Below are 98,881 nucleotides of genomic sequence, written 5' to 3' on the forward strand. Positions count from 1 at the left end.
GGCGCGGCAACAGCAGCACGCTTCCTCCGACGCATACGCAAAGCCGCCAGCAGCACGACCAACGCCGCGCCGATCGCCGCCGCCACGCTCAAATTCGTCTGCGAGATGCCCATGTCGCTCGACGGGGAAATCGCAGCGCCGCCATGACCGGAAACGGCCGCCGCAGACGAAACGCCAGCAGCCGGCTGCGCAGCGTTCGTCGAAGGCGTGACCGTCGCGGCCGGCGAACCGCCGATACCGTGTTTCTGCAACTCCATCAGCACGCGGTTTTTCAGCGCAAGCAATTGTTGCAAGCTGGACACCTGTGCACGCGGTTGCGATGCCGGCCGTGCGGTGGCCGTCGCTGAAGCAGCCGCCGACGCACCTTCCGCAGCCTCACTAGCCGAGGGCTGGATCGCGCCCGACCAAGTATGCGCACCGCTGCCCGGCAACGCGCCTGCAGCCTGCGAGCCCGCTACTGGCGCCGTCGAGACCGTGCCGGCTGCCGTCGAGCTACCCGGCGTCGCCGCGCTTGCTTCAGTCGTTGAGCTGGCCGTCCCTGAGACCGCAGACGTGGCCGGCGCCGCGGCGCGAGCCGCGGCGGCATTGACCTGCGCCACACCGCTCGCGGCACCGACCGCCGCCGCGTTCGGCGCGGAAGCAGGCGCGGTCGTAGCAGCCGATGGCGCGGCAGACGCAGACCCCGCAACCGGCGCAGAAGCTGCCGGACCGCCGGTCGCATCCAGCGCCGGGATCGTCAACAGTGCGCCGACGCGCATCCGGCTCGGATCATGACTCATGAAGGCATTCGGATTCGCATCGAACAGCGCGCGCGAAGCGCGTGCGAGCGTCCCCTTGTCGTGCGATTGCGTGACGGCAATCGCCACGTCGTTCAACGATTGCCCGGACCGCACCGTATATTGACTCCCGGCGGCGTAAGAAACAGAAGCGCCCTCCGGCGCGCTCGCAGCGTCGCCCGGCGCGGCCACCGCGCTACCCACGCCGACGCCGGCCAGCGCGAGCGCCAAAGCGGCTGCGGCCACCAGTCGGCCAGTACCTTGATGCATAGACTTAGCCCGAAGGGAAGAGAGTCGAAGGTTCATCGGGACTCCTGGCGCGTCAGCGCGCAGCCCTTTTTTGCGGTTGGAAAGAGACAAGATAATCGGAGCACACAATGAAAAAAGCGCCGCGCAAGCGCGACGCTTCTTGAGTTTTCTACGCGTCGTGAGCGCGTAGTTTACTTTACTTGTCGAGCACAATGCGAAGCATGCGACGCAGCGGTTCTGCCGCGCCCCACAGCAGCTGATCGCCGACCGTGAAGGCCGACAGGTATTCGCCGCCCATTGCCAGCTTGCGCACACGGCCGACCGGCACGGTCAAAGTGCCCGTCACCACCGCCGGGGACAGATCGCGCATCGACGCTTCGCGTTCGTTCGGCACGACCTTGACCCAGTCGTTGCCCGACGCGAGGATGCTGTTCACTTCGTCCAGCGGCACGTCCTTGTTCAGCTTGATGGTCAGCGCCTGCGAGTGGCAGCGCATTGCGCCGATCCGCACGCAGAGGCCGTCTACCGGGATCGAACCCGGCGTGCCCATGGCCGGCTTGCCGAGGATCTTGTTGGTTTCCGCGCCGCCCTTCCACTCTTCCTTCGACATGCCGTTGCCGAGATCCTTGTCGATCCACGGAATCAGCGAGCCGGCGAGCGGCACGCCGAAGTTATCCGTCGGCATACGGTCGCTGTTCATCGCATTCAGCACGCGGCGATCGATATCGAGAATCGCCGACGAGGGATCAGCCAGGTCTTCCTTGGCCGCGCCGTACAGCGTGCCCATTTGTTGCAGCAGTTCGCGCATGTTCTGCGCGCCCGCGCCCGAAGCGGCCTGATACGTCATGGCCGTCATCCAGTCGACGAGGTTTTCGCGGAACAGGCCGCCCAGCGCCATCAGCATCAAGCTGACCGTGCAGTTGCCGCCGATGAAATTCTTCTGGCCCTTGACCAGCGCGTTCTTGATCACGTCGAGGTTGACCGGATCGAGAATGATGACCGCGTCATCTTTCATGCGCAGCGACGAAGCCGCGTCGATCCAGTAGCCGTTCCAGCCCGCTGCGCGCAGCTTCGGGAACACTTCGTTCGTGTAATCGCCGCCCTGACAGGAGATGATCGCTTCGCACTTCTTCAGGTCTTCGATGCTTGTCGCATCTTTGAGCTTGGTCTCGTTTTTGGCGAACGACGGCGCGTTGCCGCCCGCGTTGCTGGTGCTGAAAAACACCGGTTCGATCAAGTCGAAATCGCCTTCCTGCTGCATACGTTGCATCAGGACGCTGCCGACCATACCGCGCCAACCTACGAGACCTACGTTCATGACTTCATACCCTTCGAGTGGAAACTTCCCCGCATCTTTGCCCGCAGTGACCGCGCGGGGAAGATGAGCGGGCACGACGGACGATCAGCGTTTCGTGATCGTTTTCGGGGTAATCGCTTTGGTGGTAATGGCGAGCTCAACCACACGGGCCGTTTTGCCGTGCAGTTTCGAAATCGAGGAGATTTGAGCTGCGTGTGCCATCGTCACAATATACACGAAAACCGGAATCTGGCGACGTCATCTTCCGCCGCTATCGCCCGTGTTACGCACGAATCGGCCTCTTTCGAGGCCGATTCGCGTTTTAAAGGCCGCTTTGAAGACTGTTTAGCGGCCTAACTACCGCCTGTACTACTTCCTGCTTCAAGGCCTACTTCAATGCACCTTACAGCGCGGCGACCACTGCGTCGCCCATCGCCACGGTGCCGACCTGCTTGCAACCCGGCGTCAGAATGTCGCCCGTGCGGAAGCCCTGTTCCAGCACCTTCTTCACCGCGTTTTCGATGCGATCCGCCTGTTCCGCCTTGTTCAGCGAATAGCGCAGCATCATCGCGGCCGACAGGATCGTTGCCAGCGGATTCGCCACGCCCTTGCCGGCGATATCCGGCGCCGAACCGTGCGACGGCTCGTACAAGCCCTTGTTGTTCTTGTCGAGCGAGGCCGACGGCAGCATGCCGATCGAACCCGTCAGCATCGCGGCTTCGTCGGACAGGATGTCGCCGAACATGTTGCCGGTGACGATCACGTCGAACGACTTCGGCGCCTTCACCAGTTGCATGGCCGCGTTGTCGACGTACATGTGCGACAACTCGACGTCTGCGTATTCCTTTGACACGTCGATCATCACGTCGCGCCAGAACTGCGACGTTTCGAGCACATTCGCCTTGTCTACGCTCGTCAGTTTCTTCTGGCGCTTTTGCGCTGCCTGAAACGCGACGTGCGCAATGCGGCGTACTTCGGGTTCCGAATAACGCATCGTGTCGAAGCCTTCTTTCGCGCCTTCGAACAGCCCATCCGGCGACGAACGCACGCCGCGGGGCGCGCCGAAGTAGATATCGCCGTTCAGTTCGCGCACGATCAGGATGTCCAGACCCGAAACGATTTCTTCCTTCAACGAGGAAGCGCCCGTGAGTTGCGGATAGCAGATTGCCGGACGGAAGTTCGCGAACAGTTGCAGGTGCTTACGCAGACCGAGAATGGCCTGCTCCGGGCGCAGCGCGCGTTCGAGCGAATCGTACTTCCAGTCGCCAACGGCGCCGAACAGGATCGCATCGGCTTCTTTCGCCAGCGCCAGCGTCGAATCGGGCAGCGGATGGCCCTTCGCTTCGTAGCCCGCGCCGCCAACCGGCGCTTCTTCGAGCTCGAACTTTTCGCCGAGCACGTTCAGGACCTTCACGGCCTCCTTGACGATTTCGGGACCGATGCCATCGCCCGGCAAGACTGCGATCTTCATGCGAATTTCCTTGATGATTTTTTCGTTTATCCGACGATGCGGTGATCCAGCCACGGCTGCTTCGCGATCCGCTCGGCTTCGAACTGGCGAATCTTGTCAGCGTGACGCAGCGTGAGGCCGATATCGTCGAAGCCATTCAGCAGGCAGTACTTGCGGAAGCCCGCGACTTCAAACGGATACTCAGCACCGCCGTCCGACGTGCGCACGACTTGCGCTTCGAGATCGATGGTCAGCTTGAAGCCGTTGAACGCGTAGGTTTCGTTGAACAGGTGGTCGACTTGCTGTTCGGTCAGCACGATCGGCAGCAGGCCGTTCTTGAAGCAGTTGTTGTAGAAGATATCGGCGAAGCTCGACGCAATAATCGCGCGGAAACCATACTGCTGCAGCGCCCACGGTGCGTGCTCACGCGAGCTGCCGCAACCGAAGTTCTTGCGCGCCAACAGTACCGACGCGCCCTGATAGCGCGGCTGATTCAGCACGAAATCCGGATTCAGCGGACGCTTCGAGTTGTCTTGACCCGGCTCGCCGTGGTCGAGGTAACGCCATTCGTCGAACGCATTCGGACCGAAACCCGTGCGCTTGATCGACTTCAGGAATTGCTTCGGAATGATCGCGTCCGTGTCGACGTTCTCGCGATCGAGCGGCGCCACGACGCCGGTATGTACGATGAATTTATCCATGACGCTTGCGCCTGTTTCAAGACCGGGCGATGCGCGTGGCGGCCGGAAAGCCGCTCGCCGCATCGCCGGCAAAAATCAAAAACCGCTTATTTGTCAGCGTGATTGCTGATCGAATTGCCGAGGTGCGACATGTCCTCGCCAAATCCGTGCACCGTATTGCAGCCGGCCAGACCGAGCAATAGCGCGGCCAGCGTACCGAGTGCGAAGCGGCGCAATAGAGTGGTGCCATTCATGTTCTTCATCATGCGTGTTTATCCAAGCTTGCGAATATCGACGAAATGCCCTTCGATAGCCGCGGCGGCAGCCATCGCGGGGCTCACGAGGTGGGTACGGCCACCGGCGCCCTGACGACCTTCGAAATTACGATTCGATGTGGACGCGCAACGCTCGCCCGGGTCCAACCGGTCGGCGTTCATGGCGAGACACATCGAACAACCGGGCTCACGCCATTCGAAACCGGCATCAGTAAAGACCTTGTCGAGGCCTTCGCGTTCCGCTTGCGCCTTCACCAGACCCGAACCCGGCACGACCATGGCCAGACGGATGTTCGGCGCGACGCGGCGGCCGAGCTTCTTCACGACGTATGCCGCGGCGCGAATGTCTTCAATGCGCGCGTTGGTGCACGACCCGATGAAGATTTTATCCGGCTTGATGGATTCGATCGGCGCATTGGGTTCGAGCGCCATATATTTCAACGCACGCTCCATTGCGTCGCGCTTGACCGGGTCTTTTTCGCGCTCCGGATCCGGCACGCGGCCGTCCACGGCCGTGACCATTTCCGGCGACGTGCCCCACGTGACTTGCGGCACGATTTCCGCAGCGTTCAGTTCGACCACGCGGTCGAACTGTGCGCCTTCGTCCGACTTGAACTGCTTCCAGTACTCGACCGCGTGATCCCACTCGACGGCTGACGGCGAGAAGGGACGGCCCTTCAAGTATTCGATGGTGGTGTCGTCCACGGCGACCATGCCGGCGCGCGCGCCTGCTTCGATCGCCATGTTGCAGACCGTCATACGGCCTTCCATGGACAGCGCGCGAATCGTCGAGCCGCCGAATTCGATTGCGTAGCCGGTGCCGCCTGCCGTGCCGATCTTGCCGATGATCGCGAGCACGATGTCTTTCGCGGTACAGCCGCGCGGCAACGGGCCTTCGACCTTCACCAGCATGTTCTTGCTCTTCTTCTGTAAGAGCGTTTGCGTGGCCAGCACATGCTCGACTTCCGACGTGCCAATGCCGTGCGCCAGCGCGCCGAACGCGCCGTGCGTGGACGTGTGCGAGTCACCGCAGACGATGGTCATGCCCGGCAGCGTAGCGCCCTGCTCCGGCCCGATGATGTGCACGATGCCTTGGCGCAGATCGTTCATCTTGAACTGCGTGATGCCGTAGGCGTCGCAATTCGTGTCGAGCGTATCGACTTGCAGCTTGGAGACCGGATCGGCGATGCCGTGGCTGCGATCCGTGGTGGGGACGTTGTGGTCCGACACCGCCAGATTCGCGCTGATACGCCACACCGGACGCTCAGCCAGTTTCAGACCTTCGAACGCCTGAGGGCTGGTGACTTCGTGCAGCAGGTGGCGGTCGATATAGAGAATCGTCGTACCGTCTTCTTCCGTGTGGACCACGTGTGTGTTCCACAATTTGTCGTAGAGAGTCTGTGCCATGGTATGCGGGGTAGTGATGACTGCGGGCTGACTGTGTCGGTCGATTATGCCATGCAGAACCCTGCTTTGGGCCCTTCGACTGCGGAGAAAACCGATAAAAAACAGGGAGTTGGGTGGTAGTGGCGATACCTGTATGGGTGTTACCCGGCAAGGGATTGGGTGACGTGCGCGATGCAACGCCACGCATGTTCAGGGGTTAGCGCGGCGTGGCGCTTTATGCGCCAACACCCGCAGCCACGCATTCAGACTCAGCGCGCGGGATCGAACCCTAGTTGCGAGCGCCCCAGCGGCGTCAAATCGCTTTCTTGTGCGCGGCCGATAAAGTCGGTTTCGAAATGATCGGCGGGGAAATCCGGCGGGCTCTCGCCACGCAAGAAGCTCGGCAGTTGGCGCTTCAGATACGCCTCGTTTTTTGCGCACCATGGCGCCGACGAGATGTACATCACGTTGCTGTAGCCGCTGCCTTTATGCGCGTCTTCGACCGAATGCACGACGTCGCTGTGCCAGAATACGGCGTCTCCCGCCTGCATGTGCGGGATCGGCGTAACCGCTTCGAGCAGCAGGCTGTGCCATTCAGGTTTGATCGACAGCGCGCGCGCCGGTTGTGCGCCGCAGAGTTCGTCGTCGGGAACGTCGTCCTGCAAGGCGCGCAGGATCACGTAGGCCATAGCGTTGGCGATCGGGATCAACTGCAACGTGCCGTCGCCGGGTCCTTGCGCCGTCAGCGCGGTCCAGCCCTGGAAGGTGCGAAACATCGAGCATACGGCTGGCGACGGGATCTCCTGTACATCGGGACGGAAGGCGGCATCGAACGGATCGTAAGCGCGCCAGTTGCCCGACAACACGTGCCGGTAGACCTGCTGAAAATTCGGATCGAGCCAGCGTTCGACCGATCCGCCGTCGACGTGCGGCGACAAACCCAGCGATTCCGAGCCGGGCGGCCGGCGGCGGATACGATCCGCGTAGACCGGCACGCGCTCCGGATCGAAGTGCTGCTTCCCTTCGCTCTCCGATGTCCACAAACGATTGAGGAACACGCGCGTGTTCGTCAGCTGTTCTGACTGACGCGCCGCCGTCTGCGGTTTCGACCAGTAGACGCCGTAGATCTGCGGCTTGCTCGACGGGAGATTACCGAAGTATTTATCCTCCGCGCGGTGGGCGAGTTTGTCGTCGAGGTTATTGCGCTCGACGTATTGCGCGATTTCATCGTTCCAGTCGCTGGCTTGCTGGCAAGAGAAAACCCCGCGCACCACGCATGCGCCGCGCGTCTTGATTCGGGCGATTGTGGCGGGGTCGACGTCGCCGGAAACGATACTCGAGTAATCGAACACGGGAATCGCTTCGCACCCCTGCTCACGGTCGCGGCGGATGGCGTCGACCTGCTGTCGGATCGCGCCTTGGACTTCGTTGAACACCTGCGCATAGTTCGGCAACGCGGCGCGCAGCGCGCGTTTTGTGGTGCGGATCGCTTCCGGAAGATTGTCGATCACGAGCGGCATGGTTTGTCTCCTGGCATCGGTTTTGTGTGGGGCTGCAGTGCGTCCAGATTAGGGACCTTTGGCGCCTGACATGCATCCTTTCCGGCCAATTATCGATATAATTCGGACATTCGCCGCCGTTCCTTCCCGCGGCAAGGTCGCGTACCGTGAAACCCCAATACGAACGCGTCACCATCCCTGCCGGTTGCTCAGTGCGCGTGTATCACCGCCAGCTCGCGCAGATTCCGTTCGAATGGCACCACCACCCAGAGTACGAACTGACGCTGACGATGAATAGCCGCGGCAGGCGCTTCGTCGGCGACCACATCGCCGATTACAGCGGCGACGATCTCGTGCTGGTGCCGCCGGACATGCCGCACACGTGGGCGTCGACAGAGCCGATCGATGCGCGTGAGCCGCAGGTGGCGATCGTGGTCTGGTTCAGCGGCGATTGGGCGCGGCGGATGGCTGATTGCTGTCCGGAGTTTGCTTCGTTGCGCACGCTGCTCAGACGCGGTGCGCCGGGGCTGCGGTTCGCGCCTGACGCTGTGGCGTTGATGCGCGGGCAAATGGGCGCGTTGCTGAATGAGTCGCCGCGTGTGCGGCTTGGCGCCGTGCTGGAAGTGCTCGCTTGCCTGTCTGAAACGGGATCGGAGCCGTTGGCGTCGCCGGCTGCGCATGCTCGTGCGCGGAGCGCGCGGCAAGAACGCGCTCGTAGCGCTCAAAGCGGACAAACCGTGCAAACGGTGCAAGCCATGCATAAGGCCGGCATCGCACCCGCTGTCGCGCCAGGCGGTAGCGCGTCGGAAGCGGAGCGGTTGAATCGTGTACTCGACCTGCTTGAGCGACGTTTCCACGAACCGTTGCGCATTGCCGAACTATGCGAGGTGGCAAACCTCTCGGAACGCTCGCTACACCGCTACTTCGTGCGGCATGTAGGCGAGAGCGTCGGGCGTCATCTGAACCGGCTGCGCATCGGCTATGCAGCGCGGCAACTGACCGGCACGGGCTGGCCGATCGCGCTGATCGCAACGAAGGCCGGGTTCCCGAATCTCGCCAATTTCAATCGACAGTTCCTTTCGGCACGCGGCATGACGCCGAGCGCGTACCGGCGTTTTTTCGAAACCTACGGACACGCGCCGAAGGACGCCGGCGCAACGCCGGCCAACCTCGAGATACGGCCGCCTTCCCTCGAACGAACCCGGCGACGTCAGACGCGCGCGCAGGCTTGACGGCGCGATATGGCGCGGCGCCACGCCACGAGCCACGGTACGGCGCGTCACAAAACAAAACGCCCCAACGATAAACCCGTTGGGGCGCTTTTTATCAGCTGATTCCGCACTGGTTCGCAGCAGTCACAACACTACGAACCTCGCAGACTCAAACCCGATCAACGTTGCGCAATCGGCTTCGCTTCACGCGGCGTATCGCCGACGAACAGCTGACGCGGACGGCCAATCTTCTGTTCCGGATCGGCAATCATTTCGTTCCACTGCGCAATCCAGCCGACCGTACGTGCCATCGCGAAGATACACGTGAACATCGACGTCGGGATGCCCAGCGCGCGTTGCACGATGCCCGAGTAGAAGTCGACGTTCGGGTACAGCTTGCGCGACACGAAGTATTCGTCTTCCAGCGCGATCTTTTCCAGTGCCATGGCCAGCTTGAACAGCGGGTCGTCGTGCAGGCCCAGTTCTTCCAGCACTTCGTGGCAGGTTTCGCGCATCAGCTTCGCACGCGGATCGTAGTTCTTGTACACGCGGTGACCGAAACCCATCAGCTTCACGCCCGAGTTCTTGTCCTTCACCTGCTTGATGAACTCAGGAATGTTGTCGACCGAGCCGATTTCTTCCAACATGTTCAGTGCGGCTTCGTTCGCACCACCGTGCGCCGGGCCCCACAGACAAGCGATACCCGCTGCGATACATGCGAACGGGTTAGCGCCCGACGAACCCGCCAGACGAACCGTCGAGGTCGAGGCATTCTGTTCGTGGTCAGCGTGCAGGATCAGGATGCGATCGAGCGCGCGCACCAGCACGTCGTTGACCTTGTACTCTTCGCACGGGTTCGAGAACATCATGTGCATGAAGTTCGCGCTGTACGAGAGGTCGTTCTTCGGGTACGCAAACGGCTGGCCGATGCTGTACTTGTACGCCATGGCGACCAGCGTCGGCAGCTTCGCGATCATGCGGATGGCCGACACTTCACGGTGACGCGGATTGTTGATGTCGAGCGAGTCGTGATAGAACGCCGACAGTGCGCCGACAGCCGCAACCAGAATCGCCATCGGGTGCGCGTCGCGACGGAAACCGCGGAAGAAGAAGTGCATCTGCTCGTGCACCATCGTGTGCTTCGTGACGGTGCCCACGAACTCGTCCTTCTGCTGCGCGTTCGGCAGTTCGCCCTTCAGCAACAGGTAGCAGGTTTCGAGAAAGTCGGCATTTTCCGCGAGGTTGTCGATCGGGTAGCCGCGGTACAGCAACTCGCCCTTGTCGCCGTCGATGTAGGTGATCGCCGAATTGCACGCCGCCGTCGACATAAAGCCCGGATCGTACGTGAACTTGCCAGTCTGGCCGTACAGTTTGCGGATGTCGATCACGTCCGGGCCGAGAGTGCCCTTGTAAATCGGCATTTCAACGCTCGGCGAATTGTCGCTGAACGATAGCGTGGCTTTAACATCTGACGGGGTCATAGCACATCCTCAATCGAAGTATGGAAACAGGGTTTCGATAATTTGCACGCCTGGGAACAACGGACAACCGGCGCTCAAGGCGTTAGCGGCGCTCAAGCATTCCGCAACAGCTCCAGCACCCGGATCACATCCGGGTCGGCAAGCTCGCCTTCCGGTTCCTTGCGGACCAGCAGCAAGTCCATCAGGTCGTTATCGCTCAGCTCGAGCAGGCGCGTGAGAGCGCCTACATCCGCATCGCTGAGGTCATGCTCATATCGGCTGAAAAAACGTTCAAAAATCAGATCGTTTTCCAGCAGGCCCCGCCGCGCACGCCAGCGAAGGCGCGCGCGGCGGAGAGGGTCGGACTGATGCGATGTTAGGTCCATCTCAGACAGCGCGGCGAACCATCAATTCCTTGATCTTGCCAATCGCCTTGGTCGGGTTCAGGCCCTTCGGGCAGACGTCGACGCAATTCATGATCGTATGGCAACGGAACAGACGGTACGGATCTTCCAGGTTGTCGAGGCGTTCACCCGTCGCTTCGTCACGGCTGTCCGCGATGAAACGATAGGCTTGCAACAGGCCAGCCGGGCCGACGAACTTGTCCGGATTCCACCAGAAGCTCGGGCACGACGTGGAGCAGCTAGCGCACAGAATACATTCGTACAGGCCGTCCAGCTCGTCGCGCTCTTCCGGCGACTGCAGACGTTCCTTTTCCGGCGGCGGCGTGTCGTTGATCAGGTACGGCTTGATCGAGTGGTACTGGTTAAAGAACTGCGTGAAGTCGCAGATCAGGTCGCGCACGACGGGCAGGCCCGGCAGCGGACGCAGCACGATCTTCTGCGGCAGGTCGTTCATGTTCTGCAAGCAAGCCAGACCGTTCTTGCCGTTGATGTTCATTGCGTCCGAACCGCACACGCCTTCGCGGCACGAACGGCGGAACGACAAGGTTTCGTCCATCGCCTTCAGCTTGAGCAGCGCGTCGAGCAGCATGCGTTCGTGCGAGTCGATTTCGATCTCGTACGTTTGCATGCGCGGTGCTGCGTCCTTATCCGGGTCGTAGCGGTAAATTTCAAATGTACGCTTAGCCATTTCTGAATTCCTTTGACTTGTGCCTTAGAAGGTACGCGCTTTCGGCGGTACCGATTCGACCGTCAGCGGTTGCATCTGAACCGGCTTGTAGTCGAGGCGATCGCCTTCGCTGAACCACAGCGTATGGCGCAGCCAGTTTTCGTCGTCGCGATGTTCAAAGTCGTCTTGCGCGTGCGCGCCGCGGCTTTCCTTGCGCGCTTCGGCGGAAACCATCGTGGCGCGTGCCACTTCGATCAGGTTCTCCACTTCCAACGCTTCAACACGTGCCGTGTTGAACACCTTCGACTTGTCTTTCAGGTAGATGTTGTCGACACGTGCAGCCACTTCGCGAATCCGCTCGACGCCTTCGGCCAGCAGCTTCGACGTGCGGAACACGCCGGCGTGCGCCTGCATCGTGGAGCGGATCTCGGCCGCGACGGTTTGCGAGTATTCGCCCGACGTGGACTTGTCCAGCTTGTTCAGACGAGCCAGCGAGAAATCGCCAGCGTCGGCCGGCAGCGGCTTGTGCTCCTTGATTTCCCGCACGTGCTTGACAATGTGGTTACCGGCCGCGCGGCCGAACACCACCAGGTCGAGCAGCGAGTTCGTGCCGAGACGGTTTGCGCCGTGCACCGACACGCACGAGCATTCGCCCACTGCGTAGAAACCGTTGACGACTTCCTTATGGCCCTTCGACGTGCCAACGACCTGGCCGTTGATGTTCGTCGGGATACCACCCATCTGATAGTGGATGGTCGGCACAACCGGAATCGGCTCTTTAATACAATCGACGTTCGCGAACTTCATGGCGATTTCGCGGATCGACGGCAGACGCTTCATGATCGTCTCGGCGCCGATGTGCGACAGGTCGAGCAGCACGTGGTCCTTGTTCGGACCCACGCCACGGCCTTCCTTGATTTCCTGGTCCATCGAACGCGAAACGAAGTCGCGCGGCGCCAAGTCCTTCAGCGTCGGCGCGTAGCGTTCCATGAAACGCTCGCCGTTCGAGTTACGCAGAATGCCGCCTTCACCACGCACGCCTTCGGTAATCAGCACGCCCGCGCCGGCCACGCCGGTGGGGTGGAATTGCCAGAATTCCATGTCTTGCAGTGCGATGCCCGAACGCGCAGCCATGCCCAGGCCGTCACCGGTGTTGATGAACGCGTTCGTGGATGCAGCGAAGATCCGGCCCGCGCCGCCCGTAGCGAACAGCGTGGTCTTGCCTTCGAGGATATAGACGTCGCCGGTTTCCATTTCCAGCGCGGTCACGCCAAGCACGTCGCCGTCGGCGTCGCGGATCAGATCCAGCGCCATCCATTCGACGAAGAATTGCGTCTTGGCAGCCACGTTTTGCTGGTACAGCGTGTGCAGCAGCGCGTGACCGGTACGGTCAGCGGCCGCGCAAGCGCGTTGCACCGGCTTTTCGCCGTAGTTGGCGGTGTGGCCGCCGAACGGGCGCTGATAGATCGTGCCGTCCGCATTGCGGTCGAACGGCATGCCCATGTGTTCCAGTTCGTACACAGCGTTCGGTGCTTCACGGCACATGAACTCGATCGCGTCCTGGTCGCCGAGCCAGTCGGAACCCTTGATCGTGTCGTAGAAGTGATAGTGCCAATTGTCTTCGCTCATGTTGCCAAGCGAAGCACCGATACCGCCCTGGGCAGCCACCGTGTGCGAACGCGTCGGGAACACTTTCGACAGCACGCAAACCGACAGACCGGCGCGCGCGAGTTGCAGCGAAGCGCGCATCCCCGAGCCGCCTGCGCCGACGATAACCACGTCGAATTTGCGACGCGGCAGAGAATTCTTGATTGCAGCCATTCTTTTACACTCTCCAGAGAATCTGCGCAGCGTAGCCCGCACATGCGAGCAGCCAGACGATCGTCAGCGCTTGAAGAAACAGGCGCATGCCAACGGGCTTCACATAGTCCATCCAGATGTCGCGGATACCAACCCACGCGTGATAGAACAGTGACAGCAGCGTGACAAACGTGGCGAGCTTCATCCATTGCGTTGCAAAGATCGACGCCCAGCCGTCATACGAGAAATCGCGCGCGCCGAAGAACCACGCGAGCAGGATCACCGTGTAGACGGCCATGATGCAGGCGGTAATGCGCTGGGCGAGCCAGTCGCGCAGACCGTAATGTGCGCCGACGACGAGACGCTTCGGACCGATTCGGTTATTAGCTGCCATTTTTTTAGAATGCTCCGAAGAGTTTGAGCGCGAATGCAATCGTCAGAAGCGACGAAACGACCAGCACCACGATGGAGGTTTGCTTGCCCTTCTCTTTAGTCGTGAGACCGTGGCTTGTGTCCATGAACAGGTGACGGACACCGGCGCAGAAGTGAAACAGGAAGGCCCACGCGAGAACGAGCGTGATGAGCTTGACGACGATGTTGGAGAGGAAGCCTTTGAAGACTTCGAAACTCAGTTCGGAAGTCAGGCTCTGATCGAAGAGGTACAGCAGGAACGGAAGAAAAACAAAAAGCAGACCACCGCTTAGGCGGTGCAAGATCGACACTCGCCCCGCTAGCGGGAGACGGTATGCCGTCAAAATCTGCCCGATACCGATGTTCCGGAATTCCGGCCTCGGTTTTTTTACGGCTTCAGCCATGCTAGACCCCTACTATGTAGTCACACTAATCCGCAATTTTAGCGCCTTTTCATATCGCGCTGCAGCGAAAACCACCACAGGTCCGTTACAGCGTGCGCGATAAAGGCGCCTTCAAACAGGCGCGCGTGTGGGACGCGGCGCCTTTTTTCATCCGACTCAGCTCAGATCGTTCTGATAGTAATACCCGGTTGTGACATACCAACCACGGCGCACCTCAACCGGCCGGTCTCCATATGTATAGGAGACGCGTTCAACCGACAGCAGCGGAAAACCCGCCGGCACATGCAGCAGGTCAGCCACTGAAGGCTCGGCCGCGACTGCACGGATCTTCTCCGTTGCGCGGATCATGCGGGTGCCGAATTCAGTCTCGAACATCGCGTAGAGGGGACCTTTATACTCCGACAGCCGCTCGAGCGTGAGCCCGCGGAACACCGCGCCGGGCAACCAGATTTCGTCGAGTACCGTGACTTCGCCGTCGAACTGCAGCAAGCGCTTGATCAGCACCACCGGATCGGCGGGCTTGAGATCGAGTTGCCGGGCGATGTCCGCCGAAGCGCGCAAGCGCCGGCATTCAAGCAGGCGGCTAACGTGCGGGTGCTCCGCGCCGTCATCGGCCAGTAATCTGAGGAAGCGAAACTGCGCGCGATCTTCGTTGTGCGTTGCAACAAAAGTACCCTTACCCTGGCGGCGCACCAGCAGGTTGTCGGCGGCAAGCTCGTCGATCGCTTTGCGCACTGTTCCCTGACTGACCTTGAATCTTGCCGCCAATTCGACTTCACTAGGAATGATCTCGCCAGGTTTCCATTCGCCGCTTTCGAGGCTCTGCGTAATCAAGCCCTTGATCTGCTGATACAAGGGGCTGAAAGTAGGCGACGTAGCGGGTGCGGCAGCGGATACACCCTCTCCCGCAGCCGCCTGGCCGCTCGGATTCGTGGTGTTCGCCGGGTTCGAATTCATCCGCGCATTTCATCATAAAGGGCTGGGCCGCGTCTAGGGTTTTCCCCGCAATAGATATGTCTTATATAAGACATAAGATAATGTTGACTTTGTGTCTGACGGCTCCTACACTCCTTGTCGAGCAAGGGTTTGCGGGTTTTTCGGCGGCTGTTTTGCACTATGCAACGCAGCGCCGTAGCGCACCGGCAGCCACTCTGCACCATGCTGTTCCCACGCAGTCCAGGTTTCGATTCGCCGCCATTCGTTGGTCAGACGCTTGCCGAAACGCGCTGTTTGCAGGAGCCCGCACCGTGCAGCGGCTACCCGGCGCCAAGATGCCCTGCTCCCCGCTCGGCGGTACAGGTTTCCGGCATGGCGGTCTTGCCGCAGCGCGCCGCACAGCCTCGGCACATTCCGAGGCCGTACGCGAACAGTGAATTCCGCCGTGTTTCACAACGCTTCGCTGAACGCGCATATAGAATGGCGTTTTCCCTAGCGTCTAACGCATCGTCCTGGAGATTTCTCAATGGCTAAGCCCGCAAAGCGCGTTGCCGTCACCGGCGCCGCAGGTCAAATCGCTTACTCCCTGCTGTTCCGCATCGCCAATGGCGATCTGCTCGGCAAAGATCAGCCGGTTATCCTGCAACTGCTCGACCTGCCGCAAGCGCAAGGCGCCGTCAAAGGCGTCGTGATGGAACTGGATGATTGCGCATTCCCGCTGCTGTCGGGTGTCGTGATCACTGACGACCCGAAGGTTGCATTCAAGGATGCAGACGTTGCCCTGCTGGTCGGCGCACGTCCGCGTTCGAAAGGCATGGAGCGTAAAGACCTGCTGTCGGCAAACGCCGAAATCTTCACGGTTCAGGGCAAGGCGCTGAACGAAGTCGCCAGCCGCGACGTGAAGGTGCTGGTGGTCGGCAACCCGGCCAACACGAATGCATACATTGCAATGAAGTCGGCGCCGGATCTGCCGAAGAAGAACTTCACCGCCATGCTGCGCCTAGACCACAACCGCGCGCTGTCGCAACTGGCCGCCAAGTCGGGCAAGCCGGTCGCTTCGATCGAAAAGCTGGCTGTGTGGGGCAACCACTCGCCGACCATGTACCCGGACTTCCGCGTTGCAACGGCAGAAGGTCAAGACCTGACCAAGCTGATCAACGACGAAGAATGGAACCGCAACACGTTCATCCCGACCGTCGGCAAGCGCGGCGCCGCGATCATCGAAGCGCGCGGCCTCTCGTCGGCAGCGTCGGCAGCTAACGCTGCAATCGACCACGTGCGCGACTGGGTGCTCGGCACGAATGGCAAGTGGGTCACGATGGGTATCCCGTCGGACGGTTCGTATGGTATTCCGGAAGACATCATCTATGGTGTGCCGGTTACGTGCGAAAACGGCGAGTACAAGCGCGTTGAAGGCCTGGCAATCGACGCGTTCTCGCGCGAAAAGATGGACGGCACGCTGAACGAGCTGCTGGAAGAGCGCGAAGGCGTTCAACACCTGCTCGGCTAAGCGCCTCTGATGCAGACGAACCGGAACTCCGTAGCTTTATCGCGGCGGGTTCCGGTTTTTTGCGTGCGAATGCAGGTACGGCGCTTGGCCACACCGGCGTTCGCATCTGATCCGAACGCGTTTTGTGCGGCTGCCTGACGATGGCCGAACAGAGCGCATCCGCATCAGATTCCCCTAACGACCACCCACGCTCCTGACGCCGACGATGCGCGCCCTCACACCCGCCGAAGTGCTGTTTGACGGCGAAGTGCCGCCCGCTGTGCTGCCTGCCTGCGATCACTACGCCGGCAGCGAGAAGCTGATGCTGAAATCGCTCGCGTTGCAGCAGCAACTCGGCCCGGTGTTCGACATCACGCTCGATTGTGAAGACGGCGCGCAGGTCGGCCGGGAAGCCGAACATGCGGAGCTGGTCGCGTCGCTGCTGGGCAGCGAGCATGACCGCTTCGGCCGCGTCGGCGTGCGGATCCACGACTTCGATCACGCGCACTGGCGTGACGATGTCCATCTCATTCTGCGCGCCGCAAAGCGAGCGCCTGCTTACATCACCCTCCCGAAGATCCGCAACGTCCCCGATGCCGCCGAAATGGTCGCGTTCATCGAGGCGACGCGACGTGAACTCGGCATTGCGCAGCCGGTGCCGGTGCAACTGCTGGTCGAAACGCATGGCGCGTTGACGCGCGTGTTCGATCTGGCCGCGCTCCCCGGCGTCGAGGCGCTGAGCTTCGGCCTGATGGACTTGGTTTCCGCGCACGACGGTGCGATCCCCGATACCGCCATGCGCTCCCCCGGTCAGTTCGATCACCCGCTGGTGCGGCGCGCGAAGCTCGAGATCTCGGCGGCCTGTCACGCGCACGGCAAGGTGCCGTCGCATAACGTCAGCACGGAAGTGCGCGACATGAGCGTGGTCGCAAGCGACGCGGCGCGCGCCCGCAACGAGTTCGGCTACACGCGCATGTGGAGCATCCATCCGGCGCAGATCGAGGCGATCGTGGCCGCGTTTGCACCGCGCGACGAAGAGATCGTCACCGCTACCGAAATTCTGCTCACCGCGCAGTCGGCGCAATGGGGACCGACGCGCCATCACGACACGCTGCACGACCGGGCGAGCTATCGCTATTACTGGTCGGTGCTGCGTCGCGCGCAATCCACTGGCCGCGCCGTCCCGCAAGACGCCGCGCCGCTCTTCACGAAAGTGGGCGCTAACGGGCAAGCCGCATCATGAGCAGGCACAAAGGAGATTGCGGGAGATGAGCGAGACGACGCAAACCGCCGGTGCACAAGGCGAGAACGAACCTAAAAGCGGCTTCAAACCGAAGAAATCCGTCGCGCTGTCCGGCGTAACGGCTGGCAACACTGCCCTTTGCACGGTCGGCAAGACCGGCAACGATCTGCACTACCGCGGCTACGACATTCTCGACATCGCCGGGGCATGCGAATTCGAAGAGATCGCGTATCTGCTGGTCCACGAAAAGCTGCCGACGCAAGCCGAACTGACCGCCTACAAAACCAAGCTCAAGGCGCTGCGCGGCCTGCCCGCGAACGTCAAAGCCGCGCTGGAATGGATTCCGGCCGCCGCTCACCCGATGGACGTGATGCGCACCGGCGTGTCGGTGCTCGGCACCGTGCTTCCGGAGAAAGACGATCACAATCTGCCGGGCGCACGTGATATTGCCGACAAGCTGATGGCCTCGCTCGGTTCGATGCTGCTGTACTGGTACCACTACTCGCACAACGGCAAGCGCATCGAAGTCGAAACCGATGACGACTCGATCGGCGGTCACTTCCTGCACCTGCTGCACGGTGTGGAGCCGTCGAAAGCATGGGTCGATGCGATGCATGTGTCGCTGAACCTGTACGCCGAGCATGAATTCAACGCCTCGACGTTCACCGGCCGCGTGATCGCGGGCACGGGATCGGACATCTACTCGGCGATTACCGGCGCGATCGGCGCACTGCGCGGTCCGAAGCACGGCGGCGCCAACGAAGCCGCGTTTGAAATCCAGTCGCGCTATCAGACGCCTGACGAAGCCGAAGCCGATATCCGCAAGCGCGTCGAAAACAAGGAAGTAGTGATCGGTTTCGGTCACCCGGTGTACACGATTTCGGACCCGCGTAACAAGGTCATCAAGGAAGTCGCGAAGAAGCTCTCGAAGGAAGCGGGCAACCTGAAGCTGTTCGATATCGCCGAGCGACTTGAAACAGTGATGGCAGATGTGAAAAAGATGTTTCCAAATCTCGACTGGTTCAGCGCCGTTTCGTATCACATGATGGGCGTGCCGACGGCGATGTTCACCCCGCTGTTCGTGATCTCCCGCACGGCAGGCTGGAGTGCGCACGTTATCGAGCAGCGGATCGACAACAAGATCATCCGTCCGAGCGCAAATTACACCGGTCCCGAGAATTTGAAGTACGTGCCGCTAAATAGGAGAAAATAGCGGTCGCTGTGCGCTTTCATAGCGCGTGCAGTTCAACCCTCGCGGTTGCCAGGACCGGTAGCCCGCGTACTGTTCAACTGAAATTAGATAGAAAGGTTCTCCACCATGAAAAAGCTGATGATCGCCGCCGTGATTGGCGCCCTGTCCACGACGATGCTGACCGTCGCGACTGACGCCGCTGCGCAGACGGCGACCACCACCGCCACCACGAAGCCGGATACCAAGGCTGTGGCGAAACGCCCGCAACCGAAACGCCTGATCAAGCGCAAGGCGAATCCGGCCAAGGAAGCGAAGGTCGATCCGGTGCCGGAAGGCTCGGAAAAGTGGTCGTGCAACGAAGGTCTGGCATTCGACCTGAAGGGCGACATGAAGCGTGACCAGATCGTCACGGTTCACTGGGCGAACAAAAACTACAATCTGCCGCGCGAAGCGACCACCACGGGCGCAGACCGTTTCCACGACGCCGCAACGGGTATGGACCTGGTCGTGATCCCGTCGAAGGCGATGCTGTTCTCGGATAAGGACAGCTCGCGTCTGGCCGACGAGTGCAAGACGGCAGCCATGGTGCAAGGCGCACCGGCTCCGACGCAATCGAACGCGATCAACAAGACGAACTAATCCGTTACATCAGGAAGGCTCCCCGATGTCCGCTCCGATTTCCAACGTGCGACCCGACCCGGACCCAGTCCTGGTCGATATCGTCGATTACGTATTGGATTTCCCGATCGACAGCACGCTCGCGCTGGACACCGCGCGTAACTGCCTGATCGATACGCTCGGTTGCGGACTCGAGGCGCTTACCTACCCGGCCTGCACCAAGCTGATGGGACCGATCGTGCCCGGCACGATCGTCCCCAACGGCGCCAAGGTGCCGGGCACGTCGTTCCAGCTGGACCCGGTTCAGGCCGCCTTCAACATCGGCGCCATGATCCGCTGGCTGGACTTCAACGACACATGGCTGGCTGCCGAATGGGGCCACCCGTCGGATAACCTCGGCGGAATTCTGGCGACGGCAGACTGGCTCTCGCGCAGTGCCATCGCAGCGGGCAAACAGCCGCTGACGATGAAAGACGTGTTGATCGCCATGATCAAGGCGCACGAAATTCAAGGCTGTATCGCGCTCGAGAACTCGTTTAACAAGGTCGGGCTCGATCATGTGCTGCTGGTAAAGCTGGCGTCGACCGCTGTGGTCGGCCAACTGATCGGCTTGACGCGCGACGAGCTGATCAACGCGGTTTCGCAGGCGTTTGTCGATGGGCACGCGTTGCGCACGTATCGCCACGCGCCGAATACCGGCTCGCGCAAGTCGTGGGCGGCTGGCGATGCAACGTCGCGCGCCGTGCGGCTCGCGCTGATTTCGAAGACCGGCGAGATGGGCTATCCGTCGGTGCTGACCGCGAAGACGTGGGGCTTCTACGACGTGCTGTTCAACGGCAACGCGTTCTGGTTCCAGCGTCCGTACGGCTCGTACGTGATGGAAAACGTGCTGTTCAAGATCTCGTTCCCGGCTGAATTCCACGCGCAGACGGCGGTGGAAGCGGCGATGACCTTGCACGCGCAACTCGCCGCTAGCGGCAAGCGCGTCGAAGACATCAAGAAGATCACGATCCGCACCCACGAAGCCGCGATCCGCATCATCGACAAGAAAGGCCCCCTGAACAACCCGGCCGACCGCGATCATTGCATTCAGTACATGATTGCCGTGCCGCTGATCCACGGCCGCCTGACGGCCGCGGACTATGAAGATTCGATCGCGCAGGACGCGCGTATCGATGTGCTGCGCGCCAGGATGGAATGTGTCGAAGACGCGCAGTTCACGAAGGATTACCACGATCCGGAGAAGCGTTCGATCGCCAATGCACTGACGGTCGAATTCAACGACGGGTCGACGTTCGACGAAGTTGTAGTCGAATACCCGATCGGTCATAAGCGTCGTCGCGAAGACGGGATTCCGTTGCTGGTCGAGAAGTTCAAGACCAACCTCGCGCGCCGCTTTCCGGTCAAGCAACAACTGGCGATTCTCGACGTGTCGCTGGACCAGGCAAGGCTTGAAGCCATGCCGGTCAATGAATACGTCGATTTGTACGTCATCTAGTTAAGTACTGTAGTTCCGCGATCAAACCAAGGAAAACACCATGGCCCACAACCTCCACAAAACGCTCAAGGAATTCGACAGCGGTTCCGGCAAAGGCAAGTTCTACTCCCTGCCGCAACTCGGCAAGGCACTGAACATCAAGATCGACCGCCTGCCGGTTTCGATCCGTATCGTGCTGGAATCGGTGCTGCGTAACTACGACGGCAAGAAGATCGCCGAAGAACACATCGAGCAACTCGCGAACTGGAAGCCGAACGCTGCACGCGTCGACGAAATCCCGTTCGTCGTGTCGCGCGTCGTGCTGCAAGACTTTACCGGCGTGCCGTTGCTCGCCGACATCGCTGCCATGCGCGGTGTCGCGAAACACATGGGCAAGGATCCGAAGTCGATCGAACCGCTGGTCCCGGTCGATCTGGTGGTCGATCACTCGGTGCAGATCGATCACTTCCGCGAAAAGAACGCGCTCGACCTGAACATGAAACTGGAATTCCAGCGCAACAACGAGCGCTACCAGTTCATGAAGTGGGGCATGCAGGCATTCGACACGTTCAAGGTCGTGCCGCCGGGCGTCGGTATCGTTCACCAGGTGAACCTGGAATACCTCGCACGCGGCGTGCACAAAAAGGCCGAAGGCGCGGACACCGTGTACTACCCGGATTCGCTGGTCGGCACGGACAGCCACACCACCATGATCAACGGTATCGGCGTGGTGGGCTGGGGCGTGGGCGGTATCGAAGCTGAAGCCGGCATGCTCGGCCAGCCGGTGTACTTCCTGACGCCGGACGTGGTCGGTGTCGAACTGAAGGGCAAGCTGCGCGAAGGTCTGACGGCGACCGACCTGGTCCTGACCGTGACCGAACTGCTGCGTAAGGAAAAGGTTGTCGGCAAGTTCGTCGAGTTCTTCGGCGAAGGCACGAAGTCGCTGTCGCTGCCGGACCGCGCGACGATCGGCAACATGGCGCCGGAATACGGCGCAACCATGGGCTTCTTCCCGGTCGACGAAAAAACCATCGACTACTTCAAGGGCACGGGCCGCACCGACGCAGAAATCTCCGCCTTCGAAAACTACTTCAAGGCGCAGGGTCTGTTCGGCATTCCGAAGGCTGGCCAGATCGACTACACCAAGGTCGTCACGCTGGACCTCGGCACGGTGACGCCGTCGCTGGCAGGTCCGAAGCGCCCGCAAGACCGTATCGAAATCGGTCACGTGAAGTCGACCTTCAGCGACCTGTTCTCGAAGCCGGTGGCAGAAAACGGCTTTGCGAAGAAGTCGGAAGACCTCGACGCGCAATACACGACGAGCAACGGCGTGGACGTGAAGAACGGCGACATCCTGATCGCCGCGATCACGTCGTGCACGAACACGTCGAACCCGAGCGTGCTGCTGGCCGCTGGCCTGCTGGCGAAGAAGGCGGTGGAAGCTGGCCTGACGGTCGCTCCGCACATCAAGACGTCGCTGGCTCCGGGATCGCGTATCGTCACGGAATACCTGACGAAGACCGACTTGATGAAGTACCTCGACAAGCTCGGCTTCACGCTGGCCGCATACGGTTGCACGACCTGTATCGGTAACGCGGGCGACCTGACGCCGGAACTGAACGAAGCGATCACGAAGAACGACATCGTCGCGGCAGCGGTGCTGTCGGGCAACCGTAACTTCGAAGCGCGTATTCACCCGAACATCCGCGCGAACTTCCTGGCCTCGCCGCCGCTGGTTGTGGCTTACGCGATCGCCGGCAACATCACGCGTGACCTGATGACCGAACCGGTCGGCAAGGGCAAGGGCGGCAAGGACATCTACCTGGGCGACATTTGGCCGACCAGCGAAGAAGTCAACGACCTGCTCAAGTTCGCGCTGGACGCGGACGCGTTCCGCAAGAACTACGCGTCGCTGACCAAGAAGGGCGACCTGTGGAGCAAGATCGAAGGCGAGGAAGGCCAAGTCTACGACTGGCCGAAGTCGACCTACATCGCTGAGCCGCCGTTCTTCGGCAAGGACTTCTCGATGACGCCGGCCGACAGCATCGCTGCTGTGACGAACGCGCGCGCACTGGGCATCTTCGGTGACTCGGTCACGACCGACCACATCAGCCCGGCAGGCTCGATCAAGGAAGACTCGCCGGCAGGCAAGTGGCTGAAGGCAAACGGCGTGCAGAAGGCCGACTTCAACAGCTACGGCTCGCGCCGCGGCAACCACGACGTGATGATGCGCGGCACGTTCGCCAACGTCCGGATCAAGAACCTGATGATCCCGGCGAAGGCAGACGGCACGCGTGTGGAAGGCGGCCTGACGATTCACCAGCCGAGCGGCGAACAAGAGTCGATCTATGACGCAGCGATGAAGTACATCGACGCGGGCACGCCGACGGTTGTGTTCGCGGGTGAAGAGTACGGTACGGGCTCGTCGCGTGACTGGGCTGCGAAGGGTACGCAACTGCTGGGCGTGAAGGCTGTGGTTGCTCGTAGCTTCGAACGGATTCACCGTTCGAACCTGGTCGGCATGGGCGTTCTGCCGCTGCAGTTCAAGGGCTCGGATAGCGTTCAGTCGCTCGGTATTACCGGCGAAGAAACGTACGACGTGGAAGGCCTGGGTTCGGACTTCAAGCCGCAACAGGAAGTGACACTGGTGATTCGTGGCAAGGACGGCAAGGAGAAGCGTGTGCAGGTTCTGCTGCGCATCGATACGCCGATCGAAGTGGATTACTACAAGCACGGCGGGATTCTGCCGTTCGTGCTGCGTTCGCTGCTGGCTGCTTAAGGTATCAGGTAACGCATGCAGTAACTGCAAGCTGTTTTGCAGGTGCTGCGTCCTTGTGGAAGGACGCAGCCGATTTGAGAGCCCGACTTTGGTCGGGCTTTTTTTATTTGCCGCCGCGGTCCGTGTGGAAGGCGGCGGGATCATCGGTGATCCGGCGCTGGGTCATGTGGTCGTTCCAGCTGTTGTCGAGCGGCGTCGCTGCACGAACGGTTGGCGAAGGACGGTGCTGTTGGGTAGACCAGTTCAGCCACGGCGCGTCGTCGGTTGAAGCGTCGTCGCGCGAACGTGATACGCCAGCGGTCCACTCCGGTTGCTTCGACATGGCGGGCCGCGTTGTCGGGTGGGTTGCCCGATTCAGAGCCATACGTTCGCTGACGTGAGCGTCAGACAGACGCGTCACGTTGACCCGCTTCGCGGGTTTTGCTGGCGGCGTCGCGACTTCGTCGTCACGCGCGATGACCTGCACGGTCTGCCTCGGTAAGACCTGGGTAGCGCGCTTCGGACCAATGCCCTGCGGCGACGCCTTCTCCGCGACAACCGCAGTCTGCGTATCCGCAACGGTCGATTTGCCTACAGAAGGCACGCTCCGCGGAATCGTCTGCGCCTGTTCAACTGCCAACTGCGCCAGCTTGATCGGTTCTTGCGAATCGACGATGGGCAGACTGTTGACCGCCGGCACAACCGGCAGTTTCGCGGCTAGTTCGCTTGCCTTATTGGCGTCTCGCATCGCACATGTCGCCAGCAACCAGGCCAGCGCAATGCCGCAACCCACGAAGATCGCCCCACCGAGTATGTGATCCGAACGCGACGAGCGCGGACGCGCCCTGCCTGCCTCAAGATAGCGCTTTGCTTCAGCCAGCGCCGCGTCAAAGCGGTGGGAATCCACACGTTGCGGCGGCACTTTATAGAAGAAAAGATGCTTCACACCCGGAGGAAACGGACCAGGGCGTGCCCTCTGCGGCCGGCGTTGCACTGCGTCCTGCATCGCCTGTTGTGCTTCGGTTTGAGCGACGGGTCGGGGGGTGCGTTGCGTTGCGTCTTGTGCCGCGGCTCGCGCGGTACGTCGTCGCGAACCAAAAGGTGGCGGCAAACCATCGAACGGGCGCGGCTTCGGAATCGCCAGAGCGCCTTCAATCAAGGCCAGAGGTCGGTTCATCGTATGGTGCTCCGGTGTGGGTCGATCGCCGTGTCGAGTTGCGTGACCAAGGTCCTGCCGCGCTCGATGAGCGAGTTGATTGCACGGGTCTCGTGCTCCCCTGACGTACTAGCGCGCTGTAGCGCTTCCATCAGACTGCGCGCACCGACCAGACCCACGGCCCCACTCAATCTGTGCAGCAAGGTATGTAGCCCATCAATGTCACGCTGGTGATGCAAGGCGCTCCAGATCGCCCGTCATCGAACGACGCCAGGCACTCAGAAACGTGTGGAGATTGATACCCTCTTCCGACAGCGCGTCGAGATAGCGTCGTTCGAAGGGTTCAGACGAAGCGCTCGCCGCAACGTCCTGCGACGGTGCGGCAATGGCGAACAGGGGCGCCTGTGCGTTGCTCGTCAATTCGGCGGATGGCCCCCATTGTTCGACGCTGAACGGCGCACTGAAGCTCGCGCGAATGGCAGACGTTGAGTCGTTCGTGACCGAAAGCTCGCCTTGCATACGCTGCGCGAGTATCTGGCAAAGCGCCAAGCAAGCATCCAGGTGGGCGGGCCATTCTCCAGCGAACGCTGGATCGGCGCTCGGCCCGAAAAGTGGCTGTTGTGCAACGTGAACAGCATCGTTTCCGGTATCCATCAATTCGATAGAAATACGCTGCGAGCCCGCATTCAACAGGTCCGCCTGCACAACGACGGCAATCTCTCCCTGCGTATTGAGTTGGATCGCGCGGTTTAGCAGGTGGAAGAAAATCTGACCGAGCCGCGCGCTATCGGCGAGTATCAGCGTGGCCACCGTTTGGTCAACACTCACGCTCGGACGCAAACCTCGCTGCGCGGCGGCCGGCGCCAACAGCGCGATGACACCGTCGATGACCTCCCGCGGATTCGTCACGCTTTCGTCGAGAACAAGGGCGCGTGACTCAAGCGGCGTAATATCCAGCAGGTCGTGAAGCGTTTGAGCCCACGTGCGCATCGCGGATTGGATCATCAATACTTGCGTGTGTTGAGCGGATGGCGTGACTGCGGTTCCGAGCGATTGGAGCAGACCCGTTACGGCGGTCAACGGAGCTTCTGCTTAGAGGCGCATCGCGCCGAGCAGCCAGAGCCGCTCCTGCTTTGCGGCGGCATTTGCCTGGACGGACGCCTCGACACGTGCGGCCTGCTCCCGCGCTTCGGCTGCATCGCACCGGCGCGTCCATTCATCTTCAGCGCGGCGCCGTTTCTCAGCAGCGCGCCTCAGCGCCGCGCGAGACAAGCACGCACCGGCAAGCGTAACGACCGCGGGGGCAGCGAGCGCCAATAGCCACGTTTGCCGGTCGATCTCGGTATCATGTGCGCCCGCGGCCAGTTGGCTCGTGACATAGCGGCGATCACTCGAAGCAAGCACAAAAGACGCGCCGGTGGCAGTCTCGCCGCGCGAATGCGTGTCGTGAGCCGGTTGCCCGAGTTGTGCCACTGCATCTCGGGCGGCCAATGCGACAGCCGGACGCGAATTGTCGGCGTGCAGCACGCGTGGTGTGCCGACGGCTAGCAGTGCCGCGTTGGCCTGTAGCGAGAACATACACAGCAGCGCAAACGCGCAAAGCCCGCCCAACACCGTCGCGAAGCGGACCGACGTAAGCCCCGCATTCTGCGAGGAACGCGACGCACGACTACGCGTGTCCGCTGAAGAACCAAGCCGGCCCATTTTATTCATAGCCCGCAAACTCAGTCGATCAGTCTGTGCAATGTCGCGAACTCTATTAGCGCGGCCAATGACGACAGCCCAAGCTTTTCCTGGATGCGGCTCTTGTACGTGCTCACGGTCTTGTCGCTCATAAACAGCGCGTCTCCGATCGCCTTGTTCGACATACCCTTCGAAAGCATCTGCAGAATCACGAGTTCTTTGTCCGATAGCAGGGTGAGTCTGTCTTCTTCTTGCGTGCCACTGGCATTGTGCGAGAATCCACCACCGCCGGAGGTTACGGGAAACACCGTATACCCGGCCAACACGGCCTCTACGCCGCGCATGATCTCCTTCATTTCCTGCGACTTGGCAACGAAACCTTGTGCGCCGGAACGCATTGCCCGTGGCGCAAATGTAACGGGATCCTGACCTGACAACACCAGCATGCGCATCGACGGATGGGCAAGCTTGAGGCGAGGGATGACATCAAGCCCGCTGATACGCGGAATATCGAGATCAAGTATCGCAAGTTTCGGCGTGTGCAGACGGGCCAATTCAACGGCCGTTTGCCCGTTATCGGCTTCGATCACCTCCTCGACGCCAAGCAGTTGCATAAGCTGCATCTTGATAACCATCCGAAATGCGGGGTGGTCGTCAATAATCAAGATCTTAGACATGTATTGTATTCCTAATGAAAACTTCCCCTTAGCACACCGACTCTTGTCGGTAACAAGTCCGAAGAATTGGCGTTCGAGCTAAAAGAGTCTACCGCGTTGTCTATCGGAAAATTCCGGCTGCGGATATCTTGGCGGTCGAGCTTGCCCGCCTCCCGGCTGGAAGCTAAAGGGAAAAGAGATTAATGAGCTGAAATAACACCAGGATATGACGTTGATAAGTGGAAGCGCTGACCGATTTAACAAAGACGTCACCCGTCGATACCGACGGTCATTCCTGATGCACGGGCAAGCTACGAACCAGCGACCGCGAATTCGATCTCCACGCGCCGGTTCGGCGCAAGACATCGCACCAGTTCGTCACGCTTTGTTTGCTGACATGCGACCACCTGATTCGCACTGCCCTGACCCAACGCGGTTATCGGTAATGTCACGCCGCGAGCGCGCAGATACTGCGTGACCGTCCGTGCACGCTGTAAAGACAGACGCTCATTGTATGCATCACTGCCGAGGCGGTCGGTGTAGCCCGTGATCTTCAGTTCATGTACAGCAGGAGCCTGCTTCAGGCCAGTCACCACGTCATCGAGGCGTTTCTTGCCAGCAGGCAAAATTGCTGCCTCGCTAGCGCCATCAAAGCGGAAGAGGGAATCCGCTCGAAGCGTAATCTTTTGCGGTGCTCGCGCCGGTTCTGCCGACACCTGCTTCGCTTGCGAGCATTGCAGCGCCGTTTCAGCCGACTCCCGCAGGTTGTCCTGAACCTCGGGCAAACGCTTTTCCGCGGCAGAGAACCTACGCGCCCATGCATCATGCCCTGCGTGCATCAGTTCGACTTCGGCACATGCAAGGGGTTGTTGCGCCTGTGGACACTGGGCGAATGCAGGATCGCCTTTGATGGTATTGACGATTTTCCACAGATCAGGACGCACCGTCGACACGGTGCGCAAAACCGGATTAGCTGCAGACAACGGCGTACCATTTTCGAGGTTCATCGTAATCATTGCCGCCTGACCGATAGCTTCCTGGACAAAACCCCATTGGTCATGTGCGCGCCATTCCTGCTGTCCGGCATTGATCCAGCACTGAGCCTTTGCGTGAAAATAACTGTTCTTGTCGCCGGGCAATTTGTCCAGCTGCTGGTGCAGGCCAGAAAGCGCCTCGCCACCGCTTTTGATCGGCGCATAGGTGCTGAACCATTGAGACGTCGGCGCGCCAGCAGCCGCGTCTTGTGCCACGCCGACGCCCGTCTTCAGCACGGTCGGGTCTTCGATACCGAGTCGGTCTCGTGCGGCCTGCCCCGCGCAACCCGACAAAGCCAGCGCACAGGCGAGCAGCGTTAACTGAAATTTCATGGAATCCTTGCGAAGAACGCATTCACTTTTAAGAAGTTTTGAGTATGGACAGCCACAAAGCGGCATGGAATGGGAAGATTCCTAGAGTTCTGTCAGACAGACTGGCCGTCGATGATGCGGACCGCATACAGCAACGCCCATCTTGAAATTAACTAACTCATCAATTAGTCTGGATTGATGAACCCGACACGTTCTCACGCGAAACCACTCGGCCGCCGCCCCGCCGTCGAGGACTTCGATGTGCGCGTGCATTTGCTCGATACCGCGACGCGGCTCTTTTCCGAACGCGGGATCGCAGCCACAACGGTCGCGCAGATCGCGACCGAAGCGGGCGTCACATCGGCACTGGTCCACTACTACTTCACGAATCGCGAAAAGCTGCTCGACGCAGTGGCCGACGAGCGCCTCGCCCCTGCCGCGGAATTCGTCTGGCAGCCGGCCGTAGAAGACGCCACGAGCGATCCCTTCGCGTTGGTTCACGAATTCGTCGCGCGCCTCTTTGACGTGACGGACCGTATGCCCTGGTTGCCGCCGCTCTGGCTGCGGGAGATCGTCAACGAAGGCGGCCTGCTGCGTGAACGAATGATGCAGCGCATTCCGTTCGACAATATCAAGCGCTTCGGCAGCCGCGTTGCACACGCTCAGCAGGACGGCGTCGTCAATGGCGATCTGGAAGCCATGTTGCTGTTCAACTCGATTCTGGCGCTCGTGATGCTGCCGCTCGCCACGGCAAAGATCTGGCAAAGCGCGCGAGGCCTGCCCGTCATCGGGCGTGTTGCGTTGCGCCGGCATGTGACCGCACTGCTGATCGGCGGCATGCAGCCGGCGCCACATGCGGCACCGGTGCGAGTGCAGGCGCGAGCGAAGGCACAGCAGCAGCCGAAGCCTCCATCAGGACGCCGCAACCGCAACCGCAACCGCAAAGACACAGACACAGACACAGACACAGACACAGACACAGGGAGCCGTTCATGAGTCATCCGTTCAGCGCCTGCGTTTGTCTGCTGCTCGCGGCGACGGCCCTCGCAGCCTGCTCGCATCGCGACGTGAACGTCTATCAAGGCTACGTCGAAGGTGAGTTCGTGTATCTCGGCTCGTCGCAGTCCGGCAAGCTGACGCAGTTGGCGGTTGCACGAGGGCAGACGGTTGACGCAAGCGCACCGGTATTCACGCTCGAATCCGTGGACGAGACCGCCGCATTGCAGCAGGCACAACAGCAACTCGCCGCGGCACGCGCACAGCTAGCCGATATTCAGACCGGCAAGCGCCGTCCCGAAGTGAACGTCACCAAAGCGCAACTCGCTCAAGCGGTCGCCAATGCGCGCAAGGCAGCGTTGCAACTCACGCGCGATGAGGCGCAGTACCGCGCGGGCGGCATTCCGAAAGCACAACTCGACGATTCGCGCGCCAACGCGGACGCTACCGCCGCGCAAGTCCAAGAACTCAGCAACCAGGTGGATGTCGCTTTGCTCCCCGGCCGTTCGCAACAGATCGCTGCGCAGAACGCGCAAGTCGAAGCCGCGCAATCAGCCGTCGCCCAGGCGCAATGGAAGCTCGACCAGAAGCGCGTCAATGCGCCGGCGGAAGGACTTATCTACGACACGCTGTATCGGGTCGGCGAGTGGGTCCAGGCGGGCAATCCTGTCGTCCAGATGCTGCCGCCGCAGAACGTGAAAGTGCGCTTCTTCGTACCGGAGACCGTGGTCGGTAAGCTCGCCGCAGGCCGTGCGCTTTCCATTCATTGCGACGGTTGCGCCGCCGACGTCCCAGCGAAAATCACGTACATATCTAGCGAAGCCGAATACACGCCGCCAGTGATCTACAGCAACGAAAACCGCGCCAAGCTGGTGTTCATGGTCGAAGCCCGCCCTTCCGCCACCGACGCAGTCAAGCTGCACCCCGGCCAACCCGTTGCGGTGAGCCTCGAATGAACCAGCCCGCGCCGCAATACGCGCAATACGCGATCGACGTGCACAAGCTCAACAAGCACTTCGGCGATAAACATGTCGTGAACGACGTGACGTTGCAGGTCGCGCGTGGCGAAATTTTCGGCTTTCTTGGACCGAACGGCAGCGGCAAGACCACCTCGATCCGCCTGATGTGCGGACTGCTCACGCCGGATTCGGGCACCGGCACCTGTCTCGGTTACGACATCGTGCGCGAGAGCGCGCAGATCAAGCGCAACGTCGGCTATATGACGCAGCGCTTCTCGTATTGGGACGACTTGACCATTCGCGAGAATCTCGATTTCGTCGCTCGCATCTATCAGATGACGAACCGGCGCGAGGCGGTAGACCGCTCGCTCGAATCGCTCGGTCTGCAAGGCCGCGCGGATCAGTTGACCGGCGCGTTGTCCGGCGGCTGGAAGCAGCGGCTCGCGCTTGCGGCCTGCATGCTGCACGAGCCTCAGTTGCTGTTACTCGACGAACCGACTGCAGGCGTCGATCCGAACGCACGCCGCGAATTCTGGGAAGAGTTGCATCGCCTCGCGGCGCGGGGCATTTCGGTTCTGGTCAGCACGCATTACATGGATGAAGCTGAACGCTGCCATAAGCTCGCATACATCGCGTACGGCAAGCTGCTCGCGCAAGGCACCTCGAAGGACGTGATTGAATCGCAGAATCTCGCGACCTGGACCATCTACGGCGAGCACCTGAGCAAACTGTCGGAACAGTTGCGCAAGACGCCCGGCGTCGATCAGACCGTCGTATTCGGCGCAGCGCTGCACGTCAGCGGCATCGACCATACCGCGCTCGAAGCCGCCGTCATGCATGCGACCGAGGGCACGACGCTGCGTGCCGAGCGCATCGAAACCGGGCTTGAAGATGTGTTCATCTACCTGATGGGCCACTCCACCGACAACTACGGAGCGCAACCGTGAGCACGCACGTCCTGTTCTCGCTGTCGCGCTGGTGGAGCATCGTGCTCAAAGAGTTTTTGCAGTTAAAGCGTGATCGGATCACGTTCGCGATGATCGTCGGCCTGCCGATCATTCAGCTCACGCTGTTCGGCTTCGCGATCAATACCGACCCAAAGCATCTGCCAACCGCTGTCATCATCGGCGACGACAGTACGTTTTCGCGCAGCTTCGTCGCGGCGATGAAGAACTCCGACTATTTCGACATTATCGAAACTTTGCCCAACGAGGAGGCCGGTCGCCGCGCGCTTGCCCAAGGCCGGGTGCAGTTCGTGTTGTCGGTGCCGGTGGATTTTTCGAAACGCCTGCTGCGCGGTGAGCGCCCTTCGCTGCTGGTCGAAGCCGATGCAACCGACCCCACCGCGACGAACACCGCGCTCGCCGCGCTCCCGGGGCTTGTGCAACCGGTCGCGGACAAGGACATCACCGGGCCGCTCGCCCACCTGAATGGCTCCCCGGCCGCATTCGACGTCCAGGTGCACCGCCTCTACAACCCCGAAGGCATCACGCAATACAACGTGGTGCCGGGTCTTATGGGCGTGATCCTGACGATGACGATGGTGATGATGACCGGCCTCGCGATCACGCGCGAACGCGAGCGCGGCACGATGGAAAACCTGCTCGCCACGCCCGTGCTGCCGATCGAGGTAATGACCGGCAAGATCGTGCCCTACGTGATGATCGGGCTGGTGCAGGCGTCAATCATTCTGACTGCGGCGCGCTTCGTGTTCGGGGTGCCATTTGCCGGCAGCCTGCTGGCAATCTATCTCGCTGCGCTGCTGTTTATCGCGGCAAATCTGACGGTCGGCATCACGCTTTCGTCGATTGCGCAGAATCAGTTGCAGGCGATGCAACTGACTGTGTTCTATTTCCTGCCGAGTCTGCTGCTATCCGGTTTTATGTTCCCATTTGCGGGCATGCCAGGCTGGGCGCAATTCATCGGCAATCTGCTGCCGCTCACCTATTTCAACAGGCTGGTTCGCGGCATCCTGCTCAAAGGAAACGACTGGGCCGACCTGTGGCCGTCGGTGTGGCCTGTGGCGCTATTCATGGTCGTCGTGATGGGCATCGCGCTGCGTTTCTACCGGCGCACGCTCGACTAGGGGGATCGGTCGATGAAACCGCTCGCTTTCTTATCCGCCATCGCGCTGTGCGGTTGCGCAGTGGGGCCGGATTTTCAACCACCGGCGGCGCCGGACACGCAAATCTATACACGTGAAGCGCAACCCGCCGCGACCGTCGCGGCCACCGGTGTGGCTGGAGCATCGCAGACATTTGTCGCGGCTGAGCATGCAACGCCGATGTGGTGGAAGCAGTTTCAATCCGATGCGCTCAACCGTCTCGTCGAGCAGGCCCTGCAACAAAGCCCCACGCTCGCGCAAGCCCGCGCGAAGCTGATCGAGGCGCGCGAAAACTACAACGCGCAATTCGGCGCGACCGCATTCCCGGCTGTCGATGCGACCGTATCCGGCGTGCGGCAGCGGGTCGATATCGCGGCGTTCGGCATTCCGAATGTGCCCAATCAGGGGCCGTTTACGCTTTACAACGCGTCGGTGAGCGTGTCCTATGCGCTCGATATTTTCGGCGGCAATCGCCGGGCGCTGGAAGCGCTCATGGCGCAAGTCGACTATCAGTCGTTCGAATTCGAAGCGGCACGGCTCTCGCTCGCAGGCAATGTGGTTTCGACTGCGGTTCGGCGTGCGTCTTTAAGGCAGCAGATCACCTTGACGCAGCGCCTCGCGGACACCCAGGCGCGGCAACTCAAGATCACCGAAGGACGGTTTGCGGCAGGCGGCGTCTCGCAACTCGATGTACGCAGCCAGCGCACGCTGCTCGCGCAGACCCGTGCATCGTTGCCGCCACTCGCGACACAACTTGCGCAGACCGACCATCAACTCGCAATCCTGCTTGGCATGCCGCCCTCGAAGTCGGACTTCGCCGACCTGACGCTCGATTCGCTGCATCTGCCGGATACGTTGCCGCTCACATTGCCGTCGACGCTCGCGCGCGAACGGCCTGATATCCGCGCATCGGAGGCGTTGTTGCATCAGGCGAGCGCGAATGTCGGTGTGGCGACGGCGAACCTGTACCCGCAATTTTCCATTTCGGCTGGGATCGGTTCGGAACGCGCGAACATCCAGGACGTGGTCAGTGGGCTGAATATCTGGAATTTCGGCCTCAATCTGACGCAACCGATTTTCCGCGGCGGCGAATTGCGCGCGAAGAAGCGTTCTGCACAGGCGGCTTACGATGCGGCGCTCGCCGATTATCAGCAGACGGTGTTGCAGGCTTTACAACAGGTTGCGGACACGTTGACGGCACTGCAAAACGATGCTCATGAACTGCAGGCTCGCGATGATGCCACCCAGCAGGCGCAAGCGAGTCTGCTTATCGCACAAGCGCAGTATTCGGCGGGCGGCGTTAGTCAATTCGGCCTGCTCGATACACAGCGCCAAGTATTGCAAACCGCGCTCGACCGTACCCGCGCGCAAGCCGACCGGTTCGCCGATACGGCTGCTTTGTTTCAGTCGTTGGGTGGTGGATGGCAGGCTGTCGCGACTTCAACGCCGTAGCCATCCCATCCAATACGGCTGAGCTGCGTCAGTCGCCGGGTGACGGGTGGCAGGCTGCGGCAACTTTAGCGCCGTAGCCATTCCACGCCACCGCACTGCCGTTACGCCGCCACCGCCCGCGCTGCATTGCGCCCACGCAGCCATTCCAACGCAAGCAAGAGACACGTCGAGAACACGATAAGAATCGTTGCCAGCGCCGCGATAGTCGGGCTGATGTTCTCTCGAATACCGGTGAACATCTGACGCGGCAAGGTCGTCTGATTCGCGCCTGCCAGGAATAGCGTCACGACCACTTCATCGAACGAAGTCGCAAACGCGAACAGCGCGCCCGAAATCACGCCCGGCGCAATCACCGGCAACGTGATACGGAAGAACGTCTTCACCGGATTCGCACCCAGCGACAAACTCGCGCGCACCAGGTTGTAGTTGAAGCCTTGCAACGTCGCCGCCACCGTCGTCACCACAAACGGCACGCCGAGCGACGCATGCGCGAGAATCAACCCGATATACGTATTCGCCAGCCCAAGCGGCGCAAAAAACAGATACATGCCGACGCCGACCACCACCACCGGCACGATCATCGGTGAAATCAGAACCGCCATAAGCAAAGCCTTACCGCGGAAGTTCGCCTTGGTCAGGCCGATTGCCGCCAGCGTGCCGAGTACAGTCGCCACGACAGTTGCCGAAGGCGCAACGATAAAGCTGTTCTTGGCCGCCATGCGCCATTCGTTGGACCCGATCAGATTCTCATACCAGCGCAGCGACCAGCCCGGAATCGGATACACCAGAAACGTGCTCGACGAAAATGACAACGGCACAATCGCCAGCACTGGCAGAATCAAATACAGCAGCGTGAGCACAGCCAGCGCGCGCAGCGCGAAATACCACACGCGTTCAATCAAGGACGTATGCGGCGCAAACAAGGGCTTGGCAAGTTTCATCGCGAGTAAGCTCCGTTCAGGCGATCAGCCGAGGCTCAGGGACGAACGCGTAAAGCGTCCGTAGATGACATACAGCACGAGCGTCGCGGCGAGCAGCAAGCCGCCGAGTGCGCACGCCATGCCCCAGTTGATCGTCACGTTGGTGAAGTACGCGACGTAGTAGCTGACCATCTGATCGTTCGGTCCGCCGAGCAAGGCTGGCGTGATGTAGTAACCGATCGCCAGAATGAACACCAGCAACGCACCCGCGCCGATGCCCGGATAAGTTTGCGGCACATACACGCGCCAGAACGCGGCGAACGGATGACTGCCAAGCGAGATCGCGGCGCGCTGATAGGTCGGCGGAATCGACTTCATCACGCTATACAGCGGCAGGATCATGAACGGCAGCAGAATGTGCGTCATCGAGATGTACACGCCCGTGCGGTTGAACAGCAGCGACAGCGGATCGTGCAACAGTCCGCTGGCGATCAGTGCCTTGTTCACCAGCCCTTCGCTTTGCAGAATCACGATCCATGCGGCCACGCGTACGAGGATCGAGGTCCAGAACGGAATCAGCACGAGGATCATCACCAGATTCGCGCGACGATCGGAAAGCGTCGAAATCCAGTAAGCGAGCGGGTAACCGAGCAGCAGCGCGAAAATGGTCACGACCGCGCCGATCACAAAGGTGCGGCTGAACACGTGGAGATAAATCTGTTGATCCGGATCCGTCTCGATGATGTGACCGAATCCGTCCTGCTTGTGGTCCAAAGAGGCCAGCAGATAAAACGGCGAGTAGGCACCGGAATTCTTCGCGATCGCCTGCCAGTACGCGACGTTGTTCCAGCGTTCGTCGAGTTCGACGAACTTGGCGTGCATCTGGGCAGGCGTGAGCGTCAATGGCTTGCTGTTGTCGTCGACGAACGGCATGGCGTGTGCGGACTTCGCGACGAGCGAGCGGTAACCGGGAATCTCAACGTTCAGCCGTCGCGCCAGCGCGCCCATGCCGTCGCTATCGGCAATCGCCGTGAGATCGGTCGCCAACGCAACGTAAGCGGCATCAGGGGGCGGCGTCTTGCGATCCCACCCGCTCAACGCATTCAGCGTATGCGGCAGGGCGTTGACTACTTCAGGATTCTGCGCGGCGCGCGTCAATAGCGCGCCAATCGGCACGACAAAAATCAGCAGTAGAAAAATGGCGAGTGGCGCAATCAGCAACAGCGCCATGGCGCGCTTCTTCGCTTCCGCGGCCTTTAGTTCTCGCTTAAGTCGAACATTCGACTCAGGCGTCGAATCGGCGGCGATCGTCATCGTAGTCACACCTCGTCTCCTCGATCCGGAGTTGACGCTTCAGCTGTCGGCTGGAGTTAGCGCTTTAGCGTGTCGACCAGAGTTCGCGCTTTAGCGCGCTACTCTGGTCCCATGCAGAGCACTTACTCCAGCCCCTTGCAAAGCACTTACTCCGGTCCTATGCATCCGGCCGCTCGCGCACATCGCGAAGACATGCGTTTGCGTTTCATTGCATTGATGCGGCGCGGCTTCACTATAAAAGCCGCGCCTTCTCACACCCGGCTAATTACTTCGAAGCCCACGACGAAAAACGTTGCTCCAGCTCATCGCCATGGTCGGTCCAGAACGAGAGGTTCTGCAGCACGGCGTTCTTGCCGTTGGCCGGCGAATTCGGCAGATTGGACAGCGTCTTCGCATCGAGCGCCTTGATGGCCGCCACGTTCACCGGACCGTACGCGATGTTATGCGCGTAGTCCTGCTGCGGCTTCGACGAGATCGAATAGGCAATGTACTTCTCAGCCAGCGCCTTGTTCGGCGTGCCCTTCGGAATCGCCCAGTAGTCGAGATCGTAAATGCTGCCGTTCCACACCACCTTGAGGTTCTTGCCTTCCTTCTGCGCGGCGTCGATACGGCCGTTGTACGCGGTGGACATCACCACGTCACCCGCGACGAGGAATTGCGGCGGCTGCGCGCCCGCTTCCCACCACTGGATGTTCGGCTTCAGTTCGTCGAGCTTCTTGAACGCGCGGTCCTGGCCTTCCTTGGTGGCGAGCACCTTGTAGACATCCTTCGGCGGCACGCCGTCGGCCATCAGCGCGAATTCGAGGTTGTAGCGCGCGCCCTTGCGCATCGCGCGCTTGCCCGGGAATTTCTTCACGTCCCAGAAGTCGGCCCAACCGGTCGGCGCGGTTTTCAGCTTGTCGGCGTTATACGCAAGTGCCGTCGACCACACGAAGAAGCCCACGCCGCAGGTTTGCGGCGCTTCCGGAATCAGATCGGTCTTCTTACCGATCTTCGACCAGTCGAGCTTCTCATACAGCCCTTCGTCACAGCCACGGCCGATGTCGCCCGATTCGACTTCCACCACGTCCCAGTTCACATGCTTCGCTTCGACCATCGCCTTCACTTTGGCCTGCTCACCGTTGTATTCGACGGCGGTCACCTTGTTGCTGGTTTGCGTTTCGAACGGCTGGTTGAATGCGACCTTTTGCGCGTCGCCGTTCGCACCGCCGAAATTGACGACCGTCAGTTCGGCAGCATTGACTTGCGCGGCGCCCAGCACGAGCGCCACAGCACCGACAGCGATGGCGCAGCGCGATTTCCCGATCTTGCTCATGGTGTGTTGCTCTCCTTTGGTGGTGTGCTTCAAGCTACGTACAGTGCGACTTGTTATGTGCTGCTTTGGTGAACTGCTTCTTTTGCTTCTTTTGCCTGCGTCGAACGACCTACGACCCACGCATTGCACGCGCTCACGCCCCCGCAAACACCCGCAGATGCTCGGGCGCAAACTCGAGCGCGACGGGCGCGCCAGGTGCGAAGGTGTCAAGTGCATCGGTGCCGAGCGGCACCTTCACGAAGCACTCGTCCTGCTCCGGCAGACCACAGCGCATGCGCACGTGGTCGCCGAAATAAATCAGCCCGCGCGCTTCACCGCTTAGCGCATTGGCGCCGGGCCGAGACACACCGTTGGCGAGCTTCATACGCTCAGGCCGGATACAAGCGACCGCCGGCGTGCCCGCCCGCGCACCGCCGATATTGCGTCCCTTAAGTCGCGTGCCGTCAATCAGATGAAACTCGCAGTACTCGCCGTCGACGTTGGCGATCGTGCCTCGCAGCTTGTTGCTGTCGCCGATGAAGTTCGCGACGAACTCGTTGCACGGCGATTCGTACAGACGGTCCACGGTGTCGAGTTGCTGCACGATGCCTTTGTCGAACACGGCAACGCGGTCGGACATGGTCAGCGCTTCGCCCTGATCGTGCGTGACATACACGAACGTCACGCCGAGCTTCTCGTGCAATGATTTAAGTTCATACTGCATGTGCTCACGCAACTGCTTGTCGAGTGCGCCGAGCGGTTCGTCCATCAGTACGAGCTTCGGCTCGAACACGAGCGCGCGCGCCAAGGCAATACGTTGCTGCTGGCCGCCGGAAAGCTGCGCCGGGTAACGCTTCGCGAAGCTCTCCATGCGCACCATCTTCAGCGCGTTATTCGTGCGATGCGAACGCTCTTCCGCGGAATGTTTGCGCACCGTGAGCGGATATGCGACGTTCTGCTCGACCGTCAAATGCGGAAACAGCGCGTAGTTCTGAAACACCATGCCGATGTTGCGCTTGTGCGGCGGCACGGTATTGAGCAGCGTGCCGTCGAGCCAGATCTCGCCGCCGGTGGGGAATTCGAAGCCCGCCAGCATCATCAGACATGTGGTTTTCCCTGATCCGGACGGCCCGAGCAGCGTCAGGAATTCGCCCTGATAGATATCCAGATCGAGTTGTTTGACGACCAGCGTTTCGCCATCGTACGTCTTGCGTACACCTCGAAAGCTGACGATCACGTCATCGGTTTTCATACCCTCGTCTCCTCTGCGGTCCGACTGGCTCCCCCGGCAAAACGGCGGGATTGCATTAATTGCGTGGCTCACTATAGTCCCTTACGGTTCTACAATATGGAACCATTTCATTATTCCGGATAGAACCACTTGGACACCGTGATCTTGTCGGATTGGCTTGCCGCGCGGCTCGACCGCACGGCCGCCGAACCGGTCTACAGACAGACGTTGCGGCTGATGCAGCAGGCCATCCTGACCGGCCAGTTGCCGCCCGGCACCAAGCTGCCCAGTTCGCGCACGCTCGCCGAAGACCTCGGCATCGCACGCAATACGGTGCTGCACGTCTACGATCAGTTGACCGCCGAAGGCTATGTGATCTCGACCACCGGCAGCGGCACCTATGTTGCTGACACGCGGCCGGACACGGCTGCCGTGAATGCACGCAAGAAGCCGACAGTGGCGAGTGTCAATGTGGACGGCGCCGATCAAGCCGCCGAGGCCTTGAAGCCGCCAAAACGCGATCTAGGCGACCTCTCCACGCGCGGGCGCAGGCTCATTGATCAGGCTGGCGTCTCCGCCAAACAGTGGGGCGCATTCATGCCGGGCGTGCCCGACGTCGCCGAATTTCCGGCGCGTACATGGAGCCGCTTGCAGGCAAGGCTGTGGAAGGAAGCCAATCCCGATCTGCTGACCTATGCGCCGGGCGGCGGCTATCGGCCGTTACGGCGCGCGCTGTCCGATTACCTGCGCGTCGCGCGCTCGGTGAATTGCACGCCCGATCAGATCATCATCACGACGGGCATTCATCAGTCGATCGATCTGACCGTGCGTCTATTGACCGACGTCGGCGATCGCGCGTGGGTGGAGGAGCCGTGCTATTGGGGCGCGCGCAGCGTGCTGCAATCGTCAGGGATTACGCTGGTGCCGGTGCCGGTGGATGACGAAGGCCTCAACCCTCGCGAGCAGGATCTGCAACAGCCGCCGCGGTTGGCGCTCGTCACGCCGTCGCACCAATATCCGCTCGGCATGGTGATGAGTCTCGCGCGCCGCCGCACGTTGCTCGAATACGCACGCCAGCACAACGTCTGGATCATCGAAGACGACTACGACAGCGAGTTCCGCTATGGCAGCCGTCCGCTCGCGTCGTTGCAAGGGCTCGACGACGCCGGCCAGGTGATCTACGTGGGGAGTTTGGGGAAGATGCTGTTTCCGGGTTTGCGGATCGGTTACATGATCGCGCCGGAACATCTGGTGGATACGTTTCGCACGGGCGTCGCCGAGCTGTACCGCGAGGGGCAACTGATGCAGCAGGCGGTGATGACCGATTTCATCATGGACGGCCATCTCACATCGCATGTTCGCCGTATGCGCGCGCTCTACGGCGAACGCAGGCAGATTCTGATCGACGCGATCACCGCGCGTTTCGGCAACGAACTGCCAGTGATGGGCGACGAGGCCGGCCTGCATCTGGTGCTCGGCCTGCCCGATCATGCGAACGATCGCGCGGTAACAGCTGCGGCTTACGATGCCGGCGTGATCGTGCGGCCGCTCGCCGCTTACTACAGCAGCGAGACGCCCGCACGGCGCGGACTGTTGCTGGGATACGCCTGCGTGGCGAACGAGAAGATCGGCCCGGCATTCGACACGCTCGCGCGCGTGATCGAGCAGACGGTGTTGAAGAAGACGCCGACGCGTGCCGCCTGAACGCATCACTTCAAGCCGAAGTCAACCCGCGTCGTCGCACCCTTGTCCTGGATGCCATCTGCGTTCAGCTTCGGCGCGACGATAAACACACGGCTGCTGTCGATCTTGCCCTCGAAATACTGCTGCACGGCTTGCGCGCGTTGTTGGGCGAGCTGCCGCAAGCTGGCGTCGTCGATCGGAGCGTTGGCGGCCATCGCGGCCTTCATCTCGTCGTCCGGCAGGCTCTTGGTCAAGCCGACAAAATTGCGCGGCTTCTTGAAGTCGGCCGCCTTGTAGGCCTTGGTCAAGTACTTGTCGTATTCCTTCGGATCCACAGTGACGGTTGACAGATCCACGCTCTCGCCATTGCCCACCACGTCTTTGATCTTCTGCTGCTTGACCTCGCGTTCGACGTATTGCGCGCGCAGGCCCGGTTCGTCGATCGCCGGATCGACACGGCCGATCAGATCGATACGGATCGAACTCTTGTCGGCGAGCGCTTTCACGATGGTGTCTAGCTTCTTGTCCGCAGTGTCGGACAGTTTCGCCGACCCCGGTTCGAACTCGACATAGCCCAATTCCTCGCCACTGCCGCCGAAGGCATTGGCGATCAGCGAGAACGGCGCGGTGACGGCCTTCTGCAGCAGATTGAGCACCGCGTGCCAGATCAGGCCGCCGATGCTGAACTCAGGATTCGACAACGAACCCGACACTGGAAGGTTCACGTCGATTTCACCGCGCGAATTTTTCAGCAGCGAGATCGCGAGACGCACCGGCAGCTTGGTCGCCGTATCGTTCTCGACGTGATCGCCGAACGTGAGCTGATCGATGAAAATATGATTGTTCGCGTTCAACTGGTCGTTATCGAGCTGGTAGTGCAGATCGACGTTGAGCTTGCCCTTGGTGATCGGATAGCCGGCATATTTCGCCGAATACGGCGTGAGGTTGGTGAGTTCGATATCGTGCGCGCTCGCAGTCAGATCGAGCGCCGGTTTCGCGATCAGCGGATTGACCGTACCGCGAATCGACAGCGGACCATTAGCCGCCAGTTTCGCGGCAATGTCCACGGGAGCGGGTGTAGTCGTTTGCGTGCCGAACGCGCCGACCGTGCCTTGAATGCCGACCAGGTTCGCGGTGTAGTTCGGCTTGATGAAGTTGTCGGTGTACGTCACGCGGCCCTGTTGCAGAACCAGTTGCCCGAAGTGCAATTTGACGGGGTTTTGCGGCGGCGTTGCGGCCGTGACCGTGGTGGGCGTAGCGGACGACGCCGGTACCGGCGCGGACGCCAGCTCTGGCGAGGATGCAGCTTGCGGCGTCAACGGCACGGGTTCCGTGCCGCTCTTGTCGCGCGTCAGCGATTGCGCGGCGCCGCTTTCATGCGCGACCACGTCCTTGAGATTCAGCTTGCCTTGCGCGTCGAGCAGCACACGCCCATAGAACTTCGTGAACGTGACGCGGCCGGCGTCGACCACCGTGCCGTGTTCGTCATAGTCGGCCTTCAGGTTGGTCAGCGCAAGCGAACCCCAGCCTGCGAACGGGTCCGAGGTTGCCTTGTCGATCATCCGCACATCGACGAGCGCCACGTCGCCGCGGTACGTCGCCTTCAACGCCTTCGCCTGACTCAGCGCGAGATCGCCATTCGCGTTGAGCAACGCGCTCGCGATCAGCGCATTCAACTTGCTGCCGAAGTACGGTTCGAAGGCCGCCGCATCCAGGCGGTTCGCATTCACCTTGACGGCCACCTTGAGCGGCGTCGCCGTGACATCGCCTTTTACGCCGAGGGTGCCTTTCTTGTTGAGCGTCGCCTGCAGATCGACCGGCAGCGGCTTACTCAGATCGTCGCTGATCTGCTGCACCTTCAATTGCAGCGGTGTCACGCTCAGCTTCACTGGATTCGGCGTGGTGTTGTCGGTGAAATTGGCGGTCGCGTCTTTCAGGTTGAGTTCGCCGATCTTGTAGTGCCACGCGGGTCCTTCCGCCTGCGCCTTCTTGACCGCATGAATCGCGGTACGCTGCTGCTCGGCCTGATGCGGACCGGCGAGCGCGGCGAGGTCGATGCTGCCGTCTTTCAGACGCTGCGCATTGACCACGAGGCCGGTCGTGTCGACGCCGGTGATATCGGCAGTGCGTCCCGCGACGTCCACCTGTTTGACCGTCACCTGGCCTTGCGCGAGCGAGACGACCGGCGCCTTGCTGCCGCGCGGCGCGAGTTTGAGCGATTGCAGATTCAGTTGCGTGTCGGTGACCATTACAGCCGCCGGCGACTTCGACCAGTTCGCATCGACGTTCGCGTTGGCAGACAACGCGCCATCGACCACCTGCGCCGCGGTCGCCGCGTCGAGGTACGGCTGCAGCAACGGCAACGGCAGTGACTTCAGATCGAGCTTTGCGTTGGCGGTCTTCGCGGCAAGGCCAAACGCACCGGCCACGCCGAGCGAGCCGGCGGCGTCCTTGAAGTCGGTATTGAGCGTGTAGTGTGCGGGGGCGGTAGCGAGCGTCGAGAAATCGGTCAGCGTGACGGCCAGTTTTTGCAGGCCGAGGTCGACCGGACGCGAGGCGGCTTCGTCGTGAACGTTGACGGTGCCGTCGTTGAGCGCGAAATGCTTGATCGACAGGTCCAGAGGCTGTGCGGTTTTGTCCGTGGTGGTTGCACCAGATGCCGCGACTGGTGCGCTCGCAGCGTTTTTAGCCGTCGTGGACGCCGACGCGGCCGCCGAGGATGCCGCTGCTGATGCAGATGCCCCTGCAGCAGGCGCAGTCGAGAACATCCGTTCGACACTCAACACGCCTTCTTTATCACGCGCAAGATTGGCGCTTGGCGCGTCGATACGGATATCGTCGAAGTGGTACAGGCTCTTCAACGGCTCCAGCGTCGCGGCAGCCACATGCACCGCATGCGCGGCGAAGAACGGCGCCTTGCTGTGATCGCGCACGTCCACATCGTTCAAATCGACGGTGCCCGCCACGCGCAACGACGGCACGTCGTTGGACATCACGAAGTTGAGCTTGAGATCGGTGGACAGCTTACCGCTCTGCACAATCACGGGCAGCTTGGTCGGCGCGTAGGAGATCAGTTGCGGCACGTCGAGCCCTTCGAAGCGCAGCGACACTTCCGATTCGCGCGACGCAGCAAACGGCTTGGTCTTGCCGTCGATAGCGAGCGGACTGCCGTCGATGCGCGCACGCAGCAACGGCTCGACGAAGATATCGGTTTTCGAAGGCAGCGTGGCAATAAACGGAACGCCGAGCTTCCATTGATCGATCACATGCGTCTCGCCGAGCAATTTGTCGTCGAACGTGATCTGGCCGTTTTCGAGGCGAATGTTCGACACCGAGAACAGCGTCGGCTTGCTCGCGGGCTTGGCCGGCTGCTTCGAGAATTTCTCGATCAGGTCGGTGAAATTGAAGCGCTGCGCATCGTAGCGAACGATATGAAAGCGTGGCGAGTCGAGTTGCACTTCGTCGATGATCGGCGCCGCGCGAAACAGCGAGCTCCACGACGGCTTCACGATGAGCCGCGAGATGTCGACGAAGTCGCCCGCGCCGCCACGCTCGCCGATATGCACGCCATCGGCTTCGAGCTTGAGCGTGTACGGATTGAGCGCAATGCGGCCGATCGTGGCGGGCCGGTCGAGTTGCTTGCTGAGTTGCTGCTCGGCAATGTGGCGAATCAACGGCGGCGCCGCAAAAAAGCCCAGCAGACCGAACAATACGAGGAAGATCAACAGACCCGTGATGACACGCCGGGTACGGCGTGACTGCGCGACGTCGCGCACGGTCTGTATGGAAGAGGCGATTGATGCTTTATTGAGGCTTGCCATGCTCGGTCTTGGGTAATGCGGCGGCAAGCCCGCCGCGAAACGAAAATCCCGCAAGCGGCAGTATAAGTGGTGAATCTTACGCGGGATAGCAATGTAAGCCGTGGCTTACACATTGTTGCACGCTACTGCAGCCCATGTCCGCCGGCACGAAGCGGCGGACATGGGCTGAACTGATTTATGCGTTACTCATGCATTGCTGTCACAGCGGTGACGCATATCACTGCTGCATTTCACGGACGCATTTCATTGGCGCATTTCACTGACGCACAACCGCCGGCGGTTGCCAGCTACCGTCAGTCGCTTCCGGCTTCGGCGCGTACAGACGCAGCATCAGTTGCAGATCGGTGCGCGGCGCCGGCAGCCAGTTGCCGCTCTTGCCGCGAGTCGACGACACCGTCACATCGAGCGAACCGTCGCGATTGCGGCGAGCACCGTTGCGATCGCCGACCGCCAGACGCGCCGGCGCGCTTTCCCCTAACGCGCCGTCCTTCGTGTAAGCGGTGATCGACCAGAAGCCGCGCACCGGCGGCAACTGGTTCGGCGCGAAGTGGATCACATAGCGGTTTGCGCCGTTGAGCGCATGACCGTCGCTGTCCTGGGTGACGACCGCGCGCACTTCATCGTCCTTCGTGCCGATGCCCGGTTGGGTCGCAGCAGCGTAAGCGCGCATCGCGTAGTCAGGGCCGTAGTTGCCCACGCCGTCGCCGAACCAGCTCCAGCCATTGCCGCTAAGCAGATTGGACGGCGGCGTGACGACGCGTTCGTGGCCGTCGGCAAGACCCGCGCCGATCGCCTCGGGCGCACTCGGCAGCTTCACCGGATCGCCAGGCGTCACGCCGAGGTCAGAAAGGATTTTCAGTGCATGCGGATCGGCCGGCGTCGGCGGATTGTCCGGCAGCGCCTGTGCGAGCCGGCTAAAGAAGCCATTTGCGTCGAGCGCGGCAACTTGCGCGGACGGTGTGCCGGAGGCGGCCGCGGCGGCGGCATCAGCGGCGTTGCTGTGCGGCGGCGTAATCGACACCGAGCGTGTGTCGCCGGCATAGACGCTCAGCGGCGCGACGCGAATAGCGCGCTGCAGCTTGCGCACGGCCGTCAGGTCGCGGGTGCCGTTCGACTGGATGCGCACGCTCACCCATGCGTTGCGGGTCGGCACGTCGACGCGCGTCACGCCCTTGGGCAGATCGCCCTGCCAGCCCGGGCCGACGAAGGCAATCGTTTGCGCCTTGATGCCAGCGGCGCGGGTGGCGAACTGTGAGCTGGTCGACCACTCTACATTGGTCCACATGTCGAGCACGCGGGCGTCGACGTAGCGGCCGTGCGAGTCGGGCAGCGACACGATCACCGGCTCGCTGCCGACGTCCAGCCAGCCGGTCGAATCGAGCGTGTCGAGACTCGGTTGCAGCGGATTGGCTGCGCCGATCGGCGGCAAGGCCTGTGCGTGGCGCAGCGTATTGATCGGCGCCTGGCCCGGATCGGTGCCGACCGCCGCGTCGCGCGCGACGCCCATCAGCACCAGCGGATAGCCGAATACATACGAATCGGCGACTTCGTCCTTGATCCAGCCAGTGGTTTTTTGCGTCGTAGACGGAGTCGACGCACAACCAGCCAGAAATGCGAGGCCTGCGAGCGATGCGCAGGTCCAGTGAAACGAAAACAGTTCTTGGCGATTTTTTATCATTCGTTCAGGTGGCAGAACGTGCGGTCCTAAGGAAGACGTCGGTGCGCGGCGGAAGCTATTTGCGTGGCCTCCCTAAGCCGAGCGCAGCCAGTCCGCGGCTTGCGTTGCCGACAACATCGGGTTGTATCGTATCCTTGTTCACCAGGCAAGCGCAAAGGCAGCAATAGCGCTTTGTAATGAGCGCGCGGACACCATTTACAGTACGGTTGATGATTTTTGTCACTCCCGTGCCGGTTCTTGCCTTGCTGGCCGCCCTTCCTGACCACTCGCCGCCCTTTTGTATCTGGAGCGTTTTATGTATATGCCCGCCCATTTTGAAGAGAACCGTCCAGAGGTTCTCCACCGCCTGATTGCCGAGCAGCCGTTCGGCGCGCTGATTACGCACGGGCCGAATGGGCTCGATGCGAACCATTTGCCATTCGAGTGGGAAGCGGGCATCCTCCGCGCCCACGTCGCCCGGGCCAACCCTGTCTGGCAGGAAGTCGCCGCCAATCCGGAAGCCCTCGTCATTTTCCAGGGGCCGACCGCCTATATCTCACCGACCTGGTATCCGAGCAAGCACGAGACGCATCGGCAGGTGCCGACTTACAACTATATGGTGGTGCACGCGCACGGCCGGATCGTCGTGCGTGACGACGAGGCGTTCGTGCGCGGCCTGGTCGCGCGGCTCACCCGCAAGATGGAAGCGGGCGAACCGGTACCGTGGAAAATGGGCGACGCGCCGGCCGACTATATCGCCCAGATGTTGGGGGCGATCGTCGGCCTCGAGATCGAGGTCACGCGACTGGTCGGCAAATGGAAACTCGGCCAGAACAAAGAGGCCGCCGACCGGCGCGGTGCGGCTGAAGCCTTGCTGGCGCGCACCAGCGACGAACAGAAGGCCGTTGGCCAGGCGATGCTGGACGCGCCGCCGGCATTCTGAGCTTTTTTGCCGATCAACCGTAGCGCGCCACAAAAACATCCTTGACCTTCCCATCATGGGAAGGTCAATACTCGGTTCATGATGCGGCCTGATGCTGCGACGAGCCTTGCCTACCATGACCGAACTTGCCACGCCGCTGCGTCCCGCGGACGCTACGCCCTCCAGAACCACCGAACTCGACATCGGCGGAATGACCTGCGCCTCGTGCGCGATGCGCGTAGAGAAGGCGCTGGCCAAAGTGCCGGGGGTCACGCGCGCGTCGGTGAATCTCGCCACTGAAAAAGCCAGCATCGACAGCAACGCTGCCGTCGACCCCGAAACGCTCGCCGGCGCCGTGCGCAAAGCGGGCTATGAAGCCACGCCGTCGGCGCACCCGGACGTCACACCAGCGCAAACTTCGCACGCCACGGAACTGGCGATCGGCGGGATGACTTGCGCTTCGTGCGCGATGCGCGTGGAGAAGGCACTCGCGAAAGTGCCGGGCGTCGCGAGCGTGTCGGTGAATCTGGCGACCGAAACGGCAACCGTCAATCCAGGCGACGCAGGCATAGATGCCGACACCGATGCGCTAATCGCAGCAGTCAAGAAAGCCGGTTACGATGCAACGCTGCTGGCGCCGCCAGACGCACCAGCGTCCGCCGCCGACACTGCCGCCCTCGCCTCCGCCGCAGAAAGCAAACGCAACCAGACCCGCCGCGAACTAGCGGCCGTGCTCGCCTCCGCCGTGCTGACGCTGCCGCTCGTCCTGCCGATGGTCGGCGAATGGTTCGGCTTGCACGCGATGCTTTCCCCCTGGCTGCAATTCGCCCTCGCCTCGATCGTGCAGTTCGTGTTCGGCGCGCGCTTCTATCGCGCGGCCTACCGTGCAGTGCGGGCCGGTGCCGGGAACATGGATTTGCTGGTGGCACTCGGCACGTCGGCGGCTTATGGAATCAGCGTCTACGAACTGGCGACCCATCCGGGCGACATGACGCATCTGTATTTCGAAGCGTCGGCGGTAGTGATTACGCTGGTGCGTTTCGGCAAATGGCTCGAAGCACGCGCCAAACGCCAGACAACGGATGCGATCCGCGCGCTCAACGCGCTGCGCCCCGACCGCGCGCGCATCCGTGTCGGCGCGGACGAACGTGAAGTACCGCTCGCGCAAGTGCGGGTCGGCACGGTGGTAATTGTGCGTCCCGGCGAACGCGTGCCGGTCGACGGCGCGGTGCTCGAGGGCCGCACCCATATCGACGAATCGCTGATTACCGGCGAAAGCCTGCCAGTGCCGAAGCAGGCCGCCGATCCGGTTACTGCCGGTTCGATCAACGGCGAAGGCGCGATTGCGGTGACGACCACCGCGATCGGCGCGGAAACGACCCTCGCACGAATCATCCGCCTCGTGGAAAGCGCACAGGCCGAGAAGGCGCCGATCCAACGTCTGGTCGACCGCGTCAGCGAGGTCTTCGTGCCGGCGATCCTGGCGATTGCGGCGCTCACGCTGGTGGGCTGGCTGATTGCAGGCGCGGGTGGCGAAACCGCGATTCTGAATGCGGTCGCCGTGCTGGTGATCGCCTGCCCGTGCGCGCTCGGACTGGCGACGCCCGCGGCCATCATGGCCGGCACCGGCGTCGCTGCGCGGCGTGGCGTACTGATCAAGGACGCCGAGGCGCTGGAAACCGCGCATCGGGTGACTATCGTCGCGTTCGATAAAACCGGCACGCTGACGCTCGGGCAACCTTCGGTGACGGCGTTCGAGGCGATCGGCGGTATCGGGCGCGACGAGGCGTTGGCGCTCGCCGCGGCCGTGCAGCGGCATAGCGATCACCCGTTGGCGCGGGCAGTGGTGAAGGCGTATGAAGCGGCACAGGTGGGCAATCTGCGAGACGACACCGCGGTTGAAAACGCGTCGACGAATGGCGGCGTTGGGGCGCTGGGTGAGAGCACGCTGGACGCTTCAGCTTCTGTTGCAATAGCGAAGGTCGCGACGGAGTCGCCGGTTGCGACACTCACAGCAAGCGCCGCACGCGCGGTACCCGGGCGCGGCGTGGAAGCTGACGTCGATGGCCGCACCCTGGCGCTTGGCAGCACGCGCTGGCTCAACGAACTCGGCATCGTGTTGCCGCCGCAACTCTCCGAACACGCAAAACAGCTCGAAGCCGCCGGCAATACCGTCTCCTGGCTGATGCAGCGCACACCGCTTGCGCCCACCGCGCTCGCACTGATCGCCTTCGGCGACACAGTCAAACCAACCGCCCGCGCGGCGGTCGAACGGCTCGCCCAAATGGGCGTCAAAAGCGTGCTCGTCACCGGCGACAACCACGGCAGCGCAGCGAGCGTCGCCCAGGCGCTCGGCATCGCCGAATTCCACGCCGAAGTCCTGCCTGACGACAAGGCCCGCGTGATCCGCGACCTGAAGATCCGCAGCGCTGGCATCGTCGCGATGGTGGGCGACGGCATCAACGACGCCCCCGCGCTCGCTGCCGCCGACATCGGCATCGCGATGGCGACCGGCACCGACGTCGCGATGCAGGCGGCCGGCATCACATTGATGCGCGGCGATCCGGCGCTGGTGGCCGACGCCATCGACATTTCGCGCAGGACCTGGCGCAAGATCCAGCAGAACCTGTTCTGGGCGTTCGTCTACAACCTGATCGGCATTCCGCTGTCCGCCTTCGGCTTGCTGAACCCGATGCTGGCCGGCGCGGCGATGGCGTTTTCGAGCGTAAGTGTCGTCACCAATGCGCTACTGCTGCGCACGTGGCGTGGTGGTGCGTCGGCGCGTTGACAGCAATATGCGCCGCCATATTACGCAAAGCTTTCGAAAGGCGGCGCTGCGCCGTCATCAAAACTCCACGTCCAGTTCGTCAATCTCCTCCACTTCCTGCTGCGCGTCCGTGATCCATTGCTGCATTTCAGGCAGCGCCATGATGCGCTGCCCATAGTCGACAATCTCCGGATCCAGCTTGACGTCGTAGGTAACGAAACGCGTCACCACCGGCGCGTACATCGCGTCCGCCGCGCTACGCTCGCCGAACAGAAACGGCCCGCCGTACTGCCTCAGGCACTCGCTCCAGATCGTCACGATACGGTCGATATCCGATTGCGCCCGCGCCCACACCTTGAAGCCCGGAAAATGCGCTTTCAGATTCATCGGCAATGCCGAGCGTAGCGAAGCAAAACCGGAATGCATCTCGCCGCAAATCGAGCGGCAATGCGCTCGCGCGCGGATGTCTTTCGGCAACAGCGCCGCTTCCGGTTTCAACTCGTTCAGATATTCGGCAATCGCCAGGGTGTCCCAGATCTTGATGCCGTCGTGAAAGAGACACGGCACCAAAATTGACGGCGACAGCAGCAGCAATTCGGCGCGCGCGGCGGGATCGTCGATCGGCATCACGATCTCGTCGAACGGCAGGCCACTGAACTTCGTCAGCAGCCAGCCGCGCAGCGACCACGACGAATAGTTTTTGCTGCTGATGGTGAGCGTGGTATTCGTCATACGTTTCTCCTCCATATGAGGCGTTCGGCCGACGCCTGACGATGCGCGTGCACGTTGCCGTGCGCGGGCGCACCAAAGCGCGGCAATTTCGGCCCGCTGGCATGACTCGCGCAAATGCTATGCCAGCGTGCAGTGACGGTCACGTCAGTGCGAAGGCATAATTGGCACATGACTTGCCTCTATTCGGGCTCCTTCCTTTCCTGCACTCGTGCGAAGGTTATGAACCTGTTCGCATATCCCACATACCAGGCTTTCGCCGACATCATGCTGCCGATGCGGCACGGCGCTGCGCTGGTGAATCATTCGCTCGACGCATGGCCCGCGTTTGGCGACACGTCGCATGGACGCTCGATACGCGCCGCCTGCGAGTTGCTGACGCTCGCCGGACTCACGCCTGTCAGGCCGCCATTCGCCATCGATAGCGTAGTGACGGAAGGCAAATCCGTGCAAATCGTCGAGGAAGTGGCAGCGCACACGCCGTTCTGTTCGCTGTTGCATTTTCGTAAGGATGCCTCCCTTTCTCATCCGCAACCGCGCGTGCTGGTGATCGCGCCCATGTCCGGCCACTTCGCGACGCTGCTGCGCGGCACAGTGCGCACGATGCTGGCCGAGCACGACGTCTACATCACCGATTGGCACAACCCACGCGACGTACCGCTAAGCCAAGGCCGTTTCGGCTTCACCGAATTCGTGCAGCACTTGATCGACTTCACCGAGACGATCGGACCGGGCGCGCATCTGCTGGCGGTGTGTCAGCCGACGGTCGCCGCGTTGGCCGCGGTCGCGCTGATGGCCGCCGACGACAACCCCGCGCAGCCCGCCAGCATGACGCTGATGGCGGGCCCGCTCGACACGCGCATCAACCCGACACGTGTCAACGAACTGGCCAAGAGCAAGCCAATCGAGTGGTTCGAGCAGAACCTGATCAGCGCGGTGCCGTTCGGTTTTGCGGGCGCGCACCGTCGCGTGTATCCCGGCTTCGTGCAACTGACCGCGTTCATGTCGATGAACCTCAGCCGCCATCTCGACTCGTTCGAGAGCATGCATTACGAGCGTGCCAAAGGCGATCCGGCGAAGGCTGAGACGATCTGCACTTTCTATGAAGAATACTTCGCGACGATGGATCTGACGGCCGATTTCTATCTGGAGACCGTCGATACGGTTTTTCAGAGGCATGCACTGCCGTTGCATGAGCTCGAGGTGGAGGGGCGGCTTGTAGAGCCTTCAAAGATTCGCCGCACTGCGCTGCTCACGGTCGAAGGAGAAAAGGACGATATCTGCGCGGTTGGTCAGACCCTCGCTGCGCAGGACATGTGCGACAAGTTGAGGCCGTATCTGAAGACCCATCATGTGCAAACCGGCGTGGGGCACTATGGCGTGTTCAATGGGCATCGGTGGGAGCGGCAAATTTATCCGCGCGTGCGGGCGGTGATTTACGACAACGAACCGCGTGCGGTGGTGGTGAGTTCGCAAGCGCGCACGATCCAGCCGGTGTCGGTGGCCGCGGCTTCCGAGGTGATTGCGGCAGCACCGGCTGCGGCGGCGGTGGTCGATGTAGAAGTGGATACCGGCGTGACTACTGCTGCGCCGAATGGAGCCGGCTCCGGCTCCGCCGCCAAGCCGCAGCAGGCGTCACCGACGCCGCGCCGGCGGCCACCGGCGACGCAATAATCTGTTCGTTCAGGTAGCCGCCACGCTCTTCCACGGCTGCACCGCCGGCACTTCGCACGGACCTTCGACTTCAATCGACTTGAAATCGGCCGGCGACACGATTTCGATGTACTCCATATCTTCAGAGTAATCGAACAGATAATGGACGATGCCCGGCGCCTGATGCACGCAATCGCCGGCGGCGACGAGCGTCTCCTTGTCGCCGTACATGAAGCGCGCCCAGCCCTTCAACATGATCACAATGTGGAAATCAGCCTCATGGCGGTGCCAACCGGTGCCTTGCTCTGGTGCGTGATTCGCCTTGACGAGTTGCGCGAGCACCTTGCCGCCGGTTGCCTGCGCGATGCCTAAATCACGGTAAAGAAAAAAGTCGCGTAGGCCCTGATCCACGTAGGGCGTGTCTTGTGGGCGGACATGGCTGAACTGCATGGCGAATTCGGTGGACATGATCGCGCTCCTGGAGAGTGAGCCGGCAGCTGAAAACGACGCGTTGGAGCGTCGGTTGCAAGCATCAAGCGGGCCAGTTTGCGGGGATGGCTATGCGTTGCTCGAAGGCGACCAGGCTGAGGACGCACCACGCATTACGCAGTGCGTCTTGCTTCAAACGCTTCGGCCGTTGCGGACCATTATGCGCTCGGGCGGAACATCTGGAACATCTCGCCAATTCCCGCGTAGTCCGCGCGGTAGCCGGCCCGCATGATCGGTTGCGCGGCGTGGGTGTCGAACAGACCGTCCTTCAGATAGGCCTCGTTGATGTGGACGCCGACCACTTGGCCAAGCGACACATAGTTATCCATCGGCTTGCCGTCGAGGGTATGTAAACGGACCACTTGCAGCAGCTTGCATTCGAGCGCGGCCGGCGATTCGGCGACGTGCGGCACGACTACGTTGCGACCCGGTGCGGGCGTAAGGCCGGCTAGTTCGAATTCGTCGACGTGTGGCGCGACCGGCGCGGAGGAGCGGTTCATCTGTTCGGCGAGCGGCTTGCTGGGCAGATTCCACACGAATTCGCCGGTCGCTTCGATGTTGGCGATGCTGTCTTTACGGCCTTCGCTGCAGAAGCCGATGATCGGCGGGAAGCTGGCAAACGCGCCGAAGAAGCTGTAGGGCGCGAGGTTCAGGGTGCCGTCGGTAGCGCGTGAGGAAATCCAGCCGATCAGGCGCGGGGCGACGATGGCCTTGAACGGGTCATGCGGGAGACCGTGACCGGCAGCGGGGTCGTAGAAGTAGTGGGACATGGGTTCGCGTTGGGGTTTGCGGGTGAGGCGGGAGGTATTTATACCGCAGAGTGGCGAGGGCTGCTGAGAGCGGATTTGAAGCGGACTGCTGCTATTTGCCTCTTGCGTGGATTCCGGTTCATCGGTTGGCTTCGCGTGTCGTCTTAACAGGCCTGGACCTGTAAATCGAAATTACATCCTACAACCTGTATTATCCATTTACAGCTTATTGCCTGTATTTGTGTGCTACAGTCCAGAGACTGTACGGGCCTGAAGAAAATCCGATGGACTACGCTATCAAGACGCTAAGCCAGCTCCGCCCCATTCTGCTGGGCTTCCGCAAGTCCGCAGGGCTTACACAAGCTGCGGTGGCCGAACTGCTAGGCATTACCCAGCAAAGCTACGCGCAAATGGAAGCCAATCCGGCATCGGCGAGCGTCGAGCGGCTTTTTAAGGTCATGCGTTTGCTGAACGTGAAATTGCGTATGTGCCAGGCATCATCAGCGCCAAGCAGTGAACCAGCGCAGGCCGACACGTCGAAGCTTCAACGGCACGTCCCCGCCGCCAGGAAAGCGAAAGTTCCGTCGGCCTCCGACCGCTCAGGCCGAACTCAGAAGGCATCGAGTTCGAAGCAGCCTCTTGGGGCAATCACGACCAAAAAGAAACGGGAAAACTGGTAATCATGGCGCACCGCTCTCAGACGCAACGACTCGACATCTGGATGAACGGCCTGCCCGTCGGCTACTGGGAAAAAACACGGGAAGGTGACCGCCTGAGTTATCTCGACGAGTGGATCGAAGACGAACAGGGGCGCCCTCTTTCCCTGTCGATGCCGTTCACACCCGGGAATCAACCGTACCGCGGGGACGTGGTCAGCGCATTCTTCGACAATTTGCTTCCCGATAGCGATGCGATCCGCCGGCGATTGGCTCAACGGCATCGCACGGGCAGCACGAATGCTTTTGACCTGCTAGTAGCGCTTGGTCGTGACTGCGTCGGTGCGATCCAGCTACTCCCACCTGACGAGCTACCCACTGATCTTTACGACATTTCCGGAACGCCATTATCCGGGCCGCAGATCGCGCAGTTGCTGCGCAATGCAACCTCGGCAGCGCCGCTCGGCCAATACGATAACGGTGCCGATCTGAGGTTATCGATTGCCGGCGCCCAGGAGAAAACTGCGCTGCTGCGCCATGATGACCAGTGGATATACCCGACCGGCAGCACGCCGACCACGCATATCTTCAAGCTTCCGCTCGGCCTGGTTGGGAACATGCAGGCGGACATGCGAACCTCGATCGAAAACGAATGGCTGTGCTCGAAAATCGTATCGGCGTATGGACTGCCAGCGGCAAATTGCGAGATTGCCACGTTCGAGGATCAGAAAGCGCTGGTGGTCGAACGCTTCGACCGCAGGCTGTCGAGCGACGCGAGCTGGATCGTGCGCCTCCCCCAGGAAGACATGTGCCAGGCCACTGGAAGGCCTCCACACCTGAAGTACCAAGCCGACGGTCGGCCGGGTATCGCCGAGATCATGGAGGTATTGCTCGGCTCAGAAAACGCGGATCAGGATCGACGACAGTTCTTCAAGACCCAACTCGTGTTCTGGCTACTGGCAGCAACGGATGGCCACGCGAAGAACTTCAGTATTTTTCATCTGCCCAGCGGTTTGTACCGATCGACGCCACTTTATGACGTGCTATCCGCACATCCGATCATTGGCCCCGGGCGCAATCAGATTGCGCGTCAGAAGGCGAAGATGGCGATGGCCGTTCGTGGCAGTACCAATCACTATCTGATCGACAAGATCCAGCGGCGGCACTGGATCGAACAGGCTCGGCAGGTTGAGTTCGGAAGCGAGACGGCGCAGGACATCATTGCTGAAGTGGTTGACGCGACTGATCATGTGATCAGTGCGGTGGATGCGCTGGTGCCCTCGGGATTTCCGGACGGACTGGCCGAATCGATTCTGGGTGGGGTTGGGAAGCAGCGGGATAGGTTGGTCGCGGCGTCAAGACTCAGGGAAGATGCCTGATCGCCGCGCAACTGATGGTCTTAACCTCGGCTAATCACCCGCTTGCGGCCGGCTTTAACCTGCGCCAGATGCGCCTCGTCCCATTCATAGAAACCAGTGCCGCTGCGCACGCCGACACGCCCCGCGTTGACTTGCGCACGCAGCAGATCGAGCACGTCTTCGTCTTTAGCGAGTTCCGGCATCAGATGCGTGGAGATGTCGAGGAAGGTGTCAAGGCCGCCCATGTCCGCGCCCTCTAGCGGTCCGACGATCCCCCACCGGCGCCCGAGCGACGCCTTCATGACCCGATCGACCACGTCAGGTGTCGCCGCCCCCGAGCGCACGATGTTCAACGCCTCGCGCAGCACCGCGAACTGCAACCGGTTGCCGACAAAACCCGGAATCGCCTTCGTCAGCACCACCGGTTCCATGCCGATCGCGCTCATCAACGCGGCGGTCTGCTCAGTCACTTCTGGCGCGGTTGCGGTACCCGGTACGACCTCGACGAGCGGGATCATGTGCGGTGGATTCCAGAAATGCGCGATCAGAAAACGCTCCTTCGCGTGCAACGGAGCAACCAGTTGATCGGGCGGGAAACCGCTGGTATTGCTCGCGAGGATTGCATCGTCCGCCATCAACTCAGCCAGCGACGCATACAGGCGATGCTTCAGTTCGAGCACCTCGGGAATCGCCTCGATCACGAATTGCGCCGACGCCATGACGTCGAGCTGCGCATGCGTCTCGATGCACGCGAGCGCCGCCCGTTTGGCGGCGTGGTCGATGCGTCCGGCGTCGATCAGTTCGTCGAGCACCGCTTCCGCCTTCGGCATAACGCTCGCGAGGCGCGCCGGGTCGACATCGTGAACGATCGTCCGGTGCCCGTGCAATGCGCTTTGCGTCGTAATGCCAACGCCCATCAACCCCGTGCCCACTACGCCTATGACTGCCTTGTCCACGCCGCTCTCCTGCTGCCGTCGATGAAAGCCTTGAAGCATAGCGTAGCGCGTCGTTTTCCAAGACCGAACGTGACAAAGCCGGTCTTCCATGAGGAAAGACCGGCTTTGCGGACTTCACGCCGCGACATGCGGCGCCGTCATGCGCGCATTAATAGCGCGGGGGCGGCGGGCGATGGTCACCGTGGTCGCCGTGGTCATCGTGGTGATGCGGATCGTAGTCGTGCGGATGATGACGCATCCAGTCGTCGTGAGCCCAGTAGCGATGGCCGTCCCAGTAACGATCGCCATGCCAGCCGAGGTTGATCGACACGTCCACCGGCATCATATGCGGCTGACCGTAAACCGCCGGTCCCGGACCATTCTCGACGACCACCCGTTCCTGGGCGAAAGCACTGCCGGCTGCGAGCAACGCGCCGCCCGCCAGCAAGGTTGCAACAATCGAACGCGACGTCTTGTTAAAGGTTTTCATAGCGACCTCCCATGCAAAGTTTTGTATCAAGCCAGCGCCCGTGTTCGGCAGACATCGAACCGCAATTTTGGGTTCGGACCAGACGCCGTTCGCTTGAAACCAACTTTAGCGGTGCAAACCGCATGAAGACGTGAGCACTTGTAAGCGCACATTTCATAGAGAGGGACTGATGAGGAGCAGCCTTTTGGGTTTCCGCCGCCCGTCTACAGCGCATGCGCGGTGGATCAACTGAATGGCACGACGGCACCCTGTGAGGCGCCGTTACATTCATTTCGGCCGGGAAATATTCGGAAAGACGGGGAATTGGGCGGTAACTACCCAAAAACAAAAGCCACGGCACGCGTTTCGCGGACGGTGGCTTCAATGATGCGAGGCGCACTCGAGGCGCACTCGAGGCGCACGCCCATGCGCGGTGGTCCGCGCTCAGGCCATACGACTTTGCTTTTTAGTCGCTCAGCTTGACGCCGAACAACGTGGCTTGCGCTTTGCGCACGCGCTCTGCTTCGCGGCTACGCGCTGCATACGAGTAGTCCGAATCCAGCGGCAGATGGGGCGACGCAAAGAGGTCGCTGACCTTTTGGAACAATGCAAAAATGAAGCTCATGGCGACTCCCGGTTGGTTACTGCATTTGCTAGGGTTTTCCCTTAAGAAACATTATAGGGTTTTCCCTAGTCAAAAGCTAGTGCGATGCAGCAATTTCTCGGGTGTGGTGTGTTGCCACAGGGTTTCTATTCATGGTGCGTTGCATCATGACAACGTCCCTGTTTTTCATATTTCAGGGTCAAAGCTCCGTCTACTGAAGCGTGGTCGACTGCGGCTTCCTGCTGCGCGTGGGTTTCGCGCTCGTCACGCTTTTGCGAGGGTTGACCAAGGCGGCATCGACAGCGCCGGCCGCCGCGCTCTCAGCGCGCACGAGCGTCGCGCTGTTGACGGACACGATCAGTCCCGGCAGCGTCCGCGCGGGATTGTCTTGCGGCTTGACGGAGGCGCCCGTCGCCGAAAACTCCACGTTCAACGCCCAGTGCCCCTCGTGTATGCCCTGATCGCGCAAAAGCGCGCCTAGCAGTTCCTCGATGGAATATTTGTGCTCGCTGGTCGGCATGGTGACTCCCGTCAGAAGATGCGCTGGCGTATCCGGTCCGGCTTCGCAACAGCAACGAGAGTGTAAAACGCGAAGTTTGGCTTGCGACGGGTCGGCGGCGGATAGTGTCTTACGGCGTCTATCCGACAAATCCGGAAACGGGAAACGGGAGCGGAAACCGGGAAGCGGGGAAGCGGGGAAGCGGGGAAGCGGGGAAGCGGGAGGATATGCCGGCGAATCAAGCCACCGCAACCGGCTTTCGCCGGCCCGGCGGCACCGAAGATCAGTGCGAGTTGGCTGCTTTCGTCTTGTGCGCGTGCTGCGCTCGCGCGCCGCGCTTGCCATGAGCGGGCGTCGCCGCGGCTGGCTGAGGCGCTACGGTTGCGGCTGCGTCAGAAGCAGCAGTAGCCGCCGCAGCGTTGGCCATCGCCATATGGGTGTCGAGCAAGCCGGCCATGGCGGCCTGCTGGTTCTGCATCATCTGTTCGATGCGGTGCTGCTGGGCGGTGGTTTCACGCGTCAGGCGCATCAGAAGCACCGTCTGCGTAATGCCAATCGCGACCGTCATCAGCAACGCGCCCACCACGATCGACAGCATCCATTTCATGCGGCGTGAATGGTCGGTGGCGGCGAGACGTTGATCGGCGATCACTCCATACAGGGCGTCGACAGTATCGGCGAAGGCCGTCGCACGCGCACGGTCGAGTTCAGGCGCGGCACGCAGCGCTGCCGCTGCAGCTTCGGCGCGTTGGGCTTCCCGGAACGAGGGCGCAGCGAACGCGGCGTTTGCGTGCGCGAATGCAGATGCAGATGCAGATGCGGATGCGGATGCGGATGCGGGCGTAGATACATTACCCGGCGGCTCGGCGGCCGGCTTCGGTTCAGCAGCAGCCGCACCGGACTCGGCCTCGGATTCCGACGAAGTCGACGCACGCTCCGCTCCCGCATTCGCGGCTTCGGCGCCGGCGGCTTCTCGCGAAGCCGTCGTCGCCTTGGCAAAGGTCGCCGCAAAGCGCTGCGGCGGCATAGGCGGTTTGGCACCGCCCGAACTCGATGCAGCCGCTGTATCTGCCGTCGAGGCACCCGGCTCAGCCGCCTGGCGCAGCGCGGTGACGCTGCGCGCCACGGTCGCCGCCGCCATCGCAGGCGTGAGCGGCGCGGCCGCGTCACGTGTCGACGCCGCCGGCTTCTCTTCAGCCGTCGCCTCTGCGGCACCCTTTGCATTCCCGAATGCCAACTCGCTAACAGGCGATGCCGTCGCCTCCACGGCCTCCATCTCCAACCCGCTCAATTGCGCATTCACCGGCGCCGGTTCATCGGATTTCACAGCGCGAGGCGCGCGGCGCGCTGCCCTTGCCTCCAGCGACACGCCGTCGGCATCGATCGCGCCAACTGCTGCGAGCACGACATCGGGTAATTCAAAGCCATGCAGCGTGCCTTGCCGGACGTCGATGTTCATCGCTTCCAGCGTGGCGCGGGTGGGATCGTCAGGGAACAGGTCGAGCGTGCAGTCGTCGCGTGAGGCGTCGCTCAGTTGCGCGAGACGTTGTGCCGAGCGCGCGGCGCGCGCCAGCTTGTTTTCAGTTTCGGTCGAGACGGTGGCCTGACGCCGCTTCTTCGAAGCGGTGCGCTGAGGCCGGGACTGCGTGGATGCTGCGGAATCTGCCATAGAGAAAAAAGCGGTCGTCGCCGGAAAGCGGGCGCCGAACACCGCTCGTCAATGCCATTGGAATTTTTCGAGACCGCATTGTCGCATGGCCGCCCGCCCCCGCCGAAGCCATTCGCCGACGTTTTTCCGTTTTTAAGACGGCGCCTCGTCCTGCCGGAACTGCTTGACGCCGTGCAGTTGACGCAAGCGTGCGCAGATCGCTTCATATTCGGCATTCGACGCGGAGTGCCAGCGGCAGCCGTTTGCTTTATGCTTGGCCGCACGGCAGCGAGAGCTAAAGTCCGCAGGCGCTTCGAATGACCGCATTTGACCAACCGAACTATGCAGAGCATGACCCCTTCCGCTTCGACGATCGCCCTTGCCACCACGCTGCGTGATCACTTCACTCGCGTGGTGCTGCCGCTGTGGCGCGGACCCGGTTTCAACCCCGCTCTGAAGCTGCCATATGAAGCGGTCAGCGCCGAAGGTCTCGAGCCATTGCCCGCGGAGCGCTACAGGGCGATGGCGTGCGCGCGGCAATTGTTCGTGTTCTCGCAAGCAGGCGATGCGGCCCATGCGCAAGTGCTATTCGACTCGCTGATGCACACCTTTCAGGACACGCGCCACGGCGGATGGTTTTATAGCGTGGATGCGAAGGGCGCGCCGCTCGACACCACAAAAGACTTGTACACGCATGCGTTCGTCGTGTTTGCCTGTGCGGAATATGGCGGCCGTTCCGGCAACCGCGACGCGCTGGAGGTCGTGCATGGCACGTCGGCACTGATTCAGTCCCATTTCGCTGCCGACGGTGATCTGTTCAACGCCGCGCTCACCGCGGACTTCGCCCGCGTGACCGGCACGCCGATCCAGAATCCCCTGATGCACCTGACCGAAGCCTGGTTGGCCGCCCGCGACGCCACGCGCGACAACGCCTTCGACGCCGCGTTGCGCCGTCTTGCCGGCGCCGTCGCGCATCACTTCGTGCATGCGCCGACCGGCTGCATCGCCGAATTGCCGATTGGCGCGGACGACAACCGTCTGGAACCGGGGCATCAGTTCGAGTGGTTCTGGCTGGTCAACCAGGCGGGCGCGTTGTTCGAGGCCTCAGGTCTCGACGAATCGCTGACGCGCGCATTCAGCTTCGCGCAGCAATATGGCGTGGACCCGCAAGCGGGCGGCGTGTGCGCCTCGCTCGACGAAACCGGGCGAATCAAAGACGCCACCCAGCGGATCTGGGCCCAGACGGAATATCTGCGCGCACTGGCGAGCCATGACGACCCCGCAGTGCTTGCCGCGCTGCCGAGGCAAATCGAGCTTTTCCGGCAACGCTTCCTGCGTCCGCAAGGCTGGTTCGAATGCAAAACGGCCGCTGGTGACGTGGCGCGTGCCGACATGCCGTCGACCACCCCCTATCACCTTGCGACCGCCTATGACGCGTTGCCGTGCTAAGCGCCGGCCGCCGTCTTCCGGACATCGGCGTTAAAAGCCGACTGACCGGTCAATCAATATGCTTCGCGTTGCCAAGGGCCCCAATCGGCGTCGGCAGTTTTAAATCGCGTGTAGGTCGCGCTTTGTCCGGTGGGGGTATCCGATGTGTCGCCGTGCGGCTTTTTATCGGTGGTGTGAAGGGCGAAAGCCTGGTGGTTTTCGGCATCGACCGTGATACGGCCGACCGGGTCCGGGGTGTCTTCTTGAGGTGATTTCGACTCCAGTATCGCGAGATAGGGGGTCAAACGACTCCAAAACGAGGTGAGTTCTTCTTGCAAATAATGTGTCAATGTTTTTCCTGGATGTGTAATACAAGCAGTTTACTCTACCGGCTGGGGCACCCCTCCAAAATGCTTTCTGGGCCCCAAAAGGGCCCCATCAGGGGAATACCCGAATACTTGTTGATTGGCGTCCATCATAAAGACGTGATACAACTCGTACTTCGCGCTCGATCTCGTGTTGAGAAATAGCGGTCGCGAATGCAACACACAACATTTACTGGATTAAAAATGGCAACAGGTACTGTGAAGTGGTTTAACGATGCAAAGGGCTTTGGCTTCATCACCCCGGACGACGGCGGCGAAGACCTGTTTGCACACTTTTCGGAAGTTCAAGGCAGCGGCTTCAAGTCCCTGCAGGAAAACCAGAAAGTGACGTTCGAAGTCAAGCAAGGCCCGAAGGGCAAGCAAGCTGCGAACATCCAGCCGGCCTAAGTACCAACAGGTACTTTGAGGCACGCTTAGGCGCTTGCGTCTGATGCAAAATGGCCCGCTTCGGCGGGCCATTTTCTTTTGCAGATGCCCTCTTTTGGGGCGCCTGTGCGGCGTGTGTACGATTTAAATGGCCCGCATCGCCGGCCGCCCAAACTCCGCCGTTTGCCCTCGCATCTCGTCCATTTGTTGCGTCCGCAACACAGTTTCCGAAATTTCGAACACGGAAACGGCCTCCTTCAGTTGCTGCGTCTGCTGATGCAGTGAGGCTGCCGCTGCGGCGGCTTCCTCGACCAGTGCCGCGTTCTGCTGCGTCATCTCGTCCATCTGCACCACCGCCTGGTTGACCTGCTCGATGCCCGTGCTCTGCTCGAGCGACGACGCGCTGATCTCCGCCATCATCTGCGTGACGCGCGAGATCGACGCGGAAACGTTGCTCATCGCTTCGCCGGCATGTTCGACCAGCGTCGAACCGCCCCGAATCTCGGCAACCGACTCACTGATCAACGTCTTGATTTCCTTCGCCGACTGCGCGCTGCGCTGAGCCAAGCCACGCACCTCGCCCGCCACCACGGCAAAGCCACGGCCCTGCTCGCCCGCGCGAGCCGCTTCGACGGCCGCGTTCAGCGCGAGGATATTGGTCTGGAACGCGATGCCGTCGATCACTGAAATGATCTCGGCGATCTTGTCCGAGCTTTGCGCGATGCCGCGCATCTTGTCGACCACTTCGTTGACCACTTCGCTGCCGCGCGAGGTCGCCTCGAGCGCGGTTTCGGCGAGCGCATTGGCTTCGCGGGCGTGATCGGCGTTCTGCCGCACCGTGGCGGTCAATTCCTCCATGCTCGACGCGGTTTCTTCGAGCGACGCCGCCTGGTTCTCGGTGCGAGCCGACAGATCGGCATTGCCGGTGGCGATTTCGTCCGCGCCGAGGTGGATCGAGTCGGCGGATTCGCGCACGGTTTGCACGGTGCGCGCCACGCTGGCCTGCATTTTCGCGAGGCCCGAGAACAGACGGCCGATTTCATTGGTGCCGCGCGAAGCGATCGGCTGGTCGAGACGCCCTTGCGCAATGCGGTCGAAGTGACGGCCGGCTTCTTCCAGCGGCGCCACCACGCCCCGGCGCAGCGCCGCATATACCCCAAACGTGCCCACGATCAGCACCAGCAGGATCGCGATGCTAACGCCGCGGAACAACGTCATGCGTGCATCGATCGAATCGAGCGATGCACGGCTCGCGGCGTCGCCGAATTGCACGAAGTTGTGCGACTCGGCGAGGTACGCGTCCTGGAAGCCTTGGGTCGGCTGGTCGAGAAAGGCCTGGATATTGTTCGCGTCGAGAAACTGCACCAGTTCCGAGAGCGCGTCGTGCAGCTTTTTATAGCGCTCGGCGAGCGCGGCGGCGCGGGTGCTGTTTTCGTCGCTGGTTTTCTGCGCGCTCATGAAGGCGCCGAACGACTGATCGGCGGCCGTCAATTGTTCGCGGGCGTGCTGCACGATGTCGGTCGGCTCGGCGCCGCCGCGCACCATGCGCGTACCGGCGCGCGACAGGTTGATGCGCGCATCCATCAGGTGCTGGGTCGTTTCATTGACCGCGTCCACCTGCTTCAAGGCGATGCTCGACAGATCGCCCACGTCGTCGTGCGTGCGCGTGAGCGACCAGAACCCCAAACCCACCGTGACAAGCTGGAAAACGCAGAATGCGGCCAGAACACACAACAGGCCGGATGCGACCTTGATCTTGCTGAACATCGTGGACACCTAAAGCAACGAATGACGGGAGCTACGTCAGGGTTAACGGCAAGGCCGAACTTTGCTTGAGATCAATATCGTCAAAGATCGCCTTACAACCCCTTTTCATCGTTCAATTCCGCAATTTCCGTCATTTTGCGCAACAATGCCGCGCAGATATTTTGGATTCACCTTGACGCGGTGCGTCAGCGCTTCCTAGAGTGGGTAGGGACTGCACAACGCACGCCGGTGCAGATGCCACTGCGGGCCATGCCCTAAGGAATCACGATGACCGACATCCTCGACCGGGCGCGCGGCGCACTGCATGCCCAGCCGTTCAGCATGCTGCTAGGTGCCGACCTGATGCATACGGGCACCAACGAACTGACGCTATGCCTGCCAATCCGCGACGAGCTGCGGCAACAGCATGGCTTCGTGCATGGCGGCGTCATCAGTTATCTCGCCGACAATGCGCTGACGTTCGCCGGCGCGCTGTCGCTGGGTCCAAGAGTCGTGACGGGCGAGTACAAGATCAACTATCTGCGGCCGGTGGTGAACGGCACGCTGATCGCGCGCGCGAAGGTCGTCTACGCGGGCCGGCTTCAGGCAACCTGCCAATGCAATGTGTATGTGATGGACGGTGACCGCGAGAAGCTTGTGGCTGTTGCACAAGGCACGATCAATCGCATCACCGAGAACGGCGAGCACGAACCGGCGGGTTGAACGAGCGAAAGGCCGTTCCTGCATCACGCGGGAACGGCCTCTTCACTTTTCGCATCAACAACGCTTTTCACCAGGCAGGCGAATCACTCCGCCGCGTAAGTCCTCTGCGTCTGCTCGCCGAGACCCTCGATACCGAGACGCATCGTCTGGCCCGGCTTCAGGAACACCGGATTCGGTTTCACGCCCATGCCGACGCCCGGCGGCGTGCCGGTCGAAATCACGTCGCCCGGTTGCAGGCTCATGCATTGCGACACATACGACACCAACTTCGCAACGCCGAACACCATCGTTTTCGTGCTGCCGTTCTGATAGCGGTGGCCGTCCACTTCGAGCCACAAGCTCAGGTTCTGCGGATCGGCCACTTCATCGCGCGTGACGACCCACGGACCGATCGGGCCGAACGTATCGAAACCCTTGCCCTTGTCCCACGTGCCACCGCGTTCGATCTGCCATTCGCGTTCCGACACGTCGTTGATCACGCAGTAACCGGCGACGTAATCGAGCGCGTTGGCTTCGTCGATATATTTCGCGGGCTTGCCGATCACCACGCCGAGTTCGACTTCCCAGTCGGTCTTCTTCGAGCCGCGCGGAATTTCGACGTCGTCATTCGGGCCGCAGATCGCGCTCGTCCACTTGTTGAAAATCACCGGTTCCGACGGCACCGGCAGATTCGATTCGGCTGCGTGGTCCGCGTAGTTCAGCCCGATACAGATGAATTTACCGATTTTGCCGACGCACGGGCCCATGCGCGGATTGCCTTCCACGACCGGCAGCGAAGCCGGATCGAGCGCGCGCAGTTTGGCGAGGCCTTCGTCGGTTAGCGCGGCGCCGTCGATATCGCCAACCACCTTCGACAGATCGCGAATCTTGCCTTGCGCGTCGAGCAAGCCCGGCTTTTCCTGGCCTTTTGGCCCATAACGAAGCAGTTTCATCCTGGTACTTCCTTTCAGTGGTATTCGGTTCGTGTGTCCGTGGGTGTCGGTGGGTACGCGTGTGCGTCAGTTCGACCAGCCACCGTCGATCACATGCGCATGACCGGTGGTGAACGACGATTCATCAGACGCGAGATACAGCGCCAACGCGGCGATCTCTTCCGGCTTGCCGATGCGGCCCATCGGCTGACGCGCGACAAAGGCCGCCTGCACGGCCTCAAGTGTCGCGCCTTGCGCCTTGGCCTGCTCGACGATCCGCTGTTCGAGCGACGGCGAAGCCACCGTGCCCGGGCAGATCGCGTTACAGCGTACACCACGCGTGATGAAGTCTGCAGCGACGGACTTGGTCAGCCCGATCACCGCGGCTTTCGACGCGCTGTACGCAAAGCGGTTCGGCACGCCCTTCACGCTCGATGCCGCCGACGACATATTGATGATCGACCCGCCGCCCTTCTCCAGCATGGCGGGCAAAAACGCGCGGATCATGCGGTACATCGCTTTCGCGTTCAGATCGAAGGCGAAGTCCCAATCTTCTTCGCTGCATTCGAGGATATTACCGGCGTGCACGAAGCCCGCGCAGTTGAACAGCACGTCGATCGCGCCGAGTTCGGCCGCCAGTGCCTTGATCGCCGCGCCGTCGCGCACGTCGAGCTTGCGCGCTTCGACCGGCTTGCCGGCGAGTCCGTCGATGCGGATATCGGTGGCGATCACGCGCGCGCCTTCGCGCGCGAACAGTTCCGCGGTGGCGAGACCGATGCCTTGTCCTGCCGCGGTGATCAGGGCCGTCTTGCCGGCCAGTCTTTGTGTCATCTACGACTCCAGTTGAATGGGCTTTCGCTTGTCTTCGTAATTCGTCTTCGCAACGCGTGTTCGTCACATCAAAGTCGATAAAACGCAGCGGCGTTGTCGCCGAAAACCGCCTCGCGCTCGGCGTCGCCCAAGGACGCGAGCAACGTGTTCGCCACCGAGTGCCAGAGCAGATAGTCGCCGTTCAGATCGAGCACCGGCCAGTCGCTGCCCCACATCAAACGCGCGGGACCGAACGACTTCAGCAGATGCTCGACGTACGGATGAAGCGTTTGTTCGGTCCAGCCAGGCGAAGCTTCTGTGACGAGACCTGAGAGCTTGCAATGCACTTGCGGCAATTGAGCGAGCCGCGTAATCGCATCGGCCCATGTTTGCCAACCCGCGCGACCGTAACGGATCGGCGGCTTCGCACCGTGATCGACAACGATGCGCAACGCAGGAAAACGCGCCGCGAACGTTTCGAAAGGCTCGACGTGCCGCGCGTAAATCAACGCGTCGAACGCGAGGTCGTGCGCGATCAGCGCTTCAATCGCGGGCGCGAGATCCGGGTTTGCAATCCACGTATCGTCCGGTAAATCCTGCAGCATCGGCCGCACGCCTTTGAATTTCGGCTCATCCGCTAGCGCTTCGATCACAGCGGGCGCCGTGGGCAACAGCAACGGCACCCAGCCGACCACACCGGCAATCGACGGCTCGCGCCGCGCGATGTCCAGCAAGTAACGTGTTTCGTCGAGAGTCGGCGCCGCCTGCACCACCACCGTCCGCTCGATGCCCGCTCTTTCACGCAGCGGTTTGAGATCGTCGGGACCGAACGGTCGGTACAGGATTTTCAGCTCCGGCGTGAGCCACTCGTAGTCGCCGCGAGCAGGGTCCCAATAGTGCTGGTGCGCGTCGATATGCATCGTCAAATCAATCCTCTGGCGCGGGCGCGCGGCTGTCGAGCAAGCCCTTGTCACGCAACGCGAACCACAAGTCCGCGGGGATCGGCTGCTCGAACGACGCAGCGTTCTCATGCAATTCGTCGGCACTGCGCGCACCGGTCAACACGGTCGCGACCGCCGGATGCGCATACGGAAACTGCAAGGCCGCGGCAGCAAGTGGCACGCCATGCACCCGGCACACCGCTTCCAGCCGCGCGACGCGTTCGATGACTTCGGGCGGCGCGTCGCCGTAGTTGAATTTCAGATCGCCTTCCACACCGCGCGCCAGAATGCCCGAATTGAACGCGCCGCCTAACAGGATGCTGACGCCGCGCTGTTCACATGCTGGGAGCAGGTCGTCGAGCGTGGTCTGTTCGAGCAGCGTATAACGGCCCGCGAGCAACGCGCAATCGATATCGAATTCAGCCATCGCGTCGAGTATTACCGCGCCTTCATTGACGCCGAGTCCTACCGCTTTGACCGCGCCCGAGGAGCGCAGATCATCGAGCGCACGAAAGCCGCCGCCTTCGGTCAGTTGCTGCCAGTAGTGGGGGTTCTTGTCGCCATGCGTGACGCGGCCGATATCGTGCACCAGAAGAATGTCGATATCGACGATGCCGAGACGCTGCTGACTGTCTTCGAACGACCGCAGAATGCCGTCGTGCGTGTAGTCATAGATTGCCTGGAACGGCAGCGGGTCTTGCCAGCCTTCGCTGCCGTCGTACGGCGTGGTGCGCGGTACGAAGCGGCGCCCGACTTTCGTGGAAAGCACGTATTCGCTGCGTGGATAGCCGCGCAACGCGTCGCCCAGACGGTGCTCGGCTTTCGTGTGACCGTAATGCGGTGCGGTATCGAAGTAACGCACGCCGACGTCCCACGCAGCGGCAATGGTCGCGTGCGCTTCTTCATCGGACAGATCGCGGTAGAGGCCGCCCAAGGGTGCCGTACCGAGCCCTAATCCGGTCACTCGTAATGCGCGGCGGCCGATGCTGCGCCGCTGTTCGATCTTCGAACCGATCGTTGCCGTCATGGACCGCGTCTCCTTGTTTATGATGTTTTACCATGTGCTGATGGTGTTTGCCCACCGCACTAATGGCAACGCGATTGGCGCGCTGATAGCTGCACCGATGGTCGTCGCATCGATTACGGCTTGGGTTCGGACTGGCCGCTGATAAACCGCTCAGTGCGGTTCGATCGCAACAATCCGATGCGGCGGCGTAGCGCTCGACGGCAAGCAAGCCGGGCCCACAGGTTCAAAAGTCTTGTACGTCAGGATGAATTCCTGATGACCGAGCGTTTCCGATTTCGACGCCGCGCCGAGCGACACCGCCACCGTTTGCTCGAACACTTCGCGGCCGACTTCGTCGAGCGTGCCGCGGCCTTCGAGAATGCGGCCTGCATCGACATCCATATCGCCGGCGAGATTGCGGTACGTCGCGGGATTCGCGCATACCTTGATGACCGGCGAAATCGCCGAGCCGACCACCGATCCGCGTCCCGTCGTGAACAGAATCACATGCGCGCCGCAGGCGATCAGCTCGCCGATTTCCGCGTTGTCGCTGATGTTCGGAAAGCCGAAGCGCGGTTCGCCGTCTGGTACGACGTCGAGGAGATAGAGGCCGCCTGTCGGCGGAACGTCACCGGGTTTGACGATGCCGACAATCGGCGATGCGCCGCTTTTTGCATACGCACCCAAAGACTTCTCTTCCTGCGTGGTGAGGCCGCCGTCTGCATTACCGACAGCAAAACTGCCATGGCCAAGGATCGAGTAGTAGCGCGCCGCCTTCGCCACGCACGCGACAATTTCATCTCCGAGCTCAGGCCTCGCGGCGCGCGTTTTCATATGGAACTCGCAGCCCACCAGCTCGCCGGTTTCTTCGAAGATGCAAGTTGCGCCCGCGTCAATCAGATGATCGAACGCGCGGCCCACGGCCGGGTTGGCGGTGATGCCACTGGTGCCGTCCGAGCCGCCGCAAATCGTGCCGATCACCAGTTCGCTCAGCGCCATCGGCACTTTCTGCTGCGCGGCAAGTTGCTTGCGTGCGTCGCGAATCCAGTCGACGCCGTATTGAATCGTACTGCGTGTGCCGCCTTTTTCCTGGATCGTCAGGACTTCGACGGGACGGCCGCTCGCGCGTACTACGTCTACGAGGTAATGCTTGTTCATGCTCTCGCATCCGAGCGACACGAACAGCACCGCGCCCACGTTTGGATGCGTGGTGAGCCGCTCGAGCATCTTTTCGGCATACCCATTCGGATAGCAACCTGGGAAGCCTATCAGATGCACCGGCGGCTCGCGCTCGGCCAAAGGATCGTCGAACGCATCGAGCGGTTCGCGAAACTCCGTGACGATCTCGCGCGCGACGTGATGCGCGCACTCGACGAGATACGCCACCGCGACCACATTGCGGATGCCCTTGCGGCCATCGCTGCGCAGATAGCCTTGCAGCATGGGCTGCTGCGCGGCGGCGGATGCTGCGGAAGTGTCAGTCATGGTCATTCCCGCGCGGCGCGAGGCCACGTCATTGTGCTCAACAAATCAGTGATGGACGAACTCATGGCCCGCGTCGTGCGTATAAGTGGGCAGGTAATCGCTTTCGAGGTTGTGCGTATGCAGATGCGCACCGCGCGCCACCGCCTCGGTCACGTGACCGATCACCGCGCCGTAACGCAGCACCTTGTCGTCTTTCGCGAGTTCATGGCGTGCGACCTTATGGCCGAGGTCGATGGTTTTGGTGAGCGTCACGCGCTCGCCTTCGATCTCGACTTGCGTACCTGCATCGAGACGCGCCGCCGCGATCAGGCAGTTATCCGCGGGACTAAGCAGAATCAGGCGTGGGTCGGTTTGCGATGTTTGGGGCGTTTGCGGTGTGTTCAATGAGCGGCTGGTCAAGTGAGTTCTCCGTGATGCGTGCGCATCAGTTCTGGCCTTCGCCGCTGGCGAGCCGTGCCACCATCAGCGAGCCGAGGATGATCGCGCCGTAGATCGCCTGAATCCAGAACGACGGCACCTGTGCAAGCGTCAGCAGGTTCTGCACGACGCCGAGCAGCAGTACGCCGGTGAGCGCGCCGAGCATCGTGCCCTTGCCGCCGTCGAGCGAAATGCCGCCGATCACCGCCGCCGCGAACACCGTGAAAATCATGCCATTGCCCTGGTTCGCGTTGATCGCGCCGACATAGCCGGTCACGATCAACCCGCCCACCGAGGCCAGCATGCTGCCGAGCACGAACACGCCCCACGTAATGCGCTCCACGCGAATCCCCGCCGCGCGCGCCGCTTCCGGATTGCCCCCGATCGCGTATAACGCGCGGCCCAGGCGGTGATAGCGCAGCACGAACGCGGCGATCGCGAATGCGGCCGCCGCGAGCCACACGGACAACGGCAAGCCGAACACGATGGTGGTGGCGAGCGAGAAGAACGACGGCGGCATATCGAACAGCGTGCCGCCTTGGGTCGCGCCGACCAGCATGCCGCGCAATACGATCAGCATCGCCAGCGTGACGATGAATGCGTTCAGCCGCAAACGCACCACCAGGAAACCGTTGACGAAGCCGATCACCGCGCCGATCACGAGAATGGCCAACAAGCCTGCGGCCGCCGGCCATTGCATTCCGAAGCCCGCGGACGCAGCCGGCATCACCAGCATCGCACCGATAGCCGGCGCGATGCCCACCGTCGATTCCAGAGACAAATCGAACTTGCCAGTCAACACGATCAGCGATTCGGCCAGCACCACCAACGCCAACGCCGCGGACGCACCGAGCACGCTGATCAGATTCGCCTTCGTCAGAAAACTCGGGCTGACAAACGCGCCGATCACGAGCAGCAGAGCGAGCGCGGGCAGCAAAGCCAATTCGCGCAGCCGGGCGAGTTCGCTGCGAGCACGTTTGCCGCGCGTCGCCTGAGCGACGGACTGCGGTTGCGCTTGACCTTGCGCGGTGCCGAATGCAGGGCTGGGCACACTATTCTTCATGAAGACTGACTCCTTCAACGGATGCGATCAGGTCGTGGTCCTGCCAACCCGCGGGAAATTCGGCCGCGACACGGCCACGGAACATGACCAGCACGCGGTCACAGGTGCGCAGATCGTCGAGTTCGCCTGACACGACCAGCACGGCTTTACCGTCTTCGCGCACACGATCCACGACTGACAGCAACGCTTCTTTGGATTTCACGTCGACGCCCGCGGTAGGGTCGATCAGAACGAGTACGTTGGGATCGGTGGCGAGCGCGCGCGCCATCACGACCTTCTGCTGGTTGCCGCCCGATAGCCCCGACACGACATGCTCGGGGCCTTGCGCGACGATGCCGAGCGCGTCGATCATCTTCTGGCCGAAGGCGTTTTTCTTCGCAGGCGGCGCGATGCCGAATTTGCCGAGCAGACGCGCGATCGTCATCGAGGCGTTTTCCGCGACCGACTGCGTGAGAACCAGGCCTTCGTGATGGCGATCCTTCGGCACGCAGCCGACGCCGTGCGCAAGCGCAGCAGGGACATCACCAGGCGGCAGCGTTATGCCATCCACGCTGATCGCCCCGCTCCGGGCCGCGCGCAAACCAGCAATCGCTTCGGCTACGCTCGTACGACCGCTGCTCGTCGCGCCAGTCAGCCCGACCACTTCGCCACGCTTCACCGTGAACGACACGCCTTCGTAGTCGGCGCCGCCCAGTTCCTTGACTTCCAGCGCGATGGCTGTGTCCGCAGGCAACGCAGCGCGCGCCGCCGCATCGGCGACGGCAAGGCCGCCACGCTCGCCGGTCATTGCTTCTATCAGCTGCTCACGTGGCAACGCGGAAACCGGCGCGCTGACGATATGCCGCGCGTCACGCAGCACCGTCACGGCCTGGCAGATTTCATAGACCTCTTGCAGATGGTGCGAGATGAACAGGAACGTCACGCCTTCGCGCTGCAACTCGCTGATGCGGCGGAACAGGCGCTTGATCTCGTCGCCGTCGAGCTGCGCGGTGGGTTCGTCGAGAATGATGAAGCGCGCGCCGTACGACAGCGCCCGCGCGATCTCCACGAGTTGCCGCGCTTCCACGCTCAGATCGTCGGCGCGCGCATCCTCGCGTACGTCGATCTTCCAGTGATCGAGCAACTCACGCGCGTCGCGGCGCATGGCACGCCAATCGATTACGCCGCCGCGCGACGGTTGCCGGTTGATGAACAGATTCTCCGCGACGCTCAAATCGCGGATGATCGTGGAATGCTGATAGACGCAGGCGACGCGCTCGCGCCACGCATCCCGATCCGCGATCGACGGCGCGGCCGCGCCGCTGAAACGCACCTCGCCGGTATCGGGCTTGCGCAGACCGGTGAGGATCGACACCAGCGTCGATTTGCCCGCCCCGTTGCGCCCGACGAGTGCATGCGACTCGCCGGGCATCACGCGAATGCTCACGTCTTTCAGCGCGGGTGTGGAGCCGAAGCGTTTGGTGATCTCAAACGCTTCAACGACCGGCACGGAGGGCGTCGGCTCGCTCATTTAACGGTATTGCCCCACAACGCTTTGTCGTCGACATTCGCCTTCGTGACGAGCGGCGCAGGCAATTGATCTTCGAGAACGCCCGGCGCCAACTGGATGATGTTGCTGCCGTGATCCGTCGGACCCGGTTTGAAGGTCTGCCCAGCCAACGCGGCCTTGATGTAGAAGAGACCGTATTTCGCGTAGGAATCAGCGGGCTGCGAGACGGTAGCGTCGATATCACCACGACGGATTGCGTCGAACTCCTGAGGAATCCCATCGTTACTGACAATCACGACATGCTTCGCATTACCGGCAGGAAACAGCATCTGCTTACGGCGCAGCGTTTGCAGCGTGGGCGACAGATAGACGCCGCCTGCCTGCATGTAGATTGCCTTCACGTCAGGATTCGCGGTGAGCAGACTGTCGAGCGCAGTGGCCGCGACATCGCCCTTCCAGGCTGCAGGAATTTCCAGCAGCGACAAACCCCGAAAACCCTTCAAACACGAGCGGAACGCTTCGGACCGGTCGCGGCCGTTCACCGAGGCCAGATCGCCCATGATCTGTACGACCTTGCCCGACTTCACATGCTCGCCGATGTACTTGCATGCCTTCTCGCCATAGGCGTGGTTGTCGGCGCGCACCACCATCGCGACCTTGCCTTGCGTCGGCGCGACGTCGACAGCCACCACCGGCACGTTCTTCGCGGCGGCCGCATCGAGCGCGCGGCTGATCGCCGCCGAATCCAGCGGGCCGACCACGATGCCCTTCGCACCGAGGTTCAGCAGGTTGTTCATGTCGGTAATCTGCTGGGCGGGATCGCCGTTCGAATTGACCGGCGCGAGGATATCGATGCCCATGTCCTTCGCGTATTTGGGCAAATAGTTGTTGTACGACTGCCAGAACGGCGACGTGAGGAGCGGCAGACCGAGGCCGACCTTGCCGGCGTCAGCGGCTTGTGCGGCGCCGCTGACGGCGAGGCCGGCTACGCAAGCTGCCGCCGCAACGGCAAATAGCGAACTCCGGAACAGATGGCGAGCCGCGTGCGGCCCTTTTGCGAACGACATGGTTGTCTCCTGTGTCGGTCCGGAGTTAGTGCTTCAGCACTTACTCCGGCCCCATGCAAGGTATGTCGGTCCGGAGTTAGCGCTTTAGCGCTTACTCCGGCCCCATGCAAGGCGATGCGTTGTGGAACTGCGTGAACCCGCCATGCGTGTGGCGGGCACTTCGTCCTGCGCTTTCTTGTCGAGTATTGGCGTGCGCTCATTCACCAATGAACGTATTATTCATATACGAACTTTTCGAAGTCAAGGGCTACGCACTGCACCATGCGTCGGTGTTTCCCCTGGACCACCGCCATCTCGCGCCAGATTCACCACGCACTTACACTCATGCGCCAGATAATGAGAACAACACACGGAGCCGCGCTCACGATGGACGCAGAAGACAAAGACGACGCCGACCGTTACCGCGCACCCGCGTTGGATAAGGGTCTCGACATTCTCGAACTGCTCGCCGAGCAGAAGGAAGGGCTGACGCGTGCCGAAATCACCAAACTGCTGGGACGCAACGCGAGCGAGATGTACCGGATGCTCGAGCGACTGGTCGCGCGGCAGTACGTGGTGCGCTCGGCGGCGGGCGACCGTTATTCGTTGAGTCTGAAGCTGTATGCGCTCGCGCATCGTCATCCGCCGATGAACCGGCTGATCTCCGAAGCGCTGCCGCTGATGCAGCGCTTTGCCGATGCCGCCGAGCAATCGTGTCATCTGGCGGTATACGACCGCGGCAATCTGCTGGTGATCGCGCAGGTGGACGGACCGGGTACGTGGGGAATGTCGGTGCGGCTCGGTTCACGGGTCGGCCTGATCGATACGGGGTCGGGCCGAGTGATGCTCGCGTTTCAAACCATCGAACAGCGCGAACAGATGCTGGCCGAGCACACCAAAGTGAAGGGCGAAGTCACGATCGATCGTGATGTGCTGGAACAGACCTGCGAGCGGATTCGCGCGGCGGGGTTTTCGCAGAAGGACAGCCAGCAGACGTTCGGTGTGACCGACGTCACCTTTCCGATCCAGGGGCCGTCCGGCCAGGCGATCGCGGCGCTGACTTGCCCATACTTGCGGCGCATCGACGAATACGTCGCGCCAACGCTGGAAGCGGCAACGACGCTGCTGCGCGAGACGGTGCAGGCGTTATCGATGTTTCGGGAAGAGGCTGTCTAGCGCACATGGTTTAGAATGGCGACCCTCTCAAAAATCACGCCGCATGGGTCCCCTCATGCGCGCTCATCGATAAGCAATGGCGAAACTTCTGACCGATTCCGAATTCCTGCGTTTTTCCGAACTCCAGCAGAAGCAGTCGAGCTTCACGATCACGCCTGAAGAAGCCGACGAACTGCGCGACATCGTCGCTCATGCGCAAAAGCGCCGCGACGACCGCGCTGCGGCGATGCACAGCATCGAGACCTTCATTCAGCAATTCGACATCAGCCCGGACGAGCTGTTTTCGGCCGAGCAGATCGGCGACGCCGCGCGCACTTTCGGCCTGATCCCGGCCGCGAAGAAAGAGCGCGTGCTGCCGCCGCAGTTCACCTACAACGGCAAGCCGTATCAATGGACGGCGCGTTCGCTGCCGGACGACATCCGCATTCCGCTGTTCGACGCCTTCAAGGCAGGTGAATCGGTGAAGTCGTTCATCGCGACGCTGAAGGACGCGAACCGTTGCGCGGCGACCATCGCACGTCTGGAACGCGAGACTGGCGCTGTCTACGCTGAAGCGTTGCTGGAAGAGTTGGCCGTGACCCGCACGCAGGTGGACGAAGCCGCGGCGAAGCTGCCGGCTTGAGGCTCAGGTCTTAGCATCGAGGTCCGCGAATCGCCGCGGACACTCGTCGTAGCGGGTGGCCTTGCATTCGGCTGCGGGCTCGCACCCACGAGGGCTGAACGTGGCAGCAAGCGCCAATCCACCGTTTACCCCTGCGCGGGTTCATCCAGCGCCATTCTGAAGCCGATCACGCCCGGATCTTCCGTCGGCGTGATGGTGAAGCCGCAAGATTTGGCCAGCGCGATCATCGGCGCATTTTCCCGCAACGCCTCGCCGACCAGCCAATGGGTGCCGCGCGCCCGCGCGTACTTGATGATGCGATCCATCAGCAATTGCCCAAGGCGCCGGCCTTTCTGGTCGGAACGCACCGCGGCGGCGAACTCTGCCGTCTCGTTGTCCGGATCGGCCACTGCGCGCACCACCCCGAGCGTGCGCGTAAAACCGTCTTCGCTCGTCACCGTCGCAATCAACGCCATTTCGCGGTCGTAGTCGATTTGCGTCATGCGCGCGAGCTGCGAGTGGTCGAAGCTGCCGACCGCGCCAAAGAAACGCAGCCGTAGATCTTCCGGCGTCATCGCTTCGACGAAATCGTGATGCGCGGCTTCGTCTTCCGGACGGATCGGCCGGATCGTCACCCGTATGCCCTGCCAGTCGAGCGTCTCTTCGAAGCGGCGCGGATAGGGCACGATGGCGAGACGGCTACGCTTGGGCGCGATGCTCAAGGTCGGCTCGACCACCACGACATGGTCGCTGTACACGCGCAGCGTCAGCTTGAGGCCAACGAGTTCCTTGACGTCGCAGACTGCTTGCGACAACGCCGTCAAGGCGGCCAATGCCGGTTCCGGCGCGATCAGCCGCGCGTAGCGCGAGCGCGTGACGATGTCGCGCGCCAGCATCGGATTGAGCGGCGGCAGGCCGTAGACGCGCTGCGGGTCGGAAACGCCGTCCACCGACGGCGCGGTGAAGCGGAAGACGGGGCCGAAGTTGTCGTCGTCGTGAAGCTCGACGGCGATGTCGACAACCGGCTTTTGGGGCGTATTCAATTCAACGCGCAGTCCAAAACGCTCAAGAAATCGCGCCGCCGCTTCGCCGGTTAGTTGGTGCTCACCTGCGGCGAGCGCGGCGCGTGCCTGCGCTTGGGCGGCGTCGATCTCTTCGGGAACCTGCGCCGGCAAGTCCTCCGGCGTCTGCATCAGCAACTCGCGCCCCATCCGGTAGTCGACCAGACGCGCAAAGGCGCGCGCAAGCCGCTGCGGCGTCGTATGAACCGGAATGCCTTGCGCGTGCAGCGCGTCGCGCGTCGCCGCATCCACGCCACCGAAAAAGCACGCCAGCAGCCCGCGGTACGCGAAGCGCTGATTTGCGATCAACGCCTGCGCGACCTCGCCGACCGGCGCGCCATGCGTCGACGCGTGCACCACGAACGCGGTACCCGTGCTGCGATGGTCGGCGAGCAACTTGAGCGCGGTGCCGAAATGCTCGGGACGGGCGTCGTCGCCAAGTTGCAGCGGGTTGCCCGGTACCACGTGCGGCAGCGCTTCTCTTAGCGCCGCATCCGCATCAGCGGGCCACGGCGCGAGCGTGTCGCCGGCGGCGGCGAAGGCGTCGCAGGCAAGCGTGGCGAGGCCACTGTCGCTGGTGATCAACGTCGCCGTCGCTCCGGCCGCCACCCGACCCACGCCGAGCGTTTCGATCTCATCGAGCAGATCGTCGAGCGCATCCACGCGCACCATGCCCGCGCGACGAAACGCGGCGGTGTACAACGCGTCGGCCGGATCGGCGCGGCCTGAGCGTAACGCCAGCACTGGTTTGTTGCGCGCCGCCGCGCGAGCCGCCGACATGAACTTGCGCGCAGCGCGAACCGTATCCAGCTCCAGAAGGATCGCGCGCGTGCCGGGATCGCTCGCCAGATAGTCGAGCACGTCGCCGGCATCCACGTCAGCTTCGCCACCCAGCGCCACGGCGTGCGAAAAACCAAGGTCGCGCGCATGCGCCCAACCGAGCACCGCGTTGGTCAACGCGTTCGACTGCGACACCCATGCCACGCCACCCGCCTTCACCGTGCACGACGCCGCACCGAAATGCGCACGCAGCGCCGGCGACACCACCCCGAGACTGCCGGGCCCAACGATGCGCAGCAAATGCGGCCGCGCTGCCGACAGCGCATGCCGGAGCTGCAGGCGATCGTCATCGCTACGCACTTCGCCGACGATGATCGCCGCGCGCGTACCCAAGCCGCCGAGTTTATGGATGATGCCGGGCCACGTATCCGGCGGCGTACAGATCAGCGCGACGGTGGGCGCTTGTGGCAGATCGCCCGCATCGCCGATCACCGCGTGGCCGTCCAACGTTTCGTATTTAGGATTGACCGGCCAGACAGGGCCTTCGAAACCGCCTTTGAGCACGCGCGCCCACACCATCGCTCCCGTGCTGTCAGGCCGCTCGGATGCGCCGATCACGGCGACGGATTTGGGTCGGAACAATGCATCGAGATTGCGAACGGTCACGGGCGCTCCGCAGAGTGGGGAAAGCGCGCCGGCAGCGAGGCGCGCGTCTTTGTCAGGATAGGCGAAGTCGAGGGCTTGCGCGGCGGTTCTGAATCCGCGGCGTGGCGTGCGCGACCTTCCGCTTGATTCGGACAGGCGCCAATTGTAATTTTTTGCCTCGTTCAGGAAAATATCGAGCCCGAATGCGACAATCCTGGGGATGCCGAACGGCACGTTTGCCTTTTGAAATTCGCGGGCTGATTGACGGCCTGCGGAACGCGTCGGAGGCAACGCGCGGCACCAACCTATTTCCGCGGCGAAGCTAGCCCGACAACAGTCGCGCCTGCGCCGGATGAACAAAGAGACAGAAGGTGATTTATGCGGCGCTTGCCATCGCTGATCGCGTTGCGCTTCTTTGAAGAAACCGCCCGCCATATGAGCTTCAATCGCGCCGCCACTGCGCTATGCGTGACGCAAGGCGCGGTGAGTCGGCAAATCAAGCTGCTCGAGGAATCGCTCGGCGCGAAGCTGTTCGAGCGCGATCACAAAGGCATTCGCTTAACGCAGGCAGGCCTGCAATTCCTCCCCTGCCTCTCCGAAGCGTTCGACACGATCGAGCGCGGCTTCCGTCAGATCAACGCGGCCAAAGGCCGGCGGCGCCTCGTCGTCGCCGTGCCGCCCACCTTTGCGACGCAGTGGTTCTCGCCGCGGCTCGGTTCGCTGGGGGACGAATTGCCCGATGTCGAACTATCGGTTCGCACATCGCCCACGGAAGACTGCCATTTCATCATCCGCTTCGGTCGCGACGCGCTGGCGAGTACACATTCCGAATTGCTGATGACCGAGCGCCACGTACTGGTCGGCGCCCCCCGTCTGCTCGGCGAATCACTCGACATGCTGCTCGAACATTTGCCCGCGCTGCACGTGCTGCATAACGACGCCCGCCTGGACCTTTGGCCGAACTGGCTGGCGAAGGCGGGCCTGCCCGCACGCTACGCGGAAAACGGCATCGAATTTTCTACGCTGGAGCAGGCGATCCGCGCCGCGCGTAAAGGCGCGGGGCTCGCGGTGGTCGATCGAAACATGATCGTCGAGGAACTGGCTGATGGGAGTTTGACGCGGTTCTCGGAGATCGAGGTGACTGGGCCGTTCGGGTATTGGCTCGACATCCCGCAGCAGCAGGTGGGGCTTGAATATGTGCAAGCGTTTGCCGGGTGGATGCGGGAAGAGGTTTTGAAGATGGAGCCACTACCGTAGCGGCGACGATCTGTTCTGGCGCAATCCAGCCCCTGATTCGGCCAAAAAAGCACTTATAAGAAGCACATAAGCAATTGATCGCCTTATCGCGCTACATTTATGAGGCACAAGGAGTTGCCTCATGGATTGCACCGGCCCTTCGACCACCAGAGGCTCATCATGCCCCGTCGGAACCGACCTACCCGTGAAGAGCAGAACACCCTGCGACGCGCTTTCTACGAAAGGGTCAGCCAGGGCGACATGACCATTCCCGAGGCCATGAAAGCGATGCGCAAGATGACGGGCCTGACCCAGGCGGAATTCGCCGCGCACCGAGGCGTCAGCCGCCGGGTCATCCAGGACATCGAGCGCGGGACCGGGAATCCGACCGTCGACTCGCTCAACAGCGTTGCAAAGCTCTTCGGCCTGCAGGTCGGATTCGTCCCGATCAGGCGAAACGAACCAGTTTCACCGACCTCAAACTAGCTGCTTTCAATGTCGCATTTATTGCGGCGCCCTACGTCGTCGATGAGACGGCCTGCCTTATCCGAATGGCCAAAGTCGACGATTTAGCCCGAACAGGCGACAGTCGCCACGCTGCCCTGATTTATAATCATCAAGCCGTCGGGAAACACCCGACGGTCGGGTTTGGAAGCCCGTGCTTGAAACCGCACCCCCGCCCAGGCGGGTGTGCGTCTACGTCTGCACGTCTATATTTCAATGGGCGGGTCGTAGTGGGGGAGCCGCAAGGCTCGCCGGTTTGTTTCAAGCCCGGTCTTCCAATCCTTCTACGTGCCCGCTCACCCGCATCCAAATGCGAGTGTCGGGCGATCCGAGATGTACCAGGGAGGTCGCACCATGAGCAAGTCCGCAAAACAATCTCAACCCGATTCACGTCCGCCTGTCGACGCGCTCCAGTACGAAAAGCTCGCGCTGTCCGCCTTCAATCTTTGCGACCGGCAGTTGAGCCATCTCAACACATTGATAACACTTGCGTCCTCAATGTGTAGGAATCCTGCCGTTACGATCGACGAAAGACGGCGTCAGCAAACCATGCTTGAATTGCTTGTCGATACAGCAGAGCAATATCAGCATGAGCTCGAGTGTGACCGTGAGTTGTACCAGGTGATCGCACTCGATGCGAAGGGCATCCCTCAAAGCCGCATCACCGCGAGCCGTGCGGCGCGTCTTCTTGCAGAAGCAGCAAAGATCAAGGGGCAAGCTTCTACGACGACCGCAGAGCGAGAACAAGCCCGGACTGAAAGCGCGACAAACCTGGACGCTGATGCAGAGGAGATGCCGGTGGTGCAACACTAGTTCATCAAAGGGCGCCGCCGCAGGGCTATATGGGGGTGTACCGATTCACCCTAGGCAGGACCAGAACTCAAGCAAGGCGCCGCAGGGCGCCTTGTCATATTTTCTAATCGTCCGCTTTACCCTACCCAGCTGAAAAAAGGATCTCACGCGGCGGAGATGGATAAAGCCGCACCAGCGTTTCGCCACATTGACGACATCTCGACGCCGGAGCTGCGCAAGCTGTTGTGATGTGCAACTGCGGGGCGAGAGTTTCGTGCAACACACTCTCAACCGGATAACTGGGTAGCCAAAAGTGAAAGACTGCTGTGGCAAAAGTACTCACACGGACCGGGTCACCCATGTCCGCGCGACATACATACGCTTACATCGACTTCTTGAACGGCGCGCCCGAATGCTCGCGCAATTCGTTAAAGACGATCTTCGGCCACGCCTTCTGCACGACTTCGATCTCCGACATATGCGATCACGCACATGCTGGATAACGGAGCGGACACGCGGTTCATCCAGACGATGCTGGGCCATGCGTCGCTGCCGAGTACGCAGATCTACACGATGGTGTCGGTGGAGAAGCTCAAACGGATCCACGCGGTGACGCATCCGGCGCGGGCCGATGGCGTGATGCATGAACCGGAGCATGAAGATGACGCGGAAGTGGCCAATGCGGTTGCTCTGTTAGCGGCGATCGAGGTGAAAGCGGACGAGTGAGGGCTTGAGCGCCTGTTCACCGTGTAGTTTATAGACTACAATCAAGTTTATGGCGATCGAATTAAAGCAAACAGAGACGTTTCGCAAATGGCGAAGCCGACTCAAGGATGAGCGCGCACGAGCGCTGATTGCGTCGCGCCTGGACCGTCTGGCCTTCGGCCACGCGGGAGACGCGGAGCCGATCGGGCAAGGGATCAGCGAATTGCGTATCCACTACGGACCGGGCTATCGGATTTACTTCCATCGGCGAGGCAATACGATCATCGTGCTGCTGTGCGGTGGCACAAAGCGCGGACAGAGCAAAGACATTGAGGCGGCCAAACGGCTAGCCTCCGATTGGAGAGAATGACATGGCAAAAACCTTGACGACCTATGATCCGGCTGAAGACTTGGGCAGCGAAGAAGCCATGGCGGTGTTCATGGCCGAGGCGCTTCAAACCAACGACGCGGCCTACATCGCGCATGCGCTGGGCGTGGTGGCCCGCGCCAAAGGCATGAAGCAGATCGCGGAGCAAACGGGACTGTCGCGCGAGCAGCTCTATCGTTCGTTCAGTGAGCAGGGTAATCCGACCTTGAAAACGACGCTTGCGGTGATGAAGGCGCTAGGCATTGAATTGACGGCCCGGACGGTGCATGCGTAAGCCCGTGTGTCATCGACGCGCAAGCGGACGAGGACGTGCAGCAAGAAAGTGAAGAACGAAGCACCGGCGTCATCGACACGGAAGTGGCCCGGGATGCATCAGAAGAAAGTGAGTGACGTAACAGGCACATGCGGCCTGCGGCAACGAGGGCCGGGGGGCAAATCGTCTGTCTGACTTGCCGGAGCAGTGCTCCCGCCCTCGTTCTGATGACAACAAGAACTCACGACGGCCCGATCTGGGCCGGACCGTTGCATGAGAACTCTTTTTCAAGAATGAAGACTTTATTTGAAAGCCACAAACGCCGCGCTTACATCGCCTTCTTGAACGGCGCGCCCGAGTGCTCGCGCAATTCGTTAAAGACGATCTTCGGCCAGGCCTTCTGCGCGACTTCGATCTCCGACACATGCGACGCCAGATACGTCGGCGCATCCGACGCATCAAGCGCGATCCGCGCCGCATACGAATCGGTGAAACGGCGCAATTCGGCGGCATCGTCGCAGGTGACCCAACGGGACATCCTATAGCGCGCCGGCGCCATCCGCACGTCGACCTTGTATTCCGTCGACAAGCGGTGCGACACCACTTCGAACTGCAGTTGACCCACCGCACCGAGAATAATCAGACCGCCGACTTCCGGACGGAACACCTGAATCGCGCCTTCCTCTCCGAGCTGCTTCAGCGCTTCGCCGAGCTGCTTTGCGCGCATCGGATCCACCACTTCAACCGTCTGGAAAATTTCCGGCGCGAAGAATGGCAGGCCGACGAACTGCAACAGCTCGCCTTCGGTCAACGTATCGCCGAGACTCAGCGTGCCGTGATTCGGGATACCGATGATGTCGCCCGGATACGCTTCGCTGACCGTCTCACGACGCTGCGACAGGAACGTCACCACGTTATTCGCGCGGAACGTCTTGTTCGTGCGCGTCACCTTCACGGCCATGCCGCGTTCGAAATGCCCCGAACATACGCGAATGAACGCCACGCGGTCGCGGTGCGCCAGGTCCATGTTCGCCTGCACCTTGAACACGACGCCAGTGAACTTCGGCTCGTCCGGCATCACCGGACGTTGCACGGTCATGCGCATCGACGGCGGCGGCGCCAGGTCGACCAGCGCGTCGAGAATTTCCTTCACGCCGAAGTTATTGATCGCCGAGCCGAACAGCACCGGCGATTGCTGACCCGCGAGGAACTGCTCGCGATCGAAATCAGGCGACGCACCGGTGATCAGGTCGATCTCTTCTTTCGCCTTGACCCAGCTATGGCCAAAGCGGCGTTCGCCTTCTTCATCGCTGAGCGCTTGCAGCGTTTCGACCGCACCGCCCGCCTTATCCTGCCCGGCGCGGAACAAGCGCACCTGATCGTGCTGGATGTCGTAGACGCCCTGGAATTCCTTGCCCATGCCGATCGGCCAGGTGAACGGCACAGCCGCGACACCCAGATGCTGCTCGATTTCGTCGAGCAGTTCGAGCGGCTCGCGCACTTCGCGGTCGAGCTTATTGATGAAGGTAACGATCGGCGTCTTGCGGCTGCGGCAGACTTCGAGCAGCTTCAGCGTTTGCGCTTCCACACCGTTCGCGCCGTCGATCACCATCACGGCGGCGTCGACCGCCGTCAGCACACGGTAGGTATCTTCGGAGAAGTCCTCGTGGCCCGGGGTGTCGAGCAGGTTGATGACGGCGTCGCCGTACTCGAACTGCATGACCGAACTGGCGACGGAAATGCCGCGCTGCTTCTCGATCTCCATCCAGTCCGAGGTCGCGTAGCGATTGCTCTTGCGGCCCTTCACGGTACCGGCGATCTGAATCGCGCCCGAGAACAGCAGCAGCTTTTCAGTGAGCGTGGTTTTGCCCGCGTCCGGGTGGGAAATGACCGCGAACGTGCGGCGGCGTTTGAGTTCGGAGACTGACATCGGGTCTGGCGGTCACGGATAGGGGTTCGGGCGGTGTCCGGAAGCTTGTGGCCTCGGGTCTGCCACGTCTGGCGCGGCGGCGTCGAGCTGCGGGAGTTGGATCGGAGACCCGCGTCACAATGGCAACTCCGCCGCACCGCAACCAGGTTACGAACGAGCGTTTGAAAATACGGGAATTGCCGGCACAGAACAGCGCAGGGAACGAATGATACACGTCATGGGGGCGGACGTATGAAAACGAGCTTTGGGGGCCAGATGTAGCCCTTGAGCGGAGATCGCCCGCTCAAGGGTTTGCAGATAAACGAATCATGCTTGTCGAGGCTATTGATACGACATCGTGAAAGTCGCCAGGCCTTTCACCGTCCCGGGATTCACCGTGCCCGTTCGAATGTATTGGACGGTCAGCGGAATATTCATCGGACCACCCGCTGCGGTGCCCGCCGTCCACTGATTCATGTTGCCGGCAACGGCTGAATCGGGGCCAAAGGCAATCGGCGTCGATCCAAAGAGAATCTGCAATCCGACACCCGTCGCGGTCGAACCTGGCGCCAGGCTCAGCGTGGTCGACACGTTGGATACGTTCGATGCGTCGGTCAGCGTCACCTTGACCGTGACCCCTTGGGTGCAGTTGACGCCCAGATTGAACTGCTTAGCTCCAGCCGATCCGGTGTTGAGGTTGCCCGGATTCACCGTTGGCAACGGGACATCGACAGCGGAGGTCGTGACACTGCAGGTGCGCGGGACTATCGTCGCGGTCACTGCAAGACCAGACACCGCAAGCGGGGCCGCACTACCATCCGTAGGCTGAATGGCTAACCAAGGATTAACGTTATAGGAGAGTGCAGTGGTGGCGCTCAGGTCAACTGGACCCGTTACCACGAGCTGAATCGCGAAACTCATATTTTGGAAGTAGTATGGACCGGATGTGTTCCAAGTCCATACAACAGGCATAGTTCCCGATGGAATACCGTATCCCGTGTTCGCGAACGTCAGAATTTTAATGCCAATGCCCGGGATGTTAGTCGCGTACACTCCGGCTGCGCCAGTACCCGACATCTGGAAAGACAACGTAGTGGGCACACTGGCCCCACACCAAAACTGCTGTCCCGGGTTGATAGTGTTGTAAAACACGCCTGTCGACTTAATGAGGGTCCCCACCGCAACGTTTGCTGGCACAGTCACGCTGCCAAAGTCAACGTTTGCAACATTAAAACCCAGCCCTTTCAAGGTCTTTGCACATAGGGACACGGATCAGGATGCTTTTTCGCGGGCACGCTTTAGCAAACGTGCGGTGCTGTGATGGGATCGCGCTGTGGCGGCTTCAACGTAAGGAGTGGATTGGCGCGTCTTGGGCCCGCGCTTGCGGGTGCGTACCTGAAACGGATCGACGTGGCTGGCAAGTTCGAGTAGCTTGCCGGCCATCACTTCGGGCGCCGCGTCGCTCCAGTGCGACCAATGCTGAGGTGGCACCGCAATGAGCATGCCCTCATACTGGCCGCGAATTTGCAGTGCCAGGTAATACGTCGATACGTCGGGTGCCGCGCTGTTCGCTTCATCAGTTCGGGTATGTGCGATCTCGACGCTGCGCTTGAGCACGGACAGCACGTTGTACGCCAGAATCGCCACGGCAAAGCCCAGTAACGCGGCACGCGGATGCCCGAGCGAGCGGATTTCGCTATGCAGGACCGACTCGAGCCGCTGGAACATGCCTTCTATGCGCCAGCGCTTGCGGTACAGACGGGCGATCTCATGTGCGCCGACGGTGGCAGGCAGATTGCTCCACAACCGGATTACGGTGTCGCCCGCCTCGGTGGGCTTGTCCAGCGTCAGTTCAATTCGCCGCCAGGCGAAGCCGGCCTTCAGATCAAGCCGTTGCTCGCGCACCCGACCGGTTTCGACACGTGCGCCATCCACCCAGGCGCCGCTGCCCTCAAGCGGCGGGCTGTTTTTACCGTGTTCGCGCACGATGAAGCAGGCCTGCGCCTGATGCCAGCCCAGCAGGATAGTGCTGGTGCAGAAGTTCCGGTCCGCCAGCCACAGTTCCCCCGGCCCGGCGCAGTCGATCAGCGGGGCCATGGCCGAACGCTCCTGCGCATGCGCGTCCTCGATGGCCACCAGATCCGTCACCAGTCCCAGATCCGGTTCATAGACCACCAGGGCGTGTCCCGGCAAGGCGGCGCCTCGCTGCCCGCGCAATGCCGCCAGCCGCTTCTCGCTGGCCGCAAGATGATTGCCATCGAGCACGCGCATACGCCAGCCGGGCAGGCTGGGCGTGCCCGGCCATGCGGCAAGCACCGGCTCAAGACGTTGTGCGCTACCTTGTACCAGCGCACGCAGAATCGCCGGCTCAGTGCGATTGACCTTCTCGTACAGCGCTGCCAGCGACACCGGCAACTGTCTGGCCCGCGTCGCAGCCGCATACAGCGACGGGCTCAGCCCGAGCGATACCAGCGTCATCAGTTCCACCACCGTCGAGAACAGCAACTCCCGTGGATACTGCCTCTGCCGGTGCTCGGCGAATACCTCGTCAACCCATTGCGGCGTAATCGCTCTTTGCAACACAGCGCGCGCCATCACGCACACCGGTGCCTGCTGCTCGAAATGCTTCATCACCTCGTCAAACACTACCTGGCCCCTGCCGTTGAACAGGTCGCCAGGTTACCAGGTTTCTGTCCCCAAGACCTTGAAAGGGCTGACATTAAAACCTCCACTCGTGAATGAACACGTTGCGTTCGCCGAAACTGACGTACTCATGCAGAGCACACAAACAACGACCATCAGGATTCCCCGTGCCGACGTAACATATTTCAAATTTCTCAATCTATCGAAGAATGCTTTGGCACGAAAAAATTTGAATAACGTTTTCATAGTCTGGTCACCTGTACACTTCTTGGAACGCATGGCTTCACCTTTTCGATTGACTGGACGCTGCATCGCTCGCAGCGATATCTGCTGGATCCATTTGACCACCACCCACGCAATGCCCTTCAAACGATTGATAAGCCGCCCCTGCCTTGCCCGTCCGCTTCGGTAACACATAATCAATCCGGCATTGTTCAGCCGCCGCCGCGCCCCACCTCACGAACAGCGAGCCTTTGTCCTCCAGGCCTCGCGCAAAAATCCGGCTGTCCTGAGCCACCACACCCACCGTGCGGCCCGACTCATCCACCACATCCACGCCGAACGGCAACGCCTTGTCACCCAGCTGCGGCGCACGAACCAGCGCCGCACGGCCGCTCACCGTCTTGTACTTCAGCATCACAACCGAACCGAGCCGCGGCACAGCCTGCTCCGAAGTCGATTCAAACTCGACGTCGGTCGACGTGCCCTTCGGATCGATATCGACCGTGTTCATGCCATAAGGCGTCAGATACGGCACCACCGCGTAACCGTGGCTGTTGACTTTGACACCCGACGCGCTCGACACGCTTGCGCCTTCTGCCCCAGGCGCTTCGATAATGCCAAACGTATCGCCGACGGTCTGCGACAACGTCACGCCACCCGGATGCGCGACGATCGATCCGCTGATACCGGCCGACACCTGGCTCGAGCCCGAACCCGCACTCGCCGACGCTGTCATTTGTGCGTACTGCGCGCGCCATGCACCGCTTACGCCCGTGTTGGACGAACTACTGCCGCTCCCCGCGCCATAGCTGCCGTACGCGTTGTACGAGTACTGATTGACATCGCCCAGCGAGCCGCTCACGTTGGCTTGCAGGTTGGTACTGCCACCTGAGCTTGACAGGTTCGCCGACATCATCGGCGCATGCTGGCTGTGACCCAACGGAATCGTCGTGCTGAGCATGAACTGGTTCGACATCGAGCCGTCCGAGTTGCGCGTGCGGCCCGCAGTAATGCTGTAGGTGCCGTATTTGAAGCTATTCGTGTAGCCAGCCTGATAGAACATATCGCTGCCGTCGTGATTCCAGTACTGCTGTGACGACGCGCTCAGGAACACGGTACCGTGATCCTTGAAGTTCTGGTTGACCGTCAACTGGAAACGGTTGCGTTGGCGATAAACCGAATTCGTATCGCCGCCGTGCATTGCCAGATCGCGGACAGACGCCGCATCCGACAGATTCATGAAGCCAGCCGTCGAATAACGGTACGCCGCCACCGAGATGTTCGTATTGGTCGGATCGATGAACTTGCTGTAGCCGATGCGCAAGCTCGTGCCGCGCATCGTGCTCTGCCCCGGCACCTGCGTCTGCGCCCCAGTCACGTCGGCGGAAAATGCGCCGAATTTCGTGTTCAGCGCGGCGCCCACGTCGGCTGCCATATAGCCGTTCGCGGCCACGCCGCCGCCATAGGCCGTCACCATGTTCGTGATGCCTCGCTGCAGCGTGAACTGCGCGAAGTTCGGCTTGGTTTCGAGCGAGTCGTTACGCAGCTGACCCGCCGTCACCGAAAAGCGGGTGGTACCCGGGCGCAGCGATTGCGCAACCGCGGCGTACGGCACGGTAAAGGTCTTGGTGCGGCCATCGGCTTCGGTGACGGTCACATCGAGATTGCCGCCGTAACCGGTCGCATACAGGTCGTTGATTTCGAACGGACCCGGCGACACGCTGGTTTCGTAGATCACCTGATTGTTCTGCTTGACCGTCACGCGCGCGTTCGACTCCGCCGTGCCACGCACTACCGGTGCGTAGCCGCGCAATGATTCCGGCAGCATGCGGTCATCGGTGGCGATCTGCGCGCCGCGGAACGACACGCTGTCGAACACGTCGCCGGTCGTATTGCCGTCACCCAGCGTCACCTGCGATTTCAGCGCGGTGAGGTCGTGCTGTACGTAGGTCGCGATGTCAGCGAACTGCGTGCCTTGGCCAGTCGTCGACGTGATCGACGACTGATGGCGAAAATGCCAGCTGCCCACGTTCGCGCCGGCGTTCAGACCCAGATAGCTCTGCGTCGACTGCATGCCCGAGCCGGCCGTGTGATAGGTACTCGCGTTGTAACTTAGGAAACCTGCATTCACGCCTTGTTCCCACATGTCAGGCGGCACGTAACCGCGCGCGGCGTTACGCATATATTTCTGCGGCACACTCAGCGTGAGCTTCTGTTCAGAAAAATCGAAGTCGACGGTCGCTTCCGGCACCGTTGCAGCAAGGTCTACACATTCGTCAGCATTGGCGACGGCGGTGGCGCTTGCACCCTCGGCACCCTGCGCGTCCTTGGACGCGGTTGCGGTTGCGGTTGCGGTTGCGGTTGCGGTTGCATCGGCCGGCGCATGCACCGGCAGCTTCGCGCCGGTCGCCGCGCTAACCTTCGCGAAATCGACGCCGAGCGTTTCTAGCATCTGGTGGCTGAAGCACGCGCGCGCGCTTTGCCCGTCGGCCGTCGCCACGAAGCGCACGTCCTGGCGCGCCACGCGAAGATCGTTGACCCAGAGTTCGACCGAATACACGCCCGGCTGCACCGAGTTGCCGCGCGAGAAACGCGAAACGTCCACGGTCTGCTTCGGGTCCGTGCGCAAGAACGTTGTATCGAACTGGACCGCGGTGCCAGCGCCACTGGTTTCAGAAGCATGCACGCTCACCGACTGGACGCCACCCAGCACCGCGAACACCGACATGACGACGGCAGCGACGGGGTTGAGGCCGAACGGACCAGAAAATTCACTGGCGCAGGCGTACGACGGATGACGAGATGAGTGTTTCATGATCTGACTGACTTCCAATGTCTGGAAAAAGGCGTGCGTCGTCCCTGTGCGTTGCCTGGGCAACGCACGCCGTGTTCGAGAAAGGGGTTAGCTATGGGCGGGAAGCTGCCGCCCGACCGGCAAGCTGCTGCGGTCTATTGGCCGAGCGCTGCGTCGCCGTTAATGGCGCCGCCGTAATCGCTAATCGCGGTGTAGTGAACCTTTGCGCCTGCCGCAACGGCATTCAACTTCGCGACCGGCAAGACAACCGAAGCGCGCGGTGCAACCATGCCACCCTGTTCGTTCTTGAAGGTATGGCCGCCGCTTTCGACATCGACTTCGCTAAACGACACGTAGTACGGCGTCGGGTTCGATACGCTCACTGCCTGGCCTTTGCCATCCGGCGCTGCTGCAATCTTCCAGCGCAGTTGTGCAGGTGCGTCTTCGGGTTTGCCGGGCAATTTGGCCGGACGCACGAACACCTTGATGCGCGTGCGATAGGCCAGTTGCAACACGTTGGCGTCGGGCGTAGCCGTCGCCTTCGGCGGAATATCCAGAACGTTGAGCCAGTAGACCGATTCGCGATCTTGCGGCAACGCTTCGCCGCTGTACATCATGCGCAGTGTTTGCGCTTTCTGCGGATCCATCCGAAAGATCGGCGGCGTGATCACAAAGGGCACCTTGACTTCGCCGGGCTTTGCATCCGGATTGCCATCGTCCAACCAAACTTGCACCAGCGCCGGGGCGCGGCTGTCGTTATCGAGCTTGACCGTGACTTCGCGCTGCTCGAGTGGGTACACCACCCGCGTACCGCCGATCGTCACGCTCGCCTGTGCGCTGCCTGCGAGCAGCGCACAGGCAAAACCGATTCCCAACGTCATTTTTCCGAGCAGTTTCATCACAATCACCTTTAAAAAATAATCTTGAAAAAAACGCGTAAAAAAGGCGCTCGCCTGAGCGAACGCCTGAAGCGCCGCTTACTGATATTGCATCGAGTATTGAACCGTCGTGTTCACCGTGCCGGCAGTCGCTTTGCCCGTCGCGTAGTACTGTGCGAAATAACCTACAGTCGCAGCACCGCCCGTAATCGTGGCCGAGTTTGTACCGCTCACGTTGTTCGCGCTGGTCACAATGTTGATAGGCGCCATTTGCGCGTTCAGCAAACGGACCTGCACGTTCGTCGCCGTACCATTGCTGTTCAGAAGGTTGCCGCTGGTCTGGTCGACCGTGGAGCCATTTTCAAAACGGGCGATCGCCTTCGTTGCTGTGCCGCTGCAACCCGTCAGTTTCAGTTGCATGTCGCTCTGGTTCGATGTGCCAGCCGTTGCGCCCGCTGCCGACAACGAGCCCGACGACACCGGCTGCAATGGGACTGTCAGGTTGGCCTGAGTGCCGCTTGCGACGCCATTGATCGAGCACGTGCTGTCCGCGATTGAGCCAGTGATAGTGATCGTGCCGTCTGCCGCATGGGCACCGAACGACGCAAGGCCCAACAGACTGCCGGTTGCGATCGCAATTACGGGGAGGATTGACTTCATGTTTGCTGCTCCAGTGAGTTATGAAATATTCAAATCAGTAGCGAGCGTTATAGTTAATTTGGCTCGCCGTTTGCCCCTGATCGACCCAATGTCCTACGCCAAGAAAGGCGGTCTGTTCTTCGAATCATTGGCCTAGCGTTCAGGCACAGTTAGATATTACGGTTCGCTAAAACTGAAGTAGCTAGGACAATTCTCAATTTTGTAGGACTTCACCTACGCCAAGCGCGGACAAATTCAGACATTTCGGCATCGAAACCGTAGGTCGTGGCGAACAAATTCCTAAGAACAAGCTCACCTGAGCTGCACAACGGATGGGATGTAGGCCGAAGGGGCAGAGGCGGCGGTAAATCGGAGATGGCCCCCGTGGAACGACGGCTGGGCGTATTGCCATGTCCTTGTTTCAAAACAGACAATGACGAAACCGGCTTTTAAAATAAAACCTGCATGTCGTTGCCGACATTGCAGGTTTTTTGTATCGACGAAGCGCTGGGGTGGTCAGCGCCACTGAGCGTTGCCTAGTTGGGACGTTCGGTTTGGCGTGGCGTTTGATCGCGCCTTCGCGACGCTCGGACCACCGCAACGCACGGTGCGCGCCCAGACGCTTACGCCATCACCCTCTATTACTGATACTGCATCGTGAATTGGGTCGTCACAGTTACGGCGCCGGGGACTAGATTGGAACCATTTGAGTAATATTGCGCGTAGTACTGCAGCGTGGCCGTGCCGCCCGTAATAGCCGCCCCATCGGCAATCTGGTTGTTCGCGTTGGTCTTGACATTTATCGGCTGCATTTTTGCATTCAACAGCTGGACAAATATGTTCGAGGCTTCCCGATTAATCAATGTGCCGTTGGCGGTGACCCACGCACCGGCGTCGAAGCTAGCAACTGCCCGGGTTGCCACCCCCCCGCAATTACTCAGTTGCAACGTCACAGGAGTTAGGCCTGCGACCGCGCCCGCACTCTTAAGTGCGCCCAGTGTCGCCGGCGGTAAAGAAAACGATGGGTTGGCCTGCGTGCCGGCAGCAATGCCATTGATCGAGCACGTCGTGTCCACCAACGAACCCGAGACATTAATCGCGCCGTCCGCCGCGTACGCGCCGAACGACGCACAGCCCAACAGACCGCCCGCTGCGATCGCAAGTGCGGGAAAAATTGACTTCATGTTTGCTGCTCCAGTGAGTTAAGAAATGGTCAAGTCAGCGGCGAGTGCGGTGGTTCGTTTGAACCGCCCCTGCCTTTGAGCCGCCCAATGTCCTAGACCGGAGAAAAGCGGCCTCTTCTTCGAAAGTTTGGCCTGACGTTCAGGCTCGATCCAATGTTAGGGTTTCGCATGATGGAAATAACTAAGACGATTCTTATTTGAATCAGCCATTTCTGACGCAACACCAGGAACCACTCTGACAGGAACCTTTTGCACCCTTACACGCAGCACGGCTTTCTTCCTGCGCTTGGGTCCGGGGATACGAAGTCATCACACCCGATCGCGCGCTCCCACGCCACCTCCCACGCGGGTCCGCGCCGAGCGGCTGAAATGGTTGAGACCTCGGGACGTGTGCTGCCCACGCTGGGCGCAAAAAAACCCGCAACATCATCGAAGATGTTGCGGGCTCGTGAAGAAGCCTCGAATTGCTAGGCGCCGCTGGCTTGGTTCAACGTCAGATGCTTCGTCTCAGGCGCCCATGCAATCGACACCACCATGCCGATCAGCAGGACAACAGCCAGCACCATCATCGTCAAGTGAAAACCCAGGTGAAGGATACCGAGCGGCAACAGAAACGTGCCGACCGCCGAACCAAGGCGACTGCACGCAATCGCCAGCCCGACACCGCACGCACGCACCTCGGTCGGAAAACACTCCGGCGGAAACACGCCGACAAGATTCGAGAACGCAGACATCGTCAGCGTGAAGATCGCGAACGCGACGATCATCGCAAGCGTTGCGGACTCCGGCAGCAAGCTCAACGCGATCAGCGACATACATGTCACTGCGAACGAGCCGATCAGAAACATACGGCGCGCCACGCATGAAGCCACCAGGCATGTGCACGTGTTCATCGTTGCCGTCGTTCAGTGTCACGTTGGGGCCGAAGTGTTTGAGCACGATCGCTTTGGCTTCGGCGACACGTCCCTTGCCATGCAACCAACGCGGCGATTCCGGCGTGCCCATCCGCAAAATCAGCACGATCAGCGCGGGAATGCCGGCCGACGCAAGCAGCCACCGCCATGCATCGGGCGACGCGTCGGCATACTGCATGCCGAGCACGTTGGCCATTACATAGCCGATAGTCCACACCACGCTAAACGATCCGAGCAAGGTGCCGCGATGTTTGCGTGGCGAAAATTCGGCAAGGATCGCGTGGCCGACCGCGAAATCGCCGCCCATGCCGAAGCCGATCAACACCCGCAGCAGACACAACTCGAACGGCGAACTCACATAAAACTGCGCAAACGCCGCCGCGGTGATGATCAGAAAGCTCAGCAGAAAGATCTTCTGTCGTCCCAGGCGATCCGACAGCCAGCCGAACACCAGGCTGCCGACAAAGATGCCCATCAGCGCGGAACTGCCGATCATGCCCATCCAGAACGCGTCGAGCGGCATCTGGCGATTCAGCGACGCCAGCGCATAGCCGATCGTGCCGAGTGCAAACCCTTCAGTAAAGTGGGCGCCGAACGTCAGCCCGGCGATCTTGACGTGGAACGCGTTCAACGGAACGTCGTCGAGAGGAATGGGGCCGCGCACGGCCGCCGCTGCGGCGGACGGCAAAGTGGGGGCGAGGCCGAGAGTGGCCGCCCGGCTATCCTGAGTGCTCACGCTGTCTCCTTGTAGGTATGTGCCCGGCTGGCGCAGCACCGGCGTGATGCCGGTGCCGCGTCATGCCGCGCAGTTGCGGCTCGTTATTCGCTTCGCTGTTCATCTCATCATTCGCCTCGCTGTTCGCGGCATGCCTCGACATGCGAGCCGCCAAGCGAACGCGTGGAATGAACGAGTGGACGAAGATCAGCGTCCGAGCCCGCCCATCATCATGTACTTCAGCTCCGTGTATTCATCGAGGCCGTACTTCGAGCCTTCGCGGCCAAGGCCCGATTGCTTGACGCCGCCGAACGGCGCGACTTCGGTCGACAGAATGCCTTCGTTGATGCCGACCATGCCGCTCTCCAGCGCTTCCGCAACGCGCCATGCTCGGGCAAGATCACGCGTGTAGAAATAGGCGGAGAGGCCGAACGGCGTGTCGTTGGCCGCCGCGATGGCTTCGTCTTCCGTCTTGAAGCGAAAGCACGCTGCCACCGGGCCGAACGTTTCTTCCGCGGCGATCAGCATCGACTTCGATGCATCGATCAGCACGGTCGGCTCATAGAACGTGCCGCCGAGCGCGTGCGGTTTGCCGCCCGTCAAAACCTTCGCGCCTTTCTGCAACGCGTCGGCGACGTGCGCTTCCACCTTCTTCAGCGCCGCCTGGTTGATCAGCGGACCTTGCTCAACGTCGCCTTGAAGCGCGTTGCCGATTCGCATCTTCCGCACGGCCTGTGTCAATGCCTGCGTGAATGCATCGTAGATGCCGTCCTGCACGTAGAAGCGATTCACGCACACGCAGGTCTGCCCGGTGTTGCGGAATTTCGAAGCCATCGCACCCTGTACGGCGGCGTCGATATCTGCATCGTCGAACACAATGAACGGCGCGTTGCCGCCAAGCTCCAAAGACAGCTTCTTCAACGTATCCGCCGACTGCTTCGCGAGCAGTTTGCCGACGCGCGTCGAGCCGGTGAACGACAGCTTGCGCACCACCTCCGATTCAGTCAGCACGCCGCCGATCGCGACCGCATCACCGGAGACGATGTTGAACACGCCGGGTGGAATGCCGGCCTTCTCCGCCAGCACCGCCAGAGCCAAGGCGGACAACGGCGTTTCTTCGGAAGGCTTTAGCACCATCGTGCAGCCTGCCGCGAGCGCCGGGCCGGCTTTGCGTGTAATCATCGCGAGCGGGAAATTCCACGGCGTAATCGCCGCGACCACGCCGACCGGTTCGCGCGTCACGATGATCTTCGCGTTCGGATTCGGGCTCGGGATCACGTCGCCATAACTGCGCTTGGCTTCCTCCGCGAACCATTCGAGGAAGCTCGCCGCATAGCCGACTTCGCCACGCGCTTCAGCGAGCGGTTTGCCTTGCTCGCGCGAGAGCAGTTCGGCGAGCGCGTCGCGATGTTCAAGCATCAGTTCGCCCCAACGCTTGACGCGTGCGCCGCGTTCCTTCGCAGTCATCGCTCGCCATACAGGAAAGGCCCGCTCGGCCTCGGCAACGGCTTGCGCCGTTTCCGCAGCGCCGCCTTTCGCGACCTGGGCAATGACCTCGCCCGTCGCAGGATTCACAACGGGATACGTGCTCGCGCTTTCGTACCACTCGCCGCCAATGAAATGTCCGGTTCGAAGAAACTCGTTCATGCCGCCCTCTCCAGGTTCTCGACAAACGCGCCCTGCGCAAGCCGCGCTTCACGAGCGATCCGTTTGCCCGCCGTGTAGTCGTTGATCAGATCGCACGGCGTGTAATTGCGTTCGAGCTCGAACAGTTCGTCGGCTGAGAGCTTCGTGCCGAGCGCGGCCAGCGCGCTATCGAATTGCGCCGGTGTATCCGCGCCGACCAGCATGCTGGCGACGCCGCCATGGTTCAGCACCCACGCCTGCGCAATCTGCGCCGCCGACACCCCGCGCCACGCCGCCACGCGCGCCACCGACGCGGCAATCTCACGTGACGCGGTATCGCCATACATTTGCGCGGTGAAGAAATCGGTCTGGTTGCGCGTCGAGTTCGGATCGCACGTCAGCAAACCACGCGCCAAAGGACTGAACACGGACACGCCGACACCCTGATCCTGGCAGTACGGAATCATTTCGCGCTCTTCCTCGCGATAGGCCAGGTTGAGTTGCAGCTGCATGTTGATCGGTTTGTGCCAGCCGTTGCGCTCGCAGACCTGCATGATCTTCGCGAACTGCCACGTGTACATCGTCGATACGCCGATGTAGCGGGCCTTGCCCGCGCACACGATATCGTTCAACGCGCCCATCGTTTCTTCGACCGGTGTGTTCACGTCGAAGAAATGCAGCATGTAGATATCGACGTAGTCCATACCGAGGCGCGTGAGCGACGCGTCGATACCATCCATGATGTGCTTGCGCGAATGGCCGCCGGCGTTCTGATATGTGCCCATGTCGTAGCCGACCTTGGTGGTCACGACAATCTCCTCGCGGCGCGCGATGCGTTTCAGAATGCGGCCCACCACTTCTTCACCTACACCGGTCGAATAGAAATCGGCGAGGTCGATGAAATTGACGCCCGCTTCGAGAGCGTGGCGCACGATCGGCTCGCTCTGCGCTTCGTCGAAAATCCACGGCTTCCATTGCGGCGTGCCCATGTTCATCGTGCCGAGGCACAGACGCGACACCTTCAGGCCCGAGTGGCCGAGGCGAATGTATTCCATAGTGCTTGTCTCCTTCCTGATCGCATTCAGTAGCGCACGCGGCAGCACGCCCCTCACGGCGCGCGAACCGCGTTGCGCGTGATTAACGTTGTTTCGGGGTGTAGAACGGGTTGGACACGTCGCGCGCGGCGGCAAACACTTCATCGCGATGCGGCAGGCCCTTCATCGCCGCGAGGATCGCGTTCTTGCACGCGCGGTAGTTGTTCTCGAAGACGGCGTCGAGATCGTCGGTGCCCGGATTGACCCAGTTTGCCGACACCACCACCCAATCGTTTTCCGCCTCGGGCGGCAGCGTGCCGTTCTCCAGCGACTCGGCCACCGCCTTGGCGATGCCGGCCTGCGAGGCGCCCCATGTCGCGTTGCCGTGGAACTCGCTGCCGATCTGCGCCTTGTTCACGTAGAGCGTGAGCGGCTTGGTCGGCACACCTGGCCGGGCGATCACGACGAACGGCGCATGCCCCGTGGAAGGCGTCGCTAATGCGGTGGCGAAGGCTTGGCCCGCAGGCCCGTTGCGCGGACCGACGAGTACGTTGATGTGCGCGAGGTTGACGCCGGGGCCTTCGAATCCTTCGCCAATGAAGAGTTGTTTGTCCGTCGATACGCTCATGGTCTTTCCGTCGAGGTTGAGTGGATGACCGATTGTGCTGTCCGCTCTTCGCGACGCTGTATCGATGAGTTTTGATGCGGGGTATGAGGCGAACTCATCTCCGGGTTTGCCCCCGGACGTCTTAAGTGGCGATTAGGTGGCGCATCGCGTCGTAGAGTGGGCGGCTTATGGCACTACGCATTCGGACGAACGCAAAGGTGAGCGTTTTCGGGAGTTGCGATTGCGAACCTCGAATCGAGGCGAAAAGTGAAGACGCCGAAGGCCCCTCACGCACCGACGGCGCGAGGATCAGCAGCCAGCCAAAGTCCGCGGAAAGGACCGTGCGAGAACCGAACGGCTGCCTAGGCGATGCTTCGTATAGCCTGGGAACGCCCGCCAGCAAAGGCTGACGCGGGTCTCGAGGAAGGTTGGGCAGTGATGAGGAGCAGCTGAGGCGATCGCACCAGAAGGTGCGTCATCCGACAAAACCAGGCTCACCGAAACAACGAACCCTGGCTCGAGGCGCTTGGAGAAATCCACCGCGCGCGTTGCAAGCTCACGCGAAAGGTGAGCGTTTTCGGGACCCTCTCAGCGGTGCGAGAAAAACCCGACGCAACTTCACTTCAGAAAAATTCGGCGCGTTACGAGCGCAAGCGCCATAGTCGAAACGGTTTCAGACTTCGATCAGAAAGCGCTCGCGATTCTTGCCCGCAAGCCAGCCAGGCGAGCGGCCACGGCCGCTCCACGTCTCGCCCGTTTTCGGGTTGCGGTACTTGGCTACCGAAGCCGGTTTGCGTGCCGCCGTACGCTTGCTCGTAAAACCCAGTTCTTCCGCTGTCAGGTCGTATTCGACGATCTTCTGCTTGATGTCGGCGATCGCTTGCGCGATTTCCTTCTCGCGCGCCACTGCGACTTCCTTGTGGAGCTTTTCGAGCTGGGCAGTCAACTGCTTGTACGAGGCCATGACAGGTACTCCGATCGATTTCACGAACTGCAGTGCGGACGCCCCGGAGGAAGTCCCCGTGGCGGACACTATCAGACGAAAAAAGCGCCGAATAGTGCGGACCGCGTAGCGCAGCCCGCGCAGGGAGGCCCGCAACTGCCCGAAGCTTATGACAACCGTGCGCCGTAGCCAACGCACTGAATCGTCAATTGCATCGTACACGCGGCGTTCGAAATCGACCGACATTGGGAATGGTTCGACGGCACGCGGCGCTGGTCGCGGGTTAGAAAATTCGAGCGCATCAAATCGACCGAGCGATGCGACAGCAAACGTGTCGAACCGACGCGTCCACGCCCTAGCAACAGTTGCGCGAACTGCAGATAGTCCTGCGCCGTCGAGACAAGGCCGCCACCTCGCCGCGCTCCACATAGCCTTGCATGGCGTTCGTGAGCGCCGTTAGCCGGGTGGCTGAAAGTCCTGCTGGTTGCATGCTCCTCCTGACCCCCTTAGGCGTTACGTTCCCTTATTTTTACAGAAAACGTTACCTGATCAGACGGTACACGTCATCCGCCACTCCCGCGGACGGTCATGCTTTTTTCCGCCCCTCCAATGCCGATAGGGCTGCATCGAGCCGTTTGACGCGATTGGCCTGCGCCGGCACCATTGCCGCCCCGGACACCAAAGCGATGCGGTTGCGCCAATAGGACAGTGGAATACGGTCTTCAGCGGAGATATGCGAGATTACATGTTCAAGATGTTCGATATCTTTTTCGAGTTGATGGTGATTCATTTCTTTCCCCGGAATTACTGATTGAACTCGTTGAAAAGCATAAAACGTGCCGCAATTACGCCACCCAGCCCACTCAAACGGAAAATCTTTCTTAAGCCGTCAATCCGGCCCGCCGCAACCCGGCAAAATCTGCGTATATATTTGAGCTTTGAGCCGGCCAGATGAAGATACTGCGAAGAACCTTCACGTTCCGTTAGGTGCCGCACCGACTCGACTTAATGGGAAAACCGGAGCGCTTTGTTATCGGTGCAAACAGTATGATTAATAATCTGGGAGCAGCTCGATAAATCCAATGCGCATCATTGCCGTTTCGGCAATGTGCATTAAAGCCAGATATTTGTGACGGTTATATGCATATTGCACGACGTCAGTTCGCCCTACGGCCGGTTTGGCCCATTCAAACGGGGTCTGCGCTGAGAGGGACACGCCGGCCGTCATGGCCGGGCGGTGGGATAAAGGAAGGAAGGTGTCACCCATTGAAAGGCCGGAGTAAAGGGGTATATCTCTCTCCTCAAGGGTCAGGCCTTGCATTGTTGTATTCCTTTTGGTCATCCTGGTGATGCGAAGCTTGATGACGCGTCCGGTTTCTCGTC

The 98,881-nt window shown here is 61.3% G+C and carries 87 protein-coding genes and 2 pseudogenes; 29 read left to right on the forward strand and 60 right to left on the reverse strand.

Annotation, left to right across the window (positions count from 1 at the left end; translation table 11 throughout):
• From GNZ13_RS01300 to GNZ13_RS01330, 7 genes are all read right to left on the reverse strand, one after another.
• On the reverse strand, nt 1–1,082 hold a 1,082-nt coding region (locus tag GNZ13_RS01300; RefSeq protein ID WP_407945597.1), incomplete at its 3' end, for a type IV pilus assembly protein FimV.
• Nucleotides 1,083–1,221: 139 nt separating this feature from the next.
• On the reverse strand, nt 1,222–2,343 hold the full coding sequence (asd, locus tag GNZ13_RS01305) for an aspartate-semialdehyde dehydrogenase (protein ID WP_115104877.1): 1,122 nt from the start codon (nt 2,341–2,343) through the stop codon (nt 1,222–1,224).
• A gap of 382 nt (nt 2,344–2,725) precedes the next feature.
• On the reverse strand, nt 2,726–3,793 hold the full coding sequence (gene leuB / locus GNZ13_RS01310; protein WP_172159780.1) for a 3-isopropylmalate dehydrogenase: 1,068 nt from the start codon (nt 3,791–3,793) through the stop codon (nt 2,726–2,728).
• A 26-nt stretch (nt 3,794–3,819) separates the two neighbouring features.
• A complete protein-coding gene (gene leuD / locus GNZ13_RS01315; RefSeq protein WP_172159782.1) occupies nt 3,820–4,473 on the reverse strand; it encodes a 3-isopropylmalate dehydratase small subunit in 654 nt (217 codons plus the stop codon).
• Between the two features lie 86 nt (nt 4,474–4,559).
• Nucleotides 4,560–4,718, reverse strand: coding sequence for an entericidin A/B family lipoprotein (locus GNZ13_RS01320; RefSeq protein ID WP_172159784.1), 159 nt, complete (start codon nt 4,716–4,718; stop codon nt 4,560–4,562).
• Nucleotides 4,719–4,724: 6 nt separating this feature from the next.
• The gene (gene leuC, locus GNZ13_RS01325) at nt 4,725–6,134 is read right to left on the reverse strand and encodes a 3-isopropylmalate dehydratase large subunit (RefSeq protein ID WP_172159786.1); all 1,410 of its coding nucleotides are present in this window, start codon (nt 6,132–6,134) and stop codon (nt 4,725–4,727) included.
• 248 nt (nt 6,135–6,382) lie between these two features.
• The gene (locus GNZ13_RS01330) at nt 6,383–7,633 is read right to left on the reverse strand and encodes a DUF1479 domain-containing protein (RefSeq protein WP_172159788.1); all 1,251 of its coding nucleotides are present in this window, start codon (nt 7,631–7,633) and stop codon (nt 6,383–6,385) included.
• Nucleotides 7,634–7,779: 146 nt separating this feature from the next.
• On the opposite strand from GNZ13_RS01330, the gene GNZ13_RS01335 reads away from it, so the two are divergent.
• A complete protein-coding gene (locus GNZ13_RS01335; RefSeq protein WP_172159790.1) occupies nt 7,780–8,844 on the forward strand; it encodes a helix-turn-helix domain-containing protein in 1,065 nt (354 codons plus the stop codon).
• Nucleotides 8,845–9,002: 158 nt separating this feature from the next.
• Here GNZ13_RS01335 and gltA read toward each other — a convergent pair whose 3' ends face one another.
• The 7 genes from gltA to GNZ13_RS01370 form a co-directional block, all read right to left on the reverse strand.
• Entirely contained in the window at nt 9,003–10,304 is a 1,302-nt protein-coding gene (gltA, locus tag GNZ13_RS01340; protein WP_172159792.1) for a citrate synthase, read from the reverse strand.
• 92 nt (nt 10,305–10,396) lie between these two features.
• Entirely contained in the window at nt 10,397–10,669 is a 273-nt protein-coding gene (locus tag GNZ13_RS01345; protein ID WP_172159794.1) for an FAD assembly factor SdhE, read from the reverse strand.
• Between the two features lies 1 nt (nt 10,670).
• Nucleotides 10,671–11,375, reverse strand: a complete 705-nt coding sequence (locus GNZ13_RS01350; protein WP_054034792.1) for a succinate dehydrogenase iron-sulfur subunit — start codon at nt 11,373–11,375, stop codon at nt 10,671–10,673.
• Nucleotides 11,376–11,399: 24 nt separating this feature from the next.
• Entirely contained in the window at nt 11,400–13,175 is a 1,776-nt protein-coding gene (gene sdhA, locus GNZ13_RS01355) for a succinate dehydrogenase flavoprotein subunit (RefSeq protein WP_172159796.1), read from the reverse strand.
• 4 nt (nt 13,176–13,179) lie between these two features.
• Nucleotides 13,180–13,548, reverse strand: a complete 369-nt coding sequence (gene sdhD / locus GNZ13_RS01360; protein WP_063498406.1) for a succinate dehydrogenase, hydrophobic membrane anchor protein — start codon at nt 13,546–13,548, stop codon at nt 13,180–13,182.
• A gap of 4 nt (nt 13,549–13,552) precedes the next feature.
• Complete coding sequence (gene sdhC / locus GNZ13_RS01365; RefSeq protein ID WP_074289034.1) at nt 13,553–13,969, reverse strand: succinate dehydrogenase, cytochrome b556 subunit; 417 nt, start codon at nt 13,967–13,969, stop codon at nt 13,553–13,555.
• Nucleotides 13,970–14,125: 156 nt separating this feature from the next.
• On the reverse strand, nt 14,126–14,926 hold the full coding sequence (locus GNZ13_RS01370) for a GntR family transcriptional regulator (RefSeq protein WP_172159798.1): 801 nt from the start codon (nt 14,924–14,926) through the stop codon (nt 14,126–14,128).
• Between the two features lie 505 nt (nt 14,927–15,431).
• Here GNZ13_RS01370 and GNZ13_RS01375 point away from each other — a divergent pair.
• The 6 genes from GNZ13_RS01375 (at nt 15,432) to acnA (ending at nt 23,703) form a co-directional block, all read left to right on the forward strand.
• Nucleotides 15,432–16,415, forward strand: a complete 984-nt coding sequence (locus tag GNZ13_RS01375; protein ID WP_074289036.1) for a malate dehydrogenase — start codon at nt 15,432–15,434, stop codon at nt 16,413–16,415.
• A gap of 205 nt (nt 16,416–16,620) precedes the next feature.
• Nucleotides 16,621–17,637, forward strand: a complete 1,017-nt coding sequence (locus GNZ13_RS01380; protein WP_172159800.1) for an HpcH/HpaI aldolase/citrate lyase family protein — start codon at nt 16,621–16,623, stop codon at nt 17,635–17,637.
• Nucleotides 17,638–17,662: 25 nt separating this feature from the next.
• Nucleotides 17,663–18,850 carry a bifunctional 2-methylcitrate synthase/citrate synthase gene (gene prpC, locus GNZ13_RS01385; RefSeq protein ID WP_172159802.1) on the forward strand — a complete coding sequence of 396 codons (1,188 nt, stop codon included), beginning with the start codon at nt 17,663–17,665 and terminating at the stop codon, nt 18,848–18,850.
• A 105-nt stretch (nt 18,851–18,955) separates the two neighbouring features.
• Nucleotides 18,956–19,468: a hypothetical protein gene (locus GNZ13_RS01390; RefSeq protein ID WP_172159804.1), complete on the forward strand. Its 513-nt coding sequence runs from the start codon at nt 18,956–18,958 to the stop codon at nt 19,466–19,468.
• 25 nt (nt 19,469–19,493) lie between these two features.
• A complete protein-coding gene (locus GNZ13_RS01395) occupies nt 19,494–20,945 on the forward strand; it encodes a bifunctional 2-methylcitrate dehydratase/aconitate hydratase (protein ID WP_172159806.1) in 1,452 nt (483 codons plus the stop codon).
• Between the two features lie 40 nt (nt 20,946–20,985).
• Complete coding sequence (gene acnA / locus GNZ13_RS01400) at nt 20,986–23,703, forward strand: aconitate hydratase AcnA (protein ID WP_172159808.1); 2,718 nt, start codon at nt 20,986–20,988, stop codon at nt 23,701–23,703.
• 103 nt (nt 23,704–23,806) lie between these two features.
• On the opposite strand, the gene GNZ13_RS01405 is transcribed toward acnA, so the two are convergent.
• From GNZ13_RS01405 to GNZ13_RS01425, 5 genes are all read right to left on the reverse strand, one after another.
• Nucleotides 23,807–24,859 carry a hypothetical protein gene (locus GNZ13_RS01405; protein WP_172159810.1) on the reverse strand — a complete coding sequence of 351 codons (1,053 nt, stop codon included), beginning with the start codon at nt 24,857–24,859 and terminating at the stop codon, nt 23,807–23,809.
• 201 nt (nt 24,860–25,060) lie between these two features.
• Nucleotides 25,061–25,843 (reverse strand): sensor histidine kinase, encoded by a 783-nt coding sequence (locus GNZ13_RS01410; protein ID WP_236001759.1) that lies wholly within the window; start codon nt 25,841–25,843, stop codon nt 25,061–25,063.
• Nucleotides 25,844–25,930: 87 nt separating this feature from the next.
• Nucleotides 25,931–26,551, reverse strand: a complete 621-nt coding sequence (locus tag GNZ13_RS01415) for a hypothetical protein (RefSeq protein WP_172159812.1) — start codon at nt 26,549–26,551, stop codon at nt 25,931–25,933.
• Between the two features lie 11 nt (nt 26,552–26,562).
• On the reverse strand, nt 26,563–27,198 hold the full coding sequence (locus tag GNZ13_RS01420) for a response regulator transcription factor (protein ID WP_172159814.1): 636 nt from the start codon (nt 27,196–27,198) through the stop codon (nt 26,563–26,565).
• 290 nt (nt 27,199–27,488) lie between these two features.
• The gene (locus tag GNZ13_RS01425) at nt 27,489–28,544 is read right to left on the reverse strand and encodes an OmpA family protein (protein WP_172159913.1); all 1,056 of its coding nucleotides are present in this window, start codon (nt 28,542–28,544) and stop codon (nt 27,489–27,491) included.
• A gap of 177 nt (nt 28,545–28,721) precedes the next feature.
• Between GNZ13_RS01425 and GNZ13_RS01430 the strand changes: the two genes are divergently transcribed.
• Genes GNZ13_RS01430 through GNZ13_RS01450 form a run of 5 tightly spaced genes read left to right on the forward strand, consistent with a single transcriptional unit; the run spans nt 28,722 to nt 34,034 of the window.
• A complete protein-coding gene (locus GNZ13_RS01430; protein WP_172159816.1) occupies nt 28,722–29,519 on the forward strand; it encodes a TetR/AcrR family transcriptional regulator in 798 nt (265 codons plus the stop codon).
• Nucleotides 29,516–30,475, forward strand: coding sequence for an HlyD family secretion protein (locus tag GNZ13_RS01435; protein ID WP_172159818.1), 960 nt, complete (start codon nt 29,516–29,518; stop codon nt 30,473–30,475). The genes GNZ13_RS01430 and GNZ13_RS01435 overlap by 4 nt, the downstream gene beginning before the upstream one ends.
• Complete coding sequence (locus tag GNZ13_RS01440) at nt 30,472–31,425, forward strand: ABC transporter ATP-binding protein (protein ID WP_172159819.1); 954 nt, start codon at nt 30,472–30,474, stop codon at nt 31,423–31,425. Before GNZ13_RS01435 ends, GNZ13_RS01440 begins: the two co-directional genes overlap by 4 nt.
• The gene (locus GNZ13_RS01445) at nt 31,422–32,564 is read left to right on the forward strand and encodes an ABC transporter permease (RefSeq protein ID WP_172159820.1); all 1,143 of its coding nucleotides are present in this window, start codon (nt 31,422–31,424) and stop codon (nt 32,562–32,564) included. Before GNZ13_RS01440 ends, GNZ13_RS01445 begins: the two co-directional genes overlap by 4 nt.
• Before the next feature lie 12 nt (nt 32,565–32,576).
• Nucleotides 32,577–34,034, forward strand: a complete 1,458-nt coding sequence (locus GNZ13_RS01450; RefSeq protein WP_172159821.1) for an efflux transporter outer membrane subunit — start codon at nt 32,577–32,579, stop codon at nt 34,032–34,034.
• Between the two features lie 101 nt (nt 34,035–34,135).
• Here the strand turns inward: GNZ13_RS01450 and GNZ13_RS01455 are convergent, their stop codons facing one another.
• The 4 genes from GNZ13_RS01455 to GNZ13_RS01470 all read right to left on the reverse strand — a co-directional run bounded on the left by GNZ13_RS01455 (nt 34,136) and on the right by GNZ13_RS01470 (nt 38,814).
• Nucleotides 34,136–34,975 (reverse strand): ABC transporter permease, encoded by an 840-nt coding sequence (locus GNZ13_RS01455; protein WP_172159822.1) that lies wholly within the window; start codon nt 34,973–34,975, stop codon nt 34,136–34,138.
• A 24-nt stretch (nt 34,976–34,999) separates the two neighbouring features.
• A complete protein-coding gene (locus tag GNZ13_RS01460) occupies nt 35,000–36,268 on the reverse strand; it encodes an ABC transporter permease (RefSeq protein ID WP_172159915.1) in 1,269 nt (422 codons plus the stop codon).
• Between the two features lie 265 nt (nt 36,269–36,533).
• A complete protein-coding gene (locus GNZ13_RS01465; RefSeq protein WP_172159823.1) occupies nt 36,534–37,583 on the reverse strand; it encodes an ABC transporter substrate-binding protein in 1,050 nt (349 codons plus the stop codon).
• A gap of 133 nt (nt 37,584–37,716) precedes the next feature.
• Nucleotides 37,717–38,814: an ABC transporter ATP-binding protein gene (locus GNZ13_RS01470; RefSeq protein WP_172159824.1), complete on the reverse strand. Its 1,098-nt coding sequence runs from the start codon at nt 38,812–38,814 to the stop codon at nt 37,717–37,719.
• Nucleotides 38,815–38,943: 129 nt separating this feature from the next.
• On the opposite strand from GNZ13_RS01470, the gene pdxR reads away from it, so the two are divergent.
• A complete protein-coding gene (pdxR, locus tag GNZ13_RS01475) occupies nt 38,944–40,497 on the forward strand; it encodes a MocR-like pyridoxine biosynthesis transcription factor PdxR (RefSeq protein ID WP_172159825.1) in 1,554 nt (517 codons plus the stop codon).
• A 5-nt stretch (nt 40,498–40,502) separates the two neighbouring features.
• Here pdxR and GNZ13_RS01480 read toward each other — a convergent pair whose 3' ends face one another.
• Entirely contained in the window at nt 40,503–44,297 is a 3,795-nt protein-coding gene (locus GNZ13_RS01480; protein ID WP_172159826.1) for a DUF748 domain-containing protein, read from the reverse strand.
• 256 nt (nt 44,298–44,553) lie between these two features.
• Complete coding sequence (locus GNZ13_RS01485; RefSeq protein ID WP_172159827.1) at nt 44,554–45,975, reverse strand: DUF1254 domain-containing protein; 1,422 nt, start codon at nt 45,973–45,975, stop codon at nt 44,554–44,556.
• Between the two features lie 295 nt (nt 45,976–46,270).
• On the opposite strand from GNZ13_RS01485, the gene GNZ13_RS01490 reads away from it, so the two are divergent.
• Entirely contained in the window at nt 46,271–46,897 is a 627-nt protein-coding gene (locus GNZ13_RS01490; RefSeq protein WP_172159917.1) for an FMN-binding negative transcriptional regulator, read from the forward strand.
• Between the two features lie 115 nt (nt 46,898–47,012).
• Entirely contained in the window at nt 47,013–49,664 is a 2,652-nt protein-coding gene (locus tag GNZ13_RS01495) for a heavy metal translocating P-type ATPase (protein WP_172159829.1), read from the forward strand.
• Between the two features lie 57 nt (nt 49,665–49,721).
• Here GNZ13_RS01495 and GNZ13_RS01500 read toward each other — a convergent pair whose 3' ends face one another.
• Nucleotides 49,722–50,375: a glutathione S-transferase family protein gene (locus GNZ13_RS01500; protein WP_172159831.1), complete on the reverse strand. Its 654-nt coding sequence runs from the start codon at nt 50,373–50,375 to the stop codon at nt 49,722–49,724.
• A gap of 219 nt (nt 50,376–50,594) precedes the next feature.
• On the opposite strand from GNZ13_RS01500, the gene GNZ13_RS01505 reads away from it, so the two are divergent.
• A complete protein-coding gene (locus GNZ13_RS01505; RefSeq protein ID WP_172159833.1) occupies nt 50,595–52,046 on the forward strand; it encodes a polyhydroxyalkanoate depolymerase in 1,452 nt (483 codons plus the stop codon).
• 9 nt (nt 52,047–52,055) lie between these two features.
• Here the strand turns inward: GNZ13_RS01505 and GNZ13_RS01510 are convergent, their stop codons facing one another.
• The gene (locus GNZ13_RS01510; protein ID WP_172159835.1) at nt 52,056–52,493 is read right to left on the reverse strand and encodes a cupin domain-containing protein; all 438 of its coding nucleotides are present in this window, start codon (nt 52,491–52,493) and stop codon (nt 52,056–52,058) included.
• A gap of 179 nt (nt 52,494–52,672) precedes the next feature.
• The gene (locus GNZ13_RS01515) at nt 52,673–53,284 is read right to left on the reverse strand and encodes a flavin reductase family protein (protein WP_172159837.1); all 612 of its coding nucleotides are present in this window, start codon (nt 53,282–53,284) and stop codon (nt 52,673–52,675) included.
• A gap of 263 nt (nt 53,285–53,547) precedes the next feature.
• Between GNZ13_RS01515 and GNZ13_RS01520 the strand changes: the two genes are divergently transcribed.
• Complete coding sequence (locus GNZ13_RS01520; protein WP_172159839.1) at nt 53,548–53,943, forward strand: helix-turn-helix transcriptional regulator; 396 nt, start codon at nt 53,548–53,550, stop codon at nt 53,941–53,943.
• Between the two features lie 2 nt (nt 53,944–53,945).
• Entirely contained in the window at nt 53,946–55,298 is a 1,353-nt protein-coding gene (locus GNZ13_RS01525) for a type II toxin-antitoxin system HipA family toxin (RefSeq protein ID WP_172159841.1), read from the forward strand.
• A gap of 20 nt (nt 55,299–55,318) precedes the next feature.
• Here GNZ13_RS01525 and GNZ13_RS01530 read toward each other — a convergent pair whose 3' ends face one another.
• From GNZ13_RS01530 to GNZ13_RS01550, 5 genes are all read right to left on the reverse strand, one after another.
• Nucleotides 55,319–56,272: a 3-hydroxyacyl-CoA dehydrogenase family protein gene (locus tag GNZ13_RS01530; protein ID WP_172159843.1), complete on the reverse strand. Its 954-nt coding sequence runs from the start codon at nt 56,270–56,272 to the stop codon at nt 55,319–55,321.
• 109 nt (nt 56,273–56,381) lie between these two features.
• Nucleotides 56,382–56,702 (reverse strand): hypothetical protein, encoded by a 321-nt coding sequence (locus GNZ13_RS01535; protein WP_172159845.1) that lies wholly within the window; start codon nt 56,700–56,702, stop codon nt 56,382–56,384.
• Nucleotides 56,703–57,147: 445 nt separating this feature from the next.
• Nucleotides 57,148–57,306 (reverse strand): hypothetical protein, encoded by a 159-nt coding sequence (locus tag GNZ13_RS01540; protein WP_172159847.1) that lies wholly within the window; start codon nt 57,304–57,306, stop codon nt 57,148–57,150.
• A gap of 190 nt (nt 57,307–57,496) precedes the next feature.
• A complete protein-coding gene (locus GNZ13_RS01545) occupies nt 57,497–57,805 on the reverse strand; it encodes a hypothetical protein (RefSeq protein WP_172159849.1) in 309 nt (102 codons plus the stop codon).
• Between the two features lie 262 nt (nt 57,806–58,067).
• Nucleotides 58,068–59,453 (reverse strand): hypothetical protein, encoded by a 1,386-nt coding sequence (locus GNZ13_RS01550; RefSeq protein WP_172159851.1) that lies wholly within the window; start codon nt 59,451–59,453, stop codon nt 58,068–58,070.
• 321 nt (nt 59,454–59,774) lie between these two features.
• On the opposite strand from GNZ13_RS01550, the gene GNZ13_RS01555 reads away from it, so the two are divergent.
• Entirely contained in the window at nt 59,775–60,881 is a 1,107-nt protein-coding gene (locus GNZ13_RS01555) for an AGE family epimerase/isomerase (RefSeq protein ID WP_172159919.1), read from the forward strand.
• Nucleotides 60,882–60,934: 53 nt separating this feature from the next.
• Here GNZ13_RS01555 and GNZ13_RS01560 read toward each other — a convergent pair whose 3' ends face one another.
• Nucleotides 60,935–61,210: a hypothetical protein gene (locus GNZ13_RS01560; protein WP_172159853.1), complete on the reverse strand. Its 276-nt coding sequence runs from the start codon at nt 61,208–61,210 to the stop codon at nt 60,935–60,937.
• A 219-nt stretch (nt 61,211–61,429) separates the two neighbouring features.
• On the opposite strand from GNZ13_RS01560, the gene GNZ13_RS01565 reads away from it, so the two are divergent.
• Nucleotides 61,430–61,633 carry a cold-shock protein gene (locus GNZ13_RS01565; protein ID WP_007178724.1) on the forward strand — a complete coding sequence of 68 codons (204 nt, stop codon included), beginning with the start codon at nt 61,430–61,432 and terminating at the stop codon, nt 61,631–61,633.
• A 123-nt stretch (nt 61,634–61,756) separates the two neighbouring features.
• Here the strand turns inward: GNZ13_RS01565 and GNZ13_RS01570 are convergent, their stop codons facing one another.
• A complete protein-coding gene (locus GNZ13_RS01570; RefSeq protein ID WP_172159855.1) occupies nt 61,757–63,379 on the reverse strand; it encodes a methyl-accepting chemotaxis protein in 1,623 nt (540 codons plus the stop codon).
• Nucleotides 63,380–63,646: 267 nt separating this feature from the next.
• Between GNZ13_RS01570 and GNZ13_RS01575 the strand changes: the two genes are divergently transcribed.
• Entirely contained in the window at nt 63,647–64,081 is a 435-nt protein-coding gene (locus tag GNZ13_RS01575; protein WP_172159857.1) for a PaaI family thioesterase, read from the forward strand.
• Nucleotides 64,082–64,164: 83 nt separating this feature from the next.
• Here the strand turns inward: GNZ13_RS01575 and GNZ13_RS01580 are convergent, their stop codons facing one another.
• From GNZ13_RS01580 to GNZ13_RS01620, 9 genes are all read right to left on the reverse strand, one after another.
• A complete protein-coding gene (locus GNZ13_RS01580) occupies nt 64,165–65,013 on the reverse strand; it encodes an ureidoglycolate lyase (RefSeq protein WP_172159859.1) in 849 nt (282 codons plus the stop codon).
• Between the two features lie 66 nt (nt 65,014–65,079).
• Nucleotides 65,080–65,823 (reverse strand): SDR family oxidoreductase, encoded by a 744-nt coding sequence (locus GNZ13_RS01585; RefSeq protein WP_074289084.1) that lies wholly within the window; start codon nt 65,821–65,823, stop codon nt 65,080–65,082.
• Nucleotides 65,824–65,891: 68 nt separating this feature from the next.
• Nucleotides 65,892–66,722 (reverse strand): amidohydrolase family protein, encoded by an 831-nt coding sequence (locus GNZ13_RS01590; RefSeq protein WP_172159861.1) that lies wholly within the window; start codon nt 66,720–66,722, stop codon nt 65,892–65,894.
• Nucleotides 66,723–66,729: 7 nt separating this feature from the next.
• A complete protein-coding gene (locus tag GNZ13_RS01595) occupies nt 66,730–67,770 on the reverse strand; it encodes an aldo/keto reductase (RefSeq protein ID WP_172159863.1) in 1,041 nt (346 codons plus the stop codon).
• A 150-nt stretch (nt 67,771–67,920) separates the two neighbouring features.
• Complete coding sequence (locus tag GNZ13_RS01600; RefSeq protein WP_172159865.1) at nt 67,921–69,234, reverse strand: UxaA family hydrolase; 1,314 nt, start codon at nt 69,232–69,234, stop codon at nt 67,921–67,923.
• 45 nt (nt 69,235–69,279) lie between these two features.
• Nucleotides 69,280–69,633: a UxaA family hydrolase gene (locus tag GNZ13_RS01605; RefSeq protein ID WP_172159867.1), complete on the reverse strand. Its 354-nt coding sequence runs from the start codon at nt 69,631–69,633 to the stop codon at nt 69,280–69,282.
• 25 nt (nt 69,634–69,658) lie between these two features.
• The gene (locus GNZ13_RS01610) at nt 69,659–70,714 is read right to left on the reverse strand and encodes an ABC transporter permease (protein ID WP_172159869.1); all 1,056 of its coding nucleotides are present in this window, start codon (nt 70,712–70,714) and stop codon (nt 69,659–69,661) included.
• A complete protein-coding gene (locus GNZ13_RS01615; protein ID WP_172159871.1) occupies nt 70,704–72,224 on the reverse strand; it encodes a sugar ABC transporter ATP-binding protein in 1,521 nt (506 codons plus the stop codon). The genes GNZ13_RS01610 and GNZ13_RS01615 overlap by 11 nt, the downstream gene beginning before the upstream one ends.
• A complete protein-coding gene (locus GNZ13_RS01620) occupies nt 72,221–73,270 on the reverse strand; it encodes a sugar ABC transporter substrate-binding protein (RefSeq protein WP_236001760.1) in 1,050 nt (349 codons plus the stop codon). Before GNZ13_RS01620 ends, GNZ13_RS01615 begins: the two co-directional genes overlap by 4 nt.
• A 366-nt stretch (nt 73,271–73,636) precedes the next feature.
• Between GNZ13_RS01620 and GNZ13_RS01625 the strand changes: the two genes are divergently transcribed.
• A complete protein-coding gene (locus tag GNZ13_RS01625; protein WP_172159873.1) occupies nt 73,637–74,425 on the forward strand; it encodes an IclR family transcriptional regulator in 789 nt (262 codons plus the stop codon).
• A 76-nt stretch (nt 74,426–74,501) separates the two neighbouring features.
• Nucleotides 74,502–75,047, forward strand: coding sequence for a hypothetical protein (locus GNZ13_RS01630; protein ID WP_172159875.1), 546 nt, complete (start codon nt 74,502–74,504; stop codon nt 75,045–75,047).
• Nucleotides 75,048–75,172: 125 nt separating this feature from the next.
• Here the strand turns inward: GNZ13_RS01630 and GNZ13_RS01635 are convergent, their stop codons facing one another.
• Nucleotides 75,173–77,533, reverse strand: coding sequence for a bifunctional acetate--CoA ligase family protein/GNAT family N-acetyltransferase (locus tag GNZ13_RS01635; protein ID WP_172159877.1), 2,361 nt, complete (start codon nt 77,531–77,533; stop codon nt 75,173–75,175).
• A 357-nt stretch (nt 77,534–77,890) separates the two neighbouring features.
• Here GNZ13_RS01635 and GNZ13_RS01640 point away from each other — a divergent pair, with 357 nt between their 5' ends.
• The 6 genes from GNZ13_RS01640 to GNZ13_RS01665 all read left to right on the forward strand — a co-directional run bounded on the left by GNZ13_RS01640 (nt 77,891) and on the right by GNZ13_RS01665 (nt 81,411).
• Complete coding sequence (locus tag GNZ13_RS01640) at nt 77,891–78,769, forward strand: LysR substrate-binding domain-containing protein (protein WP_172159879.1); 879 nt, start codon at nt 77,891–77,893, stop codon at nt 78,767–78,769.
• A gap of 159 nt (nt 78,770–78,928) precedes the next feature.
• On the forward strand, nt 78,929–79,234 hold the full coding sequence (locus GNZ13_RS01645; protein WP_172159881.1) for a helix-turn-helix domain-containing protein: 306 nt from the start codon (nt 78,929–78,931) through the stop codon (nt 79,232–79,234).
• A 372-nt stretch (nt 79,235–79,606) separates the two neighbouring features.
• Nucleotides 79,607–80,065 carry a hypothetical protein gene (locus GNZ13_RS01650; RefSeq protein WP_172159883.1) on the forward strand — a complete coding sequence of 153 codons (459 nt, stop codon included), beginning with the start codon at nt 79,607–79,609 and terminating at the stop codon, nt 80,063–80,065.
• Nucleotides 80,066–80,536: 471 nt separating this feature from the next.
• Complete coding sequence (locus GNZ13_RS01655) at nt 80,537–80,770, forward strand: tyrosine-type recombinase/integrase (protein ID WP_172159885.1); 234 nt, start codon at nt 80,537–80,539, stop codon at nt 80,768–80,770.
• A gap of 49 nt (nt 80,771–80,819) precedes the next feature.
• Entirely contained in the window at nt 80,820–81,119 is a 300-nt protein-coding gene (locus GNZ13_RS01660; protein WP_172159887.1) for a type II toxin-antitoxin system RelE/ParE family toxin, read from the forward strand.
• 1 nt (nt 81,120) lies between these two features.
• The gene (locus GNZ13_RS01665; protein WP_172159889.1) at nt 81,121–81,411 is read left to right on the forward strand and encodes an addiction module antidote protein; all 291 of its coding nucleotides are present in this window, start codon (nt 81,121–81,123) and stop codon (nt 81,409–81,411) included.
• A gap of 307 nt (nt 81,412–81,718) precedes the next feature.
• On the opposite strand, the gene GNZ13_RS01670 is transcribed toward GNZ13_RS01665, so the two are convergent.
• From GNZ13_RS01670 to GNZ13_RS01735, 15 genes and pseudogenes are all read right to left on the reverse strand, one after another.
• The gene (locus GNZ13_RS01670) at nt 81,719–83,320 is read right to left on the reverse strand and encodes a peptide chain release factor 3 (RefSeq protein WP_074289095.1); all 1,602 of its coding nucleotides are present in this window, start codon (nt 83,318–83,320) and stop codon (nt 81,719–81,721) included.
• A gap of 321 nt (nt 83,321–83,641) precedes the next feature.
• Nucleotides 83,642–84,547, reverse strand: coding sequence for a fimbrial protein (locus GNZ13_RS01675; RefSeq protein WP_172159891.1), 906 nt, complete (start codon nt 84,545–84,547; stop codon nt 83,642–83,644).
• Between the two features lie 24 nt (nt 84,548–84,571).
• Nucleotides 84,572–85,894 carry an IS4 family transposase gene (locus GNZ13_RS01680; protein WP_172159923.1) on the reverse strand — a complete coding sequence of 441 codons (1,323 nt, stop codon included), beginning with the start codon at nt 85,892–85,894 and terminating at the stop codon, nt 84,572–84,574.
• Nucleotides 85,895–86,225: 331 nt separating this feature from the next.
• The gene (locus GNZ13_RS01685; RefSeq protein WP_172159893.1) at nt 86,226–88,979 is read right to left on the reverse strand and encodes a fimbria/pilus outer membrane usher protein; all 2,754 of its coding nucleotides are present in this window, start codon (nt 88,977–88,979) and stop codon (nt 86,226–86,228) included.
• A gap of 134 nt (nt 88,980–89,113) precedes the next feature.
• A complete protein-coding gene (locus GNZ13_RS01690) occupies nt 89,114–89,857 on the reverse strand; it encodes a fimbria/pilus periplasmic chaperone (protein WP_172159895.1) in 744 nt (247 codons plus the stop codon).
• A gap of 78 nt (nt 89,858–89,935) precedes the next feature.
• The gene (locus GNZ13_RS01695; protein WP_172159897.1) at nt 89,936–90,496 is read right to left on the reverse strand and encodes a fimbrial protein; all 561 of its coding nucleotides are present in this window, start codon (nt 90,494–90,496) and stop codon (nt 89,936–89,938) included.
• Between the two features lie 620 nt (nt 90,497–91,116).
• A complete protein-coding gene (locus GNZ13_RS01700; protein WP_172159899.1) occupies nt 91,117–91,659 on the reverse strand; it encodes a fimbrial protein in 543 nt (180 codons plus the stop codon).
• A 467-nt stretch (nt 91,660–92,126) separates the two neighbouring features.
• Nucleotides 92,127–93,309: pseudogene (locus tag GNZ13_RS01705) on the reverse strand (MFS transporter).
• A gap of 186 nt (nt 93,310–93,495) precedes the next feature.
• Nucleotides 93,496–94,935 (reverse strand): NAD-dependent succinate-semialdehyde dehydrogenase, encoded by a 1,440-nt coding sequence (locus tag GNZ13_RS01710; RefSeq protein WP_172159901.1) that lies wholly within the window; start codon nt 94,933–94,935, stop codon nt 93,496–93,498.
• Nucleotides 94,932–95,969 (reverse strand): aldo/keto reductase, encoded by a 1,038-nt coding sequence (locus tag GNZ13_RS01715; protein WP_172159903.1) that lies wholly within the window; start codon nt 95,967–95,969, stop codon nt 94,932–94,934. Before GNZ13_RS01715 ends, GNZ13_RS01710 begins: the two co-directional genes overlap by 4 nt.
• Nucleotides 95,970–96,051: 82 nt before the next feature.
• Nucleotides 96,052–96,576, reverse strand: coding sequence for a formaldehyde-activating enzyme (fae, locus tag GNZ13_RS01720; protein WP_172159905.1), 525 nt, complete (start codon nt 96,574–96,576; stop codon nt 96,052–96,054).
• 652 nt (nt 96,577–97,228) lie between these two features.
• Complete coding sequence (locus GNZ13_RS01725) at nt 97,229–97,519, reverse strand: H-NS histone family protein (protein WP_172159907.1); 291 nt, start codon at nt 97,517–97,519, stop codon at nt 97,229–97,231.
• Between the two features lie 236 nt (nt 97,520–97,755).
• A pseudogene (locus tag GNZ13_RS53745) lies at nt 97,756–97,911 on the reverse strand (serine hydrolase); the annotation flags it as partial.
• A gap of 173 nt (nt 97,912–98,084) precedes the next feature.
• Entirely contained in the window at nt 98,085–98,288 is a 204-nt protein-coding gene (locus GNZ13_RS01730) for a hypothetical protein (RefSeq protein ID WP_172159909.1), read from the reverse strand.
• A gap of 261 nt (nt 98,289–98,549) precedes the next feature.
• Nucleotides 98,550–98,881, reverse strand: a 332-nt coding sequence (locus GNZ13_RS01735) for a hypothetical protein (RefSeq protein ID WP_216674672.1), incomplete at its 5' end; no start/stop codon positions are given.

It is taken from the genome of Paraburkholderia elongata, assembly GCF_013177735.1.
GTDB lineage: Bacteria > Pseudomonadota > Gammaproteobacteria > Burkholderiales > Burkholderiaceae > Paraburkholderia > Paraburkholderia elongata.

Coding starts and splice junctions, on each gene's coding strand:
- asd (WP_115104877.1), bottom strand. CDS start 2,343: ATGAACGTAGGTCTCGTAGGTTGGCGCGGTATGGTCGGCAGCGTCCTG.
- leuB (WP_172159780.1), bottom strand. CDS start 3,793: ATGAAGATCGCAGTCTTGCCGGGCGATGGCATCGGTCCCGAAATCGTC.
- leuD (WP_172159782.1), bottom strand. CDS start 4,473: ATGGATAAATTCATCGTACATACCGGCGTCGTGGCGCCGCTCGATCGC.
- GNZ13_RS01320 (WP_172159784.1), bottom strand. CDS start 4,718: ATGATGAAGAACATGAATGGCACCACTCTATTGCGCCGCTTCGCACTC.
- leuC (WP_172159786.1), bottom strand. CDS start 6,134: ATGGCACAGACTCTCTACGACAAATTGTGGAACACACACGTGGTCCAC.
- GNZ13_RS01330 (WP_172159788.1), bottom strand. CDS start 7,633: ATGCCGCTCGTGATCGACAATCTTCCGGAAGCGATCCGCACCACAAAA.
- gltA (WP_172159792.1), bottom strand. CDS start 10,304: ATGACCCCGTCAGATGTTAAAGCCACGCTATCGTTCAGCGACAATTCG.
- GNZ13_RS01345 (WP_172159794.1), bottom strand. CDS start 10,669: ATGGACCTAACATCGCATCAGTCCGACCCTCTCCGCCGCGCGCGCCTT.
- GNZ13_RS01350 (WP_054034792.1), bottom strand. CDS start 11,375: ATGGCTAAGCGTACATTTGAAATTTACCGCTACGACCCGGATAAGGAC.
- sdhA (WP_172159796.1), bottom strand. CDS start 13,175: ATGGCTGCAATCAAGAATTCTCTGCCGCGTCGCAAATTCGACGTGGTT.
- sdhD (WP_063498406.1), bottom strand. CDS start 13,548: ATGGCAGCTAATAACCGAATCGGTCCGAAGCGTCTCGTCGTCGGCGCA.
- sdhC (WP_074289034.1), bottom strand. CDS start 13,969: ATGGCTGAAGCCGTAAAAAAACCGAGGCCGGAATTCCGGAACATCGGT.
- GNZ13_RS01370 (WP_172159798.1), bottom strand. CDS start 14,926: ATGAATTCGAACCCGGCGAACACCACGAATCCGAGCGGCCAGGCGGCT.
- GNZ13_RS01375 (WP_074289036.1), top strand. CDS start 15,432: ATGGCTAAGCCCGCAAAGCGCGTTGCCGTCACCGGCGCCGCAGGTCAA.
- GNZ13_RS01380 (WP_172159800.1), top strand. CDS start 16,621: ATGCGCGCCCTCACACCCGCCGAAGTGCTGTTTGACGGCGAAGTGCCG.
- prpC (WP_172159802.1), top strand. CDS start 17,663: ATGAGCGAGACGACGCAAACCGCCGGTGCACAAGGCGAGAACGAACCT.
- GNZ13_RS01390 (WP_172159804.1), top strand. CDS start 18,956: ATGAAAAAGCTGATGATCGCCGCCGTGATTGGCGCCCTGTCCACGACG.
- GNZ13_RS01395 (WP_172159806.1), top strand. CDS start 19,494: ATGTCCGCTCCGATTTCCAACGTGCGACCCGACCCGGACCCAGTCCTG.
- acnA (WP_172159808.1), top strand. CDS start 20,986: ATGGCCCACAACCTCCACAAAACGCTCAAGGAATTCGACAGCGGTTCC.
- GNZ13_RS01405 (WP_172159810.1), bottom strand. CDS start 24,859: ATGAACCGACCTCTGGCCTTGATTGAAGGCGCTCTGGCGATTCCGAAG.
- GNZ13_RS01410 (WP_236001759.1), bottom strand. CDS start 25,843: ATGATCCAATCCGCGATGCGCACGTGGGCTCAAACGCTTCACGACCTG.
- GNZ13_RS01415 (WP_172159812.1), bottom strand. CDS start 26,551: ATGAATAAAATGGGCCGGCTTGGTTCTTCAGCGGACACGCGTAGTCGT.
- GNZ13_RS01420 (WP_172159814.1), bottom strand. CDS start 27,198: ATGTCTAAGATCTTGATTATTGACGACCACCCCGCATTTCGGATGGTT.
- GNZ13_RS01425 (WP_172159913.1), bottom strand. CDS start 28,544: ATGAAATTTCAGTTAACGCTGCTCGCCTGTGCGCTGGCTTTGTCGGGT.
- GNZ13_RS01430 (WP_172159816.1), top strand. CDS start 28,722: ATGAACCCGACACGTTCTCACGCGAAACCACTCGGCCGCCGCCCCGCC.
- GNZ13_RS01435 (WP_172159818.1), top strand. CDS start 29,516: ATGAGTCATCCGTTCAGCGCCTGCGTTTGTCTGCTGCTCGCGGCGACG.
- GNZ13_RS01440 (WP_172159819.1), top strand. CDS start 30,472: ATGAACCAGCCCGCGCCGCAATACGCGCAATACGCGATCGACGTGCAC.
- GNZ13_RS01450 (WP_172159821.1), top strand. CDS start 32,577: ATGAAACCGCTCGCTTTCTTATCCGCCATCGCGCTGTGCGGTTGCGCA.
- GNZ13_RS01455 (WP_172159822.1), bottom strand. CDS start 34,975: ATGAAACTTGCCAAGCCCTTGTTTGCGCCGCATACGTCCTTGATTGAA.
- GNZ13_RS01460 (WP_172159915.1), bottom strand. CDS start 36,268: ATGACGATCGCCGCCGATTCGACGCCTGAGTCGAATGTTCGACTTAAG.
- GNZ13_RS01465 (WP_172159823.1), bottom strand. CDS start 37,583: ATGAGCAAGATCGGGAAATCGCGCTGCGCCATCGCTGTCGGTGCTGTG.
- GNZ13_RS01470 (WP_172159824.1), bottom strand. CDS start 38,814: ATGAAAACCGATGACGTGATCGTCAGCTTTCGAGGTGTACGCAAGACG.
- GNZ13_RS01480 (WP_172159826.1), bottom strand. CDS start 44,297: ATGGCAAGCCTCAATAAAGCATCAATCGCCTCTTCCATACAGACCGTG.
- GNZ13_RS01485 (WP_172159827.1), bottom strand. CDS start 45,975: ATGATAAAAAATCGCCAAGAACTGTTTTCGTTTCACTGGACCTGCGCA.
- GNZ13_RS01490 (WP_172159917.1), top strand. CDS start 46,271: ATGTATATGCCCGCCCATTTTGAAGAGAACCGTCCAGAGGTTCTCCAC.
- GNZ13_RS01495 (WP_172159829.1), top strand. CDS start 47,013: ATGACCGAACTTGCCACGCCGCTGCGTCCCGCGGACGCTACGCCCTCC.
- GNZ13_RS01500 (WP_172159831.1), bottom strand. CDS start 50,375: ATGACGAATACCACGCTCACCATCAGCAGCAAAAACTATTCGTCGTGG.
- GNZ13_RS01505 (WP_172159833.1), top strand. CDS start 50,595: ATGAACCTGTTCGCATATCCCACATACCAGGCTTTCGCCGACATCATG.
- GNZ13_RS01510 (WP_172159835.1), bottom strand. CDS start 52,493: ATGTCCACCGAATTCGCCATGCAGTTCAGCCATGTCCGCCCACAAGAC.
- GNZ13_RS01515 (WP_172159837.1), bottom strand. CDS start 53,284: ATGTCCCACTACTTCTACGACCCCGCTGCCGGTCACGGTCTCCCGCAT.
- GNZ13_RS01520 (WP_172159839.1), top strand. CDS start 53,548: ATGGACTACGCTATCAAGACGCTAAGCCAGCTCCGCCCCATTCTGCTG.
- GNZ13_RS01525 (WP_172159841.1), top strand. CDS start 53,946: ATGGCGCACCGCTCTCAGACGCAACGACTCGACATCTGGATGAACGGC.
- GNZ13_RS01530 (WP_172159843.1), bottom strand. CDS start 56,272: ATGCTTCAAGGCTTTCATCGACGGCAGCAGGAGAGCGGCGTGGACAAG.
- GNZ13_RS01535 (WP_172159845.1), bottom strand. CDS start 56,702: ATGAAAACCTTTAACAAGACGTCGCGTTCGATTGTTGCAACCTTGCTG.
- GNZ13_RS01540 (WP_172159847.1), bottom strand. CDS start 57,306: ATGAGCTTCATTTTTGCATTGTTCCAAAAGGTCAGCGACCTCTTTGCG.
- GNZ13_RS01545 (WP_172159849.1), bottom strand. CDS start 57,805: ATGCCGACCAGCGAGCACAAATATTCCATCGAGGAACTGCTAGGCGCG.
- GNZ13_RS01550 (WP_172159851.1), bottom strand. CDS start 59,453: ATGGCAGATTCCGCAGCATCCACGCAGTCCCGGCCTCAGCGCACCGCT.
- GNZ13_RS01555 (WP_172159919.1), top strand. CDS start 59,775: ATGCAGAGCATGACCCCTTCCGCTTCGACGATCGCCCTTGCCACCACG.
- GNZ13_RS01565 (WP_007178724.1), top strand. CDS start 61,430: ATGGCAACAGGTACTGTGAAGTGGTTTAACGATGCAAAGGGCTTTGGC.
- GNZ13_RS01570 (WP_172159855.1), bottom strand. CDS start 63,379: ATGTTCAGCAAGATCAAGGTCGCATCCGGCCTGTTGTGTGTTCTGGCC.
- GNZ13_RS01575 (WP_172159857.1), top strand. CDS start 63,647: ATGACCGACATCCTCGACCGGGCGCGCGGCGCACTGCATGCCCAGCCG.
- GNZ13_RS01580 (WP_172159859.1), bottom strand. CDS start 65,013: ATGAAACTGCTTCGTTATGGGCCAAAAGGCCAGGAAAAGCCGGGCTTG.
- GNZ13_RS01585 (WP_074289084.1), bottom strand. CDS start 65,823: ATGACACAAAGACTGGCCGGCAAGACGGCCCTGATCACCGCGGCAGGA.
- GNZ13_RS01590 (WP_172159861.1), bottom strand. CDS start 66,722: ATGCATATCGACGCGCACCAGCACTATTGGGACCCTGCTCGCGGCGAC.
- GNZ13_RS01595 (WP_172159863.1), bottom strand. CDS start 67,770: ATGACGGCAACGATCGGTTCGAAGATCGAACAGCGGCGCAGCATCGGC.
- GNZ13_RS01600 (WP_172159865.1), bottom strand. CDS start 69,234: ATGACTGACACTTCCGCAGCATCCGCCGCCGCGCAGCAGCCCATGCTG.
- GNZ13_RS01610 (WP_172159869.1), bottom strand. CDS start 70,714: ATGAAGAATAGTGTGCCCAGCCCTGCATTCGGCACCGCGCAAGGTCAA.
- GNZ13_RS01615 (WP_172159871.1), bottom strand. CDS start 72,224: ATGAGCGAGCCGACGCCCTCCGTGCCGGTCGTTGAAGCGTTTGAGATC.
- GNZ13_RS01620 (WP_236001760.1), bottom strand. CDS start 73,270: ATGTCGTTCGCAAAAGGGCCGCACGCGGCTCGCCATCTGTTCCGGAGT.
- GNZ13_RS01625 (WP_172159873.1), top strand. CDS start 73,637: ATGGACGCAGAAGACAAAGACGACGCCGACCGTTACCGCGCACCCGCG.
- GNZ13_RS01630 (WP_172159875.1), top strand. CDS start 74,502: ATGGCGAAACTTCTGACCGATTCCGAATTCCTGCGTTTTTCCGAACTC.
- GNZ13_RS01640 (WP_172159879.1), top strand. CDS start 77,891: ATGCGGCGCTTGCCATCGCTGATCGCGTTGCGCTTCTTTGAAGAAACC.
- GNZ13_RS01645 (WP_172159881.1), top strand. CDS start 78,929: ATGCCCCGTCGGAACCGACCTACCCGTGAAGAGCAGAACACCCTGCGA.
- GNZ13_RS01650 (WP_172159883.1), top strand. CDS start 79,607: ATGAGCAAGTCCGCAAAACAATCTCAACCCGATTCACGTCCGCCTGTC.
- GNZ13_RS01655 (WP_172159885.1), top strand. CDS start 80,537: ATGCTGGATAACGGAGCGGACACGCGGTTCATCCAGACGATGCTGGGC.
- GNZ13_RS01660 (WP_172159887.1), top strand. CDS start 80,820: ATGGCGATCGAATTAAAGCAAACAGAGACGTTTCGCAAATGGCGAAGC.
- GNZ13_RS01665 (WP_172159889.1), top strand. CDS start 81,121: ATGGCAAAAACCTTGACGACCTATGATCCGGCTGAAGACTTGGGCAGC.
- GNZ13_RS01670 (WP_074289095.1), bottom strand. CDS start 83,320: ATGTCAGTCTCCGAACTCAAACGCCGCCGCACGTTCGCGGTCATTTCC.
- GNZ13_RS01680 (WP_172159923.1), bottom strand. CDS start 85,894: ATGGCGCGCGCTGTGTTGCAAAGAGCGATTACGCCGCAATGGGTTGAC.
- GNZ13_RS01685 (WP_172159893.1), bottom strand. CDS start 88,979: ATGAAACACTCATCTCGTCATCCGTCGTACGCCTGCGCCAGTGAATTT.
- GNZ13_RS01690 (WP_172159895.1), bottom strand. CDS start 89,857: ATGAAACTGCTCGGAAAAATGACGTTGGGAATCGGTTTTGCCTGTGCG.
- GNZ13_RS01695 (WP_172159897.1), bottom strand. CDS start 90,496: ATGAAGTCAATCCTCCCCGTAATTGCGATCGCAACCGGCAGTCTGTTG.
- GNZ13_RS01700 (WP_172159899.1), bottom strand. CDS start 91,659: ATGAAGTCAATTTTTCCCGCACTTGCGATCGCAGCGGGCGGTCTGTTG.
- GNZ13_RS01710 (WP_172159901.1), bottom strand. CDS start 94,935: ATGAACGAGTTTCTTCGAACCGGACATTTCATTGGCGGCGAGTGGTAC.
- GNZ13_RS01715 (WP_172159903.1), bottom strand. CDS start 95,969: ATGGAATACATTCGCCTCGGCCACTCGGGCCTGAAGGTGTCGCGTCTG.
- fae (WP_172159905.1), bottom strand. CDS start 96,576: ATGAGCGTATCGACGGACAAACAACTCTTCATTGGCGAAGGATTCGAA.
- GNZ13_RS01725 (WP_172159907.1), bottom strand. CDS start 97,519: ATGGCCTCGTACAAGCAGTTGACTGCCCAGCTCGAAAAGCTCCACAAG.
- GNZ13_RS01730 (WP_172159909.1), bottom strand. CDS start 98,288: ATGAATCACCATCAACTCGAAAAAGATATCGAACATCTTGAACATGTA.